Source organism: Lactiplantibacillus garii (assembly GCF_003885105.1).
Taxonomy (GTDB): Bacteria; Bacillota; Bacilli; order Lactobacillales; family Lactobacillaceae; genus Lactiplantibacillus; species Lactiplantibacillus garii.
In genome coordinates, this window is record NZ_QWZQ01000004.1 from 1 (window position 1) to 91,614 (window position 91,614).

Genomic DNA, 91,614 nt, shown 5'->3' on the forward strand with positions numbered 1-91,614 from the left:
GAATTAAGGACTATTTTAAAAAAAAATTAAAGGAAGAAAAATATGCGTACTTGTTTTTATCTTTTTTAAGATTATGATAATCACTGTACTTAAATATTGAAACATGAAAGAGGGGCGTACCGATGATCCAAACGTTAAATATCGTGACTAAGTCCGGGACAGAATTGAAAGGAACGCTTTTTAAAGCCCCCCGTGCAACAACGGTGTTGGTGGCGATTACGGGTGTTCACGGGAATTTTTACTCGAATCCGTTTTACGTTAACATCGGTAAAACGCTGATGGCGGCCGGAATTGACTTTATTTACGCGCAAACGCGGGATGCGTTTAGCCAGGTTGAATCACTTAACCACTCAACGGGGCAAACGGAACTCGTTGGTTCGTGGTCCGAAAGCTTTGACGACGCCGATAGTGACGTTGCCGCTTACTTGGCATATACAAAAGCACAGCGCTATCAGCACGTTATTTTAGGTGGTCACTCGTTGGGAGCCAATAAAGTGATTCATTACTTGGCCAATCATCCACGGACCAACGTTGATAAATTTTTGCTACTTAGTCCGGCTAATCTCAAAAGATTAACGGACACGGTTCCATTGGACGCCCGCCGCTACGTTCAGGGGCTCGTAAAGCGGGGCCAAGGCGACCAATTATTACCATTTCAACTTTTTGGTTGGTTACCATGTACGGCGGATACGGCCTATCAGTGGCTGTACAGCACTACTTTAGATAACGTTCATTCGGATAAACAAGCCGATTTTAGCCAGGTTGAGCAAATCAAGCAAAGTGGTGCGTTGGTGATTGGGACGTTAGATACGTTTACTTATGGCGATCCCAAGCAATATTTACAGACAATTAACGCTCATTTTAGGACTAGTGTGGCCAACGAATTGGTTTATATCGAGGGAACGGGTCACACGTATCAGGATAAAGAACAACAATTAGCACGTGAAATTTTGAAGCTATTACAAGGATGGTTAAAGGGAGGGTCATAAAATGCCTTTTATGATGGTAAAAGTTAATCAAAAAATTTCAAAGCAACAAAGAACGCAATTAAAGGCGGGACTGGGCCGAGCAATCAGTTTTGTGCCGGGAAAATCGGAAGACGTTTTGATGGTCGGCATCGAGGATCAATATGACCTGTACTTGCGAGGAGATGACCGGGAAGTCTTAGCTTACGTTTCGGTCGCCATTTATGGCACACCCAACCATGAAGGTTACGTCGAGTTAAACCTGGCCATGACCAAGTTGTTTTATCAAGTCCTGCATATTCAGCCGGAAAATCTATTTATCGACTATGAAGATATTAAAGTGTGGGGCACTAGTGGTTACTTTATTGATGAGCAGGGGGTTCACGTTCCGGATGAACTCGGCGGTGCTCAAACGGATTAATTATAATTATGGTTTTAATAGCAGGGAGGAACAGTCATGAAGCAAAAATATTTACCGTTATTTGAACCCTATGAATTGAATAACGGGGTATCCATCAAAAATCGGTTAGTGGTCGCACCGTTGACCATTTACGATTCCGGCACTAACGGCGAGTTGACGGAGAGTGCCCGCAACTTTTGGCGGGACCGTTTTAACGGCTTTGGTACGTTTGTGATGCCGTTTACCAACGTTGATCCTAGTGGAATCGGCTTCGAATCTCCCGATGCTTTTAGTGACAACCAGCTACCGACGTTACGCGAGTACGTCCAACTAGCGCACGGACAGGGGGCTAAGATTATCATGCAACTTGGTCACGCGGGGTATAAAGCGCGACCAGATATGACCCGGGGGTTTAACGTGTTGGCACCCGATGGGACCGTTCGGCGCCGCGCTCGAACCATGAATGAAGGTCAAATTCAAAAAATGATCGCCGCGTTTGCTAATGCGGCTAGGTTAGGAATTAAGGCCGGAATGGATGGTGTGGAGATTCAGGGCGCAAACGGTTGGCTGGTTGAGCAGTTCTTTTCACCCGCGACTAACCACCGGTCTGATCACTGGGGCGGTTCCTTTCAAAAACGGCTCAACTTTTTAATGGCAATCATTGATGCCGTTGACGCCGTACGCCGGCGATATCACCGGCCCAACTTTATTATCGGGTACCGTTTTTCACCCGAACGGCCGCGCGACGGATTCAGTATGCAGGATTCCTTAGCGTTGATTGATGCATTGGTTCAAAAACCGCTCCAGTACTTGCACGTTTCACTACTCAGCTTTTATTCACGACCACGACGGGGCGCCGACCGGCAACAAACGCGGATGCAGATCTTTCATCAGCGAATCGGCGGTAAACTACCGTTAATTGGGGTTGGTTCACTCTATACGGGTAACCAAATCTTATCGGCGTACCAAACCGGCTGGGCCGAATTTATTGCGGTCGGCCGGTCAGTCATGCTGAATCCTAATTTAGTCCAACTCATCCAGTCTGGTCGGGACGATGAGATTGAGACGACTTTTAACTGGCAGCACGTGCAACGGTACCGTTACACGCCCGCCATGTTGCAAGCCAAACGGGAGAAGCTGGACTTAGCGTACCGTACACCGCACCGTATTACACTAAGGAGGTAGAGGCGCATGTTAACCGATTTAACTGTCACCATGAACACCGGAACGACCTTAAAGGGTGCCTGGTTTAGGACTCCCCACGCCCAAACGGTAGTAATTATCGTGACCGGTGTTGAGGGCAATTTAAATAACAATCCGTTTTTAACGACGCTTGGAACGACCCTGAATCAGGTCAACGTGGATCTAATTGTCGCCCACACGCGGGACGCTTTTAACCAGTTAAGTATGCCCAACGCAAAAACCGGACGCATTGAAACTTACGGGGCGTGGTCCGAAGACTTTGAAAATACGGATGCCGACGTTGCGGCGTATTTAACGGCTGCACTGCGCCAGCAGTATAAGCACGTTGTATTAGGCGGACATTCGTTGGGAGCCAATAAAATCATTCACTACCTGGCAACGCGACCTGCTAGTCCAATTGATAAGTTTTTACTGCTCAGCCCCGTAAACGTTGACCGTTTACGGGACGGTATCGCCGGTGTTCAACGTTCAACGATCAAGCACTACCGGCAGCGGGGTCGCGGGTCACGCAGGTTGCCGTTTAAACTATTCGGTTGGTTATCAAGTACTGCGGATACGGGGGCTCAGTGGCTAACGAATGAGACGCTCAATAATGTCCACATGGAACCCCAGGCTAACTTTGAGCAGGTGGCCGCGATCCACCAGACCGGGGCCTTAGTGATTGGTGACCGTGACCGCTTTACCCGTGGGAATCCGGTTAAATATTTGAAGAATATCAATGTTCATTTTAAGGACGCAGAGAAAAACGACTTACGCGTCATTGCCGCTACGGGGCACATTTATCGTCATCAGGAACGGGCCTTAGCGGATCAAGTCGTTAAATTATTGCAACAATGGCATTTTATAAGTAAGGAGCAATCAAGTCATGCAAGCTAAATATAATAAATTATTCGAACCCTACGTTTTAAATAACGGTGTTAAAATCAAAAACCGGTTGGTGGTCGCCCCACTGACAATTTATGATTCAGGCCCGGATGGGGAATTAACGGCCGCGGCCCGTAACTTTTGGCGGGACCGTTTTAAGGGCTTTGGCACGTGGATCATTCCCTTTACCAACGTTCACCCGAGTGGCATTGGATTTGAATCCCCCAACGCCTTTCACGAAGAGAACCTGGCGACCTTAAAGGAATACGCTGAAATTTCGCACAAGCAGGGCGCAAAGGCGGTCATTCAATTAGCACATGCCGGCATTCAAGCCGATCCAGCGATGACTCAGGGTTATGATCTAATGGGCCCCAGTGCCATCGGGTACATGGGGGTTCGGCAGATGACGGATGCGGAAGTTCGTGAGATGGTCCACGCCTTTGCCTATGCGACGGAATTGGCCATTCGAGCGGGACTGGACGGCGTTGAGATCCACGGTGCTAACGGGTGGCTCATTCAACAATTCGTTTCCGCAACGTATAATCAGCGCACGGATCACTGGGGTGGCAGTATGGAAAAACGGTTTAACTTCCCAATGGAAATTATTGACGCCGTTGACGCGGTTCGACAGAAATATCACCGTCCGGACTTCATCGTCGGGTACCGTTTCTCGCCGGAAGAACCGGGTGCTGACGGTTTGACCATGACGGAGACCTTGGCACTGATTGACCGGTTAGTTACTAAACCGCTACAGTATATCCACATTTCGTTATGGAATTTCTACAAGAAAATTCGGCGTGGTGGTAATACGAGCCAAACTCGGATGGAGGCCGTTCACGAGCGAATCAATGGCCGGGTACCGTTCATTGGTGTCGGGGACTTGTTCGCTGAAGAACAGGGCTTAAAAGCCTTTAATACCGGCTGGGCCGATTTTTTGGCGGTGGGTGGCTCCGTGGAGCTTAACCCGAACTTAGTTGAATTGATCAAAACCGGTCGTGAAGATGAGATTCAAAGTGAGTTTGACTGGAATGACATGGATTCCTACCGGTTTACCCCGGCCATGTTATACGGGACACTGGCGGGCAACGCGATGTTTCCTAAAATCAAACAGTCTTAAAGAATAGTAAATGAAAGAACGTGAACGAATGAAACGGTTAAAAATTATAACGGTTGCTGACCCCATGATGGGACTATTGTGGGAAACTTGGCCAATCCACCGGAAATTGGAAACCCATTTTAATTATCAAATTGACTTTGGAACGTTAATGGGCCAACTGGTCAAGGACGTTTACACGCTGACTGACCAGAACGTATTAAAGCGTTATGGAAAAACGGTGGCACTTAATCAGTACTGGGTCAAATTGATGCAAATTTATTTGCAGGAAGAGCGGATCGCGGGGATGCCGATCCAAATGGGGGCGGGCAAGCGGTTGTTTGATGCTGCCCACACAACTTCGCGACCTTTGAGCAAGGCGCTGCGGATCATCTCAAATCACAGTGCTCAACGAGAAGATCAAGTTCTCTACGAATTGCAATACGCGACGGTGGTGCTGAATCAGCAGACGACCGACCCACGCTATTTGCAACAGTTAGCGGTGCAGTTTGGACTTGACGCGGACCAGTTTAAGCGCCGTTATCAAGCCAATGACCTAGAATTAGATCTTGAAAAAGAGCAGAATATTATTGGGCAGTTGCAGATTCAACAATTACCGGCTTATATTGTGACGTATGGTGATCAGAGTTACGTGATTAAGGGGTTACCTAAATATACGGAGTGGCTAGATATCATTAAAAAGGTCAGTGGTGGTGAACTCACTCCCAGTGCAGTCCAGTTTGATCAGGCCGCGGTGACCCAACTAATGACTTTACATCCGCATATTTCTAGTTTGGAATTAAAGGAAGCCTTTGACGTGGCGGATGAGGCGACGGTCGTGCAAGCGTTAGCTGACACTAGTTTAACGAAGACTAAGTTTAAAAAGACGGTCTTTTATCAGCGTTAAAGATCGATCAGGTTTGGAATTAAACACTAAAGGGCACCCGGAATTTGTTCCGGGTGCCCCTTAGTGTTTAGTGCGCTACTTCGTATTATGAATCTTTTGCCCCCAATCAAACAGGCCCTCCATCGTGTAGACTAGCTCCTTACCTAAATCGGTTAGGTGGTAGGTGACCGACGGCGGGACGGTCTGATCGTCGTGCCGTTCAAGTAACTTGTCAGCTTCGAGTTCGCGGAGACTTTTGGTCAGCATGGTATTGGTAATGTTCCCGACCTTGCGTTTGAGGTGGTTATAGTGTTGACCATCCTCTAACATCAGCTTCCATAAAATGGGAATCTTCCATTTTGAGCCGATAATTTGCATGGAATAGGTGACGGGGCAATACTCGGGCATTTCTTTATTGAACCGGTTGACCTTAGTCTCAAAAACTTGTTGTTCCATTATTTAGTCAGATCCTTTGGAAAGAAAATTGAATGTACAGTTTCTTTTATTTCCATAAATTATACCACAATCTGACCGTTCATGGTACTTGCTGATTAAACGGCAAGTCACGTTAAAAGCCCGCCAACAAATGGGTTGGCGGGCTTTTAACCATCATCTAACTGTTGTTAAGCTTATAGGGACTGTTCAGTCCGTTCAATAATATCATCCTGAGTTTCTTTGGATAGACCCACGAAGAAGGCGGAGTATCCGGCAACCCGGACAATCAGGTCACGGTGTTTAGCAGGGTGGTTCTGAGCGTCGATCAGAGTATCCCGGGAAACGATGTTGTATTGAACGTGGTAACCGTGCAGGCGGTTGAAGAAGGTCCGCAGTAACGCAACCAGTTTCATGCAACTTTCGTCACTACGTAAAATTTGTGGTGACATCTTTTGGTTAAGCAGCACACCACCAGTGATGTCTTCGGTGTGTAACTTCGAAACGGACTTGAAAACGGCGGTTGGACCATCGGTATCCATGGCGTGTTCTGGTGAACACCCCTCGGCCAACGGCGTGCGAGCGTGGCGACCGTCCGGTGTGGCTAAGGTACTGTGACCCTGGCCCACGTTAGCGGAAATGGAGGAAGTTCCGGCGTACCGCAAACCACCAATCGGGCCCCGACCGTAACGGGTGTTCTTGTACTTGGCAATTTCGTCAATGTAAGGTTGGTAAGCGTCCACGATCAAATCATCGACGTAATCGTCATCGTTACCGTACTTCGGTGCGTCGTTGATCAACATCTGGCGGATCTTTTCACCGTCTTCACCGGCAAAGTCGGTTTCGAGGGCGTGCCAGAGTTGAGCCGTCGTTAACTTGTGTTCTTCAAAGACCAGTTTCTTAATGGCAGCCAACGAGTCGGCTAAGTTGGCGATTCCAACTTGAAGTCCACTGATAAAGTCGTAAACCGCGCCACCTTCCTTGATGGTCTTCCCGCGGCCAATGCAGTCGTCGGTCAAAACGGAGCAGAGGATGTCCGGGTAGTTTTGTTCCAAGGCTAAGTCACAACTGTTTTCAATGATGACACTTTGACGGGTCATCTCACGGAGGGCCTTATCCCAAGCGTCCATTAACTGTTGGTAAGACTTCATATCGGTAAACTTACCGTAGTTTGGTAAGAGTTGTTTACCGGATTCGGGGTCAACACCACCGTTCATGACAATCAGTAGGACCCGTGGGAAGTTGATGAAGCTCATCCCGGTACACCGGTAGCCCCACTTACCAGGGATGGCAGTTTCCACACAGCCAATCGCACTGTAGTTATAAGCATCTTCTTTTTTGACACCGCGGCGAATGAATGACGGGATGATGACTTCGTCGTTGTTAAAGGCGGGCATCCCGAGGCCTTGTTTGATAACTTCCACGCATTCACGCATAAACTTATCACTTAAGCCCTTGTGGTAACGGACCGTTAAGTTGGGTTGTGGTAAGTGTGCCTGAGCAATCGCCCGTAAGATCAAGTAAGAAGTTGGGTTAACCGCGTCCTTACCGTCCGGTGTCTGGCCACCAATGGTAATGTTTTGGTAAAGCGGACTACCAGCGGAGAATTCCGTGTGTTGCCAAGAACGGACTTTGTTGATCGTTAAGGTTTTGAGACAAAGGTTGGTCAATAGTTCGGTCGCACCGTCCGCGTCAATTTCACCAGTTTTAAGGTCGTGTTCGTAGAACGGATCAAGGTATTGATCCAAACGTCCGTAAGAAACCGAGTGACCGTTAGATTCAATTTGTAAGGTCAAGTGGGTCAGCCAAACGGCTTGAATTGCTTCGTAGAAGGTGTCGGCTGGTTCGTAAGGAACTTTGTTTAAAATCTGACTCATTTTTTGAAGCTGTGCCTTGCGCTGTGGGTTAGTGGCTTCGTTAGCTTGTTTAGCGGCCAAGTCGGCGTAGCGCTTTGCAAAGTCGTGAATGGCGTTGATCACGATCAAGCCGGCCTTGTAGAAGTAGTATTGTTTTTGTTGCTTAAAATCGGTCAGGTCCAGATTGTCAAAGGCCGTCTTGATCCGGTCTTCGTACCACTTAAGTCCCTTGGTGACGACGTTCTTGTAATCGACGGCGATGTGTCCGTCACCGGAGGTAATGTTACCATCCGCGCCGATGATCCCCAAATCGTAGAAGATTCGACTAGCTTCGGGGAAGCTGGCGTACCCGCGGTCTTCCAACGTATTGTGTTGCCAGAACGGCGCGATTTTACGCAATTCGTCTTTGGATTCTTCGGTAATGTAAAAGACGTCACCGGGGCGCTTTTCAAAAGTGTCGAGTTCATCAATGACCCAGTTCATCGAGTATTCTGGGAAAACGGGTGCCCAGCGGTTTTGCCGGGCCTGGTTACCGGCTAATAAAGTGTTGTCTTCGATGAAAATCGTCATGTGCTTTAAGACGTTTTCCAACATCTTGGCACGTAAAATATCAACTTGTTCGTCTTGGTGTTCCTTATAAGTTTGGGTCGTAAGAATGGCACGTTCCGGATCAACGTACGGTTTAGCGTCAATGATACTGTCCCGAAAGCGGTCCATCATGGGGGTCAAATGGCCAAAGTGGTTCGTTTCGTGGTTCGTGGTTTTAGTTTGGGTTAAAGTTTCAGACATGTTAGCTCTTCCTTTCTGTCGTTTGAAACATGTTTTACTTTCCTACGAAACTATCATAGCATGAACCGGCCGGATAATTAAGCGATTACAAATAAAAACATGATTTAATTAGTAACTGCACAAAGGTGCATAAAAAAAGCCCCTCGCGGTGTTTTGCGAAAAGCAAATTTAAATTTATGCAAGGGGTATTTGTGCGGGAACTGTCTGTAATTTGAGGTGGTGGTCACGGAGCTGTTGGGCCGCCGTCGTTGGGAGCTGATCATCCGTAATCACTTCGTAAACTTGGTCGAGTGCGAGTTGGCGCACGGTACTGCGGGTACTGAACTTACTGGAATCAGTCAAAATGTAAGTTTGGTCCGCGTTGGCGGCCATGGCTTGACAGGTATCGGCCCGCATAATGTCGTTCCCATAAAAGCCGTAAGTACCGTCAAAGCCGTCAACCCCAACGAATAGTTTGGACGTGTGAAAGTTAGTTAAAACGGCCTTAGTAATTGGCCCAACCGCTACCTGGGCTTCAGACTGGTATTCACCGCCCAAGACGTTGACTTTAACGTTGTGGTAGTCACGAACGTAATTGGCAATAAAAAACGAAATGGTAATAATGGTGACGTTCTTTTTGCTTTGGGCCAATTCCTCCGCAAGCAGGGCGCACGTTGAACCGGATTCGATCATGATGGTTTCGTTGTCCGCCACTAACTGGGCCGCGGCGTGGGCAATCTGACGCTTCGTGTCGTAATTTTGGGCCAGACGAAATTTTAAGTTGTTGGGGTTGTTGATAATGGCAAAACCGTGTTGGCGCCGCAGTAAGCCCCGGTTCTCGAGCTGCGTTAAATCTTTACGAATTGTCACTTTCGAAACTTGAAGTAAGTCCGCCAAACGGTTTACTTCAATTTTTTTGTGTTGATTAACGAGCTGTAAAAGCTGTTCATTACGTTGATTCATTGGGTTCACTTCCTATTCAGTACGATTATAGCATGGGTCTAACTAGCTGCCAAAATGTTTCTTTCGAAACTAAAAGTATTTACGTTTGAACGTTTTAATGGTAATCTATAGTCGAAAATAAATGAAGGGGTGATTGGTATGGCAACGGTAACGACTGAACCGTTAAAAGGGTTAGTTTTTAACATTCAAAAATTTAGTATTAATGATGGTCCTGGTATCCGTACGGTGGTATTTTTTAAGGGGTGCCCGCTACGTTGTAAATGGTGTTCTAACCCGGAATCGCAGTCGGGGGTTCAGGAATCCATGTATGACGAACAGACGGCCAAGGAAACCATCGTTGGTGATTACATGACGGTTGACGAGATTATGAAGGTTATCATGCAGGACAAAGACTTTTACGACGAATCGGGTGGCGGAGTGACCTTTTCCGGTGGTGAGGTTTTATTTCAAGCCCCGTTTGCCATTGAATTGGCGAAGGCCGTTAAAGCCCAGGGCATCCACTTGGCCTGTGAAACGACCGGATACACGACGCCTAAATTATTTAAAGAATTTATGAGTTATATGGACTTTATGTACTACGACTGTAAACAGTGGGACCGCACGAAGCACCGGGCGGGGACTGGTGCGGACAATAGTGTGATTTTAAAGAACTTGGAAACCGCGGTGCGGGCTCACAAAACCATGATGGTTCGGATTCCAGTCATTCCCGGCTTTAATTACACGCTTGACGACGCGGACCATTTTGGAACGTTGTTTGTTAAGTTGGGCGTTCCGGAAGTTGAATTGCTTCCGTTCCACCAGTTTGGGTTAAAAAAATACCAAGATCTCGGTCGCGAGTACGCGTTAAAGGACGTGAAACAATTGCAGGCCGCCGATTTAGCGGATTATGCCAAGGCAATTGAAAAGCACGGCGTGAAAGTTCGAATCAACGGTTGGTAATGGAGGCTTATCATGGAATTTTCAATTCGAAGGGTGTTTAAACACGGTGCGTTGGCTGACCGCCTAAACGTGATTCGAGCCGGTATTTTAGGTGCTAACGACGGGATTATTTCGGTTTCTGGAATTGTTTTGGGAGCTATGGGGGCCAGTTTTTCGTCGAACTACCTTTTAATGGCGGGGTTAGCCGGCATGCTGGCCGGCGCATGTTCGATGGCGGGTGGTGAGTACATTTCGGTACGTGCTCAGCATGATATTCAGAAAAATACCGTGGATCAGTTAATTGAGCGGGTCGCGTTGCCCGACAACCGGTCCCGTCAATACTTGATTCAAGCGTACCGGAAGCGGGGCCTCAGCCTTGCTACGGCGACCACGGTTGCGGATGAATTGATGTCCAAACAGGGCCGCCAGTCGGAAGTAGATGCGGAAGTGGCCAGTGAGTACCAGTTGCAAGTCGGTCACTATTTAAACCCACTGCACGCCGCGGTGACGTCGTTCCTGTCGTTTATTGCCGGTGCGATTATTCCGCTGGTGACGATGACGACCGTTCCAAACCCGTATAAGGAAGTTGGAACTCTGGTTGCCATGGTGGTGGCGTTGGGACTAAACGGGTTCATCAGTTCCCGTTCGCAAGTCCTGTCTACCAAGCAAACGATGGTGCGCAACGTGGTCGTGGGGTTGTTGACCACGGTGATCACGTTTGGCCTTGGTGCAATTTTCCATACGAGTATTGGTGGGTGAGTGAATTCGATTCGACACAAACGAGCGTGACTTGGTTGATGAACAGAAACGTGAAATCGGCGATTATTCCTTGATTAGGAATGGTCGCCGATTTCACGTTAAGCGGAGCAAATTATCTTTTAGCGCACAATTTACTGTGTGTAAAACAGATTAACCGGGATGATTGAGACCGGCGTCGCGGAGCATCTGCCGAATCGCGTCCACGGATTTTTTAGCCACTGCCGGGTCAACCGGTTTGGAAGCGGCGCTGGCTGGTTGGGTCGGGGCCGTTTTTTTCCAGTCTTGGTGGTGACTCGTTGCCGTGGTGGTCGGTGCTGCCTGGCCCGGGACCATTCGATCCATGGTTTGGTTTAACAGGTGGTCCACGAAGACGTTGCCTTGGTTGGTCGCGTGCCCCTTGGTCCAACTAAAGTTTAAGTGTTTAAATTGTGGTAACAGCCGGTCGACCGCCTGCCAAAGTTCGGCGTTGACGAGGGGACCGGCGCTCCGCTTCCAGCCGCGGCGTTTCCACCCGGCTAGCCATCCCTTGGTGACCGCGTTTAAAACGTACTGGGAGTCCAGGACAAAGCGAATCTGGGCCCCCGTTTTGTCTAATTTTTGGAGTTGTTCCAAGGCGCGTAGAAAGGCCATAATTTCCATCCGGTTGTTAGTCGCCCCCCATTCACCCCCGGAATCGGTAACGAGTTGGTCAGTCAACTCAATGCGGTAGGCCCAGGCGGCGCGGTCTTTGCTTTTAACGTGCCCACCGGCAACGTTGCCGGTGTTACGAGAACCACCGTCCGTATAGACGGTCACATCGGCTTGCACGGGGCGGCCAGTGGGGGCATTGGTCTGGGGTGACCGGGTCTTAGAAGGCTTAGCAATTGTGGGGACCGTTTCTCCCCGCATAAACGCCTGCGCCGCGGCTTCAGTCGTAAAACTTTTATACTGGGCGCCCGCAAACCCGCTCACTTGTTTTTGCGTTTCCGGCCAGCTCCGGTAAATACCAGGGTGTTGTCCCTTACGGACCGCGTAATATTTTTGTGCCAAGTTTGATTCCTGCTTTCTAATCGTTTTAATTAAATTTACCACGTTTAGTGACCGCCGTAAAAACGCCCGTGGAATACTCAATTGATTCCACTGAGGCGTTTTTTAAGTAAATTAGTTTTGTTTAAAGAGGGCCGTCAAGTAGGTCATGAACGTCTTTAAATAGCGATCTTGGTCAACGGTCAAGGCCACCGTAACGTTGGTTGGTTCGTTGAGCCGGGCCGGATCACCAATTGTGCGGCCGTAGTCGACGCCTTCATCCTGAACGAACATGTTTAAATCAAGGGTGGTCACAAAACTTGGATCTAAAGCCACACCAACGGCTAACGGGTCGTGGAGGGCGCAACCGTGCAAGTCGGGGCTGGTCACTTCGTAAGCGGCAATGTAGTAGTCAACGATGTCGGCAAACTTGGCACCGGCAGTGGTCTTTAAATCACGCCACTGTTGCGTTTCGTGTTTAGTTAATAACGTCCGCAGGGTAACGTCTAGGCCGACCATTGTAAGGTGCAGGTCGCTGGTGAAGACGGCGTTAGCGGCTTCGGCATCTTGGTTGATGTTGGCTTCGGCAAAGTGGCTGACGTTACCAGGAACCGTTAAGGCCCCACCCATTAAAGTAACGTTACCAATGGTGGACGCGATGTCCGGCGCCTTTTTTAAAGCGGCGGCTAAGTTAGTCAGCGGACCAGTTGGTACCAGCGTTAAATCAGCACCGTACTGGTGGACCGCGTCGATCAAGAAATCAACGCCGGATTGTTTTTCAACCGCGCGTTTAGGCGTGGGGAGGTCAACTTCGCCAATCCCGTTTTTACCGTGAATTTGTTGGGAGATGGCCATAACGTCGAAGTGTTCAGTCGTACTGGAATGGGGTTCGCCCAGAAAAACCGGCACGTCGGGCGCACCGAGTAATTCCAAAATGCGTAAGCTGTTGTCAGCTGCCTTGGACGTAATGACGTTACCGTAGGAACTGATAATCCCAATTAAATCAACGTCGGGCGCGCCGAGTGCGTAAGCAATGGCGAGCGAGTCGTCAATCCCCGTATCTAAATCCAAAATCATTTTGCGTTTTGCCATGAATAACATCCTCCCTGAATAGGTGTTCACCGCGTGGGTGACCTTGGTGGTAGAACTATGGTTTAATTGTAAACGTTTCAGTAGGTCGTGACAACGGGTAGCCGCGAATTACTTCCTGCAGTCGCTTAGAAATTGTTCGGATTAAGTGCCACTTGCAAGTGACTGGTCAAAATGTAATCGCTGCCTTATACTAACAGTCAAAGTAGGTTGGTTAATTGACTTGGCACTGACCAACCGGAAGTGAAGGGAAGCTAAGCAGGTGAATTTTGAAAAGGAATACCGTTACACGGGTAAAAAGACGCTGGGATTAACGCAGATTGCGACCGCGCCGAACGCAAAGTATACGGATGAAAAGGCTATTAAGGCGCAGATTGCCAAGAACATTAAGCAGTTAACGGAATTGCAAGGCAAGCTGTACGCGCAGGACCGTTACGGCGTGCTCATTATTTTTCAAGCGATGGACGCCGCGGGGAAGGATAGTATGATTGCCCACATTATGAGCGGGATCAACCCCCAGGGATGTCAGGTGGCTTCGTTTAAACAACCCTCGAGTAAGGAGCTGGCGCACGACTACCTCTGGCGAATTCACCGGCAAGTGCCTAAACGCGGGATGATCGAAATTTTTAACCGTTCCTACTACGAAGATGTGCTGGTTAGCCGGGTGCACCCGGAGATTATCTTAAACGCCCACATTGGCGATGTGGCGCAGGCCAGTCAAGTTAACGATGACTTTTTTGCGCACCGTTTTGAGGACATGCGTTACTTTGAGGACTATCTGCAACGAAACGGTTACCTAGTCTTAAAATTTTTCCTACACATGTCTAAGGCGGAGCAAAAACAACGCTTTATTCGGCGAATTGAGATTCCAAGTCATAATTGGAAGTTTTCCGCGGCCGACGTGAAGGAACGTAAGTACTGGGACGATTACCAACGGGTTTACGACGATGCCATTACTCACACGGCATCCAAGTCCGCACCGTGGTACGTTATTCCGTCTGACAGTAAGTGGTACTCACGGTTATGCGTCTCGGAGATCATTAATCAGCGCCTTAGTGAGCTCCCCTTAGCGTACCCGTCATTGGACGCGGACGCACAGGCCGTTTTAAAACGGGCGCTAAATAAATTGGATCACGAGAAAGATTAAAAAAAGATTCACGTTGCTAACCAGTTGTTGGGCTGGTTAGTTACGTGAATCTTTTTAATCAATGCGTCGAGTGCCGGCGACTAACGACAAAACCACCAAGTAACAAAACGATTAACAAAGCTAATCCCAGCAAAATGGACGTATGACTAGTTCGTTCATTGGTCTGAGGTAACGTGTTAGTCGGATTACTGTTAGCTGGGGCGGGATTCGTAACGGCTGGAACGGGCTGAGTTGGACTCGTTGTCAACGCTGGCGTACCGTTCGCAGTTGGTGTGCTTGTTGCGGATCCACTGGTTTGACCATTAGCCGTGGTACCAGTCGTTGCCGGTGCTGAAACCGTGGGACGCTGCGGTGTTGGAACTGTCCCGTTATCAGGTTGGCTCGGTACCATTGGGGTAGCACCGGAATTGTCGGTAGCCGGAGCATCCGCTACGCTCGTGTCGGAGTTGTCCGGCGCGGTCGTCGCTGGTTGCTCGGGTTCCGTAGTGCCGGGATTTTCTGGTTCGGAAGTTCCCGGATTCTCAGGTTCCGTAGTGTCCGGATTTTCTGGTTCGGAAGTCCCTGGATTCTCAGGTTCGGTAGTACCGGGGTTTTCCGGTTCGGAAGTCCCCGGATTTTCCGGTTCGGAAGTGCCGGGATTTTCGGGTTCCGTGGTGCCAGGGTTTTCTGGTTCGGAAGTGCCAGGGTTTTCTGGTTCGGAAGTCCCCGGATTCTCTGGTTCTGTAACCCGGTCAACCGATGCATCGGCCGAACCACTGTTGCCACCGTCGTCGGTATAGTCGGCGAAGTTGGTAAAGATCGCACTGCCGGTTGGTTCGTTAGTCGTTGTTTGATAACTTAAATTGAGGTGAGTAACGAACGCACCACTGGCTTGAAATTCGATTTGGTTACCGGTGACCGTTGTAGTGACCGGGACGGTGTTGCCAAGTTCATCGGTGAGGTGCGCACTGCCCGCGACGTACGTTTGGTTATCACTCAACTGATCGGTAATAACTGGATTAACTAACTGATTACCATTGGCCAAAACGTCAATACTCCAGTTGATTTTAGTCTGATTATTCGGATCAGCCCACGTCCCGGACTTACTCATTGCAATTTGAGCAAGGGTTCCGGGTTGGTCTGGTTCGGTGCCCTCAACGGCTAAGTGTAAGTAACCACGCCGATTCAGTGGCCGGTATTGGAACTGGCTGTTCAACGTGATGGTCCCAGTGTGTGAGCCCGCCGCGATAAAGAAGGTCCCAATCGGTTTGCCACCGGTCATACCGACCATGGTGAAACTATCATCTTCTGGAAATTCAACGTTAGCCGGAATTTGGACCGTCATGGTATCGCCGGAACGAACCCGGACCCCGTCAGGAATACTCCACGTATAGTTGACCGTGTACTCGGAACTTTGTGGCAACACCGCGTCGTGAGAAATAACGTTACCGTTAACGTCTTTGATGACGGCACTGTTGACGTCCAGTCCAACTGCCTGCGTGACCACGCGGGCTTGACTAATTATTGGTGGACTGGCCAGAATTAATATGAGCCCTGCAAGGGTCGCTAATAGCCATTGCCAAATTTTACGCATAAACGACTCCTCCCATCCAATCAAATCTGGAGTTATGCTTAACTCACAACTAGAACGTACCACGTCGGGTGGGGGCTCAGATAAGACACTTAATTGTTTGTAAATGGGTTAAACTAATTTAATTTTAGAATTCTCGGACGAATCATTAAAATAGTGATTACGGGAGTGTAACGGTAGGTCAGGACTACTTTAGCTTAAAGGTAAGGTGGCGTCAGTTGGTTAGTTATTTTTAATATTTATAAAATCAATACAACTACCGCACACCAACCAGTGCGTGGTAATTGTGAAACCTCGTTAGCGGTTATTTAACCGGTTTACTACTGAGGGTCACGGTGTGGCTGCTTCGTAAAACGTGGTGGTCATGTTTCCGCAACACGACGGTTTGTTTTTGCCGTAACACTTGACGTTTTTGATCCGTTTGTGCCAGATCACTGGCGGCTAATTGATTATGCCGGGCGTGACCGTTGGTATTTTGCGCAAACCGCGCTGCCTGCCGATTTAAAATTGGTTTGGATGGGCGCATCATATTATCACCGTCTTTTAAAAGAATTTTCGCCGGACAAAATTAGTCGTTCAACGAACACTCTTAAGCTAGCACGTTTTGACTGGGGAAATTTAAGGTGAATAATTGTTTGTCAGGTAGCCAAACCGGTTGAAAGTGGCTGAATTTGATGGTCCATAACTGAATCAATGACTAAAAAACACGGTTAAGTAAGGCCAATTGCCTTCACTAAACCGTGTAAAAACATTAGTTTTATAGAATGAATTAATTATTTTAATCAGAAATACCGTATAAAAACTGAACCAACTGCGCATCAACACTGGGGTTAATGTGGAGCATGGAATGTTCGGCCCGGATGGGACCACCGTGAATAACTACGGTTTGGACCGAAAAGTGGTGCCGTTGTAACTGGCGGCTAAAAGCCATCACACTGTTTAACGAAACCTCACCGTCACCGCTAGTACGCCAAATCTGACCAGCAACGTTTAGAACGGCCGTTTGGCGGGGAAAACGGTGCAGCTTGGCCGGTAGCTCCGGGTAGTTGGTTCCAATGGAAACGAAGCGGTTGATCCGGGGCTGCGCCTGAGCATGGGACGTCGTCAAATAGTCAAAAATAATGTTACCACCGGAAGAGTGTCCGACCGCGTTAAACCGTTGAACGTGGTAACGCTGCTTGAGCAAGTGCATGACGGTGGTGAGCTGATGGGCTTGTCGTTTGGGGTGGTGATTGTCCGCGAACACGACTTGAATGGTGGGATTGTGGCGGAGCGGAGCGTAACGTTTAAAAGTCACGGTGCCGTTTTTGGCAACTTTAACCAGCATTGCCCGGGTCATTAGTTGGTGGGCACTTAAGCGGTGAACGAACCCGTTAGTGGAAAAGGCTTTGGCATAGTCGCCCGCCACAAAAATAGTTGGAACGTTGGTGGCGCGCACCCGCACCCGGGTCAGGGGGAGTGACCGCCACTGCCAGTACGCTCCGCTTAACGTGACCACGGCCGCACTGATCAGTGCTAGGCAAATAATTGTTTTCTGACGACGCATTGAACCACCAGCCTTTCTGAACCCATTATAGCCATAAACGGCGAATTTGGTTTTGCAAAACCTTGGTGAATCCACTAAAATTGAGCCAATGACTAAACGTTTAGAAAGTAGTGAAACCATGAGTGAAAAATACGATTTGACCATTATTGGTGGGGGCCCCGTCGGCATGTTTGCGGCTTTTTATGCTGGGATGCGGAACGCCCGCGTGCAATTATTAGAAAGCCTACCGACCCTTGGGGGACAGGTCCAAGCACTGTACCCGGAAAAAATGATTCACGACATTGCCGGCTACCCGGCCATTAAGGCCACCGATTTGGTCAGCCAGTTGGCGGAACAAATGAAGCAGTTTCCAATTGACGTGGCGTTAAGTAGTGCGGTGACCAACGTGAGTGGCAAGATGGGGGATTTCACCGTGACCACCGTTAACGGCCAAGTATCGCATACGAAGGCCATTATCGTGGCGACCGGGAGTGGAGCGTTTGAACCGCGACGGTTAGCCGTTGATAACGCCGGTGATTTTGAAGGCAAGCAACTGTTTTACCACATTCCAAGCCTTGATCAGTTTAAGAATCAAACGGTCCTCGTTGCGGGAGGCGGCGATTCCGCGATCGACATGGCGTTAATGCTCGAACCAGTCGCTAAAAAGGTTTACATCATGCACCGTCGTAACCGGTTCCGGGGGATGGAGCACAGTGTCGACCTGCTTAAAGCGTCGTCGGTGACCATCAAGACACCGTTTTTGATTAAGGCTCTAGCCGAAACGCCGGCCGGTCAATTGAATTTAAGCATGAAAGAAGTACGGGGGACTGGTGAAGAAACCCTCGTCGTCGATGCTTTGATTGTTAATTACGGCTTTATTGCCGATAACAAAGTGATTCGTAATTGGGACGTGAGCCCTAGCATGACGAACCAGTTGTTTAACGTGGATACCGAAATGAATACCGACGTACCGGGAATTACGGCCATTGGTGACACGGTTACGTATCCGGGCAAGCTCGGTTTGATTGCCAGTGGATTTGGGGAAGCACCCAACGCGGTCAACCAGCTGATGATGCGGTTGTATCCGGAACGGCGAAGCCCGCTACACAGTACGACGCTTTTTGAAAAACAGGCCAAACACTAATTAAACTTAAAACGCACCACTGAATTTTTTCAAAATTCAGTGGTGCGTTTATTTTGTGAGTGGGGCCCAACTTTAAAGCGGACTTAAAATAAACCGCGTGACGTACTTGGTTTTTCGACGAGTTATTCGTTACTGGTCAAACTCAACTCGTTCATGAAGGTGAGTAGCAGCTTGGCGTAACTCGGGTGGTCCGTGTTGGTTTTCGCCTCTTGCTGCATTTCGTGAAGGTTATCGGTAATGACCGCGGTAACGCCCATGAACATCATTTGATCCATTTGGTCGGTGTCGTCGATGTCCCAGGCGTAGACGCTCTTATGGTAACGATCGGCTTTATCAACAAACTGGTCGTTTAAAGTCGTGACTTCCATGGTATAACCGTTCGCGGCGGTGTGGGGGAACGTTAGGTTATACGGCAAAATGTAGCTGACAAATTGTTTTTGATCGAGTCGTTTGAGATCACTCATGACCCGGTAACTCAGCGTGTGGACCTGATCATGGTGAGCTAACAAAGTTTTACCGTAACGGTTGATGAACCGTTGGGTGTCGGCACGGGTGTACGCCGCACTTGTCTTGATCTCAACTAAAAGCTTTTGGTGATGCTGATGGGCGGCCTTTAGGTAAGCGTCAAAACTGGGGATTTTAGCAGCGTAGCCGTTTTCACGCACCGTAATCTTTTGCAGTTGTTTAAGGGTCAGCTGGGCCGGCTTCTTTTTAATGCCGGCCAGCGCCTTTAGCGTTGGGTCGTGCATCACAACGAACTGGTGATCCTTAGTCACTTGAACGTCCATCTCGACGTAATCGGGATGTTCCCGACTCGTTTTGAGGAGGGCCGGAATCGTATTTTGGACCCCGTTGCCATCATCGACCCCGCGGTGTGAAATAATCAGCGGCTTGGTTATGGCCAGTCCGTTTAAGTAGACGAGGTTAAAGGCAACCAGCAGGCCACTAACGAAGATCAGGCCCACGATAACACTGCTTCGCGTGAAGCGTCGTAAGCGGGGCGCCTCGTTAAAACGCAGGGGATGTTGCCGTAGGATGGTGAAATCCTGCCGGTAAAAAGCGATGATCAGCATCATGAAGATCGCCGTTGTGTAGCAAATAACGACTTCGGTGACACTCTCCATGATGAACAGGTTCAGCGTAGCGGCCGCCATCGCAAAACGCGTTTGGTCTAACGCCAGTTGGGCGGTGTAAATGGCGCCGTAAATGACCATTACGATAAAAGTGACCATCAATAGAATAACCAGCATGTACCACAGGTAACGCAGGGTTTTGTGGCGGGTCTGATCCCAGCTGCGGGCAACCGCCATCCGCCAAGGCAACTGATCCACGATCATTAACGGTAGTAAGTTGATCAACCGGATTCCTAGGTAACCAGCAACTAGGTAAAACAAGCCTAGTCCAACGGCCATCCACGGGTTATCCAATAAGTAGCTGATAATGAATGCCGGAATTTTAGCCTTATTGAGTAACGGTGTGGTAAAAATGAAACTCCCAAAGGGTAAGATGACGATGAAGTAGCCGATAAAAAATAAGAAGGTCCCGACCGAGGTATCGTGCAAACTAGCGACGGTGTCTTGTAAGACGTCGCGCACTGTCTCGGGACGGCCCCTGAAAATGTTCATGATTCCCAGTAACAAGAAAGTGAATTGCCAGTAAACTAAAATAATGACGGCCAGTAAAATAATTAGCATCCCGATGGCCGCTAACGGGTAGTGAACGATGATGTTGCCGAGGTTGGTGTACGAAACGTACGTGACCCCCTGAGATTTAAGTAGTAGTTCCAATGCCCAGTTAAAAAAGGGTATTGCGAGGTAGCTGATCACCAGGTTAGTTCCGAAAATTAAGGCAACGTAACTGCCCCAATTTTTACCAAACCGGCGGCTACTGTCCCACCAAAAACGCCATGCGCCCATTGGTTGAGCCCCCTTACATAGATTTATTTATAGTTTAGCATTAATTCCAATAAAAAAGCCGGTCCCCAACGTAAAAACGTCGGGAACCAGCTTAATCGTTAGCTATTTGGAACTGCTGCTGGAAGTTGTCGCGCTATCGTTATCATCCGGATTGGTGATCTTGATCCGGGTAGAATCGGTCTTCTTGTGACTGTCTTCCGGTGCGTCCGTTTTGTAAAGTGATTCGGTCGACTTGTTACCATTCTTCGAGTAAAGGCTGGTGGAGTCGCCCTTCAAGCTATTCTGAAGTTTGATTTCCTTTTCAAGGCCGTCCGCGTAGTTGTACTTGGACGCGTCGACTTTCTTGAAGCCCTTCGGCGTGTAGAACCGCAACAAGTTTTTACTATTGAGGGAGTCCGATAAACTGAGCTCCTTGTTAACCTTTTTCTGGTCAGTATCAATTTGTTTCTGAATTTTATCCGTCAGCTCGACTTGTTCGCTAGTTTGGTTACTGTAAACCTTGCCGTTTAAAACGGTGTACTTCGGGGTAACGAAGTCACGGTTACGGAAAGCCACCGTTTGGTCGTGATCCTTGGAGAAGAGGTCGGTCCCAAATTGAATGTAGCGCTTGCTGGATAATCCCAGTAAGTGCAAAATCGTTGGTAAAACGTCAATTTCCCCACCGTACGTAGATTCAATTTTACCACTCTTAATTCCCGGAATGTTGACCATGAACGGCACTCGTTGAAGTTGGGCGTTGTCGTAGGACGTCCAGTCACTGGCCGATTTACCAAGAATTGGTGCTAAAGTCTCGTTTTCGCTATTGGATAGGCCGTAGTGGTCACCGTAAAGGATGATCATCGACTTGTTCAACAATCCCGACTTTTTCAAGTAGTTATAAAATTCGTGAACCGATTGATCCAAGTAGTGGGCCGTTTGGAAATAGCCGTTGATGGCGGAGTCACTAGTATCGGTCGTCTTAAAGTCCGTGTCTTCCTTATCCATGGTAAACGGGAAGTGGTTGGTAACGGTAATGTACTTCACGTAAAAAGGTTGTTGCAACCGTTCTAGGTACTGAACGGAATTTTTAAACAGCAATTTATCCTTCAACCCGTAACCAGTTGATTTGTCACCAGTTGTATCGTAGTAACTGGCATCAAAGAAGTACTGGTAACCCATGTTTTTATAGGTGTTATTCCGATTCCAGAAACTAGCAACGTTCCCGTGAAAGACGGCTGAGGAGTAGTTGGCCCGCTGGTTTAAAATGGCCGGTGCTGCTTGGAAGGTGTTATCCGACCCGAGCTGTGAAAATAACGAACCGGTCGACAGGCCGTACGTACTAGTTTCAAGCATGTTTTCAGCATCACTGGTCTTACCCTGACCCACTTGGTGGAAGAAATTCTTGAACGCGTAAGTTGACTGACTGTGATACAGCTTGTTCAAAAACGGCGTGACTTCTTTGCCGTTAATCTTTTTATCAATCAAAAACTGTTGGAAACTTTCCAAGTGAATGACGATGACGTTTTTACCCTTAGCCAAACCGTACATCTTTGCGTTCGGTGCGGCGTAGTGGGACTCCGTGAACTCCTTGACCGTGTCCAGTTCGGACTTTTTAGCACTGGCTCGCTGGTGGTTAGTTTGTTCGTCTTTAATGCCGTCATAAACGGTAAAGGCGTCTAACCCGAGGTACTTAACGATGTAGTTACGGTCGAACGTCCGCGTAAGCAACTGCGGTCGGTTGGATTCGGCCAAAGTTAGATTCAGACCGAAGCCCGCAATGGCGACCGAAGTATAAGCAAACGCGGTTCGTTTGGCGATGGGCCGCTCATCGTGTTTGATCCGGTGAAAAATGTAGAGCGCCAGAACAATCAAAATATCAGCCCAATAGATGAAGTCGTACCAATTAGTTAGTGCGAGCGACGACCCCGTCAACCCCTGATTGACTTTGGAGTAACCGGTAACCGTGCTGACGGTCATAAAGTCGGTGAACTCACGGTAGTAAATAACGTTGGCGTAAAGAATGACCGTATTAAGCGCATCAATCAGCAACAAAATATAGTAATAATAGCCGGTTTTACGAATATAGAACGCCAAGCTAAACAGAAACGCCGTGGTGGCAATTGGATTGACCAGCATTAGGAAAACTTGCAGAATATCCGAAACGCCTAGTGAAAACTCAACTAAGTACGCGAAGAGGGTTTTGGCCCAGAACAATAGCACTAGTAGCCAAAAGAACCCGATCCGCGTATCGAGGTGTTGACGGAGTTTGGTAAGCATGTTTAAAGACCTCATTTACGAGAAATTTGGATATGACCCAAAAGCAGTCATCAAATCATTTTAACATAAGTCGTGCAATCGCATTCGCCAACATTTTTAAGAATGCGTTAAATGCCGAACTTGACGCTTACCGTTAAAACCGGTAAGCTCAACCACGTCAAAGGTGGTAATGGCAGATGGAAATTAAAAAGAGTAATCAAACCGATTCGGCAGTTTACGCGGATGCCCTGATGATTCGTGAGGCCGTTTTTATCCGTGAACAGGGTATCGCTCCCCAGTTAGAGCTAGATACGGTTACCCCGGCAACCTGGCACTACGTTTTGTACGATGACCAGGCTCACGCGGTGGCGACGGCGCGGATGACGCCCAACGATGACACGACCCAACACGTTCAACGGGTGGCGACGTTAAAGACGGCCCGGGGCCACGGCTACGCGCAGGCATTACTGCAGGCGATGATGACCGATGCGCGTAAACGGCACTTCTCACGGCTCGTGCTAGGTGCCCAGGTGACCGCGCAGAGTTTTTACGCCCAACTGGGGTTTGTCCCCGAAGGTCCGGTTTTTATGGAAGCCGGTTTGCGGCACCAAGCAATGCAATACACGTTATAAAACGGCCAATAACGAGGCTGTGACAAAAGTCACAGCCTCTGTTTTATCTCCGAACAATTATTGCCGAAACGTGCGTAAAAAGTCGGCTGGTTCCGCTTAACCCCGTATGTCAAACAATCCAAGCCCAGGATTATTCACCATACGCCGTTAATGCTCACCAGCTAACCGACTTTTGGCACACTCTGGTTAACCGTTAACGAGCGAATTTGTAAGTGTAATTTTCAATTGAAACGTTTGAGTACACACCCGCAGTAAAATGGTTCTACTGTTGTGTAGGTTGAGGTGGAAGTCTAGATTCCGCTCATTCGGCAATGGGCCCCACTTTAACGTGATTGTTAGGTTGTGGTCAAATGAAAGAAATGGGGGAGAAAAGAATATGCGAACGAAATTGTTTGCAGTGTTACTAGGCCTACTGACCATCGTTACAACGGTGATGGCGTTTGGACGGGTTGCCAAAGCGGACGAAATTCCCACAATTGGGTTGACCGGTGAAGAAGCCACCGTGACCGACCGTTACGGTAACGTGGTTACGGGGACGAGTACGCTGAGTAAGTGGGAAGATTATACTGTCAAGTATAGTTGGTCAATTCGTGACGGGCAACCAATTGCCGCGGGTGACACGGCCACGGTGGCGTTACCTAGTGGGACCGTCGCACCGGTTGACTTGAGCTTTCCGTTAGTCGACAACAACGGTGAAACCGTCGGGACTTTTACGATTAAAGCGGGTCAAACTACCGGGACAATTACGTTCAACGACGCGTTAGCGCAAACCGGGACAAACCGAACCGGGTCCTTGCAGTTCTATGCCAAGGGGACTAGCGACAGTGACGTCCACTTCGATTGGACCCTTAATAAGGTCGGTTGGATCGGCAGTTATGACGCCAACGGGTTACCGTCCGAAGTTACTTGGAACGTGGCAGTCAACCCGACTGGTCAAAATCTTGGTCAAGTGGTCGTGACTGATACGCTGGGCGCCAACCAAACTTTCGTGCCCGGGTCCGTTATTGCGCAAACCGGAGCGTATAACGCTGCCGGTGAATTTGTTCAAAGCGGGACGACCGTTCCGGACGTGACGGTGAATGGTAAGCAGTTAACGTTTACCTTTACCAACGTAACAACGGCAATTAACATGGTCTATAACGTCAAGTTAGCCAACGTGCAACCCGGTTCAAATAACTGGAGCAACGCTGCTAGCATGAACGGAACAACGGTTAGCGGGAACGTAAGCTACGGTGGTTCCGGGACTGGCAGTGGCGAAAATCCCAACGAAGATGAATTGGGGAGTGTTAAGTTAACTAAGCAGGACGCGACGAACCAGACCGCCTTAAGCGGTGCGGTGTATGAGTTGCAAGATAACGCTGGTACGGTTATTCAATCTGGAATAACGACCAATGAAAAAGGGGCTATTTTTATTTCAGACCTTCAACCGGGCGATTACCAATTCGTGGAAACGAAAGCGCCGGACGGCTACGAGTTAAACTCGAAACCGATTCCGTTTACGGTCAGCGCTCAGACGATTGCTCAGGGTGAACCGATTATGCTGACGCAGGATGATGAAAAGACGCCGGTTGCACCCACGACTGGTGCCGTAACCTTGACGAAAAAGGATGCCACTAGTCAAAAAGTATTGGCGGGCGCGGTCTACGATTTACATAACGCGGCTGGCCAAACGGTTCAAAGTGGGTTAACGACGGATGCCGCCGGGCAACTAACCGTCGACAACTTAGCCCCCGGTGACTATAGTTTCATTGAAACGAAAGCGCCGGACGGTTACGAGTTAAACACAACGCCGTTAAACTTCACGATTGCAGCGGGTGCAACGGCGGCGGTCGACGTGACGGCGACCGATACCGCAACGCCAACGAAGCCGAGTGAACCGGGGACACCAAGTGAACCAGGTACGCCAACGGAACCAGGCACACCGAGTGAACCTGGGACCCCAACGGAACCGGGTTTACCAAGTGAACCGGGTGCGCCAACGGAACCAGGTTTACCAAGTGAACCGGGTACGCCAAGTGAACCAGGGACACCAAGTGAACCAGGCACGTCAACGGAACCAGGTTTGCCGAGTGAACCGGGGACCCCAACGGAACCAGGTTTACCAAGTGAACCTGGTACGTCAACGGAACCAAGTACACCGACTGAGCCCGGCACGTCAAGTGAACCTAATCCCACGGCGCCAAGTGTATCAGGCCCAGCGGCTGGTAATGCTTTACCCGCAAAACCGGGGACGGGAGTCGTTGCTGGTCAACCTGGTACAAGTGCGGGGCAACCCGCAACTGGTGCTCAGGCAGGAATGACAACGAACGGTGCAACTACCGCGGGATTGCCACAAACTAACGAAGCACCTCGCCACCCATTCGTGTTGGCCGTCGGCTTGATTTTAGCTTGGGTACTGTTAATTTTAGGTGTGCACTACTACCGGCGTTTGTCGTAGTTTTTAATGGGAATCAAAAAGAACGAATGATTGCGTTTTAAAACGCAATCACCCGTTCTTTTTTTACTGATTTTTAGGTGTTAGTCGGAACTTAGCTAACCATTTTTTAGGAAACTTCGGTGGACGGACCGCCCACGTGATCAATCCCGGTAAGGTTAGTGGGACACAGAGGTTACTTAACCCGATGCCGACAAGCCCCATGACGGCCAAAGCGCGTAAGTTCGAATCGCTCATCAGGAGCAACGGCAACAGGTAAGTTAATTCAAAAAGGGTTAGTGGCCAAACGGACTGGCCAGCAAGGTAAAAGTGGCGTAAAAGTTTGGTATCGTTAAATTGACGCAACCAGCGTCTGCGGTTGACCGTGATCAGCGTTACGGCGAGCCAGTGGAAACTTAATAGGCCAACGCCCCATAAAAAGACGGCACTGCTGAGGGGCCCGTTCTTAAACCAGTGGGTCAGGAGTAACTGGGTCCAGCCCCAACTTGCTAGGCTTAATCCGGCGAGCCCGGTCGTTAAAATAACGCTCAGGGTAAACGAACTCAGGGCTAACCAGAGGCAAACGGCTAAAATGCCAAGGCCAAGTAAGGCCCATTTGATACCGTGGGTCGCGATTAACTGGTGACGAGCCGCTTGTTGGCTGGTCACGCCACTGGTTGTGACTTGAGCATGACTTAGCGGCGTCGCTGCCAGACCATCGTTCACGACCCGTTGAACCGTGTGGAACGTTTTGAAGCTCGTGGCGCTAGTTGGCGATGAGTTTAAAGTAATGGTAAGTTGGGTCGTTAACTGGTCGCTGCTAACGTTAGTAAACAGGCTATTTTGATAGCTTGAATTAAGGTGTCCGTTAGCTGGTAAATAGAAGCTTTCGCCAATTTGGCTGTTAGCCAGCCCGGTCAAGTATGTGCTCGTTACTTTCAGCGAAGCGAGTAACGACTGCAACGCCTGGGTCGTCTTCTTTAACGACTGCCGCACTTTGTGGACTTTCCGGTCAGTCTTGCCCGCTTGTTCTGCAACCGTGTTTTGATCATCGACTAAGTCGTTAAGTAGAGTCGTCATGCGGTCGTTCAACCGGTCCAACTGGCTAAACTGACGATTGATTCGACCGGTGTGTCCTTTAACGGTGGCCGGTTCTGCCAAAGTGTCATTAAGGGTACTTAGTTGGTCAAGGAGGTCGTCGTTGGCGGTTGCTAATTTATTTAAGTGCCCGGATAATCGATCGACGGACTTCGCGTGGCGGGCCGTTGCGGCCTGCTGCAAGTTTAGCTGAGCAGTATTGAGGCGCTTTTGCAGACCGGTCACGGTGACTTGTTTGCCCGCTAGGTCGGCGTTGATCAGTGAAATCTGATTTTTAACGTAAAACGGGCTGAGCCGGTGTCCCGTTGGCTGGGTGACTGAGACAACGCGGTTCACGTTTTTAATAACTTGTAACTTGGTGGTAACGGCGTCTAACGCTTGTAAACCCGCCTGGGTCGTGACCGGTTTGGTATTATGAATCGTCACGACGATTGGGTCCGCCGCACCGTTGCCAAAGTGGGCGGTGAGCATTTGTTGTCCGAATTCGGCAGCCGTGAGTTCGGCCTGGCGCGCCGGGTGAAGGTTATCGTCCGCAAACTGGGCCTTCGCGCTTAACAACCCGGGAAGGACTAACAAGGCCGCGGCGAGACAACCCAAGATTGGTTGCCAGTGACTGAGACGGGCAAACTGCCCCCACAAGTTTTTAGGACGGGGACGCCAAGCACGGGTACCCGGCCAATAAATACTTTCACCAAGTAGGGCGGTGAAAGCGTAATTGAGGGTTGGGGTTGCGAGAGTCGTAATGACCAAGACCACGGCTAACGTCCACGCCGAAGCCAGTGACATCAGCTGAGTCCGTTCTAAAACGAGTGCGAGTAAAATGAGTGGTAATAAAACGATCAACCACCGTTTGTACTGGATTGTGAGGGTAGCCAGACTCACTTGGTCGCTCTCGGTATTCAAAACGTTTTCAGCCCAGTAATCGTGCATGAAGGACCACGTTAACAGGGTCGTGACGAGTAGGCTTAAAAGTCCAATTAAGACTACGGTGTTAACCGTGAACGGTAACCGCCAAGTAGTTTGGGCGTTGGCAATGATACTTGTCGAGGTAATTAAGACGATTACCTGGGTCAGTAAGTTAATTAGTGGAACGAGCAACGAACGGAAAATAAAGCCCAGGATCAGCAGCATGACGGCACTACCGATTAAGTAAGCACTGATGACTTGGCGGACACGTTGCTCAGTATGTTGCCGGGAAACCAGTTGTGGGCTGGTGACCGCGGTGTTGATGCCGGAAACGGCAATGGCATTATTGATTTGATTGGCAATGATTGGTAAGTTGGCGGTGCTGGTTTTGACCGCGGCCAGTGCAATCTCAGTTGAACCATCACTGGCAGTAAGCAGCTGCTTATCGTTAGTCATCATTTCACTAGTCCGCAATTGTTTGATTCCGTAATCGTCCGCCTTTAAGTTTAGGTTGTTGAGGACCCGGTGGACCTGGTATTTTTGATAACTCGTTAACTTGCCGCCCGGATTATTAAAGACCAGGGTCAACGACTGGGTGCCGTTTAGGCCGTGCCCCCAGCGTTGTTGCTGCTTATTAACGACGGTCGACTGGGTTGCTTGGCTTTCCTGACGAGTCAGTAGTGACTCCAAGTTTGGTAAAATTGCAATGCTAGCAAATACTACGATGATCCAAAAAAATACAAATAAAAACTTGGCTTTTAACAACTTTCGCATTCGACTTGACGCTCCCACTTTTGATTACTTTTATTAGGATTATCTTACCATACTATGCCGGGATTTGAGCGGTCGGTTTGGATGGACGAAACCAATCAAAGCAATTCTTTGGAGAATATGTTATTGTAAAACGCTGTCAGGTTTAGCGCGGTCAAAAATGGTTGTTAAGTCGCCATTTGGGACTAGTTAAATCAGTTAATTTATCAATACGGTTAAAACGGAGGAATGATGAAATGGATTATTCAGCGTTATTAGGACCGGATCGCTATGATCTGGCCGTTGCGTTAGCGGGGCAGTACCATTTAGACCCAAGTCAGGTCCTATTTGGTTATTTGCAGGTCGTTAGCCGGGTCACCGGGGAGCAAGCAGCCCAACAAGCCGATTTAAAAGACCCCCGGGTACGCCAAGCCATTAACACCGCGTTCGATCATTTCTTAAAGCGGCGCCATTAATTTTCCTGGTAAATGACCGGGGCGTGCCAGTTCGCCGCCATGTCCGCGGTTAAGCGGATGGTGCGTGGCTGGGACTGTTGACGCGCCATGAAAGTATAGCATTGAGCTTGCAGGTCAATTAGGCAGCGATAATGGGTGTAGTTGTGCGTACGGTTGGTTTTAGTTGCGTCGTATGGCAGACTAACTTCGGCTAACCAGGTCAACAGGGTCGTTTTAACTTGATCTGAGTGCAGTTGGGGTGTGCCCAACCGGCGAATGGCGGTATGAACGAAGCGGTCAGTAGGTAAAGGGCTGGTTGGTAATGGTCGGTGCGCGTTTAACCATTGCTTGGCTGCCATGGTGGTGGCTGGGGTAAACTGGGCTCCGGTAACGTTTAAGTAGCGATTCAGGTTGTGGACGTGTTGCGCTAAAATTGGCGTATTGGTCAGTACCCCCACCGGATTGGCCTGCGCGCTCAAGGGGGTTGCGGTGGGTTCGATCACTACGCTATGGCCCGTCGCGTCACATAAGAACCAGTGAAAGGGATAGACCTGGTCGTCACCACCCCAGAGCTTGGCGACTAGGTTGACCCGGGGCAGATCGGCAACTACGGCTGCAACCGACGTGTGTTCCCCGAGAACCCAGTTAATAAAGCCCTGGGGCGTTAAGTTCACGGCTCCCGGGCGTGTGGATGCTTGATAGTGAACCGCGTGTGGGAGGTACAACTCAGCACAGGTTAAACCGGCTTCGTTGATCCCGTCGGCCATGAGGCAACTATTAAAGTGTTGCGGCTGACGGCCACCCCCTAAAATGGCGTAACGGGTTCGCCGCGTCGTTTGTAAACCCGTGGGCCAAGCGTAGTGGCGGGGAAGAAAAATTGGCCGCCAGGGCGTCGTAGTTGGAAAATCCATCGTCCTGGCAAAGTAGGGGTGCTGTGCGGTATCCGTATAGGTCAGGCTAGTACACATGTAAAGACCTCCTTAGAGTTAAGTTCAGTATACGCCTGGTGGTCCGTCGTTGAGGTTAATAAACATTAGTAATCAGTAATCGAACAGACTCATTGTTTTCTAATTTTTAAAATCGTGCTATAATGATGTTTCAATAACTATCAAAGCGAGGTCTTCATAGTGAGTGGATATAACGTCGCGATTGTCGGTGCAACCGGTGCAGTTGGTGCACGGATGATCAAAATGGTGGAACAAACGAGTTTACCGGTCAATTCCGTTAAGCTTTTGGCATCAAGTCGTTCAGCGGGTAAGCAGCTACAATTCAACGGGAAACCTTTAACGGTTGAAGAAACGGTTCCCGAATCATTCGAAGGAATTGATTTGGCCCTCTTCTCAGCTGGTGGTTCCGTATCGAAAAAGTTTGCTCCCGAAGCCGTAAAACGGGGAGCGGTAGTTGTTGACAATACGAGTGCCTTCCGGATGGATCCTAAGATCCCACTGGTGGTTCCCGAAGTTAACCCGGAAGCGTTAAAGGCACACCACGGTATCGTGGCGAACCCGAACTGCTCAACCATCCAAATGGTGGTTGCACTCGAACCAATTCGTAAAGCCTTTGGTTTGAAGCGGGTCATTGTTTCAACTTACCAAGCTGTTAGTGGTGCCGGGAACCGGGCCCTTCAAGAATTACGGGACGAAACCCAGGCTTACTTAGACGGTAAGGATATGGAAGCCCACATCCTGCCCGTTTCTGGTGACAAAAAGCACTACCCGATCGCCTTCAACGCGTTACCACAAATTGACGTGTTTGAAGAAGACGGCTACACCCACGAAGAGTGGAAAATGATCCACGAAACCAAAAAGATCATGTTAAACGACATGGACAGTAAGGATATCAAAGTCACTGCGACCTGTGTTCGGATTCCGGTACCAGTTGCCCATTCCGAATCCATCTACTTTGAAGTTGAAGATCCTAAAGCTACGGTCAAGGACATCCAGGATGTTTTGGCCAAGGCACCCGGAATCGTTTTACAAGACGACCCGGATCACCAAATTTACCCACAAGCGCACAACGCCGAAGGTTCCCGTGACACCTTTGTTGGCCGGATTCGTCCGGACCAAGAAACGCCGCAAGCCTTCCAGATGTGGGACGTTTCCGACAACATGTTAAAGGGTGCCGCTTGGAACTCCGTACAAATTGCCGAAACCATGGAAAAGATGGGCTTATTGCACATGCAGTAATCGCCTTCAAAAGTGTCAGCGACGCGTCGCTGACACTTTTTTTGTAAAACAACGCAAGTTCGCCAAAGGTTGTTGGCGCAGATTAAACGGAACAAACCGACTTTGACACCATTGCCATAAACAGCAAAGCGTCTAAATTACTCAGTTTATTTGGAGTAATTTAGACGCTTTAAAGTTTTGGTGCCTTATTTAAGGAGGGCCAAGATAGCATGAACTAATGCAGTTGGAACCGCCTGATTTAACCCAATGTTTAAACGCTTCTGTCCGGTCGCGTACCCGGCGGTGGTGGCGGCTGTCAACAATGTTTCGGGTAAATCGACAGAAACACTGAGGCTAACGTGGACCTTATAAGCGGCAATACTAACGTAATGGCTTTCCTGCTCGTAAAACGGTAGGTTCCACTTAATTTTAGGTGTAAACGTTGGGAGTTCCGTTCGAACTTGCTGGTCGAGCGTGGTCAAGATGGTCTGCGCTTCCGGAGCGGCTTTGCACACGTAATCGGCCGTGTCCGTTACTTTATTACGACTGGGCATTGAGCGTCATCCTTTCACTTACGAAATGAGTTGCGCCGAAGTAACCAGATGGTCAGTGCACACAGACCGACCGCGATGGCGACGGTGATTTCCCAGCCAAACGGGTTTTTCATGAATGGCAGGTCGACGTTCTGGCCGAAAAATCCGAAAACAATGTTCGGCATGGTCAACACAATCGAAAAAATGGTTAGTAACCACATGGTATTGTTCAAACTGTTATCCAAAATATTGGAATAGGCGTTAGACACCCGCCCAATGATGTCGGAAGCAATGTTTGCCATTTCCAACCCCTGTTGGGCTTCGACGATGATGTCGTCTAGCCGTTCTTTTTGGGACGTGGAAAATTTAACCGGTGCAAACCGTTTTAAGGATTGTAACAGGTCGTTATTACTTTTTAGGGAAGTTAAAAAGTAAACTAACGTGGTTTCGAGATCCATTAATTGCAGGATAACGGAACGTTGAATTTGCTTTTTCATTTTAGTTTGGATATTTTGGCGTTCTTTATTAATTTGATTAATGGCGGAAAAGTATTGGCGCGAGAGTTTATAAAGCACTTCAAAAATGTAGTCAAACGGGTGCAACACGTGCTCCCAGTCGGCATCGATCTCGTCGGCAAGCATGTCCTCCACAAAGATGGTGTTATCGGTCGTAAAGGTTAGCAAGGTGTGGTCGATCAACATAAAGCTTACCTGTGCTGTATAAGTCCCCTCATCTTCGTTATTGGTGACTACGTCAAAGATAATGGTCGTAATGGCACTTTTGGAATCATATTCCAAACGGCCCCGTTCGTGTTGGTCGGTTGCGTAGCCCAACATTTCGTCGGTCACGTGTTCTGAACTGACCAATTGATGATAGTCATTATCAGTATAGTTATTAACAGCGACCCAGCGGAAATCGTCGCTTAATTCTTGTACTTTTATCATAGTTTTAACTTCCAGAAATTTAATTTACCTTCAATTTAACATGATTGCCGGACTAACGTAAAGGTAGATTTGTTTAATCAACGCCGGAATGCGGGGCTGTCACACAACGGTTGTGCGGCTAAGCCGTTCGCACCAGAGGTGGTGTTGACGGTTGAATAGGGCCAGCAGCAAGTCGTAACTCATGATCAACAAGAGCAACGAAACGCCAACTAAGTACACGTCCAGGCGATTGAGTGAAGCACTTGGCAAATCACCGAGGCGGTTAAACAGCCACAGATCGAGAAAAAGCAGCGGTAAGCCCACGAAGTATAAGCCCCCGTAATGAATCAGCAATTGTAGCGGGTTCGCACGGCGACCGCTGACGGAACGGACGCGACTGTTAAAAAGCAGTCCGCCAACCGTTTTTCCCGTCAGTACGGTCGGTAAGATGAAGAAGAGCAGGATGTCGCCAACGTATAGCCAGCGATAATCGTGGGGCAAATTTAAACCGAAGTGTTTGACCAGGATAAAGTAGGCCCCGTCAAAGGCGGCAATTAGGCCCCAGTCGACGAGCAACGCGCCAATCCGGCGCCAGTTGATCGGGTGGTGGGTCCAGTTGAGCACCGTTGAGTGGTCGGTATTGCGCCACTTAGCCGGAATGAAGACCAGTGCCCAGGCGCCAACGACACCACCGAGCGTGTTCATCAGTAGGTCATCAACGTCAAACATTCGGTAGGCCCGGGAATAGTAGCCGTAGAGTCCCGTTAATTGGGTCGTTTCAAAAAAGAGTGAGAGGGTAAAACTACTCAGGGTAATCAACCAGAGCGGCCAGTGGTGTCGCCATTTCAAGTAGGCCCCAATTGGCATGAATAACAGGACGTTAAAAAACGGTTGAAAGAAGCTCGACGATTTAAAAGCACTGAGCCAGGTACTGGAATCGTGCAGCTGAAACGGCGTTAGTAGTTTTAACTGGGATAAAAAGAAGAACGGTTGTAAGTTGTACTCCGCCCCGGTCATAGCGGCAACGGAACTGCGCGTCGGCAACGGCAAAATAATGAGTAAGTAGGCCGCAGCCAGGTACCAAATAAAGGAATAGGTGCTAACCAGGTTACGCTCCGTCAAAGTCGTTTTAAGCCGCAGCTGGCCCGCTAAAATGAGAATTGCAACCAGTAAAGTTGCTAGCGGTAATGCAAGAATGATCACGTGGACCGGTTCCAATAAAGTACTGACGACGTGACTGGAAAGTGCTAACTGATAAAGTTTGGTAATTAGTTCGTACATGACGACGCCCCTTAAATTAAGGTACAGGATTCAAGCTGAAGTTTGCTATTTTGAGCATACCATGTGTCCGGTTACTTTTAAATTAATATCATTAAATTAGGCAAATGTTAACCTTAGTGGTGGGACGAAATGTGACCCGAAGCAATTTAATTATCAACGATAATGACGCAAAATTAATGATTTATGTCGTTCCACCGGGTGAATCAAATTATCGTGTTAGAATGATTTGTTTAATATTAGTAAATAATATATATGCTTGTCTGGAATAACATGGTTAATGAATTAAAGGAGTTTTTTACGCATGTGGGTTATTAACGTAATGAATGATTTTGTGATTGGTTATCCAATTTTGGTAGCGGCGATTTGGATCATCGGGTGTTTGTATTTTGGGCGCCTACAACGATCTGAGCACCGTCCCGAATTAACGACGCAAACTTCGCCGTTAGTCTCGATATTGGTACCAGCACATAATGAGGAGGACACGCTGAAGGGGGCCGTTGCGTCGATTGCGGCGTTACACTATCACCATTTTGAAGTGATTTTGATTGATGACAAGAGTGACGATCAAACGTTAGCAATGATGTACGCGTTGCAGAAAACTTACCGGGCTAAGTTTACGATCAAGGTTGTCCCAATTGACGTTAACCAGGGGAAGGCTAACGCGCTTAATCAGGGACTAAAAGTTGCCAAGGGTGAATACGTGCTTGGAATTGACTCGGATTCGATCTTGGACTACCAATCGTTAACCGAACTCGTCGAAACGCTAAACAGTGACCAACGGATCGGCGCGGTGGCGGGCAAGCCCGTTGTCCGTAATCGCACGACTATTTTGGGACGATTACAGCTATTGGAGTACATTGGCGTGATCGACATTATTAAAAAAGCCCAGGCGTTCTTAGCTGGACGGATCACGACCGTTTCGGGTGTGATCGTTGCGTTTCGGCGGGAAGCCCTAGACGCAGTCGGTGGGTGGAACGCGGCCGTGATGACTGAAGATATTGACATTACCTGGCGGATGTACCGGCACGGCTGGCAAGTTCGTTACGAACCACGGGCGATTTGTTGGATCTTAGTGCCGGAGTCCATTCGTAACCTGGTTAAACAACGGCAACGCTGGTCGCGTGGTGGCCTGGAAGTATTGGCTAGTAACCGTGACGTCCTGTTACACGGTTCTTTGAGCAAACGGGCGCTGCTATCCGAAACGATTATTAGTAATTTGTGGGCGATCTGTACCGCGTTAAGCCTAATTTCATGGGTGTTAAACTTGATTTTTGTGCACACCGTTCAGTTGGATGGGGATATTTTACTCATTTTATTGATCATTAGTTTCACTCAATTTGGGATTGGCTTCCGTGCTTCACAAGACGCAGCTTATTTACAGTGGCGTGATTTCTTATTAGTGCCCATCTATATTTTATACTACTGGATGATCAACCTGGTAAGTTGTATCGCCGCCGCGGTTTCGTTTGTCTTGGACCCGGACCGTATCGGGACCTGGACTAGTCCGGATCGGGGGTTGAAATAATGACACCAGCACCAAAACGGCACTACGTTATTCGAAAAAAAACGAGCCGGCCACGAACCCTTGGGCGCGTCATCATGCTGGTCGCGCTATGGTTTTTCGTGGCGTTCGTTATCGTTGTTAACTTAAGTTTTATTTTTCACGTTTACAGTGATTCGTTAGTTAGTTTTTATTTGTTATTAAACCTTGATTACAAGTTGTACGGCATTGTGCTCGGTATTATCGCGTTAGTTTCACTGGCGGTCGGTTTGTACGCAGCAATGCGCTTAAAAAAGTTACGGGGGCGGACGCACAGTGAAGAGAAGTAGTCGGAAATTATTAATTTGGGCCGTCGCGGTTCTGATCGTTGTTGGTATGGGGTTTACGGTTCAGAAAAATTTTGAATTTAACCGTGAAAAAGACACCAACTACGCCTTACCGGCCGATGATGCCAAAACTAAAAACGGGATTATTATCTTTTGTTACCACCGAATTCTTAAGAACACGGCCGGAGTGGACGTTTCCCGGGTACTGTCCAGTAATTCACAACTCCACGACTTTGACGTGCCGGCTGACCAGTTTGCCCAGCAAATGACCTACCTGCATAAACATCACATCAAGGTGATTTCTAGTGCGACCATGGCTAAAATGAAAGCCAGTCACCAACCAATTAAGGGGCGCTACGCGGTATTGACCTTCGACGATATTGATCGAACCATGATTGATAACGCCTTACCCGTTATGAAAAAGTACCACCTGCCTTTTACCACTTTCATCATCACTGGCAATACCGGTCGTTACCGTGAAGGGACGCAACTAGCTAGTTGGGACGAGATTAAAGCGGCTAAGCAAAGTGCTGGTAGCTTGATGACGTTGGGCTTACACACCCACGACATGCACTACCTAACCAAAAAGTTCACGCCAATTTTTGACCAACCTAAGGAGTACCACCGGTTCACCCAAGATTTTGCCATCAGCAAACGGGAACTAAAACAGCACATGGGGGTCAACGCAGAAATGTTTGCCTATCCTTACGGGAGTGGCCCAAACCGGATCAACCGGTTCCTCAGTCGGCAGCACTTGACCTCCGGAATTGCGACCCTGAACGTTGGGATCGTTACTGATCAGACCAGTATGAACCAGCTTCCGCGGATGATCATCAACCATGACAGTTGGCCCAGCATTCGGGATTGGCTCAGCAAATAATATTTTTTTGATAAGAGTTACTGCTACTAAACGCAGTCGTAACTCTTTTTTTATTAATCAAAATAATTAATCAACGGCGCCATTATGAGCCCTGCTTTGACGGGGTGTTGTTAATTGTCCCGCGGTAGTGTCTTAGGTAAAACTGCAAGGTAAAAAAGTTCGGTACCGGTCCCTGACAAAAATGGTGCGAAACTGCGATTTGACGGGAGTGCAACGCCGCGTTGCGGGAACTAAATTACGGGTGCAACCAATTGGTGCGTCCGTTAGTATTTCATTTTAAGTGGGGGAGCGGTACAGTGAAAATCGAAGTCGGACAAAAAATAAAGGAACAGCGTGGACAACGAGCCTGGTCGCAGCAGGAACTCGCGGAGCAACTGAACGTGACCCGCCAAACTGTTTCTAAGTGGGAGTTAGGTAAAAGTTACCCGGACTTAGAAGGTTTAGTGGCACTGACGCAACTGTTTGAGGTCTCAGCCGACTGCTTATTGGGACTGACCGTGACGGTTTCCAAGTGTTCGTGGTTTAGCGTGCTGTTCCGGCGAGGGAGTCGGGATACAATGGGAGAAGATAAAATCAATAAACCGGTCAAATGGTACGCGGGTGGTCAGGATCGGGCGAAAGTCGCCACGGCAATCATGATGGACCTCGTGGCGCATTTGAATACGACCACTGAAAAGCCGTTCCGGGAACTGGTCGGACAATATTACAGTGAACTGATCCGTCAGCAGTCGGGGTCGAATATTTACGTGTTTGACCGGATGGGACTGGATTTTTCGAAGTGTTTACGCCAGAACGGGATCAAACTGTCACCGGAAAATTCGGCGCGGGTCGATAAATTATTGCAATTAAACTATATTCGTTATATGTAGATGAATAAACAGAGTGGGCCAAAAGTCGGTTAGCTGTTAAGCGGAGCCCGCTGACTTTTGAAACCCGTTTTGATAATAATTATTCGGGAATAAAAATAAAACTCACGTGGAATCAGCAAGCAGCTGGTCACACGTGAGTTTATTTAGTCAGTAGGTTTTTGACGTTCGTAGTGTTCGACCATTACTAAAAACCGGTTGATCACGGCCAGTTCGTCCGGTTTAAACTCGGTATGGAGCTGGTCGATCAGCTGCTGGTTACGGACTTGGTGCATTAAGTCGTGCTGGTGCGCCAGAGTCCGACCGGCCGGGGTTAGCTGGTAAAAGCGTTTTTTGCGGTCGTCCGGTCGTTTAAAGGTGGTGACCAAGTTTTGGTCCACCAATTTTTTAGCGGCCCGGGTCACACCACCCCGGGTCACGCCAAGGGCTTCTGCCAGGTCGATCCCGGTCTGGGGGGCGGATTGCAACGCCGATAACAAATGTAGACCGACGATCGAGATCGCGGGAAGCTTGACACTGAGCACCGGATCGGTCACGTGAGCCCGCAACCACTTTTGTTCGATGGTCGTGGCGGCCCGCGCTTTGCGGATCGCGCCGATCGTGTCTAAAATTTGTTGTTCTGCTGACGTTGTCATTAGTCGTACCTCCCAGTGTTGATTCCATTATACCGAATCTAGAAGGTGGTGGCGAGTTTCGCGGCGGTTTTGGCCGCTTGGGCGGTCGTGGCGGCCCGTTTTTCCGGAAAACGGTCGAGTCCCTCGACGAAGATCGTCTGGTAATCTTGAACCCCGTAAAGGGCCATCATATCGTGCAAGTACGGTTCGCCGTACTCCTTCTGGTTATGCTGACCGTTAGTGGCGTGGTAAAAGCCGCCGGTCGCTTGGATGTGGAGGACTTTTTTGTTAGTTAATAGGCCAACGGGACCGTGTTCGGTGTATTTAAACGTTTTGCGGGCGACCGCGGTCAGGTCCAGGTACTGCTTAAGCTCGGCGGGTAAGAAATGGTTATACATCGGGTTGACGAAAACGACCTTATCGGCGGTCAGAAATTCGTCCAGCCAAGCCGCGTGTTGCGCCAGGAGCTGTTGTTCGGCGGGGGTTAGCGCCTGCCCGTATTTCTGCTTGCGCCAGGCTTCGAAAGTGGTGTCGTTCAATGGCGGAACGCCGTCTTGATATAAATCGCGCACGATGACCGTGTCGTCGGGATGGCTGGTTTGGTAGGCCGTCTTAAAACGGTTAGCCACCGTTAACGAAGCGCTGGGCGCGGTGGTATGCGGATGTGCTAGGATCATTAATAATTTGGTTGTCATAATATCGATCTCCCTTTTTGTTGATAAGCAACATTATGTACCGCTTGTTGTTGACTGTCAACAAAAATGTTTAAACAAAATACCCTGAACTGAACTAGGCCCGTCAAATTGACCGGTGAGATGAGCTAGACTAAAGGTTAAAATTTAAATAACGGTAGACCATTCAGGCACTCGGAATTGTTTGCGACTCAGTTTTTGAGTTGATTCCGGGCTTTGAAATCGGCTCTGAAGTGTGCCCACAGTAATCAAACCGCGCAAAAATGAATAACAATGAATAGCACACCGTTTTTTAACTAAAATCATCTAAAAATTATAGTTTCATTATCCTGTGATGATGCTTGCGGAACCTGCTGATTTATGATTGAATAGGCGTAAAATTATTAAAGGGTGATGAGAAAATGTTAATGGATGGACATACGCACACCGAATTATGCCCACACGGGAGCGGGGAAGCGACCGAAAAAATGGTTCAACGGGCGATTCAACTAGGCCTGCAACGTTACTGTATAACCGAGCACGCACCGTTGCCACCGGCGTTGCAGACGGAATTGGCAGGGAGCCCGGAAGGTTATAGTGAAGCGTCGTTACGAGTGGACCAAGTCGCGGAATACTTACAGTTGGCCGGTGAGTTGAAACGACGTTACGCGGCTCAAATTGATATTTCAGTTGGGTTTGAAGTGGATTATTTACCGGGGTACGAGGACTGGACCCGGCGTTTTTTAAACCAGTACGGACCACAGACGCAGGAGAATATTTTATCAGTGCACTTTATGCGTGGCGCGCGGGAAAAGTTCTGGTGCGTGGATTTAAGTCCCACTGATTTTCAGGCTGGATTTGGGCAGTGGTTGGCGACCCCACAACGGTTGTTTGAACAGTATTACCGGACTATTAGGGCTTCGGTTCAAGCTGATCTGGGGGCGTTTGCCCCGCAGCGGATCGGCCACATGAGTTTGGTGCGTAAGTATCAGGACTACTTTGGTTTGACGGAACCGTTAGACACCGCAAATCTGACACTAGTGGACCAGACGTTAGGGCTGATCCATCAGCAGCACTGCCAGCTAGATTTAAATTTGGCCGGTTTGTATAAACCCTATTGCAATGATTTTTATCCGGGAAGTCAAATTTTGGAACGGGCACAAAGACTTGGTATTCCGCTAGTTTATGGTTCTGACGCCCACGATATTGCGAGTGTCGGGCGGGGGATGCATCTCATAAAAAAATTAATTAACGGTTGACAAGCCGTCGTTGACTCACTACAATGAGTTTTAAATTAAATAGCTAATTAAATTTTAATAAACGGTTGCGATTAGAAAAAGTAATTAACCATCCCTCCATCCAGAGAGTCCGGGTAGCTGCGAACCGGGCGGACATGGTTAACGAATCACATCTATGAACTGCTGGGGTGAACGGGTATCATTAGCCTCAGCCGAATTGGTTTCGTTATCCAAGTTGACTTTGTTCAACATGAGGTCGGTAGTGTGAGCTACCGGCGAAATAAGGTGGAACCACGTGTAAACGTCCTTTTAGCAAATTTGCTAAGGGGGCGTTTTTTTAATCCAATCATTAACTGTCAAGGAGGCGTTAGCATGTTACAACACTTATTACCATTGGGGACCCGGGATGAATTCGGTAACCGGGCCCAAACTAAGCAACAACTAATTTCGGTGATCCAGGCTCATTTTAAGCAGCGGGGGCTAGCGCCAATTGCAACCCCGTTATTAGAAAACGAAGCGGTGTTTGATCCGTACCAGATGGGAAACTACCAGTTGTACCGTTTACTCGGTAACGAGGGCCAGACCTTAGTTTTACGACCGGATCTGACTTTGCCGATTGCCCGTTTCATCAGCGCAACCAAGGTCCCGCTTCCTCAGAAGTTTAGTTACGTGGGCGACATTTTTCGGGTGAGTCGCCAACTTTCCGGGTCGTATAACCAAATCACCCAGGCCGGGGTTGAACTCATCGGTTACGCCTCACTGAAAGCGGAACTGGAATGTTTAACGATTGCCCAACAGCTGAGCGCCGAAGTGATCGAAGATGCCGTGGAAATTGAACTGGGGGACGCGCAGTTTGCGCAGCGGGTCGTCGCTAGTTTAACGGACGCGCCGCAAACGCAGCGGGCAATTCTAACCGCCCTGTTCAACAAACGGGTTCCGCAGTACCAAGCACTGATTGCGGCCTATCAGGATCAGGACCTGTACCCGTTTTTACGGGAGTGGCCCCGGTTATTTGGGCAACCGGAAGACGTTTTACAGCGGTTAGCCGCTGCACCGTTACCCGCCACGGTCCAACCGAGCGTGACCCGGCTGACGCGGGTAGTGAACTGGATGCGCCGGACCATGCCGGATCAGGCGGTGTCACTCGACCTTAGTAGTCAAGCTCCCCAAAAGTATTACACCGGTTTGACGTTTCGGGGGTATTCCCAAGCGGGCGCTGGTTACCTATTTAGCGGTGGCCGTTACGACCAGCTGTTAGCCAATTTTCAGGCCGACCCGGAGCCGGCCGTGGGCATGGGCATCAACGTTGACCTACTCACGAGCTTAGCGACGGCGCAACGGTCCCCACAGACCCAACAGTTAATTTATTTTGAGCCTGAGCAGTGGAATCAAGCCGAAGCTTATTTAGCCAAGCAGCCATACGCCAGTTTAAGTTTGGCACCAAACATTGTGGCGGCTAAGCAGGAGACCCAGCGAATCGGGGCAACGTTAGTAGATTTAACGGGAGGTGGCGCCAATGCCTAAAGAACGGATAAAAATTGCGTTAACGAAGGGCCGGGTCGAACAGCAAGTGATCCCTTTACTGGAAGCAGCCGGTATTGATTGTTCCTTGGTCCGGAATAAAAAACGCCGCTTGATCTTTGACTCAACGAGCCAGCCGTACGAGTTCATCCTCGCCAAGGGTCCGGATGTGACGACGTTTTTGGAACGCGGTGCCGCCGACATTGGCATCGTTGGGAGCGACATTTTGACGGAACATCAGAGCACCCAGTACGAATTACTAGATCTGGGAGTCGGGGAGTGTCAGTTCGTGTTAGCTTCCACCAGTGACTTTGACCCCCGGGCGCCGCGCCGTAAAATTATCGGCACAAAGTACCCGTTGATCACCCAGCGTTACTTTGATCAGCTGGGTCAAGACGTCGAGATCATTAAAATTGAAGGTTCGGTCGAACTGGCCCCGTTGACCGGGTTGGCCGACGCCATCGTGGACATTACCGAAACCGGAACGACGCTACGCGAAAATCACTTACAAATTTATGATTATTTACAGCCGGTTTCCACACGCCTAGTCGTGAACCGGTTAGCGTTAAAACAGCACCAGCAAGCCATTTATGAGTTAGTTGACCGTTTGGCGGCCGTGGTTTCGTCCCCATCATCAAAGGAGTCTGTAAAATGAAAATTATTAATGAAGATTTAGCCAGTTTAAAAAAGTTAGTCCAAACCAAAACGCAGCAGTTGACCGATTTAAAAGTAGAAGCGACCGTCCGTAACATCATCACCGACGTGATTCAAAACGGTGACGCGGCGTTACGTAAATATGAAGAAAACTTTGACGGCGTCACGCTTGACCAGATTAAACTGTCACCATCAGTTATTGATGAAGCCTACGCTAAGCTTGATCCCAAGGTCAAAGACGCGTTGTTGCTGGCCAAGCGCAACATTACCAGTTTTCACGAAAAAGAACGGGCGACCGGCTTTATGGACGCCGAGCAACCCGGAGTGTTACGGGGCCAAAAGCTTTTACCGTTGAAGCGGGTTGGCCTCTACGTTCCCGGGGGTACCGCGGCTTACCCGTCGACGTTATTGATGAGTGCGTTACCCGCCAAGATTGCCGGGGTTAACGAAGTGGTCATGGTAACGCCCCCACAAAAGGACGGTATCAACCCGGCCGTGTTAGCCGCTGCTAAGATTGCCGGCGTCGACGCCATTTACCAAGTAGGTGGGGCCCAGGCAATCGCCGCCTTGGCGTACGGAACGGAATCCGTGCCCGCGGTTGATAAGATCATCGGTCCCGGGAACGTCTTCGTGGCGACCGCTAAGAAGCAGGTCTTTGGTCAGGTGGCCATTGACATGGTGGCCGGACCGTCTGAAATCGGCATTATTGCCGATGATAGCGCCGATCCCCGTCAGCTGGCTGCCGATTTACTGAGTCAGGCGGAACACGACCGCCGTGCGCGGCCCATCCTGATTACGGACAGTTTAAAGCTCGCTCAGGCTGTTAGTGCCAACGTTACGTCACAGTTAGAGGTGTTACCACGGACGGCAATTGCGACCGCCGCGGTTAACGAAAAGGGCTTTATTGCCGTGGTTCAGCGGGTTGAAGACATGTTTGAGTTGATGAATACGGTGGCGCCGGAACACTTGGAAATTCAACTGCGTGAACCGACCCAGTACCTAAATCTCATTCGTAACGCTGGTTCCGTGTTTCTTGGCAAGTACGCTTCCGAACCGCTTGGGGACTACGTGGCGGGTCCTAACCACATTTTACCAACGAGTGGGACGGCCCGGTTCTCCTCACCACTGGGCGTTTACGACTTTGTTAAACGGACGTCGTTTATTCAATACACTAAGGCCGCGCTTGCTAAGGAGGCCCCGGCCATTACCACGTTAGCCCGTGTAGAGGGGCTGGAAGGTCACGCCCGGGCGATCGAGTCCCGGTTTGACACCTATTACGATTAAAAGGTTAGTTTGAGCATTAGTCGCGTGATTTTAAAGGGAGGAATTCACATGCGCCAAGCAACGGTTAAACGGGTGACCAAGGAAACCCAAATTGAAATTAGTTTGAATTTAGACGAACAGAGCGGAATAGAGATCGATACCGGTATTGGGTTTTTGAACCACATGTTAAACCTATTTGCCAAGCACGGTCGGTTCGGGTTAGTCGTAAAATGTCACGGTGATTTGGACGTTGATCCACATCACACGACCGAAGATACCGGGATCGTCCTGGGGGAGTGTTTTAAACGGGCGTTGGGTAATAAGGAAGGCATTGAACGCTACGGAACCGAATTTGTGCCGATGGACGAAACCCTGGGGCAAGTGAGTGTTGACTTAAGCGGTCGTTCCTACCTCGTGTTTGATGCCGAGTTAACGAATCCGCGGCTGGGGGGCCTCGATACCGAAACCGTCGAAGACTTTTTCCAGGCGTGCGCGTTCGCGGCGGAAATGAACTTACACGCCCGGATCTTGTACGGACGTAACACCCACCACAAGGTCGAAAGTTTGTTTAAGGCGTTTGGCCGGGCCATGCGGGCGGCGGTCACCATTAACCCGGATATTATCGGGGTCAACTCGACTAAGGGTGTGATTTAATGTTTGCCATCGTGGATTACGATACCGGGAACACCCGAAATTTAAAAAAAGCGTTTGATTATTTGGAAGTGGCAACGACTTTAACGGCCGACCCGGCCACTTTGGCGGCGGCCGACGCCGTTATCTTACCGGGAGTTGGTGCGTTTGCGGCCGCGATGACGGCCTTAAACGAACGGCAACTGGTCCCGGTACTTCAACGACTAGGGCGAACGGGGAAACCAATGTTGGGGATCTGTCTAGGGATGCAGTTGTTGTTTGAAAGTAGCGCCGAGTATGGTGAACACGCTGGTCTCGGATTGTTAAGCGGTCACGTTGCCGCCCTTCCGACCAACTTAGGGGTCAAAGTTCCCCAAATGGGTTGGAACCAAAACCAGTTGCAACGCTCCGCGAGCCCGTTTGCCAGTGTTGACGGGGCGTTTACCTACTTCGTACATTCGTATTACGCGGTGTGCCCGCGTGACGAAATCGTTAGTACCGTTGAACACGGCGTGACGGTTCCCAGCATCGTGCAGCGGGCCAACGTTGTCGGGATGCAGTTTCACCCGGAAAAGAGTGGTCGGGTCGGGTTAGCACAATTAGCAGCTTTTAAGGAAATGGTGAGTGCAAATGATTTTTCCAGCAATTGATTTACGTGCCGGGCAAAGCGTCCGGTTATATCAAGGGGATTTTGACCAAGCGACCCTGATCAACGCCGATCCGGTCACCCAGGCGCAGGCCGTCAATGCGGCAAACATCCACCAGTTACACGTGGTGGATCTGGACGGCGCAAAGCAGGGGCAACCCGAAAACTTCGCCACCGTGGCGGCACTCCGGCGAGCATTCACGGGAACACTGGAGCTTGGGGGCGGAATCCGGACGTACGAACTCGCTCAGCGGTACCTGAAACTGGGGGTTGATCGGTTGATTTTAGGTTCGGTGGCGTTGACTCAACCCGCCTTGGTTCAACGGTTATTAACGGAGTTTGGCCCCGAACGCATCGTGATCGGCATCGACGGCCAAAACGGGATGGTTGCCATCAACGGCTGGTTAGACCAGTCCCAGACTAAAATGAGTCAACTAATGCGCGCGATGGTTCGTGCCGGTGCCAAACACTTCATTGTGACCGACGTTGACCGCGACGGAACCATGCGCGGTCCTAACGTTGAACTGTACCTCACGCTGAAAGCTAAGTGTCCAACTGCCAACCTGATTGCGAGTGGTGGTGTGCGTGATTTGGCGGACGTTCAGACGTTACAGCAACTGGGCTTTACGGACGTGATCGTGGGTAAAGCGTTAGCGGCCGGTGGGGTCACGTTAGCGGAATTAGCGGGGGTGGACGCATGATTGCAAAACGAATTATTCCGTGTCTCGACGTGGCGGCCGGGCGCGTTAAAAAGGGCGTCAACTTTGTTAATTTGACCGACGTGGGCGATCCGGTAGCGATTGCCGCGGCTTACCAGCAACAGGGTGCCGACGAGCTCGTCTTTTTGGACATTGCCGCGACGAATGAACACCGTCAAACTATGGCGGCAATGGTTGAGAAGGTATCTGCGCAAGTTTTCATGCCCCTGACGATTGGGGGAGGTATCAGTAGTGTGGCCGACATGCAACGAATCTTACGGGCTGGTGCCGATAAAACGGCCATTAACTCCGCGGCGGTTGCTGATCCGGCCCTCATTACGGCCGGTGCTGAAAAATTTGGTAACCAGTGCATCGTGGTGGCAATTGATACCGCTTGGGACCCGGCTAGTCAAAGTTACCGGGTCTACACGCACGGTGGGCAGCAAGCCACCCCGTTAGACGCCGTTGCCTGGGCGAAGCGGGCGGTGCAGCTGGGAGCTGGCGAGTTATTAGTCACTAGTATGGACCGCGATGGCACTAAAGCTGGTTTTGATGACCGGCTATACCAAGCGTTAGGAGCGGCCGTTAACGTCCCAATCATCGCTTCGGGCGGAGCCGGTAAACTGGCCGATTTTGTCGACGTTTTTGAGCAAACTCCGGTGGACGGCGCGCTAGCCGCTTCCGTGTTTCACTTCGGCGAGTTAACGATTGGTGACGTTAAACGGACGTTAAAGGAAAGGGGCGTGGTGGTTCGATGAAACCAGATTTTGAAAAGGGCGATGGGCTGGTCACGACCGTTGTGATTGACGCGGAAACGAAGGCCGTTTTAATGGTTGCGTGGATGAACGCTGAAAGTTATCAACGGACCCTTGATTCGGGGCAGACCTGGTTTTGGTCCCGTTCACGACGCGAATTGTGGCATAAGGGAGCTACGAGTGGCAACTTGCAAGACGTTGTCAGTATTAAGTTAGATTGCGATTACGATACGTTGCTAATTGCGGTGCATCCGCACGGCCCAGCCTGTCATACCGGGCATACCAGTTGCTTTTTTAACACCGTTAAGTCAATGGAAAGTGGGAATTAATATGCAAAACATGGAAGAATTGTACCAAATGATTGCTGATCGGAAACAAAATCCTAAAAAGGGTTCTTACACCGACTACCTATTTACTAAAGGGCTGGATAAGATTTTAAAAAAGGTTGGCGAAGAGTCAACGGAAGTAATCGTGGCGGCCAAAAACCCCGGCGACGACGAACTGGTCTATGAAACCGCGGACCTGCTCTATCACGTTTTAGTGTTACTCGTTGAACGCGGCGTTAGTTTTGATCAGATCAAGGCCGAACTAGCCAAACGCGAAGGAAAAATGAGTGATTATAAGGACCGCCCCGAGATCAAGAATTTATAGGAGGAACGCTTATGAAAGCGAGTGTGGAACAGTTACAACCGTACGTGCCCGAACAACCATTAGCTGAGTTGCGACGGGTACTAGGACTTAAAAAGTTAGTTCGGCTATCCGCTAATGAGAACCCGTACGGCACGTCACCCGCAGTTGCCCGGGCGGTTAAGAACTGGGATTTTAACCTAGCTAACCGTTACCCGGACGCCGACGCGCGGGAGTTACGACGGGCCGTAGCAACCAAGGAGGGGGTCGCCCCCGAACAACTCGTTTTCAGCGTGGGACTGGACGAAATGATCGTGATGGTTTCGCGGACATTTTTAGCCCCTAACGACCAGGTCTTAGTTTCGGGACCGACCTTTTCCGAGTACGGCTTACACGCTGAAATTGAAGGGGCGCGGTTGGTGACGGTTCCCACGCTTGCAAACGACCACGTGGACTTTGCCGGACTGGCGGCCGCGGTGAATCCGGCCGTTAAAATGGTGTGGTTATGCAATCCCAATAACCCGACCGGGACGGTTGAATCGTTAGCAGCAATCGAAGCCTTTGTCCGGCAGGTACCACGGGAGACGATGGTGCTAATTGACGAAGCTTACTTGGACTTTGTTCCGGACGCGGTAGCGACAACGGCGATGCAATTACCCGCTAAGTATGACAACGTCGTAGTGATGCGGACCTTTTCAAAGGCGTACGGGCTGGCAAATTTACGCATTGGTTACGCGGTGTTTGCGCCACGTTACGCCCCAACGATGCAGGCGGTCCGGTTACCCTATAACTTGAATTCGCTGACGCAAGTGGCCGCTTTGGCCGCCTTGAAGGACCAAGCCTTTGTGGCCGAAACGGTCCGCAAAAACGCACAGGAACGGTCAAAGTGGCTGGCCTATTTTAAAGCGAACGGTTACCAGTTTGACGAGTCGGCAGCTAACTTTATCTTCTTCGCGCACCCGCGGGCCGCTGACTTAGCGGAAAGCCTCAAACGTAACGGTTACCTCTTACGAACTGGGCTGCGACCGGGCTGGTTGCGACTGACGATTGGAACTGCCAACGATAATGAAACCTTGCGCCGATTAATCACGACCTTTGACCACCCTGCTTGACTTAGAGCTTACTCTAAGCGCTATGCTAAGGTTACATAGTTACGGGAGGCTTTTGACATGACGGAATTGGATAAATTAGCGGCGGGTGACTGGTATGACTTTAAGGACGCTGGAGTGGCCGCTCAAAAGGCCCGCGCGGCGCGGCTTTGTCAGGAATTTAATGCGATTGGAGCTACCGATTCGGTAGCTCAAACGGCCAAGGCCCGTGAAATTTTAGGAGCGGCGGGGACGAACCTGTCGATGCAGGCAAATTTTAATTGCGATAATGGCCGCAACATTCACGTTGGAAATAATTTTTTAAGTAATTATAATTTAACAATCTTGGACATCGCACCGGTGACCATTGGGGATAACGTGATGATTGGTCCCAACGTTGATATTTATACGGTTAACCATCCCTTAACGGCGAAGGGACGGCGGGACGCGCTGGCTAAGGGCTTTCCGGTTAAAATCGGTAACGACGTCTGGATTGGTGGAAAGGTCACTATTACGCCCGGGGTAACGATTGGCAATAACGTCGTGGTGGCAGCTGGAGCGGTGGTGACCCACGATGTTCCGGATAACGTGGTAGTCGCCGGAGTCCCCGCAAAGGTGATTAAAACTCTGACTGAATAAGCGTAAATAAAATGACGGTTGCACGGAGAAAAAATTTCCGCAAAAACCGTCATTTTTGATTACTGGATGTTTGGTTACGCGTTGATATTTGCGAGTTGTTGCCGGAGTTCGCCGACCGTTTGTAACTGGTCAAAACTGAGGGTGGTAGCGTCGCCGACCGTCGTGATCAGGGCCTGTCCGACTTCTAGAATTTCAACGGCGGTATCGTCCATGTCTAGTTGTAAGGTGATCTTCACAAACGAGCAAAAGTCACGGTAGTCGGCGGTTAACTGGTTGGCCGCGGCGGTATTTAACGTCTGTTCGACAATGTGTTTGTAGCGCCGTAACCGCTGGTGCAAGGCTTTACGTTCATTGTAGTAGGGCAAAAAGAGGGCAACGGCGACCGCAATCAGTTCTGCCAGTGCGCCGACCCATTCGGATAAGGGACCAATTTCCATAAGACTCACCTCATTAAAGATTCGACGAAAATACGGTTTATTTTTGAAAATTTATTTTCAGTATTTCGGGCCTCAGTATAACAGGTATACTAGGAGTAGGTTATTATTTACGAATAGAAAGAGGTTGTTGCGTGTTACATTTACTTGAACAATTATACGGACCTTTCTTTAGTGTAGCGAACTGGGGCAACGTCATTACATCTACTAATGATTGGTTAATTATCCTATCGTTGGCCGTCATTGAGTGTTTACTATCGGTTGATAATGCCGTGGTGTTGGCAGCACAAACGCAGAGTCTGGATAATTTACAAGAACGTGAAAAGTCATTATTCTATGGTTTATGGGGCGCGTATCTGTTTCGCTTTTTAATTATTGGTATCGGAACCTACCTGATTGGTTTTTGGGAAATCAAGGTATTGGGAGCCGGTTATTTATTGTATCTAGTTTACCGTTTCTTTACGCAACCGCAGCCCGGAACCAAGCGTCCACAGAAAAAACGCGGTCAACACCGCTTTTTAGGCCTGAGTCAGTTTTGGTCAGTCGTGGTACAAATTGAAATGATGGACATCGTTTTTTCGATTGATTCCGTACTGGCATCGCTGGCAATTTCGGATAACCCGGTCATTGTCTTGATTGGCGGCATGATTGGGATTGCCTGCATGCGGGGAATTGCCGAAGTCATCATGCGTTTGATGCGTAAAATTCCGGAATTGGAAACGATGGCGTATTGTCTAATCGTCATCATTGCCGTGAAGTTATTTTTATCGGTACCAGCGATTGGCATCGACATTCCGGCCAGCGCGTTTGGCGGGATCGTCTTAGCGGCTTTCCTGGTGACGATGGGGATTCATTACTGGCGGCAACGGACTGGTAAACGTTAGTTTTTATGGAAAGGTAGGGTCAATATGCAAATTGGTTGGATTGGTACCGGTGTGATGGGAGCGGCCATTGCCCATAATTTATTGGCGGCGGGGCACCAGCTTGTCGTTTATAACCGGACGAAAAGTAAGGCGGACGGCTTAGTTGCCGAAGGAGCCGTTTGGGCGGATGATCCGCAACAAGTCGCGCAACAAAGTGACGTGGTCTTTACGATGGTGGGTTTTCCACGCGACGTCGAACAGGTCTACTTTGGTGAAAACGGGATTTTTGCCGGGTTAGCCCAGGGAAAGACGGTGGTTGATATGACGACCAGTCAGCCAAAGTTAGCGGTTAAAATCGCCGATTACGCGACGGCCCACGGCATGCACGCGTTGGACGCGCCGGTTTCGGGCGGCGACGTGGGAGCTAAAAACGCCACGCTGACCGTGATGGTTGGTGGCGACGAGGCAACCTACCAAGCAATGGTGCCACTGTTTGAGACGGTCGGGCATAAGGTGAATCACTTTGGCCCGGCTGGAACCGGGCAACACGCTAAAATGGCAAACCAAATTATGATTGCGGGAACGATGACCGGCTTAACCGAAATGTTACTGTACACTAAGGCCGCGGGGCTGGATCCGCAGAAAGTGTTGGCAACCTTATCTAGTGGAGGCGCTGACAACTGGAGCATGGAAAACTACGTGCCCCGGATCTTAAGGGACGATTACACCCCGGGATTTTTTGCCCGCCACTTCTTAAAGGACTTACGCATTGCGCTGAGTGAAGCCGACGCGATGGGATTAGACCTAGTCGCGACCGCTCAGGCTAAGCGCCTGTATGAAGTGATGGTCGACGTTAAGGGCTTGGGTGACCAAGGAACCCAAGGATTAATTAATATTTACAGCTAAGCACAAATTAACGAATCTAAAAATTCAGAGTGAGCCAAAAGTCGGTTAGCTGGTGAGCATTAACGGCGTATGGCGGATAATTCTGAGCTTGGATTGTTCGATATAGGGGGTTAAGCGGAGCCCGCTGACTTTTGGCGCACGTTTTGACAATGATTGTTCGGAGATAAAAAAGAGGTTGTGACTTTTTTTGTCACAACCTCTTTTTTTATTAATTAACCAATTCTATGACTTAATTTAAGCTAGCAACCGCTTTTTGAGCGGCCACGTTAATGATGTTCCAAGGACGGTCAAACCCGGGTTGGAAGAAGAAGTCGGCGTAGGCCAAGTCCGCTACGGTCATTTTAGCCTGAATGGCCACCGAAATAGCGTTAATGTTGGCGGTCACGTCCGCTTTGGACATGATTTGCGCACCGAGGACCCGACCATCATTTGGATCGAAGGTCAATTTGAAGTAAACCTTAGTATTACCAGCCGATGCCGGGACAAACTGTGGGCGCATGGTATCGGTCACCATCACGGAAGCACTCTTAACACCTAATTTATCGCTGGTCCCTTCCTTAACACCGGTGGAGGCGAAGTGGTAGTCAAAGACGGAAAGTGCTGATGAGCCGGAAACTGGAATCATTGGCAGGTCGCCACCGAGCAGGTTTTGCGCGGCAATTCGGCCTTGGCGCCGGGCCACCGTGGCTAACGCAATCCGGTTGTTTTTTCCGGTTGGGGCGAACGGAACGAGGGTGGCATCCCCAACGGCGTAAATGTCCGGTTCACTCGTTTGTAAGTGGTCGTTGATCTTAATCAGGCCGTGGTCGTCTAAATCAATAACACCCTTTAAGAAGCCGGTAGCCGGGCGAATTCCCGCCGCCGAAACGACCAAGTCGGCCGGGTATTCACCCTGATCGGTTACGACCTTAGTGACGTGTCCGTCCTGGCCCTCAAAGGACTTGATGCCTTGACCAACGGCGGGATAAATACCGTGGTCCGTCATTGTTTTGGTTAAAATGTCGGTAAATTCTTGATCCAAATAAAGGCTGAGCAGGCGTGGCAACAAGTCAATGATGGTGACGTGCATGCCGGCCTTAGCAAAAACTTCGGCGGCTTCAATCCCAATATAACCGGAACCAATCACCACGACGTTTTTAACGGTTGGATCAACCGTTTTGGCCTTTAATTTCATGGCCCAGTCACGACCGCGCATCGCGTAAACGTTTTGTAAATCATGTCCGGGTACTGGGAGCTCAAACGGAACGGCACCGACGCTCAGCACTAACTTATCGTAACTTTCGTCCCGTTCCTGACCGGTCGCGTGATCAACGACGTGGACCGTATGTTGGGCGGGTTGAACCTTGGCAATTTCCGAGTTAAGGAAGACGTGTACCCCCTGAGCTTGCATGTCCGCTGGAGTTGCGTAACTAACCTTATTAACGTCCTTAACGACGCCCTCTAAATATAGTTGCATCCCGCAGGATAGGAAGGATAGAAAATCGCCCTTTTCGTACCACTGGATTTCAGTATCCGGTTGGGCGGCTAAAATTCCGCGAACCGTTTCGTAACCACCATGTGAAGAACCAACGACAATAATTTTCATTATGACGTACCTCCAATTTTAGTTTAGAACAATTCCAATCTGAATATAACACTGAACCAGGCACTTAGCAACCAAAACAAGTAAATTATTTTAGGCGCCCCGATAAATTAAGACTATCACTAATTAAAAGGCCCCGTCAATTGGCTTGCAATTAACGGGGCCTTTTTTATGCTGGGTTGATAAATTCAACTATTCAATGGTATCAAAGAAACTTAGCAGTTGTTCCTTAGTTAGTTGGGCCTTTTCTGCGTCCCGGACGTCAAACTTGATTTGACCCTGATCGAGGACGATTAGGCGGTTACCGTATTTAAGCGCGTCGTCCAAGTGGTGGGTAATCATCAGACAGGTCAGTTTTTCTTGGGTGACCCGTTGGTTCGTTTGTTGCATCAGTTGTTCACTGGTCTTTGGGTCGAGGGCCGCGGTGTGTTCGTCCAGTAATAGTAAGTCGGGGCGTTGCTCGGTTGCCATTAAAAAACTGAGTGCTTGACGCTGCCCGCCGGAGAGGTTTTCGGTGGCCGTGTTTAACCGGTCCGCCAAGCCATTGTTATCCATCGTAGCCGTTAATTCTTTGAAATGGGCCATGTGTTGTTTGAGGTGGCGTAAACGTAACGTCCGGCGCTTACCGCGCTGGCTGGCAAGTAACAGGTTTTCGGCAACGGTCATCCGGGGCGCGGTCCCCATTTTAGGATCTTGAAAGACCCGGGCGAGGAAGGCGGTGCGTTTTTCCACGGATAAGTGGGTAATGTCCTGATCACGCAACTTGATGCTGCCGTCCGCAACCGGTAGTTCACCGCTAATCGTGTTGAAGAGCGTCGATTTACCGGCCCCGTTGGAACCCAAGACGGTGATAAAGTCACCGTCGTAGATGTTTAAGTTGAGGTGTCTTAAAATCATGACCTCGTTGGGGGTTCCGGTGTTGACCTTGGTAACGATGTTTTCTAATGATAATAACGGGGTACTAGTTTTCATCATAGCGGGCAACTCCTTTCTTAAGGACGTTGTTTAAGTGCAACGCCTTGCTAAACTGTGGCAACATCAGGCAGATGGCCAGAATGAGGGCGGATAACAGGTTCATATCGTTGGTATTGAACCCGAGTTGTAAGACGAGTAAGCGGACGAACTGGTACAAAATACTACCGAGGGTCACGGCGACTAGGCGTTGGTTTAACGTTAGTTCACCAAAGACGACCTCACCAATAATGATGGAAGCTAAGGCAATGACGATGATCCCAATCCCCATGCTGACGTCGGCGTAACCGTTGTTTTGGGCAATTAGGGCACCGCCAAGACCAATAATACCGTTAGAAACCATCAAGCCCATAATGGTCATATTGTCCGTGTTGATCCCAATCGACCGAGCCATTTCGCGGTTGTCACCGGTCACGATAAAGGCTTGGCCAAGGTTGGTTTGCAGGAAGACGATCAGGAGGACCGTGATAACGGAAATAACGACTAAGCCAACGAAGACGCTGTCGAAGTACTTGGGTAACGATTGAAGAAACGGCGCTGAGAACAGCGTAGTTTTACCAAGTAGGGAAACGTTGGAGCTGCCGCCCATGATCCGCAAGTTGATGGATAAGCAGGCCGTCATCACTAAAATTCCGGCTAATAGGATGGGAACCTTTCCCTTGGTATACAGTAGCCCGGTAACTAATCCGGTAACCGCCCCAGCGGCGAAGGCCAGTAGGGAGGCGGTCAATGGTCCCATGCCGTGACTGATCGCCATAACGGCGGTGGCGGCACCTAGTGGGAAGGTTCCTTCAACGGTCATGTCGGGGAAATCTAAAATTCTAAACGTGAGAAACAGGGCGACCCCTAAAGTAGCCCATAGGAGGCCTTGTCCAATACTCGATACGATCATACTCATTTGTAAATGACTCCTTTCGTTTTGGCTTCCTTAAGCACGCTGGCGGGGAACTTGATGCCGAGCTTTTTAGCTTCGGTCAGGTTTAACGTCATTTTCCCCTTAGAAATAACTTTAATTGCGTAGTTGCTAGGCGACTTGCCCTTTAATACTTGGGCGGCCATTTCACCGGAAAGTTTACCCAACTGGTACTGGTCAACGGAGAGGGTTGCGAGTCCCCCAGCTTTAACCATCGTGTCAACGGCGGGAATAACCGGTACGTTGGCCTTGTTGGTCACGGAAACCAGGGTCTTCATCGCGCTTGCGACACCGTTATCTTGGGGCGCGTAGACGGCGTCAACGTGGGAAGCCATCGTTTCGGCAACCTGCTGCATATCGTTGGTGTTGGCGATGGTGTACATCTTGTACTTCACGCCCTCCTGCTTACAGATCCGAGCAAACTTCTTGGCGTTATACTCACCACCGTGATCGGAAGTGGTATAGATGATACCAATCGTCTTAGCCTTGGGAACGAGTTTCCGAAGTAAGTCTAAGTGGGACTTAAGTGGGGATTCACCGGACGTCCCGGTAATGTTGCCACCGGGATGCTGGTCGCTTTTGATCAGCCCACTCCCGGACGGGTCGGTGATACCGGCTAAAATAACGGGCGTTTCTTTATTTGCGGCGGTTGCCAGGGCCTGTGCGGCGGGCGTGGCGATACCGATTGTTTCGGCGGCGTTTTCGTTTACAAATTTCTGACTCATGGTCTTTAAATTACTCTGATCACCCTGAGCGTTTTGGTAATCAATCTTAACGGTTTTTCCCGGAACGTACCCGTATTCTTTCAAACCGGCAACGACCCCGCGGTGAATGGCGTCGAGGGCCGGGTGGGTTTGGAGTTGTAAGATGCCGACGGTCGGAATCTTGTCGGTGGTTGTGGACGCGTTGGGTGATTTTTTACCACCGGTAGTGAAGAACGCAATGCCGAGGAACACGACGAGGGCGCTAATAAATGCAATCATACGTTTCAATGTAGTCACCTCAAAATAATTTCAATTAATCGGGCAGGTATCCAAAATAAAAAGGGCAAACCAGTAAGCCTGGTTTGCCCTTTACGGAACCGAAGCCTGCTGTGTCTAAAACCCATGCAGACTTCTTTGGATATCAAAGTTAAGCCGGCACAGATACAAACTGTTTGCCAGATTGTATCCGTGCAACGGAATTACAATCTGAACGGCCGGCTTTGCCATGAACTGTTCAAGTTGAGTACAAACTTTGTCATCCTTGATTCCTCGCTTTCGTTGATTAATTGAATTCAGTATAGGCATAGACGAAAAAGGTGTCAAGCTTTTTTCAAAGAAAATGTCTGAGTTCGATGAACAACTTTAATCGCTAATCCTAGTTTTTATAAGGATTTGAGTGGTGTTAATAAATTTGAAAATGATTAGAAATAAATGTGGGTGGCGATTACCAACGAATAAATGCTCAGTGGGATTAAGATTATCATTATCACTAATTACGTGGACCAACGATGGCTTACCTGATTTGAAGCTTCGCCAGAAATAAAATGAATTTGCTGGAAATGAGTTGACAGTGAGCGAAACCGGTGTTAAATTAGTTTTAAATTAAAAACAGATTAAGACGTTGAAGAGAAGAGTAGCCACGGAAACGATTTTCAGAGAGCTTCGAATTGGTGAGAGAAGTAATGGTTAACGTGGTGAAGATGAGCTTGGAGTCATGACCCGGGTCGTAAGGCTACGGGTGCGGTGGCAACCGATATATTGCGGAGTATCCGGTGGGTACTTGTCGAGGTTGTCATTGTGAGATGACAATGAATTACGGTGGTAACGCGAAAGCTTTCGTCCGTTGGTTTCATTATTTGAAACTAACGGACGAAAGCTTTTTTTGTTTCCAGGAAAGAAAGGAAGATCAGTATGACGGTCACAGCAGTAAATGGTTTATTAAAAGCCCAACATCAATGGGAAAACGCGGTGGTTAGCCACCCGTTACAAATTTTAATTTTGAACCTAATGCCGACTAAGGCGGACACGGAACGCCAATTTTTACAACGTTTCGCCGCGGTCAACAGTGAAGTGGCCGTGACGTTCATGTACCCGGCCAGTCACCATTTTAAAAGTTTACCTAGAAAACTGGTTGCGGACAACTACGTGACGTTGGAACAAGTCGCTGACCGATACTTTGATGGGTTAATTATCACCGGGGCACCGGTTGAAAAGCTCGCGTTTGAAGACGTTGATTATTGGAAAGAATTTTTAGCGGTCATTAATTGGGCACAAGCGCACGTGACACAGACCCTATTTGAATGTTGGGCCGCGCAAGCCGGTCTGTACGCTCAATTTAACGTTCAAAAGCGGTTGTTACCGGCGAAGGTTTTTGGGATTTACACCGCGACCGCCGTTGATGACCACTCCCAGTTAACGACGGGGTTGAGTGCCGGAGGATTATTGAAAATGCCCCAGTCACGGCATACCGGCCTCGTGTTACCACCCCAGTTACCGGCAGGACTACGGGTAGTCGCCGATAACGAGCAGGTCGGACCGTTAGTATTGAGTGCGGACAAGCAGCGCGCGGTATACGTGACTGGCCACCCGGAATATGAGGCCGATACGTTAGCCAACGAGTATTTTCGGGACCGGCGCAAACACCTCCCCATTCACGTACCCCAACACTACTTTAAACCGGGTGATCTAAAACAAGTCAATTATAGCTGGCCGGTTGCTAGTTGCCGGCTATATCAAAATTGGTTAAAAACTTTGAATTTAACGAAAGTGGGTCTTTAAATATGACAAAAACAAATCCAGAAAATTATCACTTTGAAACTTTACAAGTTCACGCTGGTCAAACGGTCGACGAAACTGGTTCACGGGCGGTGCCGATTTATCAGACGACGTCCTACGTCTTTAAGGATGCCAAGCAAGCGGCCGGCCGCTTTGCCTTGACCGATCCTGGTAACATTTATACCCGGTTAACGAACCCGACGACTGCCGTAGTTGATCAACGGGTGGCTGCTTTGGAACACGGGACGGCCGGGGTCACCCTGGCAACCGGCTCGGCGGCCATCGCCGGTGCCATTTTAACCATCGCTAAACAGGGCGACGAAATTGTTTCCGCCAGCACCCTCTATGGTGGGACTTACGATTTGTTTAGTGTGACCCTGAAAAAATTAGGGATTACGACCCACTTTGTTGATCCCGATGATCCGGCTAACTTTGAGGCGGCCATTAACGAACACACCAAGGCCCTGTACGTTGAAAGTATCGGTAATCCGGGGATCAACTTAGTAGATTTTGAGGCCATTGCTAAAATTGCGCACGCCCACCATATCGTTTTCATCGTTGACAATACTTTTGGGACCCCGTACTTAGTACGACCGTTGGAACACGGTGCCGACGTGGTCGTTCACTCCGCAACGAAGTTCATTGGTGGTCACGGGACGACAATGGGCGGAGTCGTAGTTGAAGGTGGTCAGTTTGATTGGAAAGCCAGTGGCAAGTATCCCGAGTTTACGACGCCGGATCCCCAGTATGATGGTTTAGTATTTGCAGACCTGGGTGGCGCAGCCTTCACCACTAAGTTGCGCGCGGAAAATTTGCGCGACTTTGGGGCGACAATTAGTCCGTTTAACTCGTTTTTACTATTACAAGGACTCGAATCGTTGTCGTTGCGGGTAGAACGGCACGTCGCAAATACGCGCAAAATCGTGGCGTTTTTGAACGCGCACCCGAAAGTGGCCTGGATCAACTATCCCGAACTTGCGGACAGTAAGTACCACGCTTTAGCAAAAAAGTACTTCCCGAACGGCGTTGGGTCGATCTTTACCCTGGGCTTAACCGGTGGGGAAGCGGCTGGGAAGGCCCTCATCCAACACTTGAAACTATTCTCACTATTGGCCAACGTGGCGGACGCTAAGTCCCTGATTATTCACCCGGCCTCCACGACCCACGCCCAATTAAACGAACAAGAATTATTAGCGGCCGGCGTCACGCCCGATTTGATTCGTATCTCGGTTGGGGTGGAAAACGTGGACGACTTGATTGCGGATTTGAAACAGGCGCTTGATCAGATTTAACGATTGAATTTAGGAGGGTGATTTGAATGACAACGACAATCGAAGTGGGCATGTTAGGACTTGGAACCGTCGGTAGCGGCGTGGTGGAACGGTTAAGCCGGGCCGCAGTAAAAATTGAACAAACGCAGGGACTGCGGTTCCACTTAGCAACGGTTGCCGTTAACCATTTAAACGCGCCCCGGACGGTTTCGTTACCGCTGGGGACCCAGTTGACGGATTCCATTGATGCGGTGGTAACGGACCCGCAGATTCAACTCGTTATTGAAGTGATGGGAACGCTGACGACGGCCAAACGAGCGATTACGACCGCGTTAAAGCACGGTAAGTCGGTGGTCACTGCCAATAAAGATCTAATTGCAACTGCTGGTGAAACACTGGTTCGGTTAGCCCAACGTGAAGGCTGTGATTTATTTTACGAGGCTAGCGTCGCCGGGGGGATTCCCATTTTACGAACATTAACGGATAGTTACGCAACCGACACCGTGCAGTCGGTTGCCGGAATCATTAACGGAACTGCTAACTACGTTTTGAGTGCGATGACTCGGACCGGACAAACGTATGAACAGGCCCTCCGAGCAGCGCAACGTGCGGGCTACGCCGAGGCGGATCCGACCAATGACGTGGGCGGTCTGGATGCGACGTATAAGCTGATCATTTTAAGCCGGTTTGCGTTTGGCCAAAGCTTGACCGTGGAACAGGTTCGTCCCGTGGGAATTACCGCGGTGACCACTTCGCAGTGTCAGTTGGCTGCGACTAGTGGCTGGCAACTTAAGCTACTGGCGCAAGCACAGCGCCACGGTAACCAATTATACTGCCGAGTGGCACCGGTTGCCGTTGGTGACGGTCGGGCTTTGAGCCGGGTCAACGGTGTGCAAAACGGGGTGGCCATTAGTAGTCAAGCCATCGGTGAAAGTTTGTACACCGGTCCCGGTGCCGGTAGCACGGCCACGGCCAACAGCGTTTTAAATGACGTAATTGCGGCGGGACAGCGTTTGCGCTTGGGAACGCGGGGACCAGCCTTTAACCGTAATGCGGGACAATTGGGCGTTAAACGGTTTGATCAACTGCCACAGGCCTACCTGTTGTTTACGACTTTGCCAAGTGCCGTTATGGCGGACTACGCTAATGAAGCACATTTCTCGCTCAAACCGCTCAGCCGCGGTAGTTACCAAACAAGTACCTTAAGTCCGGTACAACTGGCGCAACTCCAAGCAACCCGGGCGATCACGGCCATTCCAATTGCGGATTCGGTGGCCTGGGAGCCGGTGTCCGTGGCACCGCTACCAATCCGGACAAACATTGCAATTTGAAAAAGGGCGCTTCCGTACAGTATACTGTATGGGAGCGTCTTTTTTTATCATGACGCGGCGTCCCCCAGTAGAGACTGCGGGGATGGTTCCGGCAAAGTTCCGGAGAAACGGACGACCCGTGTAGGTGGTTCGCATAATTGGAGTGAAATTAATGAAGATTGCGGTAGTAACGGATAGTTCCGCGAATTTATCCCCACAAGCGGCGGCCGACTATAAGATTACCGTGGTGAACGACCCGATCATGTTCGGGAACCACGTTTATCACGAAAATGAAGATATCACCACCGATCAATTTTACCGGTTATTGAAGGTTGAAAAGGATATTCCGACTATCTCACAAATCTCAATGGCGGAGATGCAGGTGGTGTTTGACCAACTAAAAGCGGCCGGGTACGACCAAGTATTAGTCGTTGGACTAAGTAGTGGAATCAGTGGTTGGGTCAATAATTTAAAGACTTACGCGCCGTCCGTTAAGGGGTTGGACGTGCAGGTCTTTGATTCCAGAACGGCCTGTGCCGGCACGGCTAACATGGTTAAATTAGCGGCCGCGATGGCGTTAGCAGGCTATGCCATTGAAGACATCATGACCCAGCTGACCCGCCTGCGGGCCGCAACGACGACGGTGCTGATCGTTAACAGCATGCGCCACCTCGTTAAAAACGGGCGTATTTATAATAATAGCAGCTTAGCTGGCACGATGGTGTTGCGTAATAAGCCAATTATTACTTTTAATGAGCACGGCAAGATTCAAGTGTTGGGTAAGGAACGGACCCTCAAAAATGCGCAACAGGCCGTTCAAGAGTCCTTTAGTCGCTTCGTCATCACGAGTCAGCTTCCGGTACGGTTGGACGTGATCAGTGCGAACGACGATGCCATTGCCGAAGACTGGGCCAGTGAGTTGCGCTACCAGTTTCCGGCAGTCCGCGTTAAAACGGGGGCTATCGGACCCTTGATGGGGGTCTTAACTGGTGATCACGCACTGGGAATGATTTGGTCACTTGATTGGAAGCCGTTGCTGACGGCTTTAAATCAGGAAAGGCAACGTTAACTTAATAATCTTAACGAAAAGCGGTGCTTCGGCTTTTTTTGATTGAAACGTGATTAAAAAAATAAAGTCTCATCTTTTTTTGAGAGATTTGGTTGACATTTTAAATTAATAATATTATGGTTAAAACATTAAAAGTTGATGAACGAAGCCGGACGGTTTGAAGGAGTCGTTGAGTTGACGTGTTTAGAAAGCACCGGGTGATGGGAAGGTGCCACGTCAGGTTAATTAAAGCTCAAACTCAGGCGCGAACTTTTCGAGGTTCGCTGGGGGCACCCATTATTGTGCACACGTTTAGTTGTTTTGAACGTGCTGAGGAATAGCGTGTGAACGTTATTTAAATAAAGGTGGTAACCCGTGAAAACGTCCTTTGGATCAATCGATCCAGAGGGCGTTTTTTGTCGGCTTTTAAGACACATAGTACCCATTTCTAACACATAGATTGACACATAGCACCACCGTTTTAACACATAACTTGGTTAACTTTTTAACACATAGTATCAATAATTCATAGTAAACATAGAACTGAAAGGTAGGTTTTTGGATATGAAATATGGCATGATTGGCGCGGGCGCAATGGGGTACCGGTACGGCGTTATGTTACAAGAAAACGCGGGGGTGGACGTTGATTTTATTGATACGTGGACACCTAACGTGGAAAAGGTGCGTGAACAGGGCGGTGTGGAAGTGGCTCGTGATCACGAGAATCGCCACGTTGTCCCAATCAATATTTATTATCCGGAAGAGTACCAGGGACACCCGGATGTTTGGATTATCTTCAAAAAACAAATGCAGTTAGCGGATGAATTAAAGCGGGATGCCGGGCTGTTTCACGACGACCAGTACGTGTTTGCTGCGATGAACGGAATGGGCCACTTTGAAAAAATCGCCAACTACTTCCCAGCTGAACACATCATTGGGGGTACCGCGATGATTGCCACGGTTTTAAACGGTCCGGGTTCGGTCGATTTTATGGGGCCGAAGGGCAGTGAAGCGATGCATATGAGCAAATACGCGGGTGCCATCGATGCTACGACCGAACAAGTAATGCAAGATTTTAAGGCAGCCAGCTTAAACCCGATTTGGTCGGATAACTTTATGGGCATGTGCATGTCCAAGGTGGTTTTCAACGCCGTGACCAACAGCCTTTGTACGATGTTTGAAATTCAGATGGGGCAATTCATTACTTATCCGGGTGTACGCGACATGGCGACGCAAATGTTTAATGAAGCCTACGATGCCTGTGAACGCGCCGGTATTAAGTTGATCGAGACCCGCCAAGAAGAAATTGATTCGGTAGAAACGGTCAGTCGGGCTTATAAGTACCATTATCCGTCAATGTACCAAGACTTTTCAAAGGGGCGGCCGACCGAAGTGGACTACATCAACGGCTACATTGCTAAAATCGGCCGGGAACACGACTACGTTTGCCGGGTACACGAGTTCGTGACGCACGAAGTCCACTTAGCTGAAACGATGCGTCAGTTTAAAACGCAGGCCCCCTTAGTCACTGAAAAATAAAATTAATAATGAAAAAGTTCTGAAATGTTTTCAGAACTTTTTTCATTTCGGCGTAAACTTAATTTAATAAGGTTGGAACCGCTCTATTGTTAATTGGTCTATACATGAAAATGTGGGCTCCACTTTCATCAAATGATATGTTGTGATAGGATTTACAACGTGTTAGAAAAGATGACAAGGAGAAATTGGTATGAAGACATATTTTCAAAGGATTGGGCAATCACTAATGTTGCCAATTGCCACGCTACCGGCGGCGGCAATCTTAGTGGGGCTCGGTAACTATTTACCGAAAGCCTGGATTTTATCCCGGTTTATGATTTCGGGTGGCGATGTGATCCTAAATAACCTGGCATTATTGTTTGCGGTCGGATTAGCCGTTGGGATGACTAAAAATAAGGACGGCGCGGCAGCCATTGCCGGGGTCGTTGCCTACTTAGTCCCAACGACCATGTTGGGACCGGCCGGGTTAGCCACGCTATTAAATATTAAACAGGCTGACGTTGCGGCGGCCTTTAAGTACATTGACGGCAACGTTCTCGTTGGGATTTGTGCCGGGTTGATTGCCGCGGCGCTGTACAATAAGTTTCACGAAGTTAAGTTACCGATGGCGATTTCATTTTTCAGTGGTAAACGCTTAGTTCCTATTATGGCGGCCTTCGTGATGTTATTTTTTACCGCGGCGTTGTACTTTATTTGGCCGTTTTTCTACGACGGCATGGTAGCTTTTGCCACCAGCATTTCCAAACTAGGATTTATTGGGGCGGGACTGTACGGGTTCTTTAACCGCCTATTGATTCCAACCGGGCTACACCACGCACTTAACTCCGTATTTTGGTTTAACGTTGCCGGAATTAACGATATTGGTAACTTTTGGGCCAGTCACGGCGTTAAAGGGGTAACCGGGATGTACGAAGCCGGATTTTTCCCCGTGATGATGTTTGGTCTCCCCGCCGGTGCGTACGCGATTTACCGTAATGCCCGGCCAGAGCGCAAGCAAGAAGTTGGTTCATTAATGTTAGCCGGTGCGTTTGCCTCGTTCTTTACCGGGGTCACCGAACCCTTGGAATTTTCGTTCATGTTCGTGGCTTGGCCGTTGTACCTCGTCCACGCCGTATTAATGGGTGTTTCGGTCGGTTTTGCGGCCCTAATGCACTGGACTGCCAGTTTTTCCTTTAGCGGTGGTTTAGTCGACTACTTATTAAGTTTTCGGATGCCGCTCGCAAATCAACCGTACATGTTATTGGTTCAGGGACTGGTCATGGCCGTCATTTATTACTTTGGTTTTGATTTTGCTATCAAACGGTTTAACTTAAAAACCCCGGGACGCGAAGCGGTGCTTGCTACGGACGCTTCTGATTCAACCGCGCAAGGTGGCGCGGTGGCGATTGAGGCGAGCGATGATAAGTACATGCAACAGGCTAAAAAGATTTACGCGGCAATTGGTGGTCACGATAATATTAGTGTGATCAATAATTGTACGACGCGGTTACGCTTGCAATTAAAAGATACCGCCAAGGTTGACCAGACGGCCGTTAAAGCGGCCGGGGTCCCCGGATTAAACGTCCTAGACGTTCACAACATCCACATTGTGATCGGGACCGAGGTTCAATTCGTCGCCGAAGCGTTACAACAATTATTTAGTGGTCAGGTGGCGGTGGCTCCCGCCGCAACGGAAAGCGTTGAAACAAAGCCAGCGTCACCAGCCGCTCCGTCCGAAAAAACGGTCGCGATAACGACCGTTTTACACGCGCCGGCAACCGGACAGTTAATGCCGATTACCGCCGTGGCGGACGATACCTTTGCGCAGAAAATGCTCGGTGACGGGTACGCCGTTGAACCCACGGGTGCCGAAGTAGTGGCACCGGTCAGTGGTGAAGTGACCAGCATTTTTCCAACGAAGCACGCACTGGGATTGAGGACGGATTCTGGATTAGAAGTTTTATTACACATGGGCATTAACACCGTTGAAATGAACGGCGCCCCGTTTGATTTACACGTTGAAAAAGGTGACCAAGTGGCCGCTGGTTCGGCGGTTGCAACGGTTGATTTAGCTGCGATTAAAGCGGCCGGTAAAAAGACGACGATGATGGTCGTGATCACCAACATGGACCAAGTTTCTAAATTCAGTTTAAATCGTGAACAAAACGTGACCGCCGGCGATATCGTGGGGGCCGCGGAATAAAAACTAAATAATATCAAAACGTCGTGGTCACGAATAGTGGTTGCGACGTTTTGATTTTTTGAGGGCGGGCAACAATTTTAGACCACTAGATTAATTGGTTTAAACTGTCAGTGGTCACCAGGTTTAAATCATTTAGACCAGTGTAAGTGTTTCGTAAAACGACTAAAATCAGATTGGTATTAGTACGGGAAAAGCGTATGATAATGGCATACTAAGCGTTTTCTTAAACGTTTGGTTTAAACGTGGAAACTCGTGGGGACGGGTTCAAAGGGGGAAGCAGCATGTTAAAAGAAATTATTGTCATTAACTCAACGCAAACCGGGTTATTGGAAAGTTCGTTTACCGGTAACATGGTGGTGGACGCGGCCTTTGATGCCCGCTTAGCAAAGCATTTGAAGCAACGGTTAAATAATTCCGACGTTGCCGTGCGCACGGGCGACGTTGACGATTTGGAACAACCGCAGGACCGGCTATTTGTCGTTAGTAACCGGGTCGCCACGGTGATCAACTTAAAGGCCAACGACCACGTGATTTTGTACGCGGACATGGACGGGGTCGTGAATAAGGGGATTGACGCGTTAGCCAAGCGGGTGAATAGTTACGTTGTTAAAAATACGTTGTTTAATTAAAGTGGTTGGATAAAAATAAACGCGATGGTTACTCCCCAGTTGCGGAGTAATCATCGCGTTTATTTAGCGTCTCGTAAACTTAGTGGTAGTTACTAATTTCAATCAGGTTGTTGTCGGGGTCGCGCACGTAGAGTGAAATAAGTTTTCCGTGGGCACCGGTTCGTTCAACCGGACCAGCGACGATGTCTACGAAGTAACTTTTTAAGTGGTGTTCGATGGCGTCAATCGGGTCCTTAGCAATCAAGCAGAGGTCGGCACTGCCAGGGGTTGGTTTGGCCGCAATCGGCTGGTGGGGTTCGGCAATGGTTTGAAAGTTAATTTTCTGTTTGCCAACCAAAACGGCTTGGCGATCACCGTCAAAGGTCAAAATTGGCAGGTCAAAAACTTCGTGGTAAAAGCGCAGCGACCGCGCAATATCAGTAACCGTTAGTGTGATGTGATCAATGTCGCGAATGTTCAAAAGCTCAAATCCCTTCAAAATGATTTCGCTTACCAGTATACCACGTGGCGACGCTAATTTTGACAAGCACCGGCTTTCATAGTAATCTAATAACTACTAAAGAAGGAGGGCTATTCGTGATAACAATTCGACCAGCCGATCAAGACGACGCGGGCCAGATAGCACCGCTAATTAATATGATTTTTGATGAAATGCAACTTGAGGAACTAGACGACATTCCTGAACCTGACTTAGAGCAGGCCATTACTGCGGCTTACCAGACACCCGATTACTTGTCCGGTAAAGCAACGACGGTGGTGGCCGAGGCCGATGGTCAAGTAGTCGGGGTGGCGTTTGGTTACCCTGACAAAAATGAGGACGCGGTTGACGACGTTTTAGCACGGGTCACCGCGGACAATGATGCGTTTGGTTCAGCATTTGAAGCTGAAGCAGAAAGTTATGAGCACGAATGGTACTTGGATTCGATTGCGGTTGACCCGAATTATCAGGGCCACGGAATTGGTGGGAAGTTACTTGCCGCCTTACCAAAATACGCGCGGGCTGATGGGATGAAGCGCATTGGCTTAAACGTGGATATGGCTAACCTGGGAGCGAAAAAGCTCTACGACCGTTACCATTATGAAACGGTGGGTATCAAGCCCATTGGAGATCGGATGTATTTCCACATGCAATACGAACTCGGCAAAGACTTGGTCATGGCGTAAGCCGACTATCTTTGCTGATGCAGGCCTCGTTAATAACGGGGCCTGTTTTATCACGTTAAGAAATGAAAGTGTAGGTTGAAAACGTAATGGCTTTACTAGAAGTAACCGACTTATCGCAAAGTTTTGCGGATCGTAAGTTATACGAAGACGCAAACTTTACGTTGGAAAAGGCCGACCACATGGGAATTGTCGGCCAAAACGGAGCGGGTAAAAGTACCCTGATCAAGATTTTAACCGGTCAAATTTTACCGCTATCCGGGCAAATTAAATGGCAACGAAACGTCCGCACTGGCTATTTAGACCAATATGCGGACATTCCGGCGGGGATGACGCTGTACGCTTTTCTGAAAACGGCGTTTAAACGGCTTTACGATTTGGACGCGCAGATGCAACAGTATTACGCCGACTACGCGGAAAATATGGATGATAAACTGTTGGAAAAAGCGGGCCGGATTCAAGAGATCTTAGAGGCGAATAACTTTTATGACATTGAAACGGAAATGGAACGGGTCATTACCGGGCTAGGACTAGACGCCATTGGTCGTGACCACGTCATTAGTGAGATGTCCGGTGGGCAACGCTCAAAAATTATTTTGGCGAAGCTGTTGCTGGAAAATCCGGACGTGATTATTTTGGATGAACCGACCAACTACTTGGACACGACCCACATCGAATGGCTGGAAGACTACCTAAACAGTTTTGAAGGGGCCGTCATGGTTATTTCCCACGATTACGACTTTTTACAACAAGTTACCAATTGTATTTGTGACGTGGCTTTCGGGAAAATCATCAAATACCGGGGTGACTTTAAAGCCGCCATGCGTCAAAAGGAAGCCCGGAAGGAAGCCCAGTTAAAGGCCTTTGAAAAGCAGCAGGTCGTGATTGACAAGGCCGAGAAGTTTATTCGCAAAAACAAAGCCGGTTCGAAGTCGACAATGGCCAAGTCCCGTGAAAAGATGTTATCGCACATGGAGCGGGTCGATCCACCGTCGGAAAACGTGCACGCCAAGTTCAGTTTTCCGTATCTGGATACCGGCTCACAAAATGCGTTGAGTGTCACTAAACTCTCCGTTGGTTACGGTAAGCCACTGTTGGAACCGGTCACCTTTACGATGACGAACGGTGAAAAGTTGGCCTTTAAGGGGTTTAACGGGGTCGGAAAGTCGACCCTGATCAAGTCCATTTTAGGAGTAATTCCGGCAATTGGTGGAAAATCTAGTTTTTCCCCGTCGGCCAAAATTAACTACTTTAACCAGGATCTGGAATGGGATAACCCGCAACTGACCCCGTTACAAACGATTCAAAACGAGTACCCAACGATGTTGCCCAAAACCATTCGGACTAAGTTGGCGAAGTGTGGGATCAACGCGGCTAACGCGATGAAACCCATGCACCTCCTAAGTGGTGGGGAACAGACTAAGGTGAAGTTAGCTTTGCTAGAACTGATTCCAAGCAACTTCTTAATTATGGACGAACCCACCAACCACTTGGATGATGAGACCAAGGAAGGGTTAAAACGGGCCCTCCAAGCCTTCCCGGGAAACTTGATCTTAGTTAGCCATGAAAGTAGTTTTGTGGATGGGTGGGTCGATAAGGAACTCAACGTTGAAAAACTTAGTTTAAAAGCTCAGCCTAAATAGCATCATATTTATCAGACGGTCACCCGTAGTTTGGGATTGGCCGTTTTTTTGTTCATTTACTGAAAAAAAACGACAACTTTACATTAAAGTGGTAAACAGTTTTAATAAAAGTTGTCACAATAGTGGTAGTTCTTCGAATCAAGCGAAAGGGTGAGGACAGCATGGTTCACGGCTTGTTTTATGGGGTACTTTTAGCTGGTTTCTTTGGTGGGTTATTCGTGCAGTGGTACTACCGGGCCTACTTGGATCTTTTATTGACCGTTCACAGTATTGAGGTCCTATTTCTCGGTATCGTGGGGTGGTATAGTTTTGGTCCGCTGGTTTTGGGACCACTGTTGGCGCTATGGTTAACGGGATTAGGTGCGATTTACGTGATGAATCGATTTGCTTGAGACTTTACGCAACTGGGGGCGTTGGAAATGAAGGCTAGGTTTATCAGTTTAACCGCCGGCATGATTTTAGGAGCCGTGATTTTTCTGATTAGCATTTGTTTAGTTGGTTGGATGCCAACCAAGTCGTTGGGACTAAGTTTGACTGGGTTAATTTTGATGTGGGGTTGTGGCGCGAGTCTAGAGCTGTTTAAGACGAGGCACCAGTTGACGACCCACACTGCAATTATTAAGTTACTAAGAAGTTAGTGGCGTCATTTGAATTTTAAATTAAGTGGACACCAAAAAGGGCTTTGCAAGAATCGCTTGCAAAGCCCTTTTAGCCTACCATAACGTCATTCTTTGATCTGACTGGTGTCATGATCGGTGGGAAGTGTTAACCCCCGGTTGGCAACGCTGGTTGAAAAGACAATTTGGGTACTAGTTTTTCCAAACGTTTGGAGTTGGTTAACAAATTCATCCAGTGCTTGAGTGGATTCAAAAATCACTTTTAAAATTTGTGAATACTCACCCGTCACACAGTCACACTCCAAAATGTTGGGGATTCCGGCGACGAACGGGTAGAAACGTTCTTTCTGAGTCGGCTCCAGTTGCAATTGGATGTAGGCCTTGATGTGGTAGTTGAGTTTTTCGTAGTTTAAGTTCGCCTGATAATCACGGATAATCCCACTCTTTTTTAACCGGGTGATCCGCGCTGAAATTGCCGGTGAAGAGATGAAGCACTGATCAGCCAGCGCCTTCAAAGAAATGCGGGCATCCGCCTGCAAGGCGTTCAGAATCTTCAAATCGGTTTTATCCATGCTAAAAAACGCCTCCTAAGTAATTATTAGTATCATAGCATACTTTCACAGTAATTTTTAATTTTAAGGTTAAGTTTGTCAAGAAAGGATAACAACCTTACTGTTCGGGTGTTGATTGACACTAGAAATGGTATGGTAGACTTAATAAAAGTGGGGTGACTAATATGCAAACAGCACGAATTTCTGCCGCCGTCGCAAACGTTTGGCGGCAACCACGGGTAACGGCCCTTGAGCGCCTAGCACTCAATAATCACGGCTTGGGTCCGTGGCTTGATCAGTTAAGTGACGGTGACACTGTTGCTTTAGAACGTGATAATCGAATCGTTACGCAGGCACTATTTAACGATCCGTTTATCGTGGACCGGATCGTGGATGGTTGGGCGTTCGGCTACGTCGCAACGCAACGGGATGCTCGCCATCCGGAAGGGTATCCGGGATGGGTCTGGGCAGCGCAGCTATCACTAGCCCCGTTACCGTTACGGACCGGCACGACGGTCACTGTCAAACGCGACTTTACCCCGTTACTACGACCCGATGGGAGCACGCTGCGCCGGTTGAGTCTTGGCACGGAATTACCAGTGATTTCCAGTAAAGATCACCGCTACGACCTAGTGCAGACTCCACTGGGCGTTGGTAAAGTGGCTAAGCGGGCGACCCAGTTTCAATTTGATGAACCCCACCTGCTTGCCGGAGCACAAATGGTGCGGCTGGGCGCGGAGTTTTTAGATCTGCGCTATTTATGGGGTGGGGTGAGTGCGTACGGGTTTGACTGCTCGGGACTGGTATATAGCTTACACCGGGCGGTAGGTATTCAGCTCCCCCGGGACGCGAGTGACCAGTGCTTAGTCGGCACAACGGTTGACTTGGCAAATGCTCAGCCGGGTGATCTGTGCTTCTTTGCCCACGACCATGGTCAGGGCGCAGTCCACCACGTCGCCATGTACGCTGGTGACGGGTGGCTCCTGCACGCACCGACCCCGGGGAAGCACGTCACCTATTTACAATTAGCAACAACCTATTTAAGGGATGAATTAGTTGCCGTTAAACGCAACTGGTAGATAATGAGGCGAAAAGTTTTGCGTAAATTATTCAGATGGTTTCTACTCGGCGTCGTCGTCTTGATTGGCTTAAGTGGCTGTGGTCGGACCACCAAGCGTTCTACGTCCCAGTCCGCTTCGACGACGCAAAAAAAGGCCGCCCCGTGGATCACGAGTTCCGTGCCAACGTTTTACGTGCACGGATTTCAGGGGAGTGCGAACTCCACTAATACGTTGATCCAGCACGCGGAAAAAACGGCTCACGCCCATAAAGTCCTCGTGGCGACGGTCAGTACCAGCGGTCAAGTGACCTTGACGGGGCACTGGGCGGCGAAGACTCGCAACCCGATTATTCAAGTTGTATTTAAAAATAACCTGGCCCAGTACGACCAACAGAGTGCCTGGTTAAGTCAAGTTATCACGGCGGTCAAGGCCCGCCACAATTTTAACCGTTACAACGTCGTGGCCCACTCCGCTGGCTGTGTCGCAACGGTTAACTTGTTAATGACGAAGCAGGCTAGCAATTTTCCAACCATCAACAAACTGGTGACGATTGCTGGCCCGTTTGACGGGGTGGTTGGTGAAGACGACGTGGCTAATCAGAATTCGTTTTTGAGTAATGGCCAACCGAAATATCAGCACGCCGCGTACCAATTGCTGGCTGCCAAACGCCAACGGTTTCCACGGCACGTGCATTTATTGAACATTGTGGGCAATTTGGATGACGGGACCAACTCGGATAGTTTGGTTACCAACGTCTCCGCGCGGTCAATCAAGTACCTATTACGCGGTACCGGGTTAAATTACACGGAGAAGGACTTTCACGGCAAAAACGCCCAACATAGTAAGTTGCACGAAAACGCAAAGGTGGCGCTCGCCGTTGACCGGTATTTATGGCATCGATAAGATATCCGGCTAAAAAATCAATTAAAAACGGACGCTCATTCCTTAAACTTTGGAATGGGCGTCCGTTTCGTGTTGAGTGAACTAACGATTAAACAAAAAACAGGAAATAAGCCAACCGAATAAGGTGGAATAAGGCGTATAGGGCAAATAGATAAACAACTGAAATACCACCGTACACTAAATATTTATAATTGCGCATATTTAAACCCTCCCCAATCAAGTTACTTCCAGTTTAAAGCGGGGGCGTGAAAATGACAACGCTAACACCCCCGGTTTGATTATAAAGTTTAAGAATCCCTTATTCCGGGGCAACTTATTCGCTTTAATTGGGGGGATATGCTAAAGTTATACCTTGGTTTAGGACAATGATTGTCTAAAACCAGTATTAAAGGATCTCAGATTTTGAATAAATATATTTTTAGTATCACGTACTTGCCCCAGTATCAAATACACAGAATTATTTACAAATTTCCTGAGCATTAGGAAAGGATGTAATGTAATGCGCGTTACAATTAATAAAGGCCAAGAGGTAGTTCAAAATATTCCGCTCATGACCGCCCGACAACGCTATATCAAAGCGGACGTTTGGGAAATTAAAAAAGCAATCATTGAAAAATCCGCCATTAATGGTTGGATGGTTCAAACGTTTCAACAAATGAATTAATAAATGAGCGGCCACGACGAACTCGTCGTGGCCTTTTTGTGGGAGAATCTAACATGGTGAGTGAACAAATTGTCGAACGGCCACTAGTCAGTATTACGAACGTTATTTTTAGCTTTGATACGGTCACTAAGCAGCTATTGGTGCTACTGTTACAGCGAAGCCAAGCCCCGTTTATGGGCGCGTGGGGATTACCGACGACCACCCTGCGAAGTAATGAGAGCGCTGACGCGGCCGCGTTACGACTGGTCAAAGAAAAGCTAGGAGTGCACCTGACTTCCAATCAAACGGAACAACTGGGGACTTTTACCAACGTTGGCCGGGTACCCGGTCAACGGACCCTAGCACTAACGTATATGGTCTATTTGCCGGTTAAACCGGCGTTGATTCCGGGTGCGGGTGCACGGGCCGTTCGTTGGTTTGCGGTTACGCCGCGCACTGACCGGGATGACTTAGTTGCGGGGGACTTATCTTTTACTGGATTGACCGACGACGTCAGTGCTGCTGATTTTTACCAACGGGAACGGGGGACAACCCAACTGGCAGCCGATCACGCTTTGATCGTGAAAACGGCCCTTCAACGGGTGCGTAATCGTTTGAACTACGCCCCCACAATTTTGCGCGTCCTCGGAGTGTCCTTTACGTTAAAACGGGCCCGAGAATTATACGCACTGTTAGAGCGCCGGTCCGTTAGTCAAATTGACAATTCAAATTTTCGTAAAACTCACGGTCACCTCTTTGAGCAGGTTGGCTTCGTACGTGGTAACGGATCTGGTCGTCCGGCCCGGGTCTACCGACTTAAAGACTAGCAGTTGACAGGTTATTAGTCACATGGTAACCTTGTGGCACCTTAAAGGTATAAAATACCTAAAACAAAACGACGTCGTTATTTAGGACAATTACGGGGGATTGCAATAATGGAAATCAGGGGCAATAAGCTCTTAATGTTGATTGGAACGGCGTGGCTGTTTGACGCATTGGACGTTGCGTTATTGTCGTTTATTATGCCAGTAATTAAACAAAGTTGGCACTTAACGGCCGGAGAACTAGGTGCGGTCAGCGCGGTCACGTCACTGGGAATGATGGTGGGGGCCTTGATTTGCGGTTACCTCGCGGATAAGTGGGGGCGCAAACCAGTCTTGATTGGTACGTTGCTGCTATTTTCAATCGGAAACTTGTTACTGACCGTGACGCCCAGCGTGGGCTGGTTTATTGCGGTCCGTTTCTTGACTGGTATTGGACTGGGTGGTGAGCTACCGGTCGCAGCGACCATTATTGCCGACCACTTTACCGGAACGAAACGGGCCCGGATGCTTGTACTGGTCGATAGCTTTTGGGCGTTTGGCTGGATTGTCGCTTCCGTGTTATCGTTTTTAGTCATGCCGCACTTTGGCTGGCGTGTCACGGTGTTGATCACTGCGCTAATGGGACTGTACGCGTTACTAGTGCGTCGGCATTTACCGGATAAAACCCCGACGGAACCGACCAATCAGCGGCCGTTTGGCGCGGCTTTACGCCAAGTGTGGTCACCGCAATACCGGCGGGCAACCGCCTGTTTAAGTGTGTTATGGTTCGTCATCATGTTTGCGTACTACGGGATGTTTTTGTGGTTACCAAGCGTATTAGTTTTACGGGGCTTCTCCATCGTGCATGGTTTTGGCTATACGGTGTTGATGAGCCTGGCCCAGTTGCCGGGATATTACCTGGCAGCGTGGCTGATTGGCAAAGTCCAACGGAAACTCGTTTTGGCCGTTTATTTAGCGGGGACGATGCTGAGTGCGGCCGCATTTGGACTGGCCACTAACGCAACGATGATCTTGATCAGCGGGGCGTGGCTCTCATTCTTTACGCTCGGTGCGTGGGGCATCATGATTGCGTTTACTCCCGGCCAATTTGCCGTTGATGCCCGTGGAATGGGAATGGGCTTTGCCCAGTCGATTGGGCGAATTGGGGCGACCATTGGTCCGTTTTTGGTGGGCGCTTTAATGGGACTGGGCGTGTCCATCACAGGGATTTTTATGGTGTTTGTGGCGGCCCTCGTCATCGGAATCTTGGTTTTATTATTTGGTCTGCGTGATCAGGATCGGAATTGATGCTGACTACTGAGAAAGCCGCATCAAGCACGTTCAATTAAGCCGCTCCAGATGAATTTTTAAACGGTGGGTGTTTCCTAATTCGTAGTCCCAGGTGTCAATGGGACGACCGCGCCGTTAGTTGATATAAATTTAATCGTGAATAAAATTAATTTTAGTTAACACCGGACAATGTTGGCACGTTTACAACAATTGCGTGACAAGACTGGGTACATAAGTTATTTTGTAAAAAAACTAATTTTCACTGGTGGCCCTGGTAGTGGGGGTGTGTTCCGTTGCCAATGCTCCGCGAAACTCCTATGATATAGCCGAGTAAATGAACGGAGTTGAGTCGGATGGTTAAGGCGGAGTTTTGGGCAACGCAAAAATATAACACGCAGTTAAGGACCCAGTTGATGTTAGCAAGTGCCAATCACGAAATTCAAGAAGACGTGGTTTTAAAACGATTGGTTGCACGGGCTGGCCATCGCTTAAAGGTGCGGGGGGATAGTTCAACGGTTGCTCGGCAAGTGATCATCGACTTGGGCTATTATTTGTTTTGTCACCAGTACAACATGCCCCGGGCCGCGTACGAACTTTTGGCCGTAGCCCAAAGAATTGATGCGGAGCAGCGGACCAGGACGCGGATTATTGAAATGACCACGTCTAAAAAGTAAATTAACCTTCATTTTACGTAAAGATTGGATTACAATAGTAAATACATTAGAAAATAATGATAAAGCGTTAGGGAAAGCAGGTTGATTGACAGCATGGGAAGATCAGAACAGTTAAAAAAATTGGTGTTTGCGGGTTTATTTGCCGCCATTATTTTTATTGGCATTAGTGTGATTCGAATTCCGTTACCCGCGGTCGTTGGCCGACCGTTTATTCACTTTGGTAATATTTTAACGGTGATTGCCGTGATGTTTTTAGGCTTTGGTTACGGAGCCGCCGCCGGAGCAATTGGACTGGGTTTATTCGATATTTTGAACGGGTACGCTGCTACATCGTGGCTAACAGTGATTGAAGCCGTAATTTTAGCGGCCATGGTAAGTTGGAGTTACCGGTCCGTTGGTCATACGGAGGACCAGTTGACGAAGCTGTACTGGGTTTCCTTTGTAGCCGGGGTGACTAAGATTGTAACATCGTGGTTTACCGGTGTCATTGAAGCGTTGATGGTGGGCACCGCGTTGAACGTGGCTATGATTGGGGCCTTTACCAGTTTATTAGCCGCCACGATCAATTCGGTGGCCTGCTTTGTACTAGTTCCACTAATTTACCGGATTTTGGTTCAAGTTGGCTTTAGTCGCCAACGGTTATTCGTATAGTTGAAGATTAGTTATTGAAAGCCCCAACGCCGACCTACAGTTTGCGTTGGGGCTTTTGAATAGTCAAAAACGACCAAGCACACTGGCTTGGTCGCGTGGTACACGGGTTTGGTGAAAAAAACTGCTGGGAACGTACGAAAATCTGCGGAGTGAATATCGTTTGGTTGATATTCGGTGTAACTATAGCACGTGTAACGTTGATTCGTCCGGGTAGACAACTTGTTTGGAAATTTAATTAAAGGTCCGGTTTATGTGTACGAGTGCTGACATCAATTCGCCCATGATAAATTAGAGATAGTTCCCGGACGCTGACTTTCCACGCCACCGCTGAAAGTTTGACTATCCTTTTGACTATCCCAAGTATCAATTTGAGTAACAATGACCAATTAGTGGGTAAGGACAAGCCCGGCAAAATAACGAAATCCATGGCAATAAAAAAAGCCATCCGTTTAAGATAGCTTTCTAAACCGTTTACCAGCAAGGCATTTGAGTCCGTTTGGTGGTAGTCAATTGTTAACTACTTGCGGTAAAACGTTGATATAACAAGTGTTCTGGAGCTTATTACATCCCTTTAAAACTCAATAATGGAGGTGGCGAGAGTCGAACTCGCGTCCAAGCATATTGCCCTTCGGATATCTACGTTCATATTCATACTATTTAAATTTCGCCATTACAAACGCCGTATGACAGGGCACCCAGTAAAAGCTAACCTGATTAATCTCTTCTCGTTGCTCCAGGTGGAAGCATTGAGCGTGAGTCCACTAAATTTAAGACCCAGATCCAGAACATGGACGATCCTGGGAGGATCTACGTTAAGCGCCTATTAAGCAGCTAAAGCGTAAGAATTGTTATTATTTTTTGCAGTTATAAATAAACTGAGCGATTTTACGAGACGCAACCTCGAAACGCAATCCGAACTCAAACTATACCTGTCGAATCCAGAACACCCCCAGATTCAACACTACTAGTTTAGCATAGCCGTAACGCCGTGCCAACTCATATGTTTAAGAATCCGTACGCCGCCGGTGAAATAGGATTAACATTTTGTGCATGTTTAACGAGAGCGCCATTACGGCTAAGATAATCATCAGCCCGCCAACAAAATCAAAACTTGTGAGTTGCACGTTTAAAAAAAGAACTGAAAAGACGGTGGCGGCCAACGGTTCGAAGGCGTCTAGTAAGCTGGCAGTTGTTGGTAAAATGTAACTGAGACTGTGCGCAAACATTAAGAATGGCGCCACGGTGCCTAGCAGAACGATAACAACGAGTAAGAGTAATTGAAACGCATTGAGGGTGAGGTGGACCCGCCACATGGGCTGTAAAACCATTAGAAAGAGACCAGCTACTAACAGGCCCCAACCGGTCACCGCTAAGGCGCCGTATTTTGGTAGGATCGAACGGGGAATCAGGGTGTTAGTTGCGACCCCGATGGCGGATAATCCACCCCAAAACAGAATGGCGGGCGACACGGCCAAACTATTTAAGTGCCCGTGCGTCACGATGAGTAGGGTGCCGATGAAGGCCATAACCATCCCGATAACCTCGATACGTTTAGGAATGACGTGTTTGAAAAATAAAAAGTAAAAGGTAATGATAAACGGTCCTAAAAACTGAATGATGGTGGCAATCGGGGCGTTACCGACCCGAACGGCCTCAAAGTAGCACAGTTGTACCGGAATCAGTCCGAGTAGCCCGTAGCTGACTACCTGCCACGCCGAACGTTTGTGTTTCCAAATGGCAAGCGGGTGTTTGCCGGTTAACTGGCCCGCAATGATTAAGATGACTCCGGCACTGAGCATGCGTACTTGGGTCAGCCACATAGCGCTTAAGTGCGGGTTACTGATGAAAAGGGTACTCGCGGCGACTCCCGAAATGCCCCATAGAATACAGGCGATGCTCGCGAGGATAACTCCCCGTAAATGATGTTGTTGTGTCAACGCTGCCCCTCCTTTTATTTCTGAAAATAGCAAGCGTTTTTCATTATAACAAAAATTATCAGTAGGGCGGTCGTTTCTGATTAATCTCTTATTATTCTCATCATTAACTAGGATAAAATGGCGGATGCGTTTTCAACGGCGGAATGCTATCATATTGACAACAACAATCAAATGGAGGTTTTTAGAATGAAAGCAATTATTACGGTCGTTGGTCAGGATCAAGTGGGAATCGTGGCCCGGGTAGCCAATGAACTTGCAAAGTTAAACGTTAACATTGTGGATATGTCGCAAACGTTGATGGACCATAACTTCACAATGATGTTATCGGGGGAATGGGATGACCAGCAATTAAGCTTCGCGGATGCAAAAACTGCCATGGAACGGTTAGAAACGGCCTCCGGGTTGACCATCCGTATTCAACGACAGGCGGTTTTTGACGCCATTCAGAAATTATAGGGAGGGCCAACATGGAAAGTCGACCGATTTTAGAAACAATTCAAATGATTGCCGAAGAAAATTTGGATATTCGGACCATTACAATGGGAATCTCCCTCTTTGACTGTATCGATAGTGACGGCGAACGGGCGCGCCAAAAAATTTACGATAAGATTACGCACAGTGCGCGCGACCTGGTGAAGGTAGCGGACCAAATTCAAGCGGAATACGGGATTCCCATCATTAATAAACGAATCGCGGTGACCCCAATTGCGCTGATTGCGGCGGCCAGTGGTGACACGAACTACGTGGCCTACGCGTTGACGATGGAAAAGGCGGCTCGTGAACTGGGTGTCGACTTAATTGGGGGCTTTTCTGCCCTGGTTCAAAAGGGATATCAAACCGGGGACCGGAAGTTGATTGCGTCGATCCCGCAGGCCTTGGCCGAAACTAGCCGGGTTTGCAGTTCGGTCAACGTGGGCTCGACGCGGGCTGGCATTAACCTGGATGCAGTGGGTGAAATGGGCCGCATTATTAAACAAATTGCTGCCGATGATCCGGTTAACTGTATGAGCTTGGTGGTGTTTGCTAACGCGGTGGACGATAATCCGTTTATGGCGGGGGCTTTCCACGGAGTCGGTGAAGCGGACCGGGTGATCAACGTTGGGATTAGTGGTCCTGGAGTCGTTAAGCGGGCACTGGAAGAAGTCCGTGGTCGTTCCATCGACGTCGTATCCGAACAAATAAAAAAAACTGCCTTTAAAGTGACGCGAATGGGGCAGTTCGTGGGAACAATTGCGGCGCAACGGTTAAAGGTCCCGTTTGGAATTGTTGACCTTTCGCTGGCACCGACCCCGAACGAGGGGGATTCGGTTGCAGAAATCTTAGAAGAAATTGGATTGGAAAGTGTCGGGGCCCCGGGAACGACTGCCGCGTTAGCCCTACTTAACGACGCCGTGAAAAAGGGTGGCGTGATGGCCTGCGAGCACGTTGGGGGGCTCTCGGGAGCCTTTATTCCGGTTTCGGAAGATGCCGAAATGATTCGCGCGGTCAGTGCCGGTCGGTTGAATGTCGAAAAACTCGAAGCCATGACGGCCGTTTGTTCAGTTGGGCTGGACATGATCGCGGTTCCCGGTAAGACCAGTGCCGAAAGCATCAGTGGAATGATTGCTGACGAAGCCGCCATTGGGATGATCAATAACAAGACGACGGCGGTCCGGGTGATTCCGGCCACTGGGCAAGACGTTGGCGACGAGGTTGAATTTGGCGGATTGTTTGGCCGGGCACCGGTCATGCGAGTCAACGCTGCCCAACCCCAAGCCTTCATTCATCGGGGTGGTCACATTCCCGCTCCGATCCATTCGTTTAAAAACTAATATTAAGATAGCATCACGTGAACTCGGCGATAATTCCAAACCTAGGAACCATCGCCGAGTTCACGTTAATGCTCACAAACCCAGTAACTTTTGGCACGTTTTTTTGCCGAATACTGATCGAAACACGTGCATTTTAACAAATTTTTTTCTACTATATTAATGGATTGATTTTTAGAAGCAGAGGGTTTGCGGACTAGTACACATTTCTTTCACAAATCTAGCACGGTTTGTTAGTAATTTGTTGTTATACTTCTCCTGAACACTAGCCCGAAGTGGGGTATGATATAGGTAGGTTTGGAACGTCACGTGAAGTCTAGCGCTCCGTGTGCTTATCAAATGAGATCATAAGCAATTAACTTGGAGGAATCTGTTAATGAAATTATTAATGATTGAAGATAATAAGTCCGTCTCAGAAATGATGGCAATGTTTTTTAAGAAAGAGAAGTGGGACGCCCACTTCGCATACGACGGCAACGAAGCGGTTGATATGTTTAACGAAGACGTTAACGGTTGGGACATGGTCACGCTCGATTTAAACTTACCTGGTAAGGACGGCATGCAAGTTAGTGCAGAAATTCGCAAGGCTTCACCAACCGTACCAATTATTATGTTGACCGCCCGGGATTCTGAAAGTGACCAGGTTTTGGGGCTTGAAATGGGTGCGGATGATTATGTGACCAAGCCGTTTTCACCCATTACGCTGATTGCGCGAATCAAGGCCTTACACCGCCGAGCTGATTTAGGAAAGGGTGCTCCGACTGAACGGCCCGCTGACGCGGTTAGTGATTTTGACGTTCAAACGGATCACTTCAAGTTGAACACAAAGACCCGGGAAGCTTACTTAGGCGGAACGCAGATTCAAGACCTAACGCCTAAGGAATTTGACTTGCTAAAAACGCTGGCGCAAAAGCCGCGCCAGGTGTTCTCCCGGGAACAGTTATTGCAACTAGTTTGGGATTATGAATATTACGGTGATGAGCGGACAGTTGACGCCCACATTAAGAAGTTACGGCAAAAAATCGAAAAGGCCGGTCCCCAAATTATTCAAACCGTTTGGGGGGTCGGTTACAAGTTTGATGATAGTGGAGTGAAGGCTGAATGAAACTGATCTACCAACAAATGTTGTCTTTTTTTGCCGTGATCATTACGGTCGTGGTGGTGTTAGGGTTTGCGTTTATCAGGACGACCAAAACGATGATTTATCAAAATTCGTGGCAACAATTACAACAGTACGCCGCCAGTATTGAAAAAGAAGCCATTCGCTATAATACTAAGACCCACCAAGTGGTTGGCTTTAACCAGCAGTTTTTGAACGACGGGACCGTTATCCTGCGGGATCAGCACATTCATTTTTCCGTTTACGACGCAAAAAAGCGGGTCGTTTATCCGAATAATCTGGGCGTTAGCAGTGAAAGCACTCCCGGTGGATCAATTTACGATCCCCACATTTCCAGTAGTGATTGGAAAAAATTAAAGCAGAATAAAACCATTACCCAGTCCCCGCACGTCACGTTCCGTTCAAGACGGCACGACCGGCCGGTTAACACCCCGTCACTCAGAACCATTGACGTGTTAGTTCCGTTGTTTTATAAGAACGGGGGCGTTAAAAAGTTTGTCGGGGCGATTTCAATTGGTTCGTTTGAGCAAACGTTGCAAGCAAACGAACAGCAGATTGAAAATAACCTGTTCATCGCGTTGTTAGTTTCAGGCGTGGCGGCCCTGTTACTGAGTTACATTCTGGCCCGCTACTCTGTTCGCCGGATCAACCGGTTACGTTATGCGACCCATTCCGTTGCAAGTGGTGATTTTGACATTCAAGTTGAGAGTAACCATAAGGACGAAATTGACGACCTGGCCGATGATTTCAACGGCATGGTGAGTTCGTTACGGGCTTCTAATGAAGAGATTAAACGACAAGAAAAACGGCGCCGTGAGTTTATGACCGACGCCGCCCACGAAATGCGGACGCCGTTAACGACCATTAACGGTATTTTGGAGGGACTGGCTTACGATGCCATTCCTGAAGAGGATAAGGCCCACTCGATTGAATTGATGCAAAATGAGACCAAGCGTTTAATTCGGTTGGTCAACGAAAACTTGGATTACGAAAAGATCCGTACCGGCCAAATTGCGTTGAATAAGACCAATTTTGACGGGGCCGAGGTACTGCGCAACTTAATTGAACAGCTGACTAAAAAAGCGGCGGCGGCTGAGGATCAATTTAAACTAGTATCGCCGACTGAGTTGCCGGTCTGGGCCGATTACGACCGGTTCGTGCAAGTGTTGTTTAACATCATGCAGAACGCCATTCAGTTTTCACAAAAAAACGTGATTGAAGTGACGGCTAAACGAACGGAACACGCGGCGGTCATTGCCGTGCAGGACCACGGGATTGGAATGACCCCGGACCAGGTTAAAAATATCTGGGAGCGTTATTACAAGGCTGATCCGTCCCGGAAGAACACGAAGTACGGCGAATCCGGTCTTGGCTTAGCCATCTCACACCAGTTAGTTCAACAACACGGTGGGACCATTCAGGTCGATAGTGTTGCCAATGAAGGGACCTGCTTTACGATTACCTTCCCGGATGATGGTTTTGATCAACCTATCGTCGAGGACTAGACCAATTTTAAAATAACGATATTTTGAAATGTTGAAAGTTACACTTGTGAATTTTCACACGCAGGGGAGCTTCCCTAGTGTTGAAGCGGGTTTGGCCGGATGGTCAGGCCCGCTTTTTGGGTGCGCGCCCCGTACTGGCCGGGGTTTGCGTAGCGTTCCCCCGGTAAATATGGTACCCTTAACTTGGCTGTGAATAGCGATTTACCGCTTTTTAGATAAGATTTTGGAACGAATAGGAGACTACGATGCAAAGAGTACAAATTACTGGAAATTCCCAACGTAAGGTAAAGGATGGTTACCCCTTACTGGTTGCGGATGATTTAAAGGATCCAAGTATGAAGTTAACGGACGGTTCGTTTGTCGCGTTAATGGCTAGTTCACAATTTATGGGCTACGCCTTGATTGCCAAACACCGGCGCCAATTGGGGTGGGTACTTAGCTTAGATGAAAGTGAGACCCCGACGACCGATTATTTTCGGAAACTGTTCAAACAAGCACTCGTGCGCCGGGCGACCAGCATGGATCCCAGCGTTCCCCAACGGGTCTTTAACGCCGATGGTGACGGCTTAGGTGGCGTGACGATCGACCGATATCAAGACTATTACGTTTTCACGTGGTACGCGCAGGGCGTTTACCAACAGCGAGAAATGCTATACGCTGCATTTGAAACGGCCACTGACCACCAGTTCAAGGGAATTTATGCCAAACTGCGGTTTAACGTGGACGAAGCGAATTTAAAGAGTCAACTGGTGACCGGTGACGCGGCGCCGGAACCGTTGTTAGTGACGGAGGGGGACGTGACCTACCCCCTGCACTTGCAAGATGATTTGACGACCGGTTTATTACTGGATATGCGACCAATTCGCCAGTGGTTAGCCGGTGCTGAACTTCAAGGCAAGACCGTTTTGAACTTGTTTAGCCAGGAAAACGGGATTACCGCGGCGGCGGCGGTTGCCGGTGCTGCTAAGACGATTTCGATTGAAACCAATAAAAAGGGCGCAGCGGCTACAGCTGACCAACTAGCCGTAAACAACATTGATCCAGCAAAGCACGAAATTCGGGCGATTGAGGTTAACAGCTACCTGGACTACGCGGCTAAGCACCACTTGAGTTATGACGTGGTCGTCGTAACGGCACCAACCTTTGCCCGGGTCAAAAAACAGAAGTTCCAAGTGGCCACCGATTTAACGGCTTTACTGGAAAACACCTTACCGGCCGTTCGGCGTGATGGTCAGTTGATCGTAGCGACCACCGCCAACAACTTCTCAATGAAGAAGTTTAAAGAAGCTGTTAGTGCCGCCTTTATTGGGAGTGACCGCCACTATACGGTGACGGAAACCTTCCGCTTACCAAGTGACTTCGTGACTCGCAAGGCGTACTTGGCAAGTAATTACTTGAAGGTGTTGGTTTTAACGCTGGATAAGTAAGCCAATTTAGGCAAAATAAACCAGCAAAATAAAAAAATTTTAACGTTAGATTTAGGGACCGTTTTCATTAATTGAAAACGGTCCCTATCGATAAGAAAACGAATTCATGAAAACATAAAAATATTTATATTTACGTGCTGGTCGCTGATTATGACTGGTAAAACGGTTACTTTACTGTTAAAATTATTTTTTGTCGTTAGGCATGAGAGAAAACATAAGAAATGAGGATTAATAGTAATGGGAATTCTAATTGCACTGATTCCTGCAATCGCGTGGGGGAGTATCGGCTTAATTAGTGGTCGAATGGGCGGTACCGCTCGGCAACAGACCCTTGGGATGACAATGGGGGCCTTAGTATTTGGCTTGGCCCTGTGGTTGGTTGAACAACCAACGTTAACTAGCAAAATTTGGTTGATTGGAATCATTTCCGGTTTATTCTGGAGTATTGGTCAGGGTCAACAGTTTACGTCGATGAAGGCCGTTGGGATTTCACGGACGACGCCGATCTCAACCGGGATGCAACTCGTGGCGAACGCGTTGGCCGGAGTGCTGTTATTCCAAGAATGGCACGGAAACATGTACTGGATTGGTTCAATCTCAGTAATTGTCCTGATCGTAGGTGCGGTGTTAACTTCCTTAACGGACCGGACCGACCCGAACCGCAGTTCTTCAGAGAACTGGGGCGTTGGGATTCGGGCCTTGATTTTATCAACGGTGGGCTATGCCGGCTATACGATCGTCGTACATTATGGTAACGTGAACGCTCAGGCCGTGGTCATGCCACAGGCCGTTGGGATGTTGCTCGGTGCGCTGATCTGGTCGTTTAAGGATAAGCCGTGGGTTGAAAAGGCCACTTACCGTAACATCGTGACCGGCTTGGTCTGGGGAGTCGGTAACTTATTCATGTTCATGGCGATGGCCCAAATTGGTCAAGCCGTTGCGTACTCATTGTCACAAATGGGAATCGTTATTTCCACCTTTGGGAGTATCTTCTTACTGGGCGAACACAAGACGAAGCGTGAGATGGTTTACGTGGTCATTGGTTCGATTCTCGTGATTGTCGGTGGGATTGCGTTATCGCTTATGAAAGCATAGTAAAACTTTTACTTTTACATTTATAAAAAAATATGATAAACCTAAAAAGTTGATTTGACGCGGATATGAATGATTATTCGCGTCTTTTTTTGACTATAAAAACACTTATTTTTTACATAAATCACGAAAATTTACGAAAAAATGGGGTAAGTGCTGTTCATTCCGTTCGCTACTATTGTATAATGTCAGTTGTAAATACGTATAGAAAGAGGTAATAGTAAATGGCACACATTTCATTTGACAGCTCTAATTTAACTAAGTTTGTTCACGACAACGAACTTGGCGAAATGCAAGCTATGGTTACAGCTGCTGACAAAGAGCTGCGTGAAGGAACCGGCGCCGGTAACGATTTCCGCGGCTGGTTGGATTTACCAGTAGACTACGACAAGGACGAATTTGCACGGATTAAAGCCGCTGCTAAGAAGATTCAAAACGATTCTGACGTTCTGGTTGTTATCGGGATTGGTGGTTCATATTTAGGTGCTCGCGCTGCCGTTGAATTTTTACACGAAACTTTCTGGTCATCACTTTCACGTGAAGACCGTAAATTCCCACAAGTTGTCTTTGCTGGGAACTCAATTTCATCCTCATACGTCAACGATTTGATTCACTTGATCGGCGACCGGGACTTCTCCGTTAACATCATTTCGAAGTCTGGTACTACGACCGAACCTTCAATCGCATTCCGGGTATTCAAGGAACGCTTAATTGCCAAGTATGGTGAAGAAGGCGCCAAGAGCCGGATCTACGCTACGACTGACCGCAAGCGCGGTGCGTTAAAGCAAGAAGCCGATGCTGAAGGTTACGAATCATTCGTTATTCCTGATGACGTTGGTGGTCGTTTCACCGTCTTAACGCCAGTTGGTTTATTACCAATTGCCGTTTCTGGTGGCGACATCGATTCATTAATGAAGGGTGCTGCGGACGGTCGTGCGCAATACTCCGATGCTGATTTGACTAAGAACGAAGCTTACCAATACGCTGCTTTCCGGAACATCTTGTACCGGAAGGGTTATACCACTGAAATTCTTGAAAACTACGAACCAAACATGGCAATGTTCTCAGAATGGTGGAAGCAATTAATGGGCGAATCCGAAGGGAAAGACCAAAAGGGGATTTACCCATCATCAGCTAACTTTACGACTGACCTGCACTCTTTGGGTCAATACATCCAAGAAGGTCGTCGTAACTTGATGGAAACCGTTGTTAAGGTTGAAAACGCCACTAGTGACGTTGACATTCCTAAGGAAACGGAAAACCTTGATGGTTTGAAGTACCTTGAAGGTAAGACGATGGCCCAAGTTAACACCAAGGCCTTTGAAGGGGTTATTATGGCCCACGTTGATGGCGGTGTTCCTAACATGGTCGTTAACATCCCTTCACAAGATGCTTACACGCTTGGCTACATGATCTACTTCTTCGAAGCAGCCGTTGCCATTTCTGGTTACCTGAACGGGATCAACCCATTCAACCAACCAGGTGTTGAAGCTTACAAGAACAACATGTTTGCGCTCTTAGGCAAGCCTGGTTACGAAGAATTAACTAAGAAATTAACTGCCCGTTTAGACGACTAGACCCGCGTTAAACTTGAATAAACGTCGCTCAGTCCGCTAATTAGCGCTCCGAGCGGCGTTTTTTTGGTGGGCGGGGTATAATAGAAACAATTAAGTAAACATAAGGAGTTTGCCATGCGAACGTTAAACTTGGTAGAAAGTGTTCTGATTGTTTTGGGCCTGATCCTATTTGGAATTGGGAGTCAAGTTGCTAGTATTAATCACAGCTTGCCGTGGTTACAATACGTTGGGCTAGGCGTAGTATTTTTCACCGGACTTGGCGACGCACTTTATCGCATCATAGCCAAAAAGAGTTTCTTTAAGTAACACTAAGGTCGTTCAAAAAATCCTCGTTACCCCCGTTTTTTACGGGCCGTAGCGGGGACTTTTTTAGTATCTAAATTAAGGAAATGATTAGGAACGGTGGGGGGAACTAGTTTGCTCACGAAAGCATTTTCAAAGTAAAAAAGCAAACCGGTTCCGTTTAATTGCTAGTAACAATCATCAGTAATCACGGGGATTTGATAGTCCATGCTTCAAACGTTGAATAGTTACCCCCGGTATTCGATAACACTTTACATCATTCACTAAAAATCGCAAAGTTATTACTGAGGAACTGTATTCTGGGGTATTCTCCAAAAAAGAATTGGGAGGTACATAGTAATGAGCTTTTTAGAATTACACGATATTCGTAAAGCCTACACCCTGAAACACGAAGAAAACGTGATTTTGAAGGGTATCAACTTAAACTTTGACCGCGGGGAATTCATTTCGATTCTCGGGGAATCCGGTGGTGGAAAGTCGACGTTGATGAATATTATCGGGGGCTTGGATCACCACTATGATGGTGACGTTTTATTGGAAGGTCAGTCGCTCCGTTCCATGAACGAACGGCAAATGGACCGGTACCGGCGTGAAACGGTGGGGTTCATTTTTCAGAACTTTAACTTAGTAAGTTATTTAAATGTTCTGGATAACGTCCTGTTGTCACTTAAGATGACTAAGACCTCCCACACTGAACAGGTCAAACAGGCGGCGGGCCTCCTTAAACGGGTGGGCTTGGACAAACAGGCACGCCAATTTCCTAACGAGTTATCCGGTGGGCAGAAGCAGCGGGTCGCCATTGCGCGGGCGCTGGCTAGTGATCCCGACATTATCATTGCCGACGAACCCACCGGGGCGTTGGACAGCGAAAACACCCAGGAAGTCATGGACATCCTGTATTCGATCGCCGCGGAAGGTAAGCTGGTCATTACCGTGACCCACTCACAGGAGGTGGCCGATTACGGGACCCGGATCGTGCACTTAGATGACGGTCAAATTCACGATGAGTTGGTGATTGGGGCACCGTTTGATGAAGTGGATAAGGAACCAACCCGCTACCGGGTTTTGGGTTTTCGGCAAATGTTTCGGATGTCGATGCAACACATGCGCCGAATGTGGTTACGCTACCTATTAATCATTTTTGGCTCGTCGATTGGGATCAGCAGCATCGTGGTCATGCTGGGGCTGGGTTCTGGGATTCAAAATTACATGAATCACCAAATTACGTCCCAGGTCAACCCGACCGCTGTTCAGATTACCAAGAAGACGGGCAAGGTCAGCACTAAAGCGCGCGATAAGGCTAAGACGGCGAAGGCCTATAAAGCCGCGGTAAATCGCGAAACGACCACGGCGGCTAAGAACGCACAGATTACGAGCACTAACATCAAAAAAATTGCGAACATTAAACACGTTCAGTCGGCTAAGCTGGGCTACTACGCTGGTGCGCAGGCGACGTATAAGAAAAAAACAACCAGCGCGACGTTGCAAACGGATAACCAAACCATCTTGGCGAAAAACATTAAGACCGGGTCGCGCCCAGGTACCAACGAGGTGTTGATCGGCCGGAAACTGGCCAAAAAGTTGGTCGGCACGAAGCAGTATAAACGGGCCCTAAATAAAAAAGTAACGGTCAAGATGGCAATGGTGGATAAAAAGAATCAGGCCGTTACCGTCAAAAAGACGTTGAAGGTCAGCGGGATTACGAATAGTGACGATACGAACGTAGTCGTGACGCCGCAAACCGCCAAAGCCCTGGTAGCAACTAAGAACGTCGCTTACCGGCCGAACTTTGCCATTGTCCAAATTGATAAGTTGAGTCACGTTAAGTCGGTGGAACACCAGATCAAGGCAATCAAGGGAACTAACAAGAAGCAACAGTATAACTATACCGGGATTGGTGACTTAATTGATTCGTTGAACACCTACATTCGGTTAGCCACGAACGTTTTGACCGGGGTTGCCGGAATCGCACTGCTGGTTTCAGCGATTATGATCATCGTGGTCCTCTACGTGAGCGTATCTGAACGGACCCGTGAAATTGGGGTTCTACGTGCGTTAGGGGCCCGCAAGCGGGATATTAGTCACTTGTTCTTCGCGGAAGCCCTAACGATTGGGGTGTTAGCCGCAATTATGGGGATTATTTTTGGTCAGCTTTGGCAGGCACTGGGGAACGCCGCCATTTACAGTTTAATTAAATATCCAATCGTGCGGATTTCGGGAGTTGCAATGGTTGGCGGATTTACCGTCAGCGTTGTTATCAGCTTACTCGCAGCCTTAGCACCAGCACACATGGCTGCCCGGCTGGATCCGGTCGAAAGTCTGTCACACGAATGATAAAAAATGAGGGCGTAGGCTATGTACTTTTTCATTACGAATAAAATTGATTCCACACCGTCGGCCATCGAACTTGCGATGATCAAACGACAGCAACTATTCACGAAACACCGGGTTCCGGCGATGATCGTGACGCGCAACTACGTACGGGATCTGCACCAAAACATGCACCAAGTGGGGCTCGACAATGAATTTGTGGTTAACATGTACGATTATTTTCAAGGAACGACCGACTACGAAGGGCAACCAATGACGGCGGGGCGCTACCCGCGGGTCGATGGTGAGACCTTAGAAAAAATCAATCCAAAGCAATTTGACGTTATTCAACGGGAACAGCGGCAAAAATCAATTCACTTGAATCCTGAAGGTAACGTGGATTACGTGGATATTTTAAATCCGCAGGGGGCGGTCAGTCGCCGGGATTATTACGATACCCGGGGCTTTTTGTCGGTGGCACAATACTTTGACGAACACCAAAACATTGTGTTAGAGCAGCACTTAACGCCGCAGCACCAGCCAGTTCTGGAGACTTTCTTTCGCCCTAATGCCAAGGGCCAGCCGGTGGCCACACACCAACGGTTACTGGGTTACCACGGGGCAACTTACGAATTTGAAGACTGGGACCAACTAACGGCGTTTTTCCTAGATTGTATTAATACCGAGTTTGGTGGTCACGGCACGATGATCGTTGACCGTAGTGATGCCGGGATGCACCCGTTAGTTGAAATGAACACCACGGCGCGCAAATACGAGTTCTTACACAGTAACTTTACCCTGGACCCGCTCGACGTGGTTAACTCGCCGATCGTACCGTTTACTCAAATCGGACTGGATCACGCGGATCAAATGGACGGATTTATCATGTCAACGCAGGCGGAATGTGACGATATGACGAATCATATTCACAACGTGATCCCGACGATTGCCATTCCAGTTGGAAGCGTTAGTGATGCTCGTTTAGCGGCTGCACCGGTTAAGTTTAGTCAACGGACCCCCGGCAAAATTGTTGCGGTGGCCCGGTTATCCGTCGAAAAGCAACTGGACCAGCTGATCAAGGCCATTGCCTACGTGCACGAAAAGCTGCCCCAAGTCACTTTAGATATTTACGGCTACGGTGATTCGTGGACCGGTTTTAAAGAAGAAAAACGCCTGCGTAGTTTGGTGACCTCGCAACAGTGGCAGTCTTTTATTAACTTTAAGGGGTTTGTTCACGACTTGGCACCGGTCTATGATCAGGCCCAGCTGATGGTCCTCACGAGCCAGTACGAGGGTTTTAACTTGGGTATTTTAGAGGGCCTCAGTCACGGGGTACCGGTCGTGGCTTACGATATTAAGTACGGACCGGGAGACATGATCGAAGACGGTCAAAATGGCCGGTTGATTCCGGCGAATAATCTCGTTGAGTTGGGAAAAGTGATCCTCAGTCTCTTACGGCAACCGGCACAATTAGAACGAATGAGCGAAAAGGCGTACGGCCGCAGTAGTCGCTATTCCGAAGCCATGGTTTGGCAGAAGTGGAACGACCGCGTGGTTCAGCCCGATATTCACGCGATGAGGGGAGTAGCAGCATATGGCGACAAACGCAGCGACATCGGTTAAACAACGACCAAAACGTAAATACGGGACCAAGGACTTACTGCGATTAATTACAACTAATGCCAGTCCTAAAAAGGGGTTATTTATTCTCGGAATCTTACTATCCTTCGTGGCAACGATTTGTAGTTTGGGTATCACGTTGATGTTAAAGGAATTTATCGACGCGTTTAATCACGGTACGTCGGGGCAACTCTTACTCCGACTATCCGGCGTGATCGTGGTGCAACTGTTTTCTAGCGTGGCTTCCAGTTTTTTACTGAGCTATACCGGGGTCGACGCCGTTTCAAAATTAAGAAGTACCCTGTGGGAACACATTGTGGACTTACCGATTCCGTACTTTGATCACAACCGAACCGGGGAACTCTCTAGTCGGGTCGTTAACGATACGTCGACTATTTTTGAATTGATTTCCAGTCAGTTTTCAAACGCCATCAATGGGGTCATCTCCATCGTGGGATCGCTGGTGTTGATGTTGATGTTGAACTTTAGGCTAACGATTATTATTTTGATCGTGGTACCGCTAATGGCGGTGATCATTGTGCCGATGGGACAAGTTTTAGCACGCATTTCCAAGGCCATCCAAAAGGAAACGGCTAATTTGAACAGCGCAGCCGTACAAATGATTTCACAAAACCGGCTGGTTAAGGCGATGGTTGCCGAAAAGTCCCTCAAACAACAGGGGACGGCTCAGGTCAACCGCATCAAGGGGTTTAGTGTTCGCCAAATTAAGTTGATCTCATTTCTGAACCCAATTTTAAATATCATGTTACTCGGCGCAATTTTTATCATCATTGTCTATGGTGGGGTGCTAGTACAAACCAAAGCCCTAACGATTGGGAGTTTAGTGGCGTTCTTAATGTACGCCGTGCAGATGATCTCACCGTTGAGTAGTGTGACCGGGTTAGTCACCGCCGTGCAACAAACGGTTGGGGCGACTGAACGGATTGATGATATTTTGGACAGCCCGACCGAAGATAAGCGCTTAAACGGGCAACCATTAGAGACGATTGACACAATTGACTTTGATCACGTTGATTTTGGCTACGAAGTGGATAAGCCGGTACTAAAAGATATTGACCTCCAAATCAACCGTGGTGAACGGATCGCCCTCATTGGGGAGAGTGGGAGTGGTAAGACCACCCTAGTTTCCTTACTAGAGTCATACTACGAACCGACTAGCGGGACCCTAGACGTCAACGGCCAGTCGATGGCTAGTTACACGGTACCGTCGATTCGTAACCAAATTGGCTACGTCAGTCAGGAAGTTGATTTAATGCCCGGTACCATGCGGGATAATTTGCTCCTGGGTGCAACTAAGCCGGTTTCAGATGAGCGTTTAACGGCCTTATTAGGGCAAGTGGGCCTCGCCGACTGGTTAACTGAATTATCAGCCGGACTAGACACAGACGTCGGAGAACGGGGTTTAAACGTCTCTGGCGGGCAACGTCAACGGTTAGCAATTGTTCGGGCGCTGGTCCGGGAACCGTCGTTGCTGATTCTGGACGAAGCAACCGCGAGCCTGGATAACCAGAACCAGGAACGGGTCACCCAGTTGCTGGCGACCCTGCCAGCTGACCTGACGACAATTACCATCGTCCACCGGCTCAATCAGATTGAAGCCTATCCGCGAATTTTATTCATGGAAGACGGACAAATTACTGGGGATGGTGACCACGCCACGTTAATTGCGACCCACGCGCGGTACCGTGACTTTTACCGGTTACAGTATCAGCACGGCTAATTGGCTAATTTCAACCAAACTTTCACAAAAAAACAAGGCAGTCCCGAGTCTGGTGGGTTGCCTTGTTTTTTTGTGAAAGTTCATGTACTAGCCTGATAAGAAGTGGGTTGGACAACTTATCCAATTATGAAGAAAATATGACTTTGTATTAATAAAATTAATAATAATTTCAAAAAAAGGGGGATATTTAGTCTTAGAAAATAAAAAATATTAATAATGATAATGATTCAAAAAGCTCGGCTAAGCAATGATTTACTG

86 protein-coding genes, 1 other RNA gene and 2 other annotated features are annotated in these 91,614 nt (G+C 48.8%); of the genes, 61 read left to right on the forward strand and 26 right to left on the reverse strand.

Features of this window, described 5'->3' with window-relative positions; genetic code table 11:
* Nucleotides 1–122: 122 nt before the first annotated feature.
* From D1831_RS01835 to D1831_RS01860, 6 genes are read left to right on the forward strand one after another with little or no spacing between them, the layout of a single operon-like run.
* Entirely contained in the window at nt 123–989 is an 867-nt protein-coding gene (locus D1831_RS01835; RefSeq protein WP_125071088.1) for an alpha/beta fold hydrolase, read from the forward strand.
* A gap of 1 nt (nt 990) precedes the next feature.
* Nucleotides 991–1,386 (forward strand): tautomerase family protein, encoded by a 396-nt coding sequence (locus tag D1831_RS01840; protein WP_125071090.1) that lies wholly within the window; start codon nt 991–993, stop codon nt 1,384–1,386.
* Nucleotides 1,387–1,422: 36 nt separating this feature from the next.
* Nucleotides 1,423–2,550 (forward strand): NADH-dependent flavin oxidoreductase, encoded by a 1,128-nt coding sequence (locus D1831_RS01845; RefSeq protein WP_125071092.1) that lies wholly within the window; start codon nt 1,423–1,425, stop codon nt 2,548–2,550.
* Nucleotides 2,551–2,556: 6 nt separating this feature from the next.
* Entirely contained in the window at nt 2,557–3,444 is an 888-nt protein-coding gene (locus D1831_RS01850) for an alpha/beta fold hydrolase (RefSeq protein ID WP_125071094.1), read from the forward strand.
* Nucleotides 3,434–4,549: an NADH-dependent flavin oxidoreductase gene (locus D1831_RS01855; RefSeq protein WP_125071096.1), complete on the forward strand. Its 1,116-nt coding sequence runs from the start codon at nt 3,434–3,436 to the stop codon at nt 4,547–4,549. The genes D1831_RS01850 and D1831_RS01855 overlap by 11 nt, the downstream gene beginning before the upstream one ends.
* Nucleotides 4,550–4,577: 28 nt before the next feature.
* Nucleotides 4,578–5,432, forward strand: a complete 855-nt coding sequence (locus D1831_RS01860; protein WP_125071098.1) for a DsbA family protein — start codon at nt 4,578–4,580, stop codon at nt 5,430–5,432.
* A gap of 75 nt (nt 5,433–5,507) precedes the next feature.
* Here D1831_RS01860 and D1831_RS01865 read toward each other — a convergent pair whose 3' ends face one another.
* The 3 genes from D1831_RS01865 to D1831_RS01875 all read right to left on the reverse strand — a co-directional run bounded on the left by D1831_RS01865 (nt 5,508) and on the right by D1831_RS01875 (nt 9,430).
* Nucleotides 5,508–5,867: a winged helix-turn-helix transcriptional regulator gene (locus D1831_RS01865; protein WP_125071100.1), complete on the reverse strand. Its 360-nt coding sequence runs from the start codon at nt 5,865–5,867 to the stop codon at nt 5,508–5,510.
* A 173-nt stretch (nt 5,868–6,040) separates the two neighbouring features.
* Complete coding sequence (locus D1831_RS01870) at nt 6,041–8,488, reverse strand: glycyl radical protein (RefSeq protein ID WP_125071102.1); 2,448 nt, start codon at nt 8,486–8,488, stop codon at nt 6,041–6,043.
* A 174-nt stretch (nt 8,489–8,662) separates the two neighbouring features.
* A complete protein-coding gene (locus D1831_RS01875) occupies nt 8,663–9,430 on the reverse strand; it encodes a DeoR/GlpR family DNA-binding transcription regulator (RefSeq protein ID WP_125071104.1) in 768 nt (255 codons plus the stop codon).
* A gap of 138 nt (nt 9,431–9,568) precedes the next feature.
* On the opposite strand from D1831_RS01875, the gene D1831_RS01880 reads away from it, so the two are divergent.
* Both D1831_RS01880 and D1831_RS01885 read left to right on the forward strand, forming a co-directional pair.
* Nucleotides 9,569–10,369 carry a glycyl-radical enzyme activating protein gene (locus tag D1831_RS01880; RefSeq protein WP_125071106.1) on the forward strand — a complete coding sequence of 267 codons (801 nt, stop codon included), beginning with the start codon at nt 9,569–9,571 and terminating at the stop codon, nt 10,367–10,369.
* A 12-nt stretch (nt 10,370–10,381) separates the two neighbouring features.
* Nucleotides 10,382–11,107: a VIT1/CCC1 transporter family protein gene (locus D1831_RS01885; protein WP_125071108.1), complete on the forward strand. Its 726-nt coding sequence runs from the start codon at nt 10,382–10,384 to the stop codon at nt 11,105–11,107.
* A 150-nt stretch (nt 11,108–11,257) separates the two neighbouring features.
* Here the strand turns inward: D1831_RS01885 and D1831_RS01890 are convergent, their stop codons facing one another.
* Together D1831_RS01890 and D1831_RS01895 are read right to left on the reverse strand one after the other, a co-directional pair.
* Nucleotides 11,258–12,136, reverse strand: a complete 879-nt coding sequence (locus tag D1831_RS01890) for a ribonuclease H family protein (protein WP_125071110.1) — start codon at nt 12,134–12,136, stop codon at nt 11,258–11,260.
* A 111-nt stretch (nt 12,137–12,247) separates the two neighbouring features.
* Entirely contained in the window at nt 12,248–13,204 is a 957-nt protein-coding gene (locus D1831_RS01895) for a nucleoside hydrolase (protein WP_125071112.1), read from the reverse strand.
* A 259-nt stretch (nt 13,205–13,463) separates the two neighbouring features.
* Between D1831_RS01895 and D1831_RS01900 the strand changes: the two genes are divergently transcribed.
* Complete coding sequence (locus D1831_RS01900; RefSeq protein ID WP_125071114.1) at nt 13,464–14,348, forward strand: polyphosphate kinase 2 family protein; 885 nt, start codon at nt 13,464–13,466, stop codon at nt 14,346–14,348.
* Nucleotides 14,349–14,406: 58 nt separating this feature from the next.
* On the opposite strand, the gene D1831_RS01905 is transcribed toward D1831_RS01900, so the two are convergent.
* The 3 genes from D1831_RS01905 to D1831_RS01915 form a co-directional block, all read right to left on the reverse strand.
* A complete protein-coding gene (locus D1831_RS01905; protein WP_125071116.1) occupies nt 14,407–15,921 on the reverse strand; it encodes an Ig-like domain-containing protein in 1,515 nt (504 codons plus the stop codon).
* 301 nt (nt 15,922–16,222) lie between these two features.
* Nucleotides 16,223–16,447 carry a hypothetical protein gene (locus D1831_RS01910; protein WP_125071118.1) on the reverse strand — a complete coding sequence of 75 codons (225 nt, stop codon included), beginning with the start codon at nt 16,445–16,447 and terminating at the stop codon, nt 16,223–16,225.
* Between the two features lie 249 nt (nt 16,448–16,696).
* The gene (locus D1831_RS01915) at nt 16,697–17,464 is read right to left on the reverse strand and encodes an alpha/beta hydrolase (RefSeq protein ID WP_125071119.1); all 768 of its coding nucleotides are present in this window, start codon (nt 17,462–17,464) and stop codon (nt 16,697–16,699) included.
* Between the two features lie 118 nt (nt 17,465–17,582).
* Here D1831_RS01915 and D1831_RS01920 point away from each other — a divergent pair, with 118 nt between their 5' ends.
* Nucleotides 17,583–18,587: an NAD(P)/FAD-dependent oxidoreductase gene (locus tag D1831_RS01920; protein ID WP_125071121.1), complete on the forward strand. Its 1,005-nt coding sequence runs from the start codon at nt 17,583–17,585 to the stop codon at nt 18,585–18,587.
* A gap of 122 nt (nt 18,588–18,709) precedes the next feature.
* Here D1831_RS01920 and D1831_RS01925 read toward each other — a convergent pair whose 3' ends face one another.
* Together D1831_RS01925 and D1831_RS01930 are read right to left on the reverse strand one after the other, a co-directional pair.
* Entirely contained in the window at nt 18,710–20,503 is a 1,794-nt protein-coding gene (locus D1831_RS01925) for a glycerophosphoryl diester phosphodiesterase membrane domain-containing protein (protein ID WP_125071123.1), read from the reverse strand.
* A gap of 102 nt (nt 20,504–20,605) precedes the next feature.
* Nucleotides 20,606–22,759, reverse strand: a complete 2,154-nt coding sequence (locus D1831_RS01930; protein ID WP_125071125.1) for an LTA synthase family protein — start codon at nt 22,757–22,759, stop codon at nt 20,606–20,608.
* A gap of 176 nt (nt 22,760–22,935) precedes the next feature.
* On the opposite strand from D1831_RS01930, the gene D1831_RS01935 reads away from it, so the two are divergent.
* Complete coding sequence (locus D1831_RS01935) at nt 22,936–23,370, forward strand: GNAT family N-acetyltransferase (protein ID WP_125071127.1); 435 nt, start codon at nt 22,936–22,938, stop codon at nt 23,368–23,370.
* A 376-nt stretch (nt 23,371–23,746) separates the two neighbouring features.
* Nucleotides 23,747–25,807, forward strand: coding sequence for an MSCRAMM family protein (locus D1831_RS01940; protein ID WP_158610631.1), 2,061 nt, complete (start codon nt 23,747–23,749; stop codon nt 25,805–25,807).
* Nucleotides 25,808–25,870: 63 nt separating this feature from the next.
* Here the strand turns inward: D1831_RS01940 and D1831_RS01945 are convergent, their stop codons facing one another.
* Nucleotides 25,871–28,561, reverse strand: coding sequence for an MMPL family transporter (locus tag D1831_RS01945; protein WP_125071131.1), 2,691 nt, complete (start codon nt 28,559–28,561; stop codon nt 25,871–25,873).
* Nucleotides 28,562–28,794: 233 nt separating this feature from the next.
* On the opposite strand from D1831_RS01945, the gene D1831_RS01950 reads away from it, so the two are divergent.
* Nucleotides 28,795–29,013: a hypothetical protein gene (locus tag D1831_RS01950; RefSeq protein WP_125071133.1), complete on the forward strand. Its 219-nt coding sequence runs from the start codon at nt 28,795–28,797 to the stop codon at nt 29,011–29,013.
* On the opposite strand, the gene D1831_RS01955 is transcribed toward D1831_RS01950, so the two are convergent.
* Nucleotides 29,010–29,960, reverse strand: a complete 951-nt coding sequence (locus D1831_RS01955) for a linear amide C-N hydrolase (protein ID WP_125071135.1) — start codon at nt 29,958–29,960, stop codon at nt 29,010–29,012. The two genes, D1831_RS01950 and D1831_RS01955, sit on opposite strands and share 4 nt — an antisense overlap.
* Before the next feature lie 159 nt (nt 29,961–30,119).
* On the opposite strand from D1831_RS01955, the gene D1831_RS01960 reads away from it, so the two are divergent.
* Nucleotides 30,120–31,178 carry an aspartate-semialdehyde dehydrogenase gene (locus D1831_RS01960; RefSeq protein WP_125071137.1) on the forward strand — a complete coding sequence of 353 codons (1,059 nt, stop codon included), beginning with the start codon at nt 30,120–30,122 and terminating at the stop codon, nt 31,176–31,178.
* A 185-nt stretch (nt 31,179–31,363) separates the two neighbouring features.
* On the opposite strand, the gene D1831_RS01965 is transcribed toward D1831_RS01960, so the two are convergent.
* The 3 genes from D1831_RS01965 to D1831_RS01975 form a co-directional block, all read right to left on the reverse strand.
* Nucleotides 31,364–31,711, reverse strand: coding sequence for a DUF1801 domain-containing protein (locus tag D1831_RS01965; protein ID WP_125071139.1), 348 nt, complete (start codon nt 31,709–31,711; stop codon nt 31,364–31,366).
* A gap of 14 nt (nt 31,712–31,725) precedes the next feature.
* Nucleotides 31,726–32,634: a magnesium transporter CorA family protein gene (locus tag D1831_RS01970; RefSeq protein ID WP_125071141.1), complete on the reverse strand. Its 909-nt coding sequence runs from the start codon at nt 32,632–32,634 to the stop codon at nt 31,726–31,728.
* A gap of 99 nt (nt 32,635–32,733) precedes the next feature.
* Nucleotides 32,734–33,894 carry a VanZ family protein gene (locus tag D1831_RS01975; protein ID WP_125071143.1) on the reverse strand — a complete coding sequence of 387 codons (1,161 nt, stop codon included), beginning with the start codon at nt 33,892–33,894 and terminating at the stop codon, nt 32,734–32,736.
* Between the two features lie 301 nt (nt 33,895–34,195).
* Between D1831_RS01975 and D1831_RS01980 the strand changes: the two genes are divergently transcribed.
* The 4 genes from D1831_RS01980 (at nt 34,196) to D1831_RS01995 (ending at nt 37,470) form a co-directional block, all read left to right on the forward strand.
* Nucleotides 34,196–35,419, forward strand: a complete 1,224-nt coding sequence (locus D1831_RS01980; protein WP_318531878.1) for a glycosyltransferase family 2 protein — start codon at nt 34,196–34,198, stop codon at nt 35,417–35,419.
* Nucleotides 35,419–35,724, forward strand: coding sequence for a hypothetical protein (locus tag D1831_RS01985; RefSeq protein ID WP_125071145.1), 306 nt, complete (start codon nt 35,419–35,421; stop codon nt 35,722–35,724). The genes D1831_RS01980 and D1831_RS01985 overlap by 1 nt, the downstream gene beginning before the upstream one ends.
* Nucleotides 35,711–36,601 (forward strand): polysaccharide deacetylase family protein, encoded by an 891-nt coding sequence (locus D1831_RS01990; protein ID WP_125071147.1) that lies wholly within the window; start codon nt 35,711–35,713, stop codon nt 36,599–36,601. Before D1831_RS01985 ends, D1831_RS01990 begins: the two co-directional genes overlap by 14 nt.
* Before the next feature lie 296 nt (nt 36,602–36,897).
* Complete coding sequence (locus tag D1831_RS01995; protein ID WP_125071149.1) at nt 36,898–37,470, forward strand: helix-turn-helix domain-containing protein; 573 nt, start codon at nt 36,898–36,900, stop codon at nt 37,468–37,470.
* A gap of 143 nt (nt 37,471–37,613) precedes the next feature.
* On the opposite strand, the gene D1831_RS02000 is transcribed toward D1831_RS01995, so the two are convergent.
* Both D1831_RS02000 and D1831_RS02005 read right to left on the reverse strand, forming a co-directional pair.
* Complete coding sequence (locus tag D1831_RS02000; protein WP_125071151.1) at nt 37,614–38,102, reverse strand: MarR family winged helix-turn-helix transcriptional regulator; 489 nt, start codon at nt 38,100–38,102, stop codon at nt 37,614–37,616.
* Between the two features lie 38 nt (nt 38,103–38,140).
* Complete coding sequence (locus tag D1831_RS02005) at nt 38,141–38,776, reverse strand: FMN-dependent NADH-azoreductase (RefSeq protein WP_125071153.1); 636 nt, start codon at nt 38,774–38,776, stop codon at nt 38,141–38,143.
* Between the two features lie 398 nt (nt 38,777–39,174).
* Here D1831_RS02005 and hisJ point away from each other — a divergent pair, with 398 nt between their 5' ends.
* The 12 genes from hisJ (at nt 39,175) to D1831_RS02065 (ending at nt 48,511) form a co-directional block, all read left to right on the forward strand.
* Nucleotides 39,175–40,011, forward strand: coding sequence for a histidinol-phosphatase HisJ (gene hisJ / locus D1831_RS02010; protein ID WP_125071155.1), 837 nt, complete (start codon nt 39,175–39,177; stop codon nt 40,009–40,011).
* A 58-nt stretch (nt 40,012–40,069) separates the two neighbouring features.
* Nucleotides 40,070–40,302: a binding site (T-box leader), on the forward strand.
* A gap of 60 nt (nt 40,303–40,362) precedes the next feature.
* The gene (locus tag D1831_RS02015) at nt 40,363–41,514 is read left to right on the forward strand and encodes an ATP phosphoribosyltransferase regulatory subunit (RefSeq protein ID WP_125071157.1); all 1,152 of its coding nucleotides are present in this window, start codon (nt 40,363–40,365) and stop codon (nt 41,512–41,514) included.
* Nucleotides 41,507–42,166, forward strand: a complete 660-nt coding sequence (hisG, locus tag D1831_RS02020) for an ATP phosphoribosyltransferase (RefSeq protein WP_125071159.1) — start codon at nt 41,507–41,509, stop codon at nt 42,164–42,166. The genes D1831_RS02015 and hisG overlap by 8 nt, the downstream gene beginning before the upstream one ends.
* Nucleotides 42,163–43,449, forward strand: a complete 1,287-nt coding sequence (hisD, locus tag D1831_RS02025; RefSeq protein ID WP_125071161.1) for a histidinol dehydrogenase — start codon at nt 42,163–42,165, stop codon at nt 43,447–43,449. The genes hisG and hisD overlap by 4 nt, the downstream gene beginning before the upstream one ends.
* 48 nt (nt 43,450–43,497) lie before the next feature.
* Nucleotides 43,498–44,082, forward strand: a complete 585-nt coding sequence (gene hisB, locus D1831_RS02030; protein ID WP_125071163.1) for an imidazoleglycerol-phosphate dehydratase HisB — start codon at nt 43,498–43,500, stop codon at nt 44,080–44,082.
* The gene (hisH, locus tag D1831_RS02035; protein ID WP_125071165.1) at nt 44,082–44,708 is read left to right on the forward strand and encodes an imidazole glycerol phosphate synthase subunit HisH; all 627 of its coding nucleotides are present in this window, start codon (nt 44,082–44,084) and stop codon (nt 44,706–44,708) included. Before hisB ends, hisH begins: the two co-directional genes overlap by 1 nt.
* Complete coding sequence (gene hisA, locus D1831_RS02040) at nt 44,689–45,405, forward strand: 1-(5-phosphoribosyl)-5-[(5-phosphoribosylamino)methylideneamino]imidazole-4-carboxamide isomerase (RefSeq protein WP_125071167.1); 717 nt, start codon at nt 44,689–44,691, stop codon at nt 45,403–45,405. Before hisH ends, hisA begins: the two co-directional genes overlap by 20 nt.
* Nucleotides 45,402–46,160, forward strand: a complete 759-nt coding sequence (hisF, locus tag D1831_RS02045) for an imidazole glycerol phosphate synthase subunit HisF (protein WP_125071169.1) — start codon at nt 45,402–45,404, stop codon at nt 46,158–46,160. The genes hisA and hisF overlap by 4 nt, the downstream gene beginning before the upstream one ends.
* Complete coding sequence (hisI, locus tag D1831_RS02050) at nt 46,157–46,486, forward strand: phosphoribosyl-AMP cyclohydrolase (RefSeq protein ID WP_125071171.1); 330 nt, start codon at nt 46,157–46,159, stop codon at nt 46,484–46,486. The genes hisF and hisI overlap by 4 nt, the downstream gene beginning before the upstream one ends.
* A 1-nt stretch (nt 46,487) precedes the next feature.
* Nucleotides 46,488–46,808: a phosphoribosyl-ATP diphosphatase gene (gene hisE / locus D1831_RS02055; protein ID WP_125071173.1), complete on the forward strand. Its 321-nt coding sequence runs from the start codon at nt 46,488–46,490 to the stop codon at nt 46,806–46,808.
* Nucleotides 46,809–46,819: 11 nt separating this feature from the next.
* The gene (gene hisC, locus D1831_RS02060; RefSeq protein WP_125071175.1) at nt 46,820–47,896 is read left to right on the forward strand and encodes a histidinol-phosphate transaminase; all 1,077 of its coding nucleotides are present in this window, start codon (nt 46,820–46,822) and stop codon (nt 47,894–47,896) included.
* A 57-nt stretch (nt 47,897–47,953) separates the two neighbouring features.
* Nucleotides 47,954–48,511 (forward strand): sugar O-acetyltransferase, encoded by a 558-nt coding sequence (locus D1831_RS02065; protein WP_125071178.1) that lies wholly within the window; start codon nt 47,954–47,956, stop codon nt 48,509–48,511.
* A 74-nt stretch (nt 48,512–48,585) separates the two neighbouring features.
* Here the strand turns inward: D1831_RS02065 and D1831_RS02070 are convergent, their stop codons facing one another.
* Nucleotides 48,586–48,948, reverse strand: coding sequence for a hypothetical protein (locus tag D1831_RS02070; protein ID WP_125071180.1), 363 nt, complete (start codon nt 48,946–48,948; stop codon nt 48,586–48,588).
* Between the two features lie 131 nt (nt 48,949–49,079).
* Between D1831_RS02070 and D1831_RS02075 the strand changes: the two genes are divergently transcribed.
* The gene (locus D1831_RS02075; protein WP_125071182.1) at nt 49,080–49,829 is read left to right on the forward strand and encodes a TerC family protein; all 750 of its coding nucleotides are present in this window, start codon (nt 49,080–49,082) and stop codon (nt 49,827–49,829) included.
* Nucleotides 49,830–49,853: 24 nt separating this feature from the next.
* On the forward strand, nt 49,854–50,714 hold the full coding sequence (locus D1831_RS02080; protein ID WP_125071184.1) for an NAD(P)-dependent oxidoreductase: 861 nt from the start codon (nt 49,854–49,856) through the stop codon (nt 50,712–50,714).
* 229 nt (nt 50,715–50,943) lie between these two features.
* On the opposite strand, the gene D1831_RS02085 is transcribed toward D1831_RS02080, so the two are convergent.
* The 4 genes from D1831_RS02085 to trpX form a co-directional block, all read right to left on the reverse strand.
* Nucleotides 50,944–52,299 carry an FAD-dependent oxidoreductase gene (locus D1831_RS02085; protein WP_125071186.1) on the reverse strand — a complete coding sequence of 452 codons (1,356 nt, stop codon included), beginning with the start codon at nt 52,297–52,299 and terminating at the stop codon, nt 50,944–50,946.
* Nucleotides 52,300–52,488: 189 nt separating this feature from the next.
* Entirely contained in the window at nt 52,489–53,271 is a 783-nt protein-coding gene (locus D1831_RS02090) for an ABC transporter ATP-binding protein (RefSeq protein WP_125071188.1), read from the reverse strand.
* Nucleotides 53,258–54,166, reverse strand: coding sequence for an ABC transporter permease (locus D1831_RS02095; protein WP_125071190.1), 909 nt, complete (start codon nt 54,164–54,166; stop codon nt 53,258–53,260). Before D1831_RS02095 ends, D1831_RS02090 begins: the two co-directional genes overlap by 14 nt.
* Nucleotides 54,163–55,164, reverse strand: coding sequence for a tryptophan ABC transporter substrate-binding protein (gene trpX, locus D1831_RS02100; protein ID WP_125071256.1), 1,002 nt, complete (start codon nt 55,162–55,164; stop codon nt 54,163–54,165). The genes D1831_RS02095 and trpX overlap by 4 nt, the downstream gene beginning before the upstream one ends.
* Nucleotides 55,165–55,777: 613 nt before the next feature.
* Nucleotides 55,778–56,012, forward strand: a binding site (T-box leader).
* Between the two features lie 64 nt (nt 56,013–56,076).
* On the opposite strand from trpX, the gene D1831_RS02110 reads away from it, so the two are divergent.
* The 7 genes from D1831_RS02110 (at nt 56,077) to D1831_RS02140 (ending at nt 64,919) form a co-directional block, all read left to right on the forward strand.
* Nucleotides 56,077–56,943, forward strand: coding sequence for a homoserine O-acetyltransferase/O-succinyltransferase family protein (locus D1831_RS02110; RefSeq protein ID WP_125071192.1), 867 nt, complete (start codon nt 56,077–56,079; stop codon nt 56,941–56,943).
* Between the two features lie 2 nt (nt 56,944–56,945).
* Nucleotides 56,946–58,232 (forward strand): O-acetylhomoserine aminocarboxypropyltransferase/cysteine synthase family protein, encoded by a 1,287-nt coding sequence (locus D1831_RS02115; RefSeq protein WP_125071194.1) that lies wholly within the window; start codon nt 56,946–56,948, stop codon nt 58,230–58,232.
* Between the two features lie 26 nt (nt 58,233–58,258).
* The gene (locus tag D1831_RS02120; RefSeq protein WP_125071196.1) at nt 58,259–59,542 is read left to right on the forward strand and encodes a homoserine dehydrogenase; all 1,284 of its coding nucleotides are present in this window, start codon (nt 58,259–58,261) and stop codon (nt 59,540–59,542) included.
* A 151-nt stretch (nt 59,543–59,693) separates the two neighbouring features.
* A complete protein-coding gene (locus D1831_RS02125; RefSeq protein WP_125071197.1) occupies nt 59,694–60,590 on the forward strand; it encodes a DegV family protein in 897 nt (298 codons plus the stop codon).
* A 543-nt stretch (nt 60,591–61,133) separates the two neighbouring features.
* Nucleotides 61,134–62,108, forward strand: a complete 975-nt coding sequence (locus D1831_RS02130) for a ketopantoate reductase family protein (protein WP_125071200.1) — start codon at nt 61,134–61,136, stop codon at nt 62,106–62,108.
* A 190-nt stretch (nt 62,109–62,298) separates the two neighbouring features.
* Entirely contained in the window at nt 62,299–64,290 is a 1,992-nt protein-coding gene (gene nagE / locus D1831_RS02135) for an N-acetylglucosamine-specific PTS transporter subunit IIBC (protein WP_125071202.1), read from the forward strand.
* A 281-nt stretch (nt 64,291–64,571) separates the two neighbouring features.
* Nucleotides 64,572–64,919, forward strand: a complete 348-nt coding sequence (locus D1831_RS02140; protein WP_125071204.1) for a hypothetical protein — start codon at nt 64,572–64,574, stop codon at nt 64,917–64,919.
* A 79-nt stretch (nt 64,920–64,998) separates the two neighbouring features.
* On the opposite strand, the gene D1831_RS02145 is transcribed toward D1831_RS02140, so the two are convergent.
* A complete protein-coding gene (locus D1831_RS02145) occupies nt 64,999–65,379 on the reverse strand; it encodes a VOC family protein (protein ID WP_179950281.1) in 381 nt (126 codons plus the stop codon).
* A gap of 116 nt (nt 65,380–65,495) precedes the next feature.
* On the opposite strand from D1831_RS02145, the gene D1831_RS02150 reads away from it, so the two are divergent.
* The 4 genes from D1831_RS02150 (at nt 65,496) to D1831_RS02165 (ending at nt 68,361) form a co-directional block, all read left to right on the forward strand.
* The gene (locus tag D1831_RS02150; protein ID WP_125071208.1) at nt 65,496–66,083 is read left to right on the forward strand and encodes a GNAT family N-acetyltransferase; all 588 of its coding nucleotides are present in this window, start codon (nt 65,496–65,498) and stop codon (nt 66,081–66,083) included.
* Between the two features lie 86 nt (nt 66,084–66,169).
* A complete protein-coding gene (locus D1831_RS02155) occupies nt 66,170–67,723 on the forward strand; it encodes an ABC-F family ATP-binding cassette domain-containing protein (RefSeq protein ID WP_125071210.1) in 1,554 nt (517 codons plus the stop codon).
* 161 nt (nt 67,724–67,884) lie between these two features.
* Nucleotides 67,885–68,115: a hypothetical protein gene (locus D1831_RS02160; RefSeq protein WP_125071212.1), complete on the forward strand. Its 231-nt coding sequence runs from the start codon at nt 67,885–67,887 to the stop codon at nt 68,113–68,115.
* A 27-nt stretch (nt 68,116–68,142) separates the two neighbouring features.
* Nucleotides 68,143–68,361: a hypothetical protein gene (locus tag D1831_RS02165; RefSeq protein ID WP_125071214.1), complete on the forward strand. Its 219-nt coding sequence runs from the start codon at nt 68,143–68,145 to the stop codon at nt 68,359–68,361.
* Nucleotides 68,362–68,447: 86 nt separating this feature from the next.
* Here D1831_RS02165 and D1831_RS02170 read toward each other — a convergent pair whose 3' ends face one another.
* The gene (locus D1831_RS02170; RefSeq protein WP_125071216.1) at nt 68,448–68,912 is read right to left on the reverse strand and encodes an Lrp/AsnC family transcriptional regulator; all 465 of its coding nucleotides are present in this window, start codon (nt 68,910–68,912) and stop codon (nt 68,448–68,450) included.
* 164 nt (nt 68,913–69,076) lie between these two features.
* On the opposite strand from D1831_RS02170, the gene D1831_RS02175 reads away from it, so the two are divergent.
* From D1831_RS02175 to D1831_RS02205, 7 genes are all read left to right on the forward strand, one after another.
* Nucleotides 69,077–69,970 (forward strand): C40 family peptidase, encoded by an 894-nt coding sequence (locus tag D1831_RS02175; protein WP_125071218.1) that lies wholly within the window; start codon nt 69,077–69,079, stop codon nt 69,968–69,970.
* 18 nt (nt 69,971–69,988) lie between these two features.
* Nucleotides 69,989–70,855, forward strand: a complete 867-nt coding sequence (locus tag D1831_RS02180) for an alpha/beta hydrolase (protein WP_225422745.1) — start codon at nt 69,989–69,991, stop codon at nt 70,853–70,855.
* 499 nt (nt 70,856–71,354) lie between these two features.
* Nucleotides 71,355–71,519 carry a hypothetical protein gene (locus D1831_RS02185; RefSeq protein ID WP_125071222.1) on the forward strand — a complete coding sequence of 55 codons (165 nt, stop codon included), beginning with the start codon at nt 71,355–71,357 and terminating at the stop codon, nt 71,517–71,519.
* A gap of 56 nt (nt 71,520–71,575) precedes the next feature.
* Entirely contained in the window at nt 71,576–72,325 is a 750-nt protein-coding gene (locus D1831_RS02190) for an NUDIX hydrolase (RefSeq protein WP_125071258.1), read from the forward strand.
* A gap of 108 nt (nt 72,326–72,433) precedes the next feature.
* Complete coding sequence (locus tag D1831_RS02195) at nt 72,434–73,609, forward strand: MFS transporter (protein WP_404819878.1); 1,176 nt, start codon at nt 72,434–72,436, stop codon at nt 73,607–73,609.
* Between the two features lie 335 nt (nt 73,610–73,944).
* The gene (locus D1831_RS02200) at nt 73,945–74,265 is read left to right on the forward strand and encodes a hypothetical protein (protein ID WP_125071226.1); all 321 of its coding nucleotides are present in this window, start codon (nt 73,945–73,947) and stop codon (nt 74,263–74,265) included.
* A gap of 93 nt (nt 74,266–74,358) precedes the next feature.
* The gene (locus D1831_RS02205) at nt 74,359–74,916 is read left to right on the forward strand and encodes an ECF transporter S component (RefSeq protein WP_125071228.1); all 558 of its coding nucleotides are present in this window, start codon (nt 74,359–74,361) and stop codon (nt 74,914–74,916) included.
* A gap of 582 nt (nt 74,917–75,498) precedes the next feature.
* On the opposite strand, the gene ssrA is transcribed toward D1831_RS02205, so the two are convergent.
* Nucleotides 75,499–75,867: a transfer-messenger RNA gene (ssrA, locus tag D1831_RS02210) on the reverse strand.
* A 53-nt stretch (nt 75,868–75,920) separates the two neighbouring features.
* Nucleotides 75,921–76,853 (reverse strand): DMT family transporter, encoded by a 933-nt coding sequence (locus D1831_RS02215; protein ID WP_125071231.1) that lies wholly within the window; start codon nt 76,851–76,853, stop codon nt 75,921–75,923.
* A 186-nt stretch (nt 76,854–77,039) separates the two neighbouring features.
* Here D1831_RS02215 and D1831_RS02220 point away from each other — a divergent pair, with 186 nt between their 5' ends.
* From D1831_RS02220 to D1831_RS02270, 11 genes are all read left to right on the forward strand, one after another.
* Nucleotides 77,040–77,309 carry an ACT domain-containing protein gene (locus D1831_RS02220; protein WP_125071233.1) on the forward strand — a complete coding sequence of 90 codons (270 nt, stop codon included), beginning with the start codon at nt 77,040–77,042 and terminating at the stop codon, nt 77,307–77,309.
* Nucleotides 77,310–77,320: 11 nt separating this feature from the next.
* Nucleotides 77,321–78,664, forward strand: coding sequence for a PFL family protein (locus D1831_RS02225; RefSeq protein ID WP_125071235.1), 1,344 nt, complete (start codon nt 77,321–77,323; stop codon nt 78,662–78,664).
* Nucleotides 78,665–79,037: 373 nt separating this feature from the next.
* Nucleotides 79,038–79,766, forward strand: a complete 729-nt coding sequence (locus tag D1831_RS02230; RefSeq protein WP_125071237.1) for a response regulator transcription factor — start codon at nt 79,038–79,040, stop codon at nt 79,764–79,766.
* Complete coding sequence (locus D1831_RS02235; RefSeq protein WP_125071239.1) at nt 79,763–81,286, forward strand: sensor histidine kinase; 1,524 nt, start codon at nt 79,763–79,765, stop codon at nt 81,284–81,286. The genes D1831_RS02230 and D1831_RS02235 overlap by 4 nt, the downstream gene beginning before the upstream one ends.
* Nucleotides 81,287–81,531: 245 nt before the next feature.
* Complete coding sequence (locus tag D1831_RS02240; RefSeq protein ID WP_125071241.1) at nt 81,532–82,713, forward strand: class I SAM-dependent methyltransferase; 1,182 nt, start codon at nt 81,532–81,534, stop codon at nt 82,711–82,713.
* 237 nt (nt 82,714–82,950) lie between these two features.
* Nucleotides 82,951–83,808 carry a GRP family sugar transporter gene (locus tag D1831_RS02245; RefSeq protein ID WP_125071243.1) on the forward strand — a complete coding sequence of 286 codons (858 nt, stop codon included), beginning with the start codon at nt 82,951–82,953 and terminating at the stop codon, nt 83,806–83,808.
* 221 nt (nt 83,809–84,029) lie between these two features.
* Entirely contained in the window at nt 84,030–85,382 is a 1,353-nt protein-coding gene (locus D1831_RS02250) for a glucose-6-phosphate isomerase (protein WP_125071245.1), read from the forward strand.
* Nucleotides 85,383–85,496: 114 nt separating this feature from the next.
* On the forward strand, nt 85,497–85,688 hold the full coding sequence (locus tag D1831_RS02255; RefSeq protein WP_125071247.1) for a hypothetical protein: 192 nt from the start codon (nt 85,497–85,499) through the stop codon (nt 85,686–85,688).
* 336 nt (nt 85,689–86,024) lie between these two features.
* Nucleotides 86,025–88,019, forward strand: a complete 1,995-nt coding sequence (locus tag D1831_RS02260; RefSeq protein WP_125071249.1) for an ABC transporter ATP-binding protein/permease — start codon at nt 86,025–86,027, stop codon at nt 88,017–88,019.
* A gap of 21 nt (nt 88,020–88,040) precedes the next feature.
* Nucleotides 88,041–89,618 carry a glycosyltransferase gene (locus tag D1831_RS02265; protein ID WP_125071251.1) on the forward strand — a complete coding sequence of 526 codons (1,578 nt, stop codon included), beginning with the start codon at nt 88,041–88,043 and terminating at the stop codon, nt 89,616–89,618.
* The gene (locus tag D1831_RS02270) at nt 89,590–91,356 is read left to right on the forward strand and encodes an ABC transporter ATP-binding protein (RefSeq protein WP_125071253.1); all 1,767 of its coding nucleotides are present in this window, start codon (nt 89,590–89,592) and stop codon (nt 91,354–91,356) included. The genes D1831_RS02265 and D1831_RS02270 overlap by 29 nt, the downstream gene beginning before the upstream one ends.
* Nucleotides 91,357–91,614 lie beyond the last annotated feature (258 nt).

Excerpts from the sequence above, each read along its gene's own strand:
- D1831_RS02200 (WP_125071226.1), top strand. The coding sequence starts at position 73,945 with ATGGTTAAGGCGGAGTTTTGGGCAACGCAAAAATATAACACGCAGTTA.
- D1831_RS01965 (WP_125071139.1), bottom strand. The coding sequence starts at position 31,711 with ATGCCCAGTCGTAATAAAGTAACGGACACGGCCGATTACGTGTGCAAA.
- D1831_RS02235 (WP_125071239.1), top strand. The coding sequence starts at position 79,763 with ATGAAACTGATCTACCAACAAATGTTGTCTTTTTTTGCCGTGATCATT.
- D1831_RS02195 (WP_404819878.1), top strand. The coding sequence starts at position 72,434 with ATGGAAATCAGGGGCAATAAGCTCTTAATGTTGATTGGAACGGCGTGG.
- D1831_RS01850 (WP_125071094.1), top strand. The coding sequence starts at position 2,557 with ATGTTAACCGATTTAACTGTCACCATGAACACCGGAACGACCTTAAAG.
- hisI (WP_125071171.1), top strand. The coding sequence starts at position 46,157 with ATGAAACCAGATTTTGAAAAGGGCGATGGGCTGGTCACGACCGTTGTG.
- hisG (WP_125071159.1), top strand. The coding sequence starts at position 41,507 with ATGCCTAAAGAACGGATAAAAATTGCGTTAACGAAGGGCCGGGTCGAA.
- D1831_RS01945 (WP_125071131.1), bottom strand. The coding sequence starts at position 28,561 with ATGCGAAAGTTGTTAAAAGCCAAGTTTTTATTTGTATTTTTTTGGATC.
- D1831_RS02085 (WP_125071186.1), bottom strand. The coding sequence starts at position 52,299 with ATGAAAATTATTGTCGTTGGTTCTTCACATGGTGGTTACGAAACGGTT.
- hisH (WP_125071165.1), top strand. The coding sequence starts at position 44,082 with ATGTTTGCCATCGTGGATTACGATACCGGGAACACCCGAAATTTAAAA.
- D1831_RS02070 (WP_125071180.1), bottom strand. The coding sequence starts at position 48,948 with ATGGAAATTGGTCCCTTATCCGAATGGGTCGGCGCACTGGCAGAACTG.
- D1831_RS01905 (WP_125071116.1), bottom strand. The coding sequence starts at position 15,921 with ATGCGTAAAATTTGGCAATGGCTATTAGCGACCCTTGCAGGGCTCATA.
- hisJ (WP_125071155.1), top strand. The coding sequence starts at position 39,175 with ATGTTAATGGATGGACATACGCACACCGAATTATGCCCACACGGGAGC.
- D1831_RS02230 (WP_125071237.1), top strand. The coding sequence starts at position 79,038 with ATGAAATTATTAATGATTGAAGATAATAAGTCCGTCTCAGAAATGATG.
- D1831_RS01865 (WP_125071100.1), bottom strand. The coding sequence starts at position 5,867 with ATGGAACAACAAGTTTTTGAGACTAAGGTCAACCGGTTCAATAAAGAA.
- D1831_RS01875 (WP_125071104.1), bottom strand. The coding sequence starts at position 9,430 with ATGAATCAACGTAATGAACAGCTTTTACAGCTCGTTAATCAACACAAA.
- D1831_RS02110 (WP_125071192.1), top strand. The coding sequence starts at position 56,077 with ATGACGGTCACAGCAGTAAATGGTTTATTAAAAGCCCAACATCAATGG.
- hisC (WP_125071175.1), top strand. The coding sequence starts at position 46,820 with ATGAAAGCGAGTGTGGAACAGTTACAACCGTACGTGCCCGAACAACCA.
- hisB (WP_125071163.1), top strand. The coding sequence starts at position 43,498 with ATGCGCCAAGCAACGGTTAAACGGGTGACCAAGGAAACCCAAATTGAA.
- D1831_RS01915 (WP_125071119.1), bottom strand. The coding sequence starts at position 17,464 with ATGCGTCGTCAGAAAACAATTATTTGCCTAGCACTGATCAGTGCGGCC.
- D1831_RS01885 (WP_125071108.1), top strand. The coding sequence starts at position 10,382 with ATGGAATTTTCAATTCGAAGGGTGTTTAAACACGGTGCGTTGGCTGAC.
- D1831_RS01880 (WP_125071106.1), top strand. The coding sequence starts at position 9,569 with ATGGCAACGGTAACGACTGAACCGTTAAAAGGGTTAGTTTTTAACATT.
- D1831_RS01870 (WP_125071102.1), bottom strand. The coding sequence starts at position 8,488 with ATGTCTGAAACTTTAACCCAAACTAAAACCACGAACCACGAAACGAAC.
- D1831_RS02185 (WP_125071222.1), top strand. The coding sequence starts at position 71,355 with ATGCGCGTTACAATTAATAAAGGCCAAGAGGTAGTTCAAAATATTCCG.
- D1831_RS02175 (WP_125071218.1), top strand. The coding sequence starts at position 69,077 with ATGCAAACAGCACGAATTTCTGCCGCCGTCGCAAACGTTTGGCGGCAA.
- D1831_RS02205 (WP_125071228.1), top strand. The coding sequence starts at position 74,359 with ATGGGAAGATCAGAACAGTTAAAAAAATTGGTGTTTGCGGGTTTATTT.
- D1831_RS02260 (WP_125071249.1), top strand. The coding sequence starts at position 86,025 with ATGAGCTTTTTAGAATTACACGATATTCGTAAAGCCTACACCCTGAAA.
- D1831_RS01970 (WP_125071141.1), bottom strand. The coding sequence starts at position 32,634 with ATGATAAAAGTACAAGAATTAAGCGACGATTTCCGCTGGGTCGCTGTT.
- hisA (WP_125071167.1), top strand. The coding sequence starts at position 44,689 with ATGATTTTTCCAGCAATTGATTTACGTGCCGGGCAAAGCGTCCGGTTA.
- D1831_RS01975 (WP_125071143.1), bottom strand. The coding sequence starts at position 33,894 with ATGTACGAACTAATTACCAAACTTTATCAGTTAGCACTTTCCAGTCAC.
- D1831_RS01840 (WP_125071090.1), top strand. The coding sequence starts at position 991 with ATGCCTTTTATGATGGTAAAAGTTAATCAAAAAATTTCAAAGCAACAA.
- hisD (WP_125071161.1), top strand. The coding sequence starts at position 42,163 with ATGAAAATTATTAATGAAGATTTAGCCAGTTTAAAAAAGTTAGTCCAA.
- D1831_RS01920 (WP_125071121.1), top strand. The coding sequence starts at position 17,583 with ATGAGTGAAAAATACGATTTGACCATTATTGGTGGGGGCCCCGTCGGC.
- D1831_RS01845 (WP_125071092.1), top strand. The coding sequence starts at position 1,423 with ATGAAGCAAAAATATTTACCGTTATTTGAACCCTATGAATTGAATAAC.
- trpX (WP_125071256.1), bottom strand. The coding sequence starts at position 55,164 with ATGATTGCATTTATTAGCGCCCTCGTCGTGTTCCTCGGCATTGCGTTC.
- D1831_RS01835 (WP_125071088.1), top strand. The coding sequence starts at position 123 with ATGATCCAAACGTTAAATATCGTGACTAAGTCCGGGACAGAATTGAAA.
- D1831_RS01930 (WP_125071125.1), bottom strand. The coding sequence starts at position 22,759 with ATGCTTACCAAACTCCGTCAACACCTCGATACGCGGATCGGGTTCTTT.
- D1831_RS02000 (WP_125071151.1), bottom strand. The coding sequence starts at position 38,102 with ATGACAACGTCAGCAGAACAACAAATTTTAGACACGATCGGCGCGATC.
- D1831_RS02015 (WP_125071157.1), top strand. The coding sequence starts at position 40,363 with ATGTTACAACACTTATTACCATTGGGGACCCGGGATGAATTCGGTAAC.
- D1831_RS02140 (WP_125071204.1), top strand. The coding sequence starts at position 64,572 with ATGTTAAAAGAAATTATTGTCATTAACTCAACGCAAACCGGGTTATTG.
- D1831_RS02245 (WP_125071243.1), top strand. The coding sequence starts at position 82,951 with ATGGGAATTCTAATTGCACTGATTCCTGCAATCGCGTGGGGGAGTATC.
- hisF (WP_125071169.1), top strand. The coding sequence starts at position 45,402 with ATGATTGCAAAACGAATTATTCCGTGTCTCGACGTGGCGGCCGGGCGC.
- D1831_RS02080 (WP_125071184.1), top strand. The coding sequence starts at position 49,854 with ATGCAAATTGGTTGGATTGGTACCGGTGTGATGGGAGCGGCCATTGCC.
- D1831_RS01895 (WP_125071112.1), bottom strand. The coding sequence starts at position 13,204 with ATGGCAAAACGCAAAATGATTTTGGATTTAGATACGGGGATTGACGAC.
- D1831_RS02160 (WP_125071212.1), top strand. The coding sequence starts at position 67,885 with ATGGTTCACGGCTTGTTTTATGGGGTACTTTTAGCTGGTTTCTTTGGT.
- D1831_RS01925 (WP_125071123.1), bottom strand. The coding sequence starts at position 20,503 with ATGGGCGCATGGCGTTTTTGGTGGGACAGTAGCCGCCGGTTTGGTAAA.
- D1831_RS02165 (WP_125071214.1), top strand. The coding sequence starts at position 68,143 with ATGAAGGCTAGGTTTATCAGTTTAACCGCCGGCATGATTTTAGGAGCC.
- D1831_RS02005 (WP_125071153.1), bottom strand. The coding sequence starts at position 38,776 with ATGACAACCAAATTATTAATGATCCTAGCACATCCGCATACCACCGCG.
- D1831_RS02240 (WP_125071241.1), top strand. The coding sequence starts at position 81,532 with ATGCAAAGAGTACAAATTACTGGAAATTCCCAACGTAAGGTAAAGGAT.
- D1831_RS02120 (WP_125071196.1), top strand. The coding sequence starts at position 58,259 with ATGACAACGACAATCGAAGTGGGCATGTTAGGACTTGGAACCGTCGGT.
- D1831_RS02250 (WP_125071245.1), top strand. The coding sequence starts at position 84,030 with ATGGCACACATTTCATTTGACAGCTCTAATTTAACTAAGTTTGTTCAC.
- D1831_RS02125 (WP_125071197.1), top strand. The coding sequence starts at position 59,694 with ATGAAGATTGCGGTAGTAACGGATAGTTCCGCGAATTTATCCCCACAA.
- D1831_RS02115 (WP_125071194.1), top strand. The coding sequence starts at position 56,946 with ATGACAAAAACAAATCCAGAAAATTATCACTTTGAAACTTTACAAGTT.
- D1831_RS02170 (WP_125071216.1), bottom strand. The coding sequence starts at position 68,912 with ATGGATAAAACCGATTTGAAGATTCTGAACGCCTTGCAGGCGGATGCC.
- D1831_RS01860 (WP_125071098.1), top strand. The coding sequence starts at position 4,578 with ATGAAACGGTTAAAAATTATAACGGTTGCTGACCCCATGATGGGACTA.
- D1831_RS01955 (WP_125071135.1), bottom strand. The coding sequence starts at position 29,960 with ATGTGTACTAGCCTGACCTATACGGATACCGCACAGCACCCCTACTTT.
- D1831_RS01940 (WP_158610631.1), top strand. The coding sequence starts at position 23,747 with ATGCGAACGAAATTGTTTGCAGTGTTACTAGGCCTACTGACCATCGTT.
- D1831_RS02220 (WP_125071233.1), top strand. The coding sequence starts at position 77,040 with ATGAAAGCAATTATTACGGTCGTTGGTCAGGATCAAGTGGGAATCGTG.
- D1831_RS01855 (WP_125071096.1), top strand. The coding sequence starts at position 3,434 with ATGCAAGCTAAATATAATAAATTATTCGAACCCTACGTTTTAAATAAC.
- D1831_RS02090 (WP_125071188.1), bottom strand. The coding sequence starts at position 53,271 with ATGATGAAAACTAGTACCCCGTTATTATCATTAGAAAACATCGTTACC.
- D1831_RS01935 (WP_125071127.1), top strand. The coding sequence starts at position 22,936 with ATGGAAATTAAAAAGAGTAATCAAACCGATTCGGCAGTTTACGCGGAT.
- hisE (WP_125071173.1), top strand. The coding sequence starts at position 46,488 with ATGCAAAACATGGAAGAATTGTACCAAATGATTGCTGATCGGAAACAA.
- D1831_RS01980 (WP_318531878.1), top strand. The coding sequence starts at position 34,196 with ATGTGGGTTATTAACGTAATGAATGATTTTGTGATTGGTTATCCAATT.
- D1831_RS01950 (WP_125071133.1), top strand. The coding sequence starts at position 28,795 with ATGGATTATTCAGCGTTATTAGGACCGGATCGCTATGATCTGGCCGTT.
- D1831_RS02255 (WP_125071247.1), top strand. The coding sequence starts at position 85,497 with ATGCGAACGTTAAACTTGGTAGAAAGTGTTCTGATTGTTTTGGGCCTG.
- D1831_RS02095 (WP_125071190.1), bottom strand. The coding sequence starts at position 54,166 with ATGAGTATGATCGTATCGAGTATTGGACAAGGCCTCCTATGGGCTACT.
- D1831_RS02270 (WP_125071253.1), top strand. The coding sequence starts at position 89,590 with ATGGCGACAAACGCAGCGACATCGGTTAAACAACGACCAAAACGTAAA.
- D1831_RS02130 (WP_125071200.1), top strand. The coding sequence starts at position 61,134 with ATGAAATATGGCATGATTGGCGCGGGCGCAATGGGGTACCGGTACGGC.
- D1831_RS02155 (WP_125071210.1), top strand. The coding sequence starts at position 66,170 with ATGGCTTTACTAGAAGTAACCGACTTATCGCAAAGTTTTGCGGATCGT.
- D1831_RS02265 (WP_125071251.1), top strand. The coding sequence starts at position 88,041 with ATGTACTTTTTCATTACGAATAAAATTGATTCCACACCGTCGGCCATC.
- nagE (WP_125071202.1), top strand. The coding sequence starts at position 62,299 with ATGAAGACATATTTTCAAAGGATTGGGCAATCACTAATGTTGCCAATT.
- D1831_RS02065 (WP_125071178.1), top strand. The coding sequence starts at position 47,954 with ATGACGGAATTGGATAAATTAGCGGCGGGTGACTGGTATGACTTTAAG.
- D1831_RS01985 (WP_125071145.1), top strand. The coding sequence starts at position 35,419 with ATGACACCAGCACCAAAACGGCACTACGTTATTCGAAAAAAAACGAGC.
- D1831_RS02225 (WP_125071235.1), top strand. The coding sequence starts at position 77,321 with ATGGAAAGTCGACCGATTTTAGAAACAATTCAAATGATTGCCGAAGAA.
- D1831_RS01910 (WP_125071118.1), bottom strand. The coding sequence starts at position 16,447 with ATGATGCGCCCATCCAAACCAATTTTAAATCGGCAGGCAGCGCGGTTT.